At 69.9% G+C, this 110795-nt stretch carries 116 protein-coding genes, 4 tRNA genes and 6 pseudogenes (1 of these 126 only partly in view); 84 read left to right on the top strand and 42 right to left on the bottom strand.

From position 1 onward, the window contains the following. The 3 genes in view from AB0N14_RS04240 to AB0N14_RS04230 are tightly spaced (at most 41 nt apart) and all read left to right on the top strand, a layout consistent with a single transcriptional unit that may run on beyond the window. On the top strand, positions 1-309 hold the end of the coding sequence (locus AB0N14_RS04240) for a sigma-E factor regulatory protein RseB domain-containing protein (protein WP_366024147.1). 921 nt of this gene lie to the left of the window's left edge; only the last 309 of its 1230 coding nucleotides appear in the window; its start codon lies beyond the left edge, outside the window; the stop codon is at positions 307-309. A gap of 41 nt (positions 310-350) precedes the next feature. Next, positions 351-1349, top strand: a complete 999-nt coding sequence (locus tag AB0N14_RS04235) for an ABC transporter ATP-binding protein (RefSeq protein WP_366024146.1) — start codon at positions 351-353, stop codon at positions 1347-1349. Continuing rightward, the gene (locus AB0N14_RS04230) at positions 1336-2205 is read left to right on the top strand and encodes an ABC transporter permease (protein ID WP_366024145.1); all 870 of its coding nucleotides are present in this window, start codon (positions 1336-1338) and stop codon (positions 2203-2205) included. The genes AB0N14_RS04235 and AB0N14_RS04230 overlap by 14 nt, the downstream gene beginning before the upstream one ends. A 59-nt stretch (positions 2206-2264) precedes the next feature. On the opposite strand, the gene AB0N14_RS04225 is transcribed toward AB0N14_RS04230, so the two are convergent. Beyond that, positions 2265-2819, bottom strand: a complete 555-nt coding sequence (locus AB0N14_RS04225; protein ID WP_366024144.1) for an NUDIX hydrolase — start codon at positions 2817-2819, stop codon at positions 2265-2267. Between the two features lie 2 nt (positions 2820-2821). Continuing rightward, the gene (locus AB0N14_RS04220) at positions 2822-3361 is read right to left on the bottom strand and encodes a DUF6668 family protein (RefSeq protein ID WP_366024143.1); all 540 of its coding nucleotides are present in this window, start codon (positions 3359-3361) and stop codon (positions 2822-2824) included. A gap of 249 nt (positions 3362-3610) precedes the next feature. On the opposite strand from AB0N14_RS04220, the gene AB0N14_RS04215 reads away from it, so the two are divergent. Next, positions 3611-5254, top strand: a complete 1644-nt coding sequence (locus AB0N14_RS04215) for a tetratricopeptide repeat protein (RefSeq protein WP_366024142.1) — start codon at positions 3611-3613, stop codon at positions 5252-5254. Positions 5255-5266: 12 nt separating this feature from the next. Here AB0N14_RS04215 and rarD read toward each other — a convergent pair whose 3' ends face one another. Together rarD and AB0N14_RS04205 are read right to left on the bottom strand one after the other, a co-directional pair. After that, a complete protein-coding gene (rarD, locus tag AB0N14_RS04210) occupies positions 5267-6253 on the bottom strand; it encodes an EamA family transporter RarD (protein WP_366024141.1) in 987 nt (328 codons plus the stop codon). A gap of 135 nt (positions 6254-6388) precedes the next feature. Continuing rightward, on the bottom strand, positions 6389-7243 hold the full coding sequence (locus AB0N14_RS04205; RefSeq protein WP_366024140.1) for an SDR family oxidoreductase: 855 nt from the start codon (positions 7241-7243) through the stop codon (positions 6389-6391). Positions 7244-7335: 92 nt separating this feature from the next. Between AB0N14_RS04205 and AB0N14_RS04200 the strand changes: the two genes are divergently transcribed. Continuing rightward, the gene (locus AB0N14_RS04200; RefSeq protein ID WP_366024139.1) at positions 7336-7746 is read left to right on the top strand and encodes a helix-turn-helix domain-containing protein; all 411 of its coding nucleotides are present in this window, start codon (positions 7336-7338) and stop codon (positions 7744-7746) included. A gap of 13 nt (positions 7747-7759) precedes the next feature. On the opposite strand, the gene AB0N14_RS04195 is transcribed toward AB0N14_RS04200, so the two are convergent. From AB0N14_RS04195 to AB0N14_RS04180, 4 genes are all read right to left on the bottom strand, one after another. Continuing rightward, a complete protein-coding gene (locus AB0N14_RS04195; protein ID WP_366024138.1) occupies positions 7760-8875 on the bottom strand; it encodes a 2-oxoacid:ferredoxin oxidoreductase subunit beta in 1116 nt (371 codons plus the stop codon). Continuing rightward, entirely contained in the window at positions 8868-10796 is a 1929-nt protein-coding gene (locus tag AB0N14_RS04190) for a 2-oxoacid:acceptor oxidoreductase subunit alpha (RefSeq protein ID WP_366024137.1), read from the bottom strand. Before AB0N14_RS04190 ends, AB0N14_RS04195 begins: the two co-directional genes overlap by 8 nt. 287 nt (positions 10797-11083) lie before the next feature. Then, positions 11084-11743: a response regulator transcription factor gene (locus AB0N14_RS04185; protein WP_366024256.1), complete on the bottom strand. Its 660-nt coding sequence runs from the start codon at positions 11741-11743 to the stop codon at positions 11084-11086. Between the two features lie 564 nt (positions 11744-12307). Next, positions 12308-13648, bottom strand: coding sequence for a sensor domain-containing protein (locus AB0N14_RS04180; protein ID WP_366024136.1), 1341 nt, complete (start codon positions 13646-13648; stop codon positions 12308-12310). A 522-nt stretch (positions 13649-14170) separates the two neighbouring features. On the opposite strand from AB0N14_RS04180, the gene AB0N14_RS04175 reads away from it, so the two are divergent. From AB0N14_RS04175 to AB0N14_RS04120, 12 genes are all read left to right on the top strand, one after another. Beyond that, positions 14171-14572 carry an NADH-quinone oxidoreductase subunit A gene (locus tag AB0N14_RS04175; RefSeq protein ID WP_103841246.1) on the top strand — a complete coding sequence of 134 codons (402 nt, stop codon included), beginning with the start codon at positions 14171-14173 and terminating at the stop codon, positions 14570-14572. Next, complete coding sequence (locus AB0N14_RS04170; RefSeq protein ID WP_366024135.1) at positions 14563-15186, top strand: NADH-quinone oxidoreductase subunit B family protein; 624 nt, start codon at positions 14563-14565, stop codon at positions 15184-15186. The genes AB0N14_RS04175 and AB0N14_RS04170 overlap by 10 nt, the downstream gene beginning before the upstream one ends. Beyond that, a complete protein-coding gene (locus AB0N14_RS04165) occupies positions 15183-16592 on the top strand; it encodes an NADH-quinone oxidoreductase subunit C (RefSeq protein WP_366024134.1) in 1410 nt (469 codons plus the stop codon). Before AB0N14_RS04170 ends, AB0N14_RS04165 begins: the two co-directional genes overlap by 4 nt. Next, positions 16589-17557: a complex I subunit 1 family protein gene (locus AB0N14_RS04160; protein WP_366024133.1), complete on the top strand. Its 969-nt coding sequence runs from the start codon at positions 16589-16591 to the stop codon at positions 17555-17557. The genes AB0N14_RS04165 and AB0N14_RS04160 overlap by 4 nt, the downstream gene beginning before the upstream one ends. A gap of 113 nt (positions 17558-17670) precedes the next feature. Continuing rightward, positions 17671-18192, top strand: coding sequence for a 4Fe-4S binding protein (locus AB0N14_RS04155; protein WP_366024255.1), 522 nt, complete (start codon positions 17671-17673; stop codon positions 18190-18192). Next, positions 18189-18821: an NADH-quinone oxidoreductase subunit J gene (locus AB0N14_RS04150; RefSeq protein ID WP_366024132.1), complete on the top strand. Its 633-nt coding sequence runs from the start codon at positions 18189-18191 to the stop codon at positions 18819-18821. The genes AB0N14_RS04155 and AB0N14_RS04150 overlap by 4 nt, the downstream gene beginning before the upstream one ends. Continuing rightward, positions 18821-19186 (top strand): NADH-quinone oxidoreductase subunit NuoK, encoded by a 366-nt coding sequence (nuoK, locus tag AB0N14_RS04145; protein ID WP_103841236.1) that lies wholly within the window; start codon positions 18821-18823, stop codon positions 19184-19186. Before AB0N14_RS04150 ends, nuoK begins: the two co-directional genes overlap by 1 nt. Beyond that, a complete protein-coding gene (locus tag AB0N14_RS04140) occupies positions 19183-21174 on the top strand; it encodes an NADH-quinone oxidoreductase subunit L (RefSeq protein ID WP_366024131.1) in 1992 nt (663 codons plus the stop codon). The genes nuoK and AB0N14_RS04140 overlap by 4 nt, the downstream gene beginning before the upstream one ends. Before the next feature lie 6 nt (positions 21175-21180). After that, positions 21181-22809 (top strand): NADH-quinone oxidoreductase subunit M, encoded by a 1629-nt coding sequence (locus AB0N14_RS04135; RefSeq protein WP_366024130.1) that lies wholly within the window; start codon positions 21181-21183, stop codon positions 22807-22809. Beyond that, entirely contained in the window at positions 22806-24305 is a 1500-nt protein-coding gene (locus AB0N14_RS04130; protein WP_366024129.1) for an NADH-quinone oxidoreductase subunit N, read from the top strand. Before AB0N14_RS04135 ends, AB0N14_RS04130 begins: the two co-directional genes overlap by 4 nt. 214 nt (positions 24306-24519) lie before the next feature. Next, positions 24520-25383 (top strand): zinc metalloprotease HtpX, encoded by an 864-nt coding sequence (htpX, locus tag AB0N14_RS04125; protein ID WP_366024128.1) that lies wholly within the window; start codon positions 24520-24522, stop codon positions 25381-25383. Further along, the gene (locus AB0N14_RS04120) at positions 25380-25772 is read left to right on the top strand and encodes a YccF domain-containing protein (RefSeq protein WP_366024127.1); all 393 of its coding nucleotides are present in this window, start codon (positions 25380-25382) and stop codon (positions 25770-25772) included. The genes htpX and AB0N14_RS04120 overlap by 4 nt, the downstream gene beginning before the upstream one ends. A gap of 137 nt (positions 25773-25909) precedes the next feature. Here the strand turns inward: AB0N14_RS04120 and AB0N14_RS04115 are convergent, their stop codons facing one another. Continuing rightward, positions 25910-27172: an APC family permease gene (locus AB0N14_RS04115; RefSeq protein ID WP_366024126.1), complete on the bottom strand. Its 1263-nt coding sequence runs from the start codon at positions 27170-27172 to the stop codon at positions 25910-25912. 182 nt (positions 27173-27354) lie between these two features. Between AB0N14_RS04115 and AB0N14_RS04110 the strand changes: the two genes are divergently transcribed. Then, positions 27355-27621 carry a GlsB/YeaQ/YmgE family stress response membrane protein gene (locus AB0N14_RS04110; RefSeq protein WP_366024125.1) on the top strand — a complete coding sequence of 89 codons (267 nt, stop codon included), beginning with the start codon at positions 27355-27357 and terminating at the stop codon, positions 27619-27621. Between the two features lie 84 nt (positions 27622-27705). Here AB0N14_RS04110 and AB0N14_RS04105 read toward each other — a convergent pair whose 3' ends face one another. Continuing rightward, positions 27706-28194: a YajQ family cyclic di-GMP-binding protein gene (locus AB0N14_RS04105; RefSeq protein WP_366024124.1), complete on the bottom strand. Its 489-nt coding sequence runs from the start codon at positions 28192-28194 to the stop codon at positions 27706-27708. A gap of 223 nt (positions 28195-28417) precedes the next feature. Between AB0N14_RS04105 and AB0N14_RS04100 the strand changes: the two genes are divergently transcribed. Next, positions 28418-28499: transfer RNA gene (locus AB0N14_RS04100), tRNA-Tyr, on the top strand. A 486-nt stretch (positions 28500-28985) separates the two neighbouring features. On the opposite strand, the pseudogene AB0N14_RS04095 reads toward AB0N14_RS04100, so the two are convergent. Then, a pseudogene (locus tag AB0N14_RS04095) lies at positions 28986-29643 on the bottom strand (nitroreductase). 131 nt (positions 29644-29774) lie between these two features. On the opposite strand from AB0N14_RS04095, the gene AB0N14_RS04090 reads away from it, so the two are divergent. Then, on the top strand, positions 29775-29987 hold the full coding sequence (locus AB0N14_RS04090) for a hypothetical protein (RefSeq protein ID WP_366024123.1): 213 nt from the start codon (positions 29775-29777) through the stop codon (positions 29985-29987). Between the two features lie 50 nt (positions 29988-30037). Here the strand turns inward: AB0N14_RS04090 and AB0N14_RS04085 are convergent, their stop codons facing one another. From AB0N14_RS04085 to AB0N14_RS04075, 3 genes are all read right to left on the bottom strand, one after another. Beyond that, positions 30038-30211, bottom strand: a complete 174-nt coding sequence (locus AB0N14_RS04085; RefSeq protein ID WP_366024122.1) for a hypothetical protein — start codon at positions 30209-30211, stop codon at positions 30038-30040. Positions 30212-30422: 211 nt separating this feature from the next. Beyond that, positions 30423-31079: an SDR family oxidoreductase gene (locus AB0N14_RS04080; protein WP_366024121.1), complete on the bottom strand. Its 657-nt coding sequence runs from the start codon at positions 31077-31079 to the stop codon at positions 30423-30425. Between the two features lie 124 nt (positions 31080-31203). After that, complete coding sequence (locus AB0N14_RS04075; RefSeq protein ID WP_366024120.1) at positions 31204-32478, bottom strand: amidohydrolase family protein; 1275 nt, start codon at positions 32476-32478, stop codon at positions 31204-31206. Positions 32479-32679: 201 nt separating this feature from the next. On the opposite strand from AB0N14_RS04075, the gene AB0N14_RS04070 reads away from it, so the two are divergent. From AB0N14_RS04070 to AB0N14_RS04045, 6 genes are all read left to right on the top strand, one after another. Next, positions 32680-32752: transfer RNA gene (locus AB0N14_RS04070), tRNA-Thr, on the top strand. A gap of 46 nt (positions 32753-32798) precedes the next feature. Beyond that, a tRNA-Met gene (locus AB0N14_RS04065) sits at positions 32799-32871 on the top strand. Between the two features lie 85 nt (positions 32872-32956). Then, complete coding sequence (gene rpmG, locus AB0N14_RS04060) at positions 32957-33121, top strand: 50S ribosomal protein L33 (RefSeq protein WP_003948671.1); 165 nt, start codon at positions 32957-32959, stop codon at positions 33119-33121. Between the two features lie 183 nt (positions 33122-33304). Then, complete coding sequence (locus AB0N14_RS04055; RefSeq protein WP_263231404.1) at positions 33305-33760, top strand: MaoC family dehydratase N-terminal domain-containing protein; 456 nt, start codon at positions 33305-33307, stop codon at positions 33758-33760. 5 nt (positions 33761-33765) lie between these two features. Beyond that, positions 33766-34194 (top strand): MaoC family dehydratase, encoded by a 429-nt coding sequence (locus AB0N14_RS04050; protein ID WP_366024119.1) that lies wholly within the window; start codon positions 33766-33768, stop codon positions 34192-34194. A gap of 96 nt (positions 34195-34290) precedes the next feature. After that, a complete protein-coding gene (locus AB0N14_RS04045; protein WP_366024118.1) occupies positions 34291-35346 on the top strand; it encodes a UDP-N-acetylmuramate dehydrogenase in 1056 nt (351 codons plus the stop codon). Between the two features lie 289 nt (positions 35347-35635). On the opposite strand, the gene AB0N14_RS04040 is transcribed toward AB0N14_RS04045, so the two are convergent. Both AB0N14_RS04040 and AB0N14_RS04035 read right to left on the bottom strand, forming a co-directional pair. Next, positions 35636-36700, bottom strand: coding sequence for an adenosine deaminase (locus AB0N14_RS04040; RefSeq protein ID WP_366024117.1), 1065 nt, complete (start codon positions 36698-36700; stop codon positions 35636-35638). A 131-nt stretch (positions 36701-36831) separates the two neighbouring features. Next, positions 36832-38058 (bottom strand): pyridoxal phosphate-dependent aminotransferase, encoded by a 1227-nt coding sequence (locus tag AB0N14_RS04035; protein ID WP_366024116.1) that lies wholly within the window; start codon positions 38056-38058, stop codon positions 36832-36834. Between the two features lie 504 nt (positions 38059-38562). Between AB0N14_RS04035 and AB0N14_RS04030 the strand changes: the two genes are divergently transcribed. The 10 genes from AB0N14_RS04030 (at position 38563) to AB0N14_RS03985 (ending at position 52284) form a co-directional block, all read left to right on the top strand. Continuing rightward, positions 38563-38635: transfer RNA gene (locus tag AB0N14_RS04030), tRNA-Trp, on the top strand. A 110-nt stretch (positions 38636-38745) separates the two neighbouring features. Further along, on the top strand, positions 38746-39030 hold the full coding sequence (secE, locus tag AB0N14_RS04025) for a preprotein translocase subunit SecE (RefSeq protein WP_366024115.1): 285 nt from the start codon (positions 38746-38748) through the stop codon (positions 39028-39030). A gap of 80 nt (positions 39031-39110) precedes the next feature. Beyond that, entirely contained in the window at positions 39111-39950 is an 840-nt protein-coding gene (gene nusG / locus AB0N14_RS04020) for a transcription termination/antitermination protein NusG (RefSeq protein WP_366024114.1), read from the top strand. A 196-nt stretch (positions 39951-40146) separates the two neighbouring features. Further along, on the top strand, positions 40147-40581 hold the full coding sequence (rplK, locus tag AB0N14_RS04015) for a 50S ribosomal protein L11 (protein WP_023547415.1): 435 nt from the start codon (positions 40147-40149) through the stop codon (positions 40579-40581). 93 nt (positions 40582-40674) lie between these two features. Further along, the gene (gene rplA / locus AB0N14_RS04010; protein ID WP_366024113.1) at positions 40675-41400 is read left to right on the top strand and encodes a 50S ribosomal protein L1; all 726 of its coding nucleotides are present in this window, start codon (positions 40675-40677) and stop codon (positions 41398-41400) included. A gap of 162 nt (positions 41401-41562) precedes the next feature. After that, complete coding sequence (locus AB0N14_RS04005) at positions 41563-42432, top strand: hypothetical protein (protein WP_366024254.1); 870 nt, start codon at positions 41563-41565, stop codon at positions 42430-42432. Between the two features lie 358 nt (positions 42433-42790). Then, on the top strand, positions 42791-43321 hold the full coding sequence (rplJ, locus tag AB0N14_RS04000; RefSeq protein WP_366024112.1) for a 50S ribosomal protein L10: 531 nt from the start codon (positions 42791-42793) through the stop codon (positions 43319-43321). Between the two features lie 111 nt (positions 43322-43432). Beyond that, positions 43433-43816: a 50S ribosomal protein L7/L12 gene (gene rplL / locus AB0N14_RS03995; protein ID WP_263231417.1), complete on the top strand. Its 384-nt coding sequence runs from the start codon at positions 43433-43435 to the stop codon at positions 43814-43816. A gap of 982 nt (positions 43817-44798) precedes the next feature. Further along, positions 44799-48287, top strand: coding sequence for a DNA-directed RNA polymerase subunit beta (rpoB, locus tag AB0N14_RS03990; RefSeq protein ID WP_366024111.1), 3489 nt, complete (start codon positions 44799-44801; stop codon positions 48285-48287). Between the two features lie 97 nt (positions 48288-48384). Next, the gene (locus AB0N14_RS03985) at positions 48385-52284 is read left to right on the top strand and encodes a DNA-directed RNA polymerase subunit beta' (RefSeq protein WP_366024110.1); all 3900 of its coding nucleotides are present in this window, start codon (positions 48385-48387) and stop codon (positions 52282-52284) included. A gap of 67 nt (positions 52285-52351) precedes the next feature. On the opposite strand, the gene AB0N14_RS03980 is transcribed toward AB0N14_RS03985, so the two are convergent. The 6 genes from AB0N14_RS03980 to AB0N14_RS03955 all read right to left on the bottom strand — a co-directional run bounded on the left by AB0N14_RS03980 (position 52352) and on the right by AB0N14_RS03955 (position 59732). After that, complete coding sequence (locus AB0N14_RS03980; protein ID WP_366024109.1) at positions 52352-53320, bottom strand: M48 family metalloprotease; 969 nt, start codon at positions 53318-53320, stop codon at positions 52352-52354. A 613-nt stretch (positions 53321-53933) separates the two neighbouring features. After that, positions 53934-54458 carry a Pycsar system effector family protein gene (locus AB0N14_RS03975; RefSeq protein ID WP_366024108.1) on the bottom strand — a complete coding sequence of 175 codons (525 nt, stop codon included), beginning with the start codon at positions 54456-54458 and terminating at the stop codon, positions 53934-53936. Beyond that, entirely contained in the window at positions 54455-55618 is a 1164-nt protein-coding gene (locus tag AB0N14_RS03970) for a PE-PGRS family protein (protein WP_366024107.1), read from the bottom strand. The genes AB0N14_RS03975 and AB0N14_RS03970 overlap by 4 nt, the downstream gene beginning before the upstream one ends. Positions 55619-55641: 23 nt before the next feature. Continuing rightward, positions 55642-57762 carry a hypothetical protein gene (locus AB0N14_RS03965; RefSeq protein WP_366024106.1) on the bottom strand — a complete coding sequence of 707 codons (2121 nt, stop codon included), beginning with the start codon at positions 57760-57762 and terminating at the stop codon, positions 55642-55644. Next, positions 57759-58610, bottom strand: coding sequence for a hypothetical protein (locus AB0N14_RS03960; protein ID WP_366024105.1), 852 nt, complete (start codon positions 58608-58610; stop codon positions 57759-57761). The genes AB0N14_RS03965 and AB0N14_RS03960 overlap by 4 nt, the downstream gene beginning before the upstream one ends. 411 nt (positions 58611-59021) lie before the next feature. Then, complete coding sequence (locus AB0N14_RS03955; protein WP_366024104.1) at positions 59022-59732, bottom strand: Crp/Fnr family transcriptional regulator; 711 nt, start codon at positions 59730-59732, stop codon at positions 59022-59024. A gap of 441 nt (positions 59733-60173) precedes the next feature. Between AB0N14_RS03955 and rpsL the strand changes: the two genes are divergently transcribed. The 5 genes from rpsL (at position 60174) to AB0N14_RS03930 (ending at position 66168) form a co-directional block, all read left to right on the top strand. Next, positions 60174-60545: a 30S ribosomal protein S12 gene (gene rpsL / locus AB0N14_RS03950; protein ID WP_003948652.1), complete on the top strand. Its 372-nt coding sequence runs from the start codon at positions 60174-60176 to the stop codon at positions 60543-60545. 2 nt (positions 60546-60547) lie between these two features. Next, the gene (gene rpsG, locus AB0N14_RS03945) at positions 60548-61018 is read left to right on the top strand and encodes a 30S ribosomal protein S7 (RefSeq protein ID WP_009330725.1); all 471 of its coding nucleotides are present in this window, start codon (positions 60548-60550) and stop codon (positions 61016-61018) included. Positions 61019-61057: 39 nt separating this feature from the next. Then, on the top strand, positions 61058-63184 hold the full coding sequence (gene fusA / locus AB0N14_RS03940) for an elongation factor G (RefSeq protein ID WP_366024103.1): 2127 nt from the start codon (positions 61058-61060) through the stop codon (positions 63182-63184). A gap of 154 nt (positions 63185-63338) precedes the next feature. After that, a complete protein-coding gene (tuf, locus tag AB0N14_RS03935) occupies positions 63339-64532 on the top strand; it encodes an elongation factor Tu (RefSeq protein ID WP_103841183.1) in 1194 nt (397 codons plus the stop codon). Between the two features lie 229 nt (positions 64533-64761). Further along, positions 64762-66168, top strand: a complete 1407-nt coding sequence (locus AB0N14_RS03930) for an alpha/beta fold hydrolase (protein ID WP_366024102.1) — start codon at positions 64762-64764, stop codon at positions 66166-66168. 38 nt (positions 66169-66206) lie between these two features. Here the strand turns inward: AB0N14_RS03930 and AB0N14_RS03925 are convergent. From AB0N14_RS03925 to AB0N14_RS03905, 5 genes and pseudogenes are all read right to left on the bottom strand, one after another. Next, a pseudogene (locus AB0N14_RS03925) lies at positions 66207-66548 on the bottom strand (hypothetical protein); the annotation flags it as partial. A 29-nt stretch (positions 66549-66577) separates the two neighbouring features. Beyond that, on the bottom strand, positions 66578-66835 hold the full coding sequence (locus AB0N14_RS03920; protein WP_366024101.1) for a hypothetical protein: 258 nt from the start codon (positions 66833-66835) through the stop codon (positions 66578-66580). Continuing rightward, positions 66832-67179 carry a hypothetical protein gene (locus AB0N14_RS03915; RefSeq protein WP_366024100.1) on the bottom strand — a complete coding sequence of 116 codons (348 nt, stop codon included), beginning with the start codon at positions 67177-67179 and terminating at the stop codon, positions 66832-66834. The genes AB0N14_RS03920 and AB0N14_RS03915 overlap by 4 nt, the downstream gene beginning before the upstream one ends. 88 nt (positions 67180-67267) lie before the next feature. Then, positions 67268-68284: a helix-turn-helix domain-containing protein gene (locus AB0N14_RS03910; protein WP_366024099.1), complete on the bottom strand. Its 1017-nt coding sequence runs from the start codon at positions 68282-68284 to the stop codon at positions 67268-67270. Positions 68285-68476: 192 nt separating this feature from the next. Then, a complete protein-coding gene (locus AB0N14_RS03905) occupies positions 68477-68971 on the bottom strand; it encodes an ATP-binding protein (protein ID WP_366024098.1) in 495 nt (164 codons plus the stop codon). Between the two features lie 116 nt (positions 68972-69087). On the opposite strand from AB0N14_RS03905, the gene AB0N14_RS03900 reads away from it, so the two are divergent. Together AB0N14_RS03900 and AB0N14_RS03895 are read left to right on the top strand one after the other, a co-directional pair. Next, positions 69088-69963 (top strand): helix-turn-helix transcriptional regulator, encoded by an 876-nt coding sequence (locus AB0N14_RS03900; protein WP_366024097.1) that lies wholly within the window; start codon positions 69088-69090, stop codon positions 69961-69963. Next, a complete protein-coding gene (locus AB0N14_RS03895) occupies positions 69960-70169 on the top strand; it encodes a DUF397 domain-containing protein (protein WP_366024096.1) in 210 nt (69 codons plus the stop codon). Before AB0N14_RS03900 ends, AB0N14_RS03895 begins: the two co-directional genes overlap by 4 nt. 67 nt (positions 70170-70236) lie before the next feature. Here AB0N14_RS03895 and AB0N14_RS03890 read toward each other — a convergent pair. Next, positions 70237-70563 (bottom strand): annotated as a pseudogene (locus AB0N14_RS03890) (right-handed parallel beta-helix repeat-containing protein); the annotation flags it as partial. Positions 70564-70591: 28 nt separating this feature from the next. Further along, complete coding sequence (locus AB0N14_RS03885; RefSeq protein WP_366024253.1) at positions 70592-72577, bottom strand: ATP-binding protein; 1986 nt, start codon at positions 72575-72577, stop codon at positions 70592-70594. 633 nt (positions 72578-73210) lie between these two features. Between AB0N14_RS03885 and rpsJ the strand changes: the two genes are divergently transcribed. The 31 genes from rpsJ (at position 73211) to truA (ending at position 90904) form a co-directional block, all read left to right on the top strand. Then, the gene (rpsJ, locus tag AB0N14_RS03880; protein WP_003948644.1) at positions 73211-73519 is read left to right on the top strand and encodes a 30S ribosomal protein S10; all 309 of its coding nucleotides are present in this window, start codon (positions 73211-73213) and stop codon (positions 73517-73519) included. Positions 73520-73537: 18 nt separating this feature from the next. Then, entirely contained in the window at positions 73538-74182 is a 645-nt protein-coding gene (gene rplC / locus AB0N14_RS03875; RefSeq protein ID WP_366024095.1) for a 50S ribosomal protein L3, read from the top strand. An 8-nt stretch (positions 74183-74190) separates the two neighbouring features. Next, on the top strand, positions 74191-74844 hold the full coding sequence (gene rplD / locus AB0N14_RS03870) for a 50S ribosomal protein L4 (protein ID WP_366024094.1): 654 nt from the start codon (positions 74191-74193) through the stop codon (positions 74842-74844). After that, positions 74844-75263 carry a 50S ribosomal protein L23 gene (rplW, locus tag AB0N14_RS03865; RefSeq protein ID WP_366024093.1) on the top strand — a complete coding sequence of 140 codons (420 nt, stop codon included), beginning with the start codon at positions 74844-74846 and terminating at the stop codon, positions 75261-75263. Before rplD ends, rplW begins: the two co-directional genes overlap by 1 nt. Positions 75264-75303: 40 nt before the next feature. After that, the gene (gene rplB / locus AB0N14_RS03860) at positions 75304-76140 is read left to right on the top strand and encodes a 50S ribosomal protein L2 (RefSeq protein WP_200418827.1); all 837 of its coding nucleotides are present in this window, start codon (positions 75304-75306) and stop codon (positions 76138-76140) included. A gap of 12 nt (positions 76141-76152) precedes the next feature. After that, on the top strand, positions 76153-76434 hold the full coding sequence (gene rpsS, locus AB0N14_RS03855; RefSeq protein WP_039656232.1) for a 30S ribosomal protein S19: 282 nt from the start codon (positions 76153-76155) through the stop codon (positions 76432-76434). 43 nt (positions 76435-76477) lie between these two features. After that, positions 76478-76825: a 50S ribosomal protein L22 gene (rplV, locus tag AB0N14_RS03850; RefSeq protein WP_366024092.1), complete on the top strand. Its 348-nt coding sequence runs from the start codon at positions 76478-76480 to the stop codon at positions 76823-76825. Next, positions 76825-77646, top strand: coding sequence for a 30S ribosomal protein S3 (rpsC, locus tag AB0N14_RS03845; protein WP_066995710.1), 822 nt, complete (start codon positions 76825-76827; stop codon positions 77644-77646). Before rplV ends, rpsC begins: the two co-directional genes overlap by 1 nt. Positions 77647-77651: 5 nt before the next feature. Next, on the top strand, positions 77652-78071 hold the full coding sequence (gene rplP / locus AB0N14_RS03840; protein WP_103837549.1) for a 50S ribosomal protein L16: 420 nt from the start codon (positions 77652-77654) through the stop codon (positions 78069-78071). Then, positions 78071-78295, top strand: a complete 225-nt coding sequence (rpmC, locus tag AB0N14_RS03835) for a 50S ribosomal protein L29 (RefSeq protein ID WP_018564811.1) — start codon at positions 78071-78073, stop codon at positions 78293-78295. Before rplP ends, rpmC begins: the two co-directional genes overlap by 1 nt. Continuing rightward, positions 78295-78579 (top strand): 30S ribosomal protein S17, encoded by a 285-nt coding sequence (gene rpsQ, locus AB0N14_RS03830; RefSeq protein WP_317435898.1) that lies wholly within the window; start codon positions 78295-78297, stop codon positions 78577-78579. Before rpmC ends, rpsQ begins: the two co-directional genes overlap by 1 nt. A 339-nt stretch (positions 78580-78918) precedes the next feature. Next, on the top strand, positions 78919-79287 hold the full coding sequence (gene rplN, locus AB0N14_RS03825; RefSeq protein WP_003998823.1) for a 50S ribosomal protein L14: 369 nt from the start codon (positions 78919-78921) through the stop codon (positions 79285-79287). Positions 79288-79289: 2 nt separating this feature from the next. Next, entirely contained in the window at positions 79290-79613 is a 324-nt protein-coding gene (rplX, locus tag AB0N14_RS03820) for a 50S ribosomal protein L24 (RefSeq protein WP_030671805.1), read from the top strand. Continuing rightward, on the top strand, positions 79613-80170 hold the full coding sequence (gene rplE / locus AB0N14_RS03815; protein WP_023547375.1) for a 50S ribosomal protein L5: 558 nt from the start codon (positions 79613-79615) through the stop codon (positions 80168-80170). Before rplX ends, rplE begins: the two co-directional genes overlap by 1 nt. 5 nt (positions 80171-80175) lie before the next feature. After that, positions 80176-80361, top strand: a complete 186-nt coding sequence (locus AB0N14_RS03810) for a type Z 30S ribosomal protein S14 (protein ID WP_003948630.1) — start codon at positions 80176-80178, stop codon at positions 80359-80361. 209 nt (positions 80362-80570) lie between these two features. Then, positions 80571-80969, top strand: a complete 399-nt coding sequence (rpsH, locus tag AB0N14_RS03805) for a 30S ribosomal protein S8 (RefSeq protein ID WP_007494756.1) — start codon at positions 80571-80573, stop codon at positions 80967-80969. Positions 80970-80993: 24 nt separating this feature from the next. After that, the gene (rplF, locus tag AB0N14_RS03800) at positions 80994-81533 is read left to right on the top strand and encodes a 50S ribosomal protein L6 (RefSeq protein ID WP_366024091.1); all 540 of its coding nucleotides are present in this window, start codon (positions 80994-80996) and stop codon (positions 81531-81533) included. Positions 81534-81536: 3 nt separating this feature from the next. Further along, positions 81537-81920, top strand: coding sequence for a 50S ribosomal protein L18 (gene rplR, locus AB0N14_RS03795; RefSeq protein ID WP_318201882.1), 384 nt, complete (start codon positions 81537-81539; stop codon positions 81918-81920). A gap of 39 nt (positions 81921-81959) precedes the next feature. Then, a complete protein-coding gene (gene rpsE / locus AB0N14_RS03790; RefSeq protein WP_009190144.1) occupies positions 81960-82565 on the top strand; it encodes a 30S ribosomal protein S5 in 606 nt (201 codons plus the stop codon). A gap of 2 nt (positions 82566-82567) precedes the next feature. Next, the gene (gene rpmD, locus AB0N14_RS03785; RefSeq protein ID WP_009190145.1) at positions 82568-82750 is read left to right on the top strand and encodes a 50S ribosomal protein L30; all 183 of its coding nucleotides are present in this window, start codon (positions 82568-82570) and stop codon (positions 82748-82750) included. A 2-nt stretch (positions 82751-82752) separates the two neighbouring features. Continuing rightward, positions 82753-83208: a 50S ribosomal protein L15 gene (gene rplO / locus AB0N14_RS03780; protein ID WP_059127184.1), complete on the top strand. Its 456-nt coding sequence runs from the start codon at positions 82753-82755 to the stop codon at positions 83206-83208. Positions 83209-83460: 252 nt separating this feature from the next. Next, the gene (secY, locus tag AB0N14_RS03775) at positions 83461-84774 is read left to right on the top strand and encodes a preprotein translocase subunit SecY (protein WP_366024090.1); all 1314 of its coding nucleotides are present in this window, start codon (positions 83461-83463) and stop codon (positions 84772-84774) included. Further along, the gene (locus AB0N14_RS03770) at positions 84774-85436 is read left to right on the top strand and encodes an adenylate kinase (protein ID WP_366024089.1); all 663 of its coding nucleotides are present in this window, start codon (positions 84774-84776) and stop codon (positions 85434-85436) included. Before secY ends, AB0N14_RS03770 begins: the two co-directional genes overlap by 1 nt. Before the next feature lie 190 nt (positions 85437-85626). Continuing rightward, on the top strand, positions 85627-86463 hold the full coding sequence (gene map, locus AB0N14_RS03765; RefSeq protein ID WP_366024088.1) for a type I methionyl aminopeptidase: 837 nt from the start codon (positions 85627-85629) through the stop codon (positions 86461-86463). A 182-nt stretch (positions 86464-86645) separates the two neighbouring features. Then, a complete protein-coding gene (infA, locus tag AB0N14_RS03760) occupies positions 86646-86867 on the top strand; it encodes a translation initiation factor IF-1 (RefSeq protein ID WP_003948620.1) in 222 nt (73 codons plus the stop codon). Positions 86868-86929: 62 nt separating this feature from the next. Further along, entirely contained in the window at positions 86930-87043 is a 114-nt protein-coding gene (gene rpmJ, locus AB0N14_RS03755) for a 50S ribosomal protein L36 (protein WP_003998809.1), read from the top strand. A 199-nt stretch (positions 87044-87242) separates the two neighbouring features. Continuing rightward, positions 87243-87623 carry a 30S ribosomal protein S13 gene (gene rpsM / locus AB0N14_RS03750; RefSeq protein ID WP_067240336.1) on the top strand — a complete coding sequence of 127 codons (381 nt, stop codon included), beginning with the start codon at positions 87243-87245 and terminating at the stop codon, positions 87621-87623. Between the two features lie 65 nt (positions 87624-87688). Further along, entirely contained in the window at positions 87689-88093 is a 405-nt protein-coding gene (rpsK, locus tag AB0N14_RS03745; protein ID WP_003956432.1) for a 30S ribosomal protein S11, read from the top strand. 144 nt (positions 88094-88237) lie between these two features. Next, positions 88238-89260, top strand: a complete 1023-nt coding sequence (locus AB0N14_RS03740) for a DNA-directed RNA polymerase subunit alpha (protein WP_003966937.1) — start codon at positions 88238-88240, stop codon at positions 89258-89260. Positions 89261-89472: 212 nt separating this feature from the next. Beyond that, entirely contained in the window at positions 89473-89979 is a 507-nt protein-coding gene (gene rplQ / locus AB0N14_RS03735; RefSeq protein ID WP_366024087.1) for a 50S ribosomal protein L17, read from the top strand. A gap of 73 nt (positions 89980-90052) precedes the next feature. Continuing rightward, on the top strand, positions 90053-90904 hold the full coding sequence (gene truA, locus AB0N14_RS03730) for a tRNA pseudouridine(38-40) synthase TruA (RefSeq protein ID WP_366024086.1): 852 nt from the start codon (positions 90053-90055) through the stop codon (positions 90902-90904). Positions 90905-91185: 281 nt separating this feature from the next. On the opposite strand, the gene AB0N14_RS03725 is transcribed toward truA, so the two are convergent. Together AB0N14_RS03725 and AB0N14_RS03720 are read right to left on the bottom strand one after the other, a co-directional pair. Beyond that, a complete protein-coding gene (locus AB0N14_RS03725) occupies positions 91186-91314 on the bottom strand; it encodes a hypothetical protein (RefSeq protein WP_366024267.1) in 129 nt (42 codons plus the stop codon). A 169-nt stretch (positions 91315-91483) separates the two neighbouring features. After that, positions 91484-91904 (bottom strand): annotated as a pseudogene (locus AB0N14_RS03720) (leucine zipper domain-containing protein); the annotation flags it as partial. A 213-nt stretch (positions 91905-92117) separates the two neighbouring features. On the opposite strand from AB0N14_RS03720, the gene AB0N14_RS03715 reads away from it, so the two are divergent. Beyond that, complete coding sequence (locus tag AB0N14_RS03715) at positions 92118-92519, top strand: hypothetical protein (protein WP_366024085.1); 402 nt, start codon at positions 92118-92120, stop codon at positions 92517-92519. A gap of 242 nt (positions 92520-92761) precedes the next feature. Here the strand turns inward: AB0N14_RS03715 and AB0N14_RS03710 are convergent, their stop codons facing one another. After that, entirely contained in the window at positions 92762-93646 is an 885-nt protein-coding gene (locus AB0N14_RS03710) for a hypothetical protein (RefSeq protein ID WP_366024084.1), read from the bottom strand. A 307-nt stretch (positions 93647-93953) separates the two neighbouring features. Here AB0N14_RS03710 and rplM point away from each other — a divergent pair, with 307 nt between their 5' ends. From rplM to glmM, 3 genes are all read left to right on the top strand, one after another. Next, positions 93954-94397, top strand: coding sequence for a 50S ribosomal protein L13 (rplM, locus tag AB0N14_RS03705; protein WP_366024083.1), 444 nt, complete (start codon positions 93954-93956; stop codon positions 94395-94397). A 42-nt stretch (positions 94398-94439) separates the two neighbouring features. Continuing rightward, on the top strand, positions 94440-94952 hold the full coding sequence (gene rpsI / locus AB0N14_RS03700; RefSeq protein WP_366024082.1) for a 30S ribosomal protein S9: 513 nt from the start codon (positions 94440-94442) through the stop codon (positions 94950-94952). A 418-nt stretch (positions 94953-95370) separates the two neighbouring features. Next, a complete protein-coding gene (glmM, locus tag AB0N14_RS03695) occupies positions 95371-96729 on the top strand; it encodes a phosphoglucosamine mutase (RefSeq protein ID WP_366024081.1) in 1359 nt (452 codons plus the stop codon). Positions 96730-96830: 101 nt separating this feature from the next. Here the strand turns inward: glmM and AB0N14_RS03690 are convergent, their stop codons facing one another. Both AB0N14_RS03690 and coaA read right to left on the bottom strand, forming a co-directional pair. Further along, entirely contained in the window at positions 96831-97769 is a 939-nt protein-coding gene (locus tag AB0N14_RS03690; protein ID WP_366024080.1) for a DUF389 domain-containing protein, read from the bottom strand. A gap of 16 nt (positions 97770-97785) precedes the next feature. Further along, positions 97786-98775 (bottom strand): type I pantothenate kinase, encoded by a 990-nt coding sequence (gene coaA / locus AB0N14_RS03685; protein ID WP_366024079.1) that lies wholly within the window; start codon positions 98773-98775, stop codon positions 97786-97788. Positions 98776-99114: 339 nt separating this feature from the next. On the opposite strand from coaA, the gene glmS reads away from it, so the two are divergent. Continuing rightward, positions 99115-100962, top strand: coding sequence for a glutamine--fructose-6-phosphate transaminase (isomerizing) (gene glmS, locus AB0N14_RS03680; protein ID WP_366024078.1), 1848 nt, complete (start codon positions 99115-99117; stop codon positions 100960-100962). Positions 100963-101012: 50 nt separating this feature from the next. Here the strand turns inward: glmS and AB0N14_RS03675 are convergent, their stop codons facing one another. The 4 genes from AB0N14_RS03675 to AB0N14_RS03660 form a co-directional block, all read right to left on the bottom strand. Next, complete coding sequence (locus AB0N14_RS03675) at positions 101013-102794, bottom strand: insulinase family protein (RefSeq protein WP_366024077.1); 1782 nt, start codon at positions 102792-102794, stop codon at positions 101013-101015. Between the two features lie 14 nt (positions 102795-102808). Beyond that, positions 102809-103756, bottom strand: coding sequence for a hypothetical protein (locus AB0N14_RS03670; RefSeq protein ID WP_366024076.1), 948 nt, complete (start codon positions 103754-103756; stop codon positions 102809-102811). Positions 103757-103844: 88 nt separating this feature from the next. Further along, the gene (locus AB0N14_RS03665; protein WP_366024075.1) at positions 103845-104054 is read right to left on the bottom strand and encodes a DUF397 domain-containing protein; all 210 of its coding nucleotides are present in this window, start codon (positions 104052-104054) and stop codon (positions 103845-103847) included. Positions 104055-104058: 4 nt separating this feature from the next. Beyond that, positions 104059-104910, bottom strand: coding sequence for a DUF5753 domain-containing protein (locus AB0N14_RS03660; RefSeq protein WP_366024074.1), 852 nt, complete (start codon positions 104908-104910; stop codon positions 104059-104061). Positions 104911-105116: 206 nt separating this feature from the next. Between AB0N14_RS03660 and AB0N14_RS03655 the strand changes: the two genes are divergently transcribed. Then, positions 105117-105530, top strand: coding sequence for an ATP-binding protein (locus AB0N14_RS03655; RefSeq protein ID WP_366024073.1), 414 nt, complete (start codon positions 105117-105119; stop codon positions 105528-105530). 93 nt (positions 105531-105623) lie between these two features. On the opposite strand, the pseudogene AB0N14_RS03650 reads toward AB0N14_RS03655, so the two are convergent. The 3 genes and pseudogenes from AB0N14_RS03650 to AB0N14_RS03640 all read right to left on the bottom strand — a co-directional run bounded on the left by AB0N14_RS03650 (position 105624) and on the right by AB0N14_RS03640 (position 107042). Further along, positions 105624-106360, bottom strand: a pseudogene (locus AB0N14_RS03650) (hypothetical protein). Beyond that, positions 106357-106560, bottom strand: a pseudogene (locus AB0N14_RS03645) (AAA family ATPase); the annotation flags it as partial. The pseudogenes AB0N14_RS03645 and AB0N14_RS03650, both read right to left, overlap by 4 nt. Positions 106561-106565: 5 nt before the next feature. Next, complete coding sequence (locus AB0N14_RS03640; RefSeq protein ID WP_366024252.1) at positions 106566-107042, bottom strand: Rrf2 family transcriptional regulator; 477 nt, start codon at positions 107040-107042, stop codon at positions 106566-106568. Positions 107043-107194: 152 nt separating this feature from the next. Here AB0N14_RS03640 and AB0N14_RS03635 point away from each other — a divergent pair, with 152 nt between their 5' ends. After that, positions 107195-107923, top strand: a complete 729-nt coding sequence (locus AB0N14_RS03635) for an NAD(P)H-binding protein (protein ID WP_366024072.1) — start codon at positions 107195-107197, stop codon at positions 107921-107923. Positions 107924-108052: 129 nt separating this feature from the next. Here the strand turns inward: AB0N14_RS03635 and AB0N14_RS03630 are convergent, their stop codons facing one another. Continuing rightward, the gene (locus AB0N14_RS03630) at positions 108053-108226 is read right to left on the bottom strand and encodes a CsbD family protein (protein WP_103837522.1); all 174 of its coding nucleotides are present in this window, start codon (positions 108224-108226) and stop codon (positions 108053-108055) included. A 211-nt stretch (positions 108227-108437) separates the two neighbouring features. Here AB0N14_RS03630 and AB0N14_RS03625 point away from each other — a divergent pair, with 211 nt between their 5' ends. The 3 genes from AB0N14_RS03625 (at position 108438) to AB0N14_RS03615 (ending at position 110755) form a co-directional block, all read left to right on the top strand. Next, positions 108438-108605 (top strand): hydrophobic protein, encoded by a 168-nt coding sequence (locus AB0N14_RS03625; RefSeq protein WP_366024071.1) that lies wholly within the window; start codon positions 108438-108440, stop codon positions 108603-108605. 259 nt (positions 108606-108864) lie between these two features. Next, positions 108865-109236, top strand: coding sequence for a holo-ACP synthase (locus AB0N14_RS03620; RefSeq protein ID WP_366024070.1), 372 nt, complete (start codon positions 108865-108867; stop codon positions 109234-109236). Positions 109237-109321: 85 nt separating this feature from the next. Continuing rightward, positions 109322-110755: an NAD(P)H-hydrate dehydratase gene (locus AB0N14_RS03615; protein ID WP_366024069.1), complete on the top strand. Its 1434-nt coding sequence runs from the start codon at positions 109322-109324 to the stop codon at positions 110753-110755. The last annotated feature ends 40 nt before the right edge of the window (positions 110756-110795 follow it).

Below are 110795 nucleotides of genomic sequence, written 5' to 3'. Positions count from 1 at the left end.
GAGGCCCAGCGTGAGGACACGGGCAAAACACCCTGGGGCAGCGCGTCGAAGACCCTCGGCGAGGGCTGGAACGCCATCTACGTGTTCGACACCGGCAGCAAGGGCGGGGTGCCGTCCGGATCGCCGTCCGGCGACGGCGCGGCCTCCGGCTTCCTGAACTCGCTCGGCGACCACGTCACCGGCAAGTTCGGCTCGGGCACGGTCTTCTCCACCCGCCTGGTCAACGCCCTGATCACGGACGACGGCAAGGTGTACGCGGGCGCGGTCACCAAGGACGCGCTGCTGAAGGCGGCGAACGCGGGGAAGTGACCCCCCGTACGGCGTACGGACGAAGGGGAGCAGGAAAGCCCATGGAGGAACTGCCCGACGCGGAAGCGCAGTCGAGGGACTCGGCGGCGAGGGCGGCGAGTGACCCGCAGGACCCGGTCATCGCCACCCGCGCCCTCACCAAGCGCTACCGCGGCGGGCAGCTCGCCGTGGACGGGCTCGATCTGACCGTCCCGGCGGGCAGCGTCTTCGGCTTCCTCGGGCCGAACGGCTCCGGCAAGACCACCACCATCCGCATGCTGATGGGCCTGATCGAGCCCACCTCGGGCTCGGCACGCGTGCTGGGGCAGCCCATGCCCCGGGCCACGCGCGCCGTGCTCCCGTACGTCGGCGCCCTCATCGAGGGCCCGGCGCTCTACGGCTTCCTCTCCGGCCGGGACAACCTCCTGCGCTACGACGCCGCCGACCCCACCGCCGACCCGCGCACCCGGCGGACCCGTGTCGCGGCCGCCCTCGACCGGGTCGGCCTCACGGCGGCCGCGGGCAAGAAGGCGAAGGCGTACTCCCTGGGGATGAAGCAGCGCCTCGGTCTCGCGGCCGCCCTGCTCCAGCCCCGCAGGCTCCTGGTCCTGGACGAGCCGACCAACGGCCTCGACCCGCAGGGCATGCGGGAGATCCGCGCCCTGGTCAGGGAACTGGCCTCCGACGGCACGACCGTCTTCCTCTCCTCCCACCTGCTCGACGAGATCGAGCAGGTCTGCACGCACGCCGCCGTGATGGCGCAGGGCCGGCTGATCGCGCAGGGCCCGGTGGGAGACCTGGTGGCCGGGGCGCGCGGACGCCTCGTCGTGACCACCCCGGACGTCACCGACGCGGCACGCGTCCTGAAGGAACAGGGCGTGGCCGATGTGGTGGTGGAGGAGAACCGGGTGACGGCCGAGCCTCCGGACCGGGAACTTTCCGATGTGAACGCCGCGTTGGTCACGGCGGGAGTCCGCGTACGCGGCTTCGGGGTCGAACGTGCCTCCCTGGAGGACGCGTTCGTGGCGCTGACCGGGGAGGGGTTCGATGTCGCAGGCTGAGGCGGCCGTCGTGCCGCGCCGGACGAGCCCGCTGTGGACCTTCGGGCTGCTGCGCAGCGAACTGGTGACCACGTTCCGGCGCTGGCGCACGCTCGCCCTGCTGGCCGTGCTCGCCGCCGTGCCGATCCTGGTCGGGATCGCCGTGAAGATCGAGACGAGCGACGGGTCCGGCGGTCGGGGCGGCGGCCCGGCGTTCATCACGCAGATCACGAACAACGGCCTGTTCCTGGTGTTCACCGCGCTCGCCGCGACGCTCCCGTTCTTCCTGCCGATGGCGATCGGTGTCATCGCGGGCGACGCGATCGCGGGCGAGGCGAACTCCGGCACCCTGCGCTACCTGCTGGTCGCCCCCGCGGGCCGTACCCGCCTGCTGCTCACCAAGTACGCCACGACGATGGCCTTCTGCCTGATCGCCACCCTCGTCGTCGCCGTCTCGGCGCTCGCGGTGGGCGCCCTGCTCTTCCCGCTGGGCGACCTGACGACGATCTCCGGGACGCGCATCAGCTTCGCCGAGGGCCTCGGCAGGGCCCTGCTGATCGCGCTGGTCGTCACCGCGTCCCTGATCGGCGTTGCGGCCCTCGGACTGTTCATCTCCACGCTCACGAGCAGCGGCATCGCGGCGATGGCGACGACGGTGGGGCTGCTCATCACGGTCCAGATCCTGGACCAGATACCGCAGTTGCACGCGCTCCAGCCGTACTTCTTCTCCCACTACTGGCTGTCCTTCGCGGACCTGATGCGCGACCCGGTCTACTGGCACGACCTGATACGCAACCTGGGCCTGCAGGCTCTGTACGCGGCGGTCTTCGGCTCGGCGGCGTGGGCGCGGTTCACGGCGAAGGACATCACGGCGTAGGTGCGGGCCGGCAGGGGCCGGCCGCGCCATCACGGTCCACCGCCCCCGCCACCCCCTGGTCAGCAGCCGCCCGGGCCGCCCGGGCCGGGCCCGAGGTCGAGCAGCAGGGCCATCACGCCCACCAGCGTGGCGCTGCTGACGATCTCACGGCGTTCGATCATCGCCCGTACCTCCGGCAGCGGGATCCACTCCAGGCGGTCGGACTCGTTGCGCTCGGTCGGCTCGCCCACGCGTGTGGCGTCGTCCGTGCGGAACACGAAGTGCCGGGAGTCGGTGACACCGGCCGCGGGCTGGGCGCACATCAGCGGACGCAGCGAGCCCGCGCGCCATCCGGTCTCCTCCTCGAGTTCGCGCCCCGCCGCCGCGGCGGGCTCCTCGCCGTCCTCGACGAGGCCCATGGGCAGCTCCCAGGCCCATGTGTCGGTGACGAAGCGGTGCCGCCACATCATGAGCACGCGCTGTTCGCGGTCGACGGCCGCGGCGACGGCGACGTCCCGCAGCCGGACCACGTGGTACTCACAGCGTGTCCCGTCCGGCTGTTCGACGTCGAGCGCCCGCAGCCGCACCCAGGGTGTCTCGTACAGCGCCCGCTCGCCGTGCACGGTCCAGCGCATGCTCAGCGCACCCCCGATCCGCCGCCCGAGGGCGTGAACGGGCCGACCAGGCGGGCCAGTCGGTCGCACTCGCGGGGTGGCCTGCAGCCCAGGTCGCCGGTCCGCCAGGCCGGTACCCAGGGCACCCGGTGGACGCCGATCATCGACTCGATCGCCTTGACACGCTGGGCGAGCGGGCGCGGCAGCCGACCCGGCGCGTCCGCGACCAGCACGACGCCGTCCAGGGCGAGGCCGGGCGGGGCCGCGCCGCGCCGGAAGACGTCGAGGCACTGGAGGACGGACCCCAGGCCGGTCGCGTGGGTGCGGGCGACCAGCAGCACCGAGGAGGGTTCGCCGTGCTCGGGACGGGGCCAGCCGCGGCCCGCGTCGAAGCCGCCGAAGACCGTGGCGAGCGTCGAGGTGCCGGCGCCGCCGTGGGTGGCCACCCAGGCGAACCGGCGTGGGCTCGCGCTGCCGTAGGACGGCGGCCGTGCGCCGTCGACCACCGGCCCGCGGACCCAGATCTCCGGCCCGCCGGGCCCCTGCCGCGCGATCGCCTGCATCGCCTCTCCTCGGTCGCTCCTCGCCCTCGATCTTCACCTGCGGTGCCGCGGGTTCGGTACCGGGCTCCGGTTCCTGGGACGAGGCTGTGACGCGGCGGTGACGCGGGGACGAGCACGGGAGCGGGAGAATCGAAGGGGTGTGCCGTACGTCCCCGCACCCAGGGCCGGGGACGCATACGAGGGGAGCCGACGCCGAATGGAGGCGGAGGACATCGGCGCCTTTCCCCGACCGACCCGAGTGAGGGAACGATGTCTCGACTCAGCCGCGGACAGAAGCGGGGCCGCTCCTTCGCGGGGGCCGCATCCGACGGGGGTGCGGGGTCCGGGGTGACGCCGATCGAGGTCCGGGTGCCGGCGGGGGCACGCGACGGGGCGCCGGGCCCGGGGGCGACGGTGGGCGGGATGCCGGTGGCCGCGGGACCCGGGGAGCCGGTCCAGCAGGCCGTCCTGGACCACCTCCACCACCTGGCCCGTGTCACGGGCCACCCGGTCCTCGCCTCGGTGCACGACGAACGGATCGGCTACGTCGTACCGATCCGGGTGCACGTCGACGGTTCGAGCGAGTTCGCGGGGGAGCCGGTACGGAGGGAAGCGGCGTCCGGGGCCGCGGTGCACGGAGGTACGACTCAGGTGGCACCCGTGGAGGCCGGGCCCCGCGACAGGGCCACGCACGTCCTGGGCGCGGTGGACACCCGGCAGCCGACCCCGGGCACCACGGCACCGACCGCCCCCCGGGGGGCGGTGCACGACCCGTACGCACCGTCGCAGTCCCCGGTGCCCCCGCCGAGCACGACACCGGCCGGCATCGAGCCCGACACCCGCGTACTGCGCGCCCTGCCGGAGCCCGCCGAGCCCGCTCCCGCAGCCGCGCTCGCACCGCGCCCGGATTGCGCGGAGTCCGCTCCCTCTCCCACCCGGCGCACGCAGCCCGCCGCAGCCGCCCCCACGCCCCCCGGCCCTAGCGTCGCGCCGTTCGGTCTGCAGGCCGTGCCCGAGCAGGTCGCCTTCATCACCGCCACGTCCGGGCCGGCCCAGGCCCTGCCGGGTGCCCCGAACCACGGCGGCACCCCGCCGCCGCCCGCACCGCCGGCCCCCGGCACCGTCTCGCCGCCGACGGGAACGTTCGGCCCACCGCCGGTCATGCCGGCCGCACCGTCCGCCACTTCCGCCGCTGCCGCAGCCCCCGAGCCCACCACCCGGCCCACGCCCGCCTTGTCCTCCGCTCGGACCCCCGAAGTCACCGCGCCTCCCACCACGGAAGCGGACCCCGCCACCGGCCCCGACCGCAAGCCCACCGCCGATCCCACCCCCGCCCCCGTCGCCGTCGGCCAGGACGACGAGGTCAAGGAGCCGCCCGTGCGGGAGTTCGACTCGGTGGCGGAAGCCGTGCTCGGGGATGCGGCGGCTGGCGGCGCGGACGGGCCTGTCGCCGAGCCCATGGCCCGGATCAGCGCGGCCGTGAAGCAGGGCCGTCTCGAGGAGGCGTCCGGGCTGGCCGAGCAGGCCGTCGCCGAGTCGGCCGCGACCCTCGGCGACGAGCACCCCGACGTCCTGCACCTGCGCGAACTCACCGCCTACATCGCCTACCTGGCGACAGATCCCCTGCGCTCCTTCCATCTGTCGCTGGACCTGGCCCGCATCCGTCACCGCCTCGGCGACCCGCGCGGGGCCTACGGCAACGTGCAGAGCGCGGCCGCCGCCTGGCGTGCCGTACGCGAACCGGTCCAGGGGCTGCATCTCGGCCGCGACCTCATCGCCGTATGGAGCGAACTCGCGGCCCAGGACGGCCCCGCCGCCGACGACCTCGACCAGCTCGAAAAGGCCCGCAGCCGCATGGGCCGCTTGGCCGAGCGCGCCCGCAAGGCGTCCGGCGAGCGGACCGCCGTCCAGTAGGCGCTACGGCGGCTACGGCGTGGCGTCCACCGGGTCCGCGTCCGCGGCCCCGCTCACCGTCGCGGTGGCGGCGCGCGCACCCGGGATCGCCCCGCCGAGCGTCCGCGCGGCCCGCCGAGCGGTGCGCAACGCGTCCGCCGTCAGCAGCGACAGCGCCAGCCAGACCAGCGCGAAGCCCGCCCAGCGCTCGGGCGGCATCGCCTCGTGGAAGTAGAGGATGCCCAGCAGGAACTGGAAGACCGGCGCCAGGTACTGCAGCAGCCCCAGCGTCGACAGGGGGACCCGTATCGCCGCGGCGCCGAAGCAGACGAGCGGCAGGGCGGTGACCACCCCGGTGACCGCGAGCAGCGCCGCGTGCCCCGCCCCCCGGGACGTGAACGTGGACTCTCCGTGTCCCGACAGCCACACCAGATACGCCAGCGCGGGCACGAACTGCACGGCGGTCTCCGCGGCCAGCGACTCGATGCCGCCGAGGCTGACCTTCTTCTTCACCAGCCCGTAGGTGGCGAAGGAGAACGCCAGGCACAGGGAGATCCACGGCGGACGGCCGTAGCCGATCGTCAGGACGAGCACGGCGGCGAAGCCGACCCCGACCGCCGCCCACTGCACCGGCCGCAGCCGTTCCTTCAGGAGCAGCACGCCCATGGCGATGGTGACGAGCGGGTTGATGAAGTAGCCGAGCGAGGCCTCCACCACGTGGCCGCTGTTCACGGCCCAGATGTAGACGCCCCAGTTGACGGTGATGACGGCCGCGGCGACCGTGATCAGCGCGAGCCGGCGCGGCTGCCGGAGCAGTTCGCCCGCCCAGGCCCAGCGGCGCATCACCAGCAGTACGAGGGCGACCAGGACGAGCGACCACGCCATCCGGTGGGCGAGGATCTCCAACGCTCCGGCGGGCTTCAGCAGGGGCCAGAACAGGGGGACGAGCCCCCACATCCCGTACGCGGCGAAGCCGTTCAGCAGACCTGTCCGTCGCTCACCCTTCGGGTCCCCGGCCACGGGCCCTCCCTCACGCTCGCGGCTGCCCCGGTGCAGCCTCCATGAAGGTAGCGCGACGGCCCCCGCCTGTCATGCCCGTATCGGCATACGGTCATGACAGGCGGGGGCCGGGAGCTCAAGGGCCCGAAGGGGGAGTCAGCCCTTGAGCGCGGCGGTGATCGCCTCGGCGAGCGGGGTGGTCGGGCGGCCGGCCAGGCGGGAGAGGTCGCCGGTGGTGACCTCCAGCTCGCCCTTCTCGATGGACGCGTCCACGCCGGCGAAGACCGCGGCGAGCGGCCCGGGCAGCCCGGCGCCCTTCAGGAGCCCCTCGTACGCCTCGGCGGAGACGGCGTTGTACGTGATCTCCTTGCCGGTCTGCTTGCTCAGCTCGGCGGCGTACTCGGCGAAGCCCCACGCCTCGTCGCCACCCAGCTCGTACGCCTTGTTCTCGTGGCCCTCGCCGGTCAGCACGGCGACCGCGGCGGCCGCGTAGTCGGCGCGGGAGGCGGAGGACACGCGGCCGTCGCCGGCGGCCTGGACGACGGCGCCGTGCTCGAGGACAGGGGCGAGGTTATCGGTGTAGTTCTCGTGGTACCAGCCGTTGCGCAGCAGGACACACGGCACGCCCGAGGCCAGGATCGCCTGCTCGGTGGCCCGGTGGTCGTCGGCGAGGGCGGCCTTCAGGCTGCTGGGCGCGCTGGTGTAGGCGAAGAGGGCGACTCCGGCGGCCTTGGCGGCGTCGAGGACCACCTGGTGCTGCTGAAGGCGGCCCTTGTCGAACTCGTTGCCGGAGATCAGCAGCACCTTGTCGCCGGCCGAGAACAGGCCGTCGAAGGTCTCCGGAGCGTTGTAGTCGGCGGCGGCGATCCGCACGCCGCGCTCCGCGAGGTCGGCGGCCTTCTCCGGGGTGCGGACGACCGCGGTGATCTGTTCGGCCGGAACCTTCTCCAGCAGCTGCTCCACCACATGACGGCCGAGGTGTCCGGTGGCTCCGGTGACGACGATGCTCATGACTTGGATCTCCTTGTGGGGTGTTTCCCGACATTCACCCTAGGAGGTGCGCTAACCAATAGAAAGTACCCACTTTGAAGTAAGGTACTGGCATGACAGTAAGTGATGGGGCCGCCGGCAGACGCGAAGCCGCCGAGGCGATGTGCCCCTACCGCCTCGTCCTGGAGCACGTCACCAGCCGCTGGGGCGTGCTCGTCCTGATCCAGCTCCTCGACCGCCCCCACCGCTTCAGCGAGTTGCGCCGGGCGATCGGGCGGACCGCCCGCGTCAGCGAGAAGATGCTCACGCAGACCCTGCAGACCCTGGAACGCGACGGTCTGGTGCACCGGGACGCCAAGCCCGTGATCCCGCCGCGCGTCGACTACTCCCTCACCGACCTGGGCCGCGAGGCCGCCGAGCAGGTGCGGGCGCTGGCGCTGTGGACCCATGACCGCATGGCGGACGTGGAGAAGGCCCGCCAGGCATACGACGAGGCCCGGGCGCTGTCCGCCCGGGCCTCGTGAACGGCGGTACCACTCAGCCGACGACGGTCCAGGTGTCCCCGCCGGCGAGCAGGGCGGCCAGGTCGCCCTTGCCGTTCTGCTCGATGGCGGCATCGAGCTGGTCGGCCATCGCCGTGTCGTAGACGGGCCGCTCCACGGACCGGAACACGCCGATCGGGGTGTGGTGCAGGGTGTCCGGGTCGGCGAGGCGGGAGAGCGCGAAGGCCGTGGTGGAGGAGGCGGCGTGCGCGTCGTGGACCAGGATGTCCGCCTCGTTCTCCGGGGTGACGGTGACGACCTTCAGGTCGCCGGTCTGCCTGTCCCGTACGACACCGCGCGCGCCTCCCCCACTCTCGGCTTCGCTCGAGCGGGAGGTGCCCCCAGATCCGAAGCGGATCGGCTGCCCGTGTTCCAGCCGGATCAGGGCCTCCTCGGCGCTCTGCTTGTCCTTGAGCGCGTCGAAGGCGCCGTCGTTGAAGATGTTGCAGTTCTGGTAGATCTCGATCAGCGCCGTGCCCGGATGGGCGGCGGCCTGGCGCAGCACCTCGGTGAGGTGCTTGCGGTCAGAGTCGATCGTGCGGGCCACGAAGGACGCCTCCGCGCCGAGGGCCAGCGAGACCGGGTTGAACGGCGCGTCGAGGGAGCCCATCGGGGTCGACTTGGTGATCTTGCCGACCTCGGAGGTGGGGGAGTACTGGCCCTTGGTCAGGCCGTAGATCCGGTTGTTGAACAGCAGGATCTTCAGGTTCACGTTGCGGCGCAGTGCGTGGATGAGGTGGTTGCCGCCGATGGACAGCGCGTCACCGTCACCGGTGACCACCCACACGCTCAGATCACGCCGCGAGGCCGCGAGCCCGGTCGCGATCGCGGGCGCCCGGCCGTGGATGGAGTGCATGCCGTACGTGTTCATGTAGTACGGGAAGCGGGACGAGCAGCCGATCCCGGAGACGAAGACGATGTTCTCCCGCGCGAGGCCCAGCTCCGGCATGAAGCCCTGGACGGCGGCGAGGATCGCGTAGTCACCGCAGCCGGGGCACCAGCGCACTTCCTGATCGGACTTGAAGTCCTTCATGGACTGCCTGGCCACGGCCTTGGGGACGAGCGAAAGCGCCTCGATCGTGCCCGTGCCTTCCGTGGTCGTCTCAGCCATCGATGGCCTCCTTGAGCGCCGCGGCGAGCTGCTCCGCCTTGAACGGCATGCCGTTGACCTGGTTGTAGGAGTGGGCGTCGACCAGGTACTTCGCCCGGATCAGGGTGGCGAGCTGGCCGAGGTTCATCTCAGGGATCACCACCTTCTCGTAACGTCCCAGCACCGCGCCGAGATTCCGCGGGAACGGGTTGACGTGCCGCAGATGGGCCTGCGCGATGGACTCCCCGGCCGCACGCAGCCGGCGTACGGCCGCGGTGATCGGCCCGTACGTCGAGCCCCAGCCCAGCACCAGGGTGCTCGCGCCGTCCGGGTCGTCCACCTCCACGTCGGGTACCACGATCCCGTCGACCTTCGCCTGACGGGTGCGGACCATGAAGTCGTGGTTGGCGGGGTCGTAGGAGATGTTGCCGGTGCCCTCCTGCTTCTCGATGCCGCCGATGCGGTGCTCCAGGCCGGGCGTGCCCGGGACCGCCCACGGGCGGGCCAGGGTCTGCGGGTCGCGCTTGTAGGGCCAGAACACCTCGGTGCCGTCGTCCAGGGTGTGGTTCGGGCCTTGCGCGAACTGCACCGTGAGGTCGGGCAGCTCGTCCAGCTCGGGGATGCGCCAGGGCTCCGAGCCGTTGGCCAGGTAGCCGTCGGAGAGCAGGAAGACCGGAGTGCGGTAGGTCAGCGCGATCCGGGCCGCCTCCAGGGCCGCGTCGAAGCAGTCGGCCGGGGTGCGCGGGGCGACCACCGGGACCGGGGCCTCGCCGTTGCGGCCGTACATCGCCTGCAGCAGGTCCGCCTGCTCGGTCTTGGTGGGCAGACCGGTGGACGGGCCGCCGCGCTGGATGTCGACGATCAGCAGCGGCAGCTCCAGGGAGACCGCGAGGCCGATCGTCTCGCTCTTGAGCGCGATGCCCGGCCCGGAGGTCGTGGTCACGGCCAGCGACCCGCCGAAGGCGGCACCGAGGGCAGCGCCGATCCCGGCGATCTCGTCCTCGGCCTGGAAGGTGCGCACACCGAAGTTCTTGTGCTTAGACAGCTCGTGCAGGATGTCCGAGGCCGGAGTGATCGGGTACGAGCCCAGGAACAGCGGCAGGTCCGCCTGGCGGGAGGCGGCGATCAGGCCGTACGCCAGGGCCAGGTTCCCGGAGATGTTGCGGTAGGTGCCCACCGGGAACGCCTTGACGGCCGGGGCGACCTCGTAGGAGACCGCGAAGTCCTCCGTCGTCTCCCCGAAGTTCCACCCCGCCCGGAAGGCGGCGATGTTCGCGGCGGCGATGTCCGGCTTCTTCGCGAACTTCGTCCTCAGGAACGTCTCGGTGCCCTCGGTGGGCCGGTGGTACATCCAGCTCAGCAGGCCGAGCGCGAACATGTTCTTGCTGCGCTCGGCCTCCTTGCGGGTGAGGTCGAAGTCCTTCAGCGCCTCGACGGTGAGGGTCGTCAGCGGCACGGGGTGGACGTTGTAGCCGTCGAGGGACCCGTCCTCCAGGGGAGAGGCAGCGTAGCCGACCTTCTGCATCGCGCGCTTGGTGAACTCGTCGGTGTTGACGATGATCTCCGCGCCGCGCGGCAGGTCGCCCACGTTGGCCTTCAGGGCGGCCGGGTTCATCGCCACCAGCACGTTCGGGGCGTCGCCCGGGGTGAGGATGTCGTGGTCGGCGAAGTGCAGCTGGAACGACGACACACCCGGCAGCGTCCCGGCAGGGGCGCGGATCTCGGCGGGGAAGTTCGGCAGTGTGGACAGGTCGTTGCCGAAGGACGCCGTCTCCGAGGTGAAACGGTCGCCGGTGAGCTGCATACCGTCACCCGAGTCCCCCGCGAACCGGATGATCACCCGGTCGAGCCGGCGCACGTCCTTCGTGCCCGCCGGTTTGCGCTGTTCTCCTACGACGGTTCCGTCCGCCTGTCCCGCTGGACTGCTGACCTGGCTGGTCACTGAACTGGACCTCCCTCGAGGCGGCTGTCCGGGAGCGGCCGTCCCACCGGCCTTCCCAGGATCAACCCTACGTCGGTAAGGGTCGCCTTCCCTCGGCCGTTCGGATGATGGACACCATCGTGAGACGGTCCGGCGCCCCGACTTGTCATCATTTGTTCGCTCGCCCCCCGGGTGCTGCTCGTGAAAAGGCTCCCTGCTCATCCTTCGGCCGGCACTGGACGCGGCGCCGGGACCGGAGCCCCGTGGTGTCCGGATCCGGCAGCGACGTCTGACACAGTCTCAGCTGTTCAGGAGTTGAGATAGGTGAGCACGGCCAGAACACGCCGGTGATCCCCGTCACTCGGGGACAGGCCGAGCTTCAGGAAGATGTTGCTGACGTGCTTCTCGACGGCTCCGTCGCTCACGACGAGTTGCCGGGCGATCGCGGAGTTCGTCCGCCCCTCGGCCATCAGCCCGAGGACCTCCCGCTCCCGGGGGGTGAGCGCCGCCAGCACGTCCTGCTTGCGGCTGCGCCCGAGCAGCTGTGCGACCACCTCGGGGTCCAGCGCGGTGCCTCCCTCGGCGACCCGCACGACGGCGTCCACGAACTCGCGCACCTCGGCGACCCGGTCCTTGAGCAGATAGCCGACGCCGCGACTGGAACCGGCCAGCAGTTCGGTGGCGTACCGCTCCTCCACGTACTGCGACAGCACGAGCACACCGAGTCCGGGATACGCCCTGCGCAGCTGGACCGCGGCCCGGACGCCTTCGTCCGTGTGGGTCGGCGGCATCCGCACGTCGGCGACGACGACATCGGGCAACTCGCCCTGGTCCGCCAGCTCGGTGATGGTCTTGATCAGCGCCTCCGCGTCCCCGACACCGGCGACGACGTCATGCCCACGGTCGGTCAGCAGCCGGGTCAGTCCCTCCCTGAGCAGCACAGAATCCTCGGCGATGACGATCCGCACCCTGTCCTCCACGATCCCCCGGCCCCCACAACCTGTCTCCGGTCGCACGACAGGCTCCAGCATTCCAGGATCGGGGCTCGCGCGGGGTGGCTGCCGGGCGAAAGAGAGGTGTGTCAGGCGGATGGGCGGGGTGGGGCGGGACGGGGCTCAGCCCTCGAAGCAGTGCTTCGGGGGACGCGGCGCCGGGCCGATGGGCGGGGTCTGGGGGCAGCGGTGTGGGGGGTGTGGTGCCGGGTCTGGCAGGGGGGTCCGGGGGCGGGTGGCCGTGGGGCAGGCGTCTGGGAGCGCGGCGCCAGGCCAGCCAGCAGGGTCCGGGGGCGCAGCCCCAGGCAGGGGGCTGTGGACGCGGCGCCTGGCCGATGGGCGGGGTCCGGGGGCGCAGCCCCGGGCAGGGGTCCGGGGGACGCAGTCCCCGGCGGGGAGCCCGGGGGTGGAGACCCGGGCAGGGGGCTGTGGACGCGGCGCCTGGCCGATGGGCGGGGAGCCCGGGGGCGGAGCCCCCGGGGTAGGGGACGGGTAAGGGCGGCGGGGGCGGAACCGTCCGGTGCCCCACCGCCGGGGGCCCTACGCGCGCCAGGGCAACTCCGCGGTGATCCGCGTAGGCCCCCCGACCGGCGAATCCACCACCAGCACGCCATCCACCGCATCGAGCCGCCCCGCCAGCCCCGACCCGCCGGAGGCGTCGGCACCCCCGACCCCGTCGTCGGACACCTGCAGCAGCAGCCGGTCCTCCGCCCGCCACACGTCCACCGTCGCCCGCGACGCCCGCGCATGCTTGCTGACGTTCTGCAGCAGTTCCGACACCGTGAAGTAGGCGATCCCCTCGATCGCCGGGGCCGGCCGCGACGGCAGGTCCGCCTCCACCTCCACCGGCACGGCGCACCGCGAGGCCACCGCCGACAGTGCCGCGTCCAGCCCCCGGTCCGTCAACACCGCCGGATGGATCCCACGAGCCAGGTCCCGCAGCTCCTGCAGCGCCGTCTTCACCTCGCCATGCGCGTCCTCCACCATCCGCGCCGCCGCCTGCGGATCCTCCGACAGCTTCTCCTTCGCCAGCCCCAGATCCATGGCCAACGCCACCAGCCGGGCCTGCGCCCCGTCGTGCAGGTCCCGCTCGATGCGCCGCAGATCCGCCGCCGCCGTGTCCACCACCGCCCCGCGGTCCGACTCCAGCTCCACCACCCGGGTCGCCAACCGCGACGGCCCGAGCAGCCCGTGCACCAGCAGCCGGTCCACGGTCGTCAGCCCCCGGACGATCCAGGGCGTGGCCAGTGTGATCAGCAGCCCCACCAGCGCGGTCACCGTGATCTCGAACGGGTTGTCGAGGTACACGTGGTGCGTCTCGTCGCCGTACAGCTGGACCCCGCCCTGACCGGCGTACACCGGGAACACCCAGAACCACAGCGGATACGTCAGCAGCGCCCACCCGCACGTCCAGAAACTCACGCCCACCGAGAACGAGAACACCGCCCACGGGAAATGCAGCACCGTGTACAGCATGTGCCGCCACGACGCCCCGCTCTTGAGCATCGCCCCCATCCACGCCATCGCCCCGCGCCCGCTCATCCGCAGCGGCTCCGGAGCGGCCACCTCCAGCCCCAGCAGCCCCCGCGCCCGGGCCCGCTCCAGCGCCCCGAACCCACGGCACCCGGCCAGCGCCGCCGCGAGCACCGGGATACCCAGGAACGTCACCAGCAGCCCGGCCCCGATCGACAACATCGTGACGCCGTAGGTGAACATCGCGATCCCGATCGGCAGGCTCAGCAGCAGGTAGCAGAACTCGCCCCAGCTGCGCGCCTCGATCGGCGCCCGCAGCGCCACCGGAAGCCGGTGCGGCCGCCCCCCGGCGCCCTGGGATCCAGGGCCGCCCCACTCTCCGTACCCCTGCCCGTACTGCGTGGCCATCGCCTCGTCCGTTCTGCTGGTCGTCGTTCTGCTGGTCGTCCACCCCGGTTCGCTTCTCCACCCTGCTGTGCCCGCGCCCGCCCGGCCATGCAGCGCGTCGGCGTCTTCAACCGGGGGTTTTCCCCACCCCGGACACGCCCCGGGACGTCTCTCCGCTACCTCCGCCGCCGTCCCTCGTCCCCGCGGTCCCGCCATGGCAGCTCCCCGTTCGGTCACATTTCCGGCCTCGTGCGGTGATGTCCGCCGGCCTGCCGCGCCCCGCGCCGCCGCACCATGAGGCCGACCGTCATGGCTTCCTCGGGGTGTACCCACCCTCCGCCGATCCGGCCGGCGCGAGAGGTGATCCGAGCCCTGCCGGGGGTACGCGATGCGAGCCGTACGGCGAGTGAGGCGCGTACCAGGGCATCTCGAGGTGCGACGGGCTGCTTACCCTTTCTTTAGCAGGGCCTAGACTCCCGTGCGTACAGATCGTCGAATCACAGCATTCACCAGGGTCACGAGGTCAGGGAGCGAGGGGCTGACGTGCCGCATCCGACCGCCGTCGCTGTCGTGGCGGCGGACTACTTCCAGTCCTACTCCGTAGTCGGGCTGCTCGCCGTCGTCGGCGTGCTCTTCGTCGCCGTCGCCTTCGGCGCGGGCCGACTGCTGCGCCCCGTCGTGCCCACGCCGGAGAAGCTGCTGACGTACGAGTGCGGCGTCGACCCCGTCGGCGAGGGCTGGGCCCACACGCAGGTCCGCTACTACGTCTACGCGTTCCTGTACGTGATCTTCGCGGTCGACTCGATCTTCCTCTTCCCGTGGGCCACGGTCTTCGCCGATCCGCGGTACGGAGCCACCACCCTCGTGGAGATGTTCGTCTTCCTCGGCTTCCTGGCCGTGGGACTGCTCTACGCATACAAGAAGGGGGTCCTGACATGGACGTGAACCCCTCGACCACCGAGGCCACCGGCCCTGTGCTGCTTCCGGAGCCCAAGCGGCTGGGCGCACTGGCCCGCCTCGCCCCCGAGCCGATGAAGGTGATCCTGAACTGGGGACGCCGCTACTCGCTCTGGGTCTTCAACTTCGGCCTCGCCTGCTGCGCGATCGAGTTCATCGCCGCGTCCATGGCCCGCCACGACTTCATCCGCCTCGGGGTCATCCCGTTCGCGCCGGGCCCGCGCCAGGCCGACCTGATGGTGGTGTCCGGCACGGTCACCGACAAGATGGCGCCGGCCGTCAAACGCCTGTACGAGCAGATGCCCGAGCCGAAGTACGTCATCTCCTTCGGCGCGTGCTCCAACTGCGGCGGCCCGTACTGGGACTCCTACTCCGTCACCAAGGGCGTCGACCAGATCATCCCGGTGGACGTGTACGTCCCCGGCTGCCCGCCGCGTCCCGAGGCACTGCTCCAGGGCATCCTCAAGCTCCAGGAGAAGATCGCGCGCGAGTCGCTGGGGGAGCGGTACGGATCCTCGCGGCCGTCCACCGCGGCCCTGCAGAGCGGCCTGGTCCAGCCGCCGTCGTCGGCCACGGAACCGGATCAGGGGGAGGGGCGATGACCGCCGTCGGCTGGCTGCCCGCGTCCGCCGAGGAACTCTTCGGCCCCGAGGCCACGGCCGAGGAGTCGTACGAGGTCCTGACCGTCGACGTGACCCCGACGGGCTGGACCGAGGCGCTCCAGGTCGCGCGCGACGAGCTGGGCTGCACGTACTTCGACTGGCTGAGCGCGGTCGACGAACCGGGTACGGGTCTGCGCGTCTCGGCCCATGTGGTGGCCCTGTCCCCGGTCCGCCGCCTCCTCGTCCGTACGACCGTCCCGCACGAGGCCCCGGTCCTGCCCTCCGCCGTGGACGTCTACGCGGGCGCCGCCTGGCACGAACGCGAGACCCACGAGATGTTCGGCATCACCTTCGAGGGCCACCCCGCGCTGGAGCACCTGCTCCTGCCCGAGGGCTTCGAAGGTCACCCGCTGCGCAAGGACTTCGTGCTGGCGGCCCGGGTCGCCAAGGCATGGCCCGGTGCGAAGGAACCGGGCGAGTCCACCGCATCTCATGGCGGCTCCGCCGCGGGCGGTGGCCCCAAGCGCCGCCAGATGCTGCCCCCGGGCGTCCCCGACCCGAACGAGTGGGGCCCCCTCAAGGGCCAGCTCCCCCCGGCCCCCGCCCGCCCGGCCCGGGCCGCAGGCCGAGCCGCGGGCGAACGCCCCGTACGCCGCCCCCGCACGGCAGCGGAGGGCTCCGCGAGCCAGGCCCCCGCCGCAGGCGAGCCCACGGAGACGGCGGCACCGCCGCGGCGTGCGCGGAGCACGCCGGAGGGCTCGGCCTCGCAGCGTGCCGCTGAGGACACGGCGCCGACGGCTCCGGCCGCTCCGCGGCGTGCCCGCAGCGTGTCGGAGGGCTCGGCCTCGCAGCGTGCCGCTGAGGACACGGCGCCGACGGCTCCGGCCGCTCCGCGGAGTGCGCGGAGTGCTTCGGAGGTTTCGGCCTCGCAACGGGCCGAGGGCGGTGCCGAGCCGGCGGCTCCTTCCACTGGGCCGCGCCGTGCGCGGAGTGCGTCCGAGGGTTCGGCTTCCCAGCGTGCCGAGGGTCCGGCAGCCGAGGACACGCCTCGGAGGCCCGCCCCCGCCCCCCGCAGCGCGGACGCCCCCTGGCACCACGCCCGCCCGGCCTTCGACGAGCCCGAGCCCGCCGCCCCAGAGGGTCCGGAGAAACCCACGACCGAACCGGCGGAACCCGCAACCGAACCAGCGGATTCCACGAGCCCCGCGACCGAACCCGCGAGCCCCGCGCCCCACGCCGCGGAAGCCGACACCGCTCCCGCGGCGGAGCCCGACGCGACCGGCGGCGAAGCCCACCGTGGCGAAACCCGCCCCGGTGACACCAGGCCCGACGGCGCGCAGCAGCAGACCCCGAACTCCCCGAAGAAGTCCTCGAACCCCGACGACCCCCCAGGAGGCACGCAGTGAACGGCGCTCTCGACGTCGGCCTGCGACTCCTCGTCGTGTTCGTCGTCTTCCTCACCTTCCCCCTGATCATCGGTCAGACCGAACACAAGGTCATGGCCCATATGCAGGGCCGCCTCGGCCCCATGTACGCGGGCGGCTTCCACGGCTGGGCCCAGCTCGTCGCCGACGGCGTGAAGTTCGCGCAGAAGGAGGACGTCGTCCCGGCGGGCGCGGACCGCCGTATCTTCCAGCTGGCCCCCGCCGTGGCCCTGCTGCCGTACCTCCTCGTCCTCCTCGCCATCCCGATCGGCCCGAGCGAGGGCGCCGTCGGCCAGGTCGTCGACGCGGGCATCTTCTTCGTTCTCGCCGTCATGGGCGTCGGCGTCCTCGGCTCCCTCATGGCGGGGTGGGCCTCCGCCAACAAGTTCTCCCTCCTCGGCGGCCTCCGCACCGCCGCCCAGCTCCTCGCCTACGAACTCCCCATGCTGCTCGCGGCCGCCTCGGTGGCCATGGCGGCGGGCACCGTCTCGCTCCCCGGCATCCTCGACGCCTTCCACTGGTGGTGGCTGCCCTGGCAGGTCGTCGGCGCGATGGTCTTCTTCGTCGCCGGCCTCGCCGAACTGCAACGCCCGCCCTTCGACATGCCCGTCGCCGACTCGGAGATCATCTTCGGTGCGTACACCGAGTACACCGGCCTCCGCTTCGCCCTGTTCCTGCTCGCCGAGTACGCCGGGATCATCGTCCTGTGCGGACTGACCACCGTCCTCTTCCTGGGCGGCTGGCACGGCCCGTGGGGTGCCGACGGCCTCGGCTGGCTCTGGACACTGCTGAAGACCGCGATCCTCGCCTTCGTCGTCATCTGGCTGCGCGTCACCTACCCCCGGCTGCGCGAGGACCAGCTCCAGAAGCTCTCCTGGACCCTCCTCGTCCCCCTCTCCCTCGCCCAGATCGCCCTCACCGGCATCGTCAAGGTGGTGATCTCCTAACCATGTCCCGCCCGTCGCCCGACCACCACCCCTCAACGACGCCCTCCGGGCGGCCCCGCCTGTCGTTCCCCGGCTCCGGCCTCGCCAAGGGCCTGGCCGTCACCCTCCGCACGATGACGAAGAAGTCCGTCACCGAGCAGTACCCCGACGCCCAGCCCGCGCTCCCGCCCCGCAGCCGCGGTGTCATCGGCCTGTTCGAGGAGAACTGCACGGTCTGCATGCTGTGCGCCCGCGAGTGCCCGGACTGGTGCATCTACATCGACTCCCACAAGGAGACGGTCCCGCCGGCCGCCCCCGGCGGCCGTGAACGCAGCCGCAACGTCCTGGACCGCTTCGCCATCGACTTCTCCCTCTGCATGTACTGCGGTATCTGCATCGAGGTCTGCCCCTTCGACGCACTGTTCTGGTCCCCGGAGTTCGAGTACGCCGAGACCGACATCCGCGACCTCACCCACGAGCGCGACAAGCTCCGCGAGTGGATGTGGACCGTGCCGGCCCCGCCCGCCCTCGACCCGGGCGCCGAGGAGCCGAAGGAGATCGCAGCAGCCCGCAAGACCGCCGAGAAGCTGGCCGCCGCGCAGGCCGAGCCCGCAGATCACGCAGAGCCCGCCGAGCCACAGGGAGGAGAGTCGTGAACACCGCCCCCGCCGCGCTGACCACCGCCGCCGCGGCCTCGCACGGCTTCCTCTCCCCGACCGGCGTCGAGATCGCCTTCCTCCTCGTCGGTCTGGTCACCTTCGGCGCCGCCCTGGTCACCGTCACCACCCGGCAGCTGGTGCACGCCGCCCTGTGGCTCGTGGTCACCCTCGGTGGGCTCGCCGTCGAGTACCTCCTGCTCACCGCCGAGTTCATCGCCTGGGTGCAGGTCCTCATCTACGTCGGGTCCGTCGTCGTCCTCCTTCTGTTCGGTCTGATGCTCACCAAGGCCCCCATCGGCCGCTCCCCGGACGCCGACTCCGGCAACCGCTGGGCCGCCCTCACCGTGGCCGTCGCCGCCGCGGCCGCCCTGGTGTGGGTGGTCGTCGACGCCTTCCGTACGACCTGGATCGACCTCGGGGGCGCCGCCTCCGGCTCCACCAAGGTCACCGGCGCGAGCCTCTTCCAGAACTGGGTCCTCCCCTTCGAGGCCCTCTCCGTGCTCCTCCTCGCCGCACTGGTCGGCGCGATCGTCCTGTCCCGCAAGGCGAAGACGGACGCGGCGGCCACCACCGCGGACGCCCCGGCCACCCCGGACACCCGGAGCGAGAAGGAAGGCGTCCGCTGATGCACCTCGCCTATCCCGCCGTGCTCTCCGCCCTCCTGTTCTGCACGGGCCTGTACGGCGTCCTCGCCCGCCGCAACGCGATCCTCGTCCTGATGTCGGTCGAGCTGATGCTCAACGCCGTCAACCTCAACCTCGTCGCCTTCGACGTCTGGCTGAGCCGTGCCGCCCGCGAAACGCTGCACTCCGGACAGGCCCTGACCCTGTTCACCATCGCCATCGCCGCCGCGGAGATCGGCATCGGCCTCGCGATCGTCCTCGCCGTGTACCGCAACCGCGGCACCTCGGACATCGACCGGCTCCGCGACACCGCCGAGGGCCACGACGGCGAGACCCCTGCGGCTGAGAAGGCTGAGGCCACCGCGTGACCACGACCACCCTCGCCGTCCTCGTACCCCTCCTTCCGTTCCTCGGCGCGGCGGCAGGCCTGCTCCTCGGCCGCACGGTCCCGGGATTCGTCCGCCCGCTCGCCGTCCTGCCGACCCTCGCCTCGCTCGTCCTCGCCGTGCTGGTGGCCGCCCGCCAGGGCGGAGGCCGGGCCCTCGATGCCGCCACCGAGCTCACGCCCACCGGCTCGGTCCCGATCGAACTCGCCCTGCACATCGACGGCTTCGCCGCCCTCGTCGCCGTCCTGGTCGGCACCGTCGCCACCTGCGTGCAGCTCTACTCGACGGGCTACCTGCGCGACGACCCGCGCTACCCCTCCTACGCCGCTCTCGTCTCCCTGTTCACCTCCGCGATGTTCCTCGTCGTCTACTCGGGCGACCTCATCGTGCTGCTGGTCGGCTGGGAAGTCATGGGCATCTGCTCCTACTTCCTCGTCGGCCACTACTGGGAGACCCCGGAGGCCCGCGCCGCCTCCCTCAAAGCGTTCCTGGTCACCAAGCTCGGCGACGTCCCCTTCCTGATCGGCCTGTTCGCGCTCGGCACCGATGCCGGCTCCTTCCGCATCACCCACGTCCTCGGCACCGTCGCGAGCGGCGGACTGCACCACCCGACCGTGGTCGCCCTGCTGCTCCTGGCCGGCGTGGCGGGCAAGTCGGCGCAGTTCCCGCTGCACACCTGGCTCCCCGACGCGATGGCGGGCCCGACGCCCGTCTCCGCACTGATCCACGCCGCGACGATGGTCGCCGCCGGTGTCTACTTCATCGCCCGCCTCCTCCCGGTCTTCCAGGCCTCCTCGGCCGCCATGGTCGTCCTCGCCGTGATGGCCGCCGTCACCATGGCCGGCTCGGCGCTCGCCGCGCTCGCCCAGGACGACATCAAGCGCGTCCTCGCCTACTCGACGATCGGCCAGCTCGGCTACATGACCGGCGCCCTCGCCGTCGGCGACCGCGGTGCCGCCGTCTTCCACCTCCTGTCCCACGGTGCCTTCAAGGCGCTGCTGTTCCTGGCCGCCGGCGTGATCATCCACGCCGCCGGAACCAACTCGCTGGCCGCCATGTCCCGCATGGGGGACCTGCGCGACCGCATCCCCGACGCCTTCTGGACGATGACCGTGGCGCTCCTCGCGCTCGCCGCGATCCCCCCGTTCTCCGGCTTCTTCTCCAAGGAGTCCGTCCTGGGCGCCGCCGAACACGTCGCCACCGGCCACACCGACCACGCCCCCGGCGCCGCAGGCTGGATCGTCCTCGTCACCGGCCTGGTCACGGCCCTGCTCACCGGCGCGTACGCGACCCGGCTGTGGCTGCTCGCCTTCCGCGGCCACGGAGCCAAGGCCCCCGACCACGGCAGGCAGCCGCTGGTCATGAACGCCGTGCTGTGGGTGCTCGCCGCCCCGTCGATCGCGTTCGGCCTCACCTACCGTGTCCTGCCCGACTGGTTCGACGGACGCTCCCTGACGCCTACGCTCACCACCTCCGTCCTCGGCACGGGCCTCGCCCTGGTCGGCGCACTCGTGACCTACGGCGCCTGGCGGCACACCACCGCGCTCGCGGACCGCATCCCGCTGGGTGCCGTCGCGGCCCACCCCGAGGCGGACGCCGGCCTGGTCGAGGCCGAGGCGATCGCGAGCCATGTGCCCGCGTACGGCGACATCGCCTACGCGCCCGACCCGGCGGACCCGGGGCGCCTCCTGCTCGGCCCGCTGCACCGCCACGCGGCCGAGGGCTTCCACCTGGACGCCGTGTACGGCCGGCTCTTCGTCCGCCCGGTCAGGGCCGGAGCGAGCCTCGTGCAGTTCCTGGACCGGGAGGTCGTCGAGACCTACGTACGCGGCGCGGGCGCCGTGCCCCGCCTGCTCGGGGCCGCCGTGCGGCGCGCCCAGACCGGCAACGTGCAGACCTATGTGAGCGCGCTGCTCGCCGGCACCGTCGTCCTGGCGGTGGCCGCCCTCCTCGTCGCCACGGGAGCGTGAGCCGGCGTGATCGATATCAGCGAGTCCGTGATGCAGTTCCTTCTGGCATTCGTCGTCGTCGCGCCGCTCATCGGCGCGCTCGCCGCCCTCCTCCCGGCCCCGCCCGGGCTGAAGGGGAAGTCACCCGAGCAAGCCGTGCTGCGGCACGGCGTGACCGTCACCGGCGCCGTGCTCATCGCGGCGATCGTCCTCGCGCTCGGCTTCGACCACGACCACCCGTCGAAGATGCAGGCCACCACCGACATCAGCTGGATCCCCGCACTCGACGTGCGGATCCACCTCGGCATCGACGGCATCTCCCTCCCCCTTCTGGTGCTGACCGCGCTGCTGACCTTCCTCTGCGCGCTCTACTCGTACTTCAAGATGCCCCCGGGCCCGTCCCCGAAGGCCTTCGTCGCCCTGCTGCTCGTCCTCGAGTCCGGCACCCTCGCGACCTTCGCCGTCCTCGACCTGCTGCTGTTCTTCCTCGCGTTCGAGATGGTCCTCATCCCGATGTACTTCCTCATCGCCCGCTGGGGCGGCGAGGGCCGGACCCGGGCCGCGTGGCGGTTCATCCTTTTCACGCTGCTCGGCTCCGTCGTCATGCTGCTCGGCCTGCTCCTGATCGGACTCAAGGCGGGCACGTTCGACATGGTGGCACTCGCCACTGACAACGGCCGTTCGCTCACCACATCCGTGCAGGTCATCGCCGTTCTGGCGGTCGGGATCGGGCTCGCGGTCAAGGCACCGATGTGGCCGCTGCACAGCTGGCTGCCCGACGCCCACACCGCCGCGCCGACCGTCGGCTCGGTCCTGCTGGCCGGCGTCCTGCTGAAGATGGGCACGTACGGGTTCGTACGCATCCTCCTGCCGGTGGCGCCCCACGGCTTCCACGCCTTCGCGCCGTACCTCGCCGCCTTCGCCGTCGTCGGGATCATCTACGGATCCCTCGCCTGCCTCGCCCTGGCCAAGCGAGGCGCGAAGGGCGACCTCAAGCGGCTCATCGCCTACTCCTCCGTCGGCCACATGGGCTTCGTACTGCTCGGCATCGCGACGACCACCCCGACCGGCGTCAACGGCGCGCTGTTCGCCAACGTCGCCCACGGCCTCATCACCGGCCTGCTGTTCTTCCTGGTCGGCGCGCTGAAGGACCGCACCGGCACCACCGACCTCGACGCCCTCGCCCTCCCGTCGCCCGACCACCACCCCTCAGCGAGCGGCTCCGCCGCGCCGGATCATTTGCAGACCGGTGCCGCCCTCTACGGCAAGGCACCCCGCCTCGGCGGCCTGCTGGCCTTCGGCGCCGTCGCCTCGCTGGGCCTGCCGGGCCTCGCCGGGTTCTGGGGCGAGATGCTCGCGATGTTCGGCGCGTTCAGGCCCGCCGCCGACCTCAGCCGCCCCGCCTTCCTCACCTTCATGGCGATCGCCGCGTTCGGCACGCTGCTCACCGCCGCGTACATGCTCATCGTGGTGCGGCGCGTGTGCATGGGCGCCGTGCCCCAGGAGACCCCCGAACTCGCCGACGTCCACACGTACGAATTCGCGGCCTGGACGCCGCTCGTCGTCCTCACCGTCCTCGCCGGCCTGTGGCCGAGGGCACTCCTCGGCCTGACCGACCCGGCCGTGCAGCAGCTCCTGGCAGGAGGCACCCGATGAGCTCCCTCGTCCAGTCCGTCGACTGGCTGGCGATCGCACCGCCCACCATCGCGGCCGCCGTCGGACTCCTCGTCCTCGTCGCCGACCTCTTCGTCGACGAGCGGCACAAGGCCCTCCTCGGCTGGGCGTCCATCGCCGGACTGGCCGCCGCGATCCTCATGCTGCTGCCCCTCCTGGACGGCGACCGCGCCACCTTCTGCCTGACCGGCAGCCCGCAGGTGTGCAGCTACACGGCGGACCGTTTCACCCTCGTCATCCAGTTCCTCGTCCTCGGCGGCGCCCTCCTCGCCGCCCTGCTGTCGGTCACCGCGCTGAAGGACGCCAGGAAGGACGTCCCCGAAGGAGAGTTCTGGTTCCTGCTGCTGTCCTCCGCTGCCGGTGCCGCCCTGCTGCCCGCCTCCCGTGACCTGGCCACCCTCGTCGTCGCCCTGGAGGTCGCCTCCCTGCCCGCGTTCGCCCTCGTAGGCATCCGGCACGGCGACAAGAAATCCTCCGAAGCCGCCCTGAAGTTCTTCCTGTCGTCCGTCACCGCGACCGCGGTGAGCCTCATGGGCATCAGCTTCGTGTACGCCTCCACCGGCACCCTGTACCTCACCCAGGTCGCCGACCGGATCCAGCACGTGAACGGACAACTCCACACGCTCACCCAGGCAGGCGTCGTCCTCACCCTCGTCGGCTTCGCCTTCAAGACGGCCGCCGTCCCGTTCCACTTCTGGGTGCCCGACACCTATGTGGGCGCGCCCCTCCCGGTCGCCGCCTACCTGTCCGTCGTCGGCAAGGCGGTCGGCTTCTCCGGCCTGATCCTCGTCACCGTCGTCGCCCTCCCGTCCTACTCCGACGCCTGGGGCCCGGCACTGGCCGCACTGGCCGCCCTCACCATGACCGTCGGCAACGTCGGCGCCCTGCGGCAGCAGGCCACGCGCGCGTACAGCGCGGTGCGCCTGCTCGCCTGGTCCTCCGTCGGCCAGGCCGGCTACCTCCTGGTACCGATCGCGGCAGCCGCCTACTCCAAGGACGCCCAGAAAGCGGTCGGCTCCACCGTGGCGTACGCCCTCATGTACGCCGCGGTGAACCTCGGCGCCTTCGCCGTGGCCGCCCTCGTGGGCCGTACCAGGGCCCTGAACCGCATCACCGACTACCGCGGCCTCCACGCCTCGAACCCCCTCGCCGCGCTGCTCCTGGCGTTCTTCCTGCTGTGCCTGGCAGGCCTGCCGCCCGGCGTCATCGGCCTCTTCGCGAAGGTCACCGTCTTCTCCGCGGCCGTCGACGCCGGGCTCGGCTGGCTCGCCGTGGTCATGGCGGTCAACGTGGTGATCGCGCTCTTCTACTACCTCCAGTGGACGGCCCTGCTCTTCCGCGCCCCCGAGGGGGAGCCGGAGAAGCACCGCGTCCCGGCCCCGCTCACGGCCGCCCTCACCCTGACGGCCGTGCTGGGCGTCGCCCTGTCGGGAGCCCCCCAGTTGGTGCTCCGCTTCTCGGCCACCGCGCTCTTCTGACCGCGCACCCACGCGCGGGCACCCGGCATCCGGCGCACGCGCGTGCCGGATGCCGCCGCCTCACCCGGACGGCCCACGGACTCCGGAGCCGCACCCAGGGAACTCGCGCCGCCCGCCTGGCGTTGACCAGTGCGGGAAGGTCCACTGAGAAGTGGAGTCGACGAGCAGTTCGCAGACAAAGGGTTCCCCTGCCGCACCACTTGGAGGGCGTACCGTGCACCGCCGGCACAACGGGCTCAGGACCGCAGTACTCCTCGGGGGACTGTCCGCACTCATCATCGTCATCGGCAGCTTCTTCGGGCGTACGGGCCTGTTCGTCGCACTCCTCGTCGCCATCGGCACGAACGCGTACGCGTACTGGAACAGCGACAAACTGGCTCTACGCGCGATGCGCGCCCGCCCGGTGAGCGAGTTCGAGGCCCCCGCCCTGTACCGCATGGTCCGCGAGCTGTCCAACCAGGCCCGCCAGCCCATGCCCCGGCTCTACATCTCGCCGACGGAAGCGCCGAACGCCTTCGCGACCGGCCGCAACCCTCGCAACGCGGCCGTGTGCTGCACCGAGGGCATCCTCCGGCTCCTCGACGAGCGCGAGCTGCGGGGCGTCATCGGACACGAACTCAGCCACGTCTACAACCGCGACATCCTCATCTCGTCGGTCGCCGGCGCCCTCGCCTCGGTGATCATGTTCCTGGTGAACTTCGCCTGGCTGATCCCGGTCGGCCGCTCGGACGACGACGACGGCCCGGGCCTGCTCGGCTTCCTGCTGATCATGCTCCTGGGCCCCCTCGCCGCATCCCTCATCCAGCTCGCCATAAGCCGCTCCCGCGAGTACGAGGCGGACGCGTCCGGCGCCCAGCTCACCGGCGACCCCCTGGCCCTCGCGAGCGCCCTGCGCAAGCTGGAGATGGGCACACAGCAGCTGCCGCTCCCGTCCGAGCCGCGGATCGAGACGGCGAGCCACATGATGATCGCCAACCCCTTCCGTCCCGGCCAGGGGCTGTCCAAGATGTTCTCCACCCACCCGCCGATGGCGGAGCGCATCGCCCGGCTCGAGCGGATGGCAGGTCGCCACCGGTGAAGACGATCCTGAACGTCATCTGGCTCGTGCTGAGCGGCTTCTGGCTGTTCCTCGGCTATCTGTTCGCGGGCGCGCTGCTCTGCGTGACGATCATCGGCATCCCCTTCGGCATCGCCGCCTTCCGCATCGCCCTCTACGCGCTGTGGCCCTTCGGCTATACGACGGTCGAGCGCCGCGACGCGGGTGCCCCGTCCCTCATCGGCAACATCCTGTGGCTGGTACTGGCGGGCTGGTGGCTGGCCCTCGCCCATATCGTCACGGGCATCGCCCTGTGCGTCACGATCATCGGCATCCCGTTCGGCATCGCGAACTTCAAGCTGATCCCGGTCTCGCTGCTGCCGCTGGGCCGCGAGATCGTGCCGACGGACCAGCCTTTCGCGACGCGCTGACGGACGCGCGGGCAGCAGGGGCGGACTCCGGATCGCCCGTCTGCGGCGCGGGCCGGTGGCTACCGCCCGGTCACCGCCCGCAACCCGGGCCGGTTGCTATCGCCCGGCCACCGCCCGCAGCCAGCCAGGGCCGGTGGCTACCGCCCGGCCACCCACCGCCGCACGCCGTACGCCACCACGCCCAGGCCCAGCACACCTGCCCCCACACCCACGGACGCCCCTGGCAGCGCGAAGGCCAGCGTGACGCAGCCGATGAGTCCGACCGCCGGTACGACGCGCGAAGCCGGCGCCGAACTCAGGGTCCACGCGGACGCGTTGGCGATCCCGTAGTAGGCCAGCACCCCGAAGGAGGAGAATCCGATCGCGCCCCGCACGTCCACCGTCGCGGCGAGCGCGGCCACCACGGCACCCACGGCCAACTCGGCCCGGTGCGGCACCTGGAACCGCGGGTGCACGGCGGCCAGGACGCCCGGCAGATGCCGGTCGCGAGCCATGGCCAGCGTGGTACGGGAGACGCCCAGGATGAGCGCCAGCAGCGAGCCCAGCGCGGCCACCGCGGCACCCACCCGCACCAACGGCACGAGACCGGGCACGCCCGCCGCCCGCACCGCGTCGGTCAGCGGCGCCGCGGTACGCCCGAGCCCGTCGGCACCCAGCACGGAAAGCCCAGCGACAGCCACCGCCGCGTACACCACCAGCGTGATGCCCAGCGCCAGCGGGATCGCGCGCGGGATGGTGCGTGCCGGGTCCCGCACTTCCTCGCCGAGGGTGGCGATCCGCGCGTAGCCCGCGAACGCGAAGAACAGCAGCCCCGCCGCCTGCAGCACCCCGCCGGCCCCGCCGAAGCCGCCTGCGTCCAGCCGTGAGGCGTCGGCCGCACCGGACCCGAGACAGACGACGACCACGGATGCGAGGACGGCCAGGACCACCGCCACGATCAGCCGCGTCAGCAGGGCCGACTTCTGCATGCCGCCGTAGTTCACGGCGGTCAGTGCCACCACGGCCGCGACCGCCACCGCGTGCGCCTGCCCCGGCCAGACGTACGCGCCCACGGTCAGGGCCATCGCCGCGCAGGAAGCCGTCTTGCCGACGACGAACGACCAGCCCGCCAGATAGCCCCAGAACACCCCGAGCCGCTCGCGCCCGTACACGTACGTGCCGCCCGAGGCGGGATACAGGGCGGCCAGCCGCGCCGAGGAGTTCGCGTTGCAGTAGGCGACCACGGCGGCGACCGCCAGCCCCACCAGCAGCCCCGACCCGGCGGCACGCGCCGCGGGTGCCAGGGCCGCGAAGATCCCCGCCCCGACCATCGATCCGAGCCCGATGACGACGGCGTCCCCGACCCCGAGGGTCCGTCGCAGCCCCATGCCACCGGACGTCTGCGCCCCGGACTGTGTCATGGACCGAACCCTACTGAGCCGTGCAACCGGCGGCCGTCGCGGAGGCGTCCTCCCCGACAACAACGCGCCACGAACTCGAGACGAGCGCGTGACCAGCCGAATCACACACCGTCGACGCATGACACAGCCTGGCCGGAGCAGGAACACAGCACAGGCACAGCAGGGAGAGGCAGGTTCACGGCATGGGCATTGTCAGCTGGATCATCCTGGGGCTGTTGGCAGGCGCCATCGCCAAGTTCCTGCTGCCGGGCAAGGACCCCGGCGGCTTCATCGGTACGACCCTCATCGGCATCGCGGGTGCCTTCATCGGCGGCTGGATCTCCGCCCGCTGGCTGCACCACCCGATCACCAAGCAGTTCTACGACGGCGCCACCTGGGCGGCCGCGATCGGCGGCTCGCTCGTGCTGCTGATCATCTACCGCGTCCTGTTCGGCGACTCCCGTCGCTGACGCGCCACCGAAGCCGCAGTCAGCAGCACAGAAGGGTGGGCACCCCGCGCTCCGGGGTGCCCACCCTGCGTCGTGGAAGGGGTCCTACCTGTAGTTCACGAACTGCAGGGCGAAGTCGAAGTCCTTGCCCTTGAGCAGCGCGATCACGGCCTGGAGGTCGTCCCGGCTCTTGGAGCTGACGCGTAGTTCGTCGCCCTGCACCTGGGCCTTGACGCCCTTGGGACCCTCATCGCGGATGGTCTTCGCCACCTTCTTCGCGTTCTCCTGGGTGATGCCCTCCTGGATCGACGCGAAGATCTTGTACTCCTTGCCGGAGAGCTGCGGCTCACCGGCCTCCAGCGACTTCAGCGAGATGCCGCGCTTGACCAGCTTGGTCTCGAAGACGTCGAGGACGGCCTTCACCCGGTCCTCGGAGTTGGCCTGCATCAGGATCTTGTCGCCGGACCAGGCGATCGAGGCGCCGACGTTCTTGAAGTCGTAGCGCTGGGAGATCTCCTTGGCGGCCTGGTTGAGGGCGTTGTCGACCTCCTGCCGCTCGACCTTCGAGACGATGTCGAAACTGGAGTCGGCCATGTCCTGTGGCTCCTTGTATCGGGATGGGACGGGCTGCGTATCGGCGTGCGGGAGCGCGGCCGCCCGGCCCGGCGTCGACCGGGCCGCATCCGCATAAGCCTAGCCACCCCTCCCCTCGAGGTCGCCGATCTATCGGGTGGCGAAGCACCCCTACGCATCAGGTATCGTTTACGTCGTTGCCAGGGAGCACCGCCGAAAAGCGGCCTCCAGGGCGGCAATCCCCGGCGGTGTGCCCGAGCGGCCAAAGGGAGCAGACTGTAAATCTGTCGGCTATGCCTACCCAGGTTCGAATCCTGGCGCCGCCACGTTAGTGGGAATCGGCCTCTGACCAGCAAGTTTGGGCAGGGGCCGGTTTCGTTTCAACCGAGCCCCTGCGCCCGTGGTTCCCCGCTGTCTCCCCCTCGTTCCGGCACGGTCGTGGCACGATGCCGTGACCATGATCACGTGGTCTGCGGAGTCTGACCGGATCAGCGCCACTGTTCCCCGAGAGTGCCCGGAAGATTCCGCCGGACCGGGCACGCCGACCGCGACCTCTGCTGGGGCGGTACTTGGGGTGGCCCGGAGTTGATCACGGTGGCACCCCGGCGCGATGGAGCCTGTGGACGCACAGGAAAACCTGCGGTTAGTTTCTGCTCAACGAGTGGGATCCGATCGGTGTGGAGCCGACCGCCCCAGCCACGACCTGTTCTGACCTCATGCACTGTGTGCCCGCCCGGAGGAGCGAAGCGACGACGGGTGCCTGATGGTGTGGGAGAACTTCCACCGCGCCGGGGTATTGGACTGCCCAGCGGTCACGCCCCGACGAAGCTCACTGTTTCTGTCATGTCCGCCCGCCCGGTACGCAGCCGTGGCACGCCTTCCTTCTCGAATCCGGCCGCGACACCGCAGAACAGCACGAGCCCGTCATCGGCTCCTACTGTCTGGCTGACGGTCTTGCGATACATCGTCCACATCACCTGGGGACAGCTGTGCAACCCCTCTGCCCTCAGTAACAGCATGACCGTCTGCAGGTACATCCCCGCGTCCGCCCGCTGCCCGGGTCCCATCGTCCGGGCGAGGTAGCAGAACAGCACGACCGGCGCCCCGAACGCCTCCGAGTTCAAGGGCGGCGATCTTTGCAGGTCTGTCGGGGTCGTCGCGCTCGATCCCCAGCGCTTCGTATCGCTGGGCGGCAGCGGCGGAAAAACGGTCCCGATACGGCGAGGTCAGTTCTGCCGGGTACATCGGATACTCCCGCTCATCACCAGGGTCTCGCGCCAGTGCCCTGGCTGTCGCGCGCCTCTTCAGTTCGGCCAAGGGCTCGCCGGCCACGGCATATACATGCCACGGCTGGAGATTGCCGCTCGACGGAGCCCGCGTCGCTGCCGCCAGCACTCGTTCGAGTATCTCTTTGGGGACCGGCTCCTCGCTGTCGAAGTCATTCCGGTCCCCATCCAACCGCGCCGCGATTCCGCGCGCTCGGTCGATGTGCTCGACATACGGGAACGAGTGGGCTCGTGCGCCGCCGCCCAGCGGACCTGCTCCTTGCGCACACCGGCCGCTTCGTCTCGCCGCCGAGCCGGCTCTCGTACGCTGAATCCATGTCGTCACCCCGCAGGGCCTGCCCCGAGTGCCGTCGGGACATCGCCGTCGTCGCGGGGCGGTTCGCGCGCCACGATCCGCCGGGGGCGCGGAGCAGCGGCGCGCTCGTCTCGTGTCCCGGGTCCCGTCGGCTCGCGCAGGCCGACGCCGCGCAGCCCACCCTCGACGGGTACGCCGTGCCGGAGTTCCCCGGTCAGCTTCCGCTTTTCTGAGGCCGGTCTCCAGGCCCGCCTTCTGCACCCGTCCGCCAATCGACGACCCGTCAGGGCTGCCGGAGGTCCATCCGGTTCACCAGGCACCCCGCGTCGAAGCGGTACACATGCTCGACCGTGTCCGCCGCCCACTCGTCGCCGGTCTCCGTGCGTCTACCGGGCCGGACCGTGGCGACGACCGCCTCGCCGTCGTCGTCCGGGCGCAGGCCCTCCAGGCGTACCAACGGGTGGCCGGAGGCGAACTGGCGTGCCCAGTACGCGCGTACCTCCTATGACCGTGCAGTCGTGCGCCGTCCAGGACGTTCGGCCAGTCGACGTCCGGGGACAGACAGTGCGGGACGAACGCGTCCCGTTCGTGCGTCGCGAAAACCTCGTACATCCGCGTCAGCAACGCCGCCCGCGAGGGCGGAATCCTCTCCGGCATCCCCGCCCCGCTCAGTTTCCGGCCACCGACTTCACCGCCACGGACACCGGGGTCGAACCGCTGATCAGCTCCAGCGTCAGACCGGCCGTCGCCGAGGTGTCGACGAGTTCCGCCAGGACCGCCGCCACGTCGTCGCGCGGGATCGCGCCGCGCCCCGTGTGCGCCTCCAGGCGGACCAGGCCCTTGCCGGCGTCGTCCGTCAGGGAGCCGGGGCGCAGGATCGTCCAGTCCAGGGACTTGTGGGCGCGTACGTAGGCGTCGGCCTCGCCCTTGGCGCGCAGGTACACGTCGAAGACCTCGTCGCCCGGGTGTTCGGGGTCGGCGCCCATCGACGACACGACGACGAACCGGCGCACGCCCGCCCGTTCCGCCGCGTCCGCGAACAGGATCGCCGCGTCCCGGTCCACCGTGCGCTTGCGGTCCGCGCCGCTGCCCGGGCCCGCACCCGCCGCGAAGACGGCCGCGTCGGCTCCCCGCAGGTGTGCGGCGACCTCCTCCGCCGACGCCGACTCCAGGTCGCACACGATCGGCTCGGCGCCCGCCTCCCGCAGATCATCGGCCTGCTCCGCCCGGCGGATGACCCCCGCAACCTCGTCACCGCGCGCGGCGAGCAGCCGCTCCAGCCGCAGCGCGATCTGACCATGACCTCCAGCGATGACAATGCGCATGTTTCCGACCGTACGCCCCGACCGGGCCTTTTGCGTCACGACTCCCACGACTTCACGCACAGCGGAGCGCGCCTTCCCGCCACGTGCAACGACCGCAGCTCAGGGCCGAGTTGTCCCCCGGCCGTCATGACGGCTCCGCCCGGCCCTGCCGTGGCAGCTCCAGCGCCACCGAGGCCGAGTCGCAGTACTCCCGTACCGCGCTCGTACGAGCCACCAGGCGCCCCCGGTGGATCACCACCCGGCTGTAGGCCAGCGACAGCGCGCCGGCCAGCCCGTCGGCGCGCACCGCGAGCAGTTCCGCCGGGAAACCCGCCTCCACGCGCACCTCCGGCAGCCCGAGCGCCGCCCGCGCCGACCCGCTCACCATGTCGTACGCGGCCTCGGCGGACAGCCCGTACCGCGACGCCAACAGGTAGGCCGCCTCCAGCGGGTCTCCGCGCCCGACCGGGTTCGTCGGGTCCCTCAGGGCCCCGCTGCCCGCCGCGACCCGGACCCCGGCCGACCGCAGCAGGCGCACCGGAGCCGTGCCGCGCCGGCCGACGCCGCCGCAGCCGCCCTGCGGCAGGCAGACCACGGTGACCTGGGCCGCGGCGAGCCGGTCTGCGATGCGGGCGGCCGTCCCCGCCGGGAGGCGCCCGAGGCCGCCGCACGGTCCGAGCGTCACCTCGGGCCGCAGGCCGCCCGCCATCGCCGCGAGCCGGGACAGCCGCACCGGATCGCGGGCGTCCGTGTGCAGGTCGACCGGGCAGCCGAACTCCGAGGCGATCTGCAGGACCGCCTCCACGTACCCGGTGGGATCGGGGTCCGCGTCCGGGCAGCCGCCCACCACCGTCGCGCCCATCTTCGCCGCGTCCCGCAGCATCGCCAGCCCGTCCGCGCCGGCGACCCCGGTCAGCACCCCCGGCATCGCCACCGCCGTCAGCTCGGCGAGCCCGCACAGCGAGCGCCGCGCCCGCAGTACGGCGGCCAGCGCGTCCAGCCCCGGTACGTCACCGATGCGTACGTGGGAGCGCAGGGCCGTCGCGCCGTGCCCGAGTTCCAGCAGCGCGGCCTCGGTGGCGCGGCGCTGGACCTCTTCCGGGCGGGGCGACTCCGGTCCGGCGCCGCCCGAACCCCGCGAGTCGCCCGTGTCCTCGGCGGACAGGGCCGTGTCGCAGTGGGCGTGCGGCTCGGCGGGGGCCGGCAGGAGCAGATAGCCGCGCAGGTCGACGCGGGCGCCGACGGCACCGGTCGCCAGGCTGCCGGGTGTGCCGACGGCCTCGATACGACCGCCACCGAGCCGTACGTCCACCGTCCGGCCGTCGGTGAGCCGGGCCCCGCACAGCAGCAGGGTGGCCGAGTCGGCGGGTACCGAGGGCGAGGGCGGGAAGCGGGGCGGCTGCGGTCGGCTGTCGGGCATCGCGCTCCTGTGGTTCACGGCACCAAAGGCAAGATCACGCAGGGTGAGTCGAGCCTAGAGTTGCGACCCGGCCGGGGCGGGGAGGAGCGCAATAGTCGTACCGGGGGTGTGGTGCGTGGGGGCACCGGGAACAGGACGGACGGGGTGCCGCGAAACGGATTTGGGCGAACGGCAGGCGACCGTGTAATGTCTTCATCGCTCGCCCCAATAGCTCAGTCGGCAGAGCGTCTCCATGGTAAGGAGAAGGTCTACGGTTCGATTCCGTATTGGGGCTCTGATGGGAGAGGTTCCCGCCGCGAGGCGGGGCCCGATCGCATCGCAGCGGTGTAGCTCAGTCGGTAGAGCAAGCGGCTCATAATCGCTGTGTCACCGGTTCAAGTCCGGTCACCGCTACTCACAGTAGCCGATTGCGGGGTCGGTCCTTCGATCGGCTACTCTTGCGTTAATTTCGTCTACCCGTTCGTCAAGGAGCACTCACGTGGCTGCCACCGACGTCCGCCCGAAGATCACGCTGGCCTGCGTGGAGTGCAAGGAGCGGAACTACATCACCAAGAAGAACCGGCGCAACAACCCGGATCGTCTTGAAATGAAGAAGCACTGCCCGCGTTGCAACGCGCACACCGCGCACCGCGAGACGCGCTGATCCAGACTCATCAGCGAGGCCGTCCCCTACAGCAGGGGGCGGCCTCGTGTCGTTTCGGCCCGTGCGGCGCACGTTCCTTGTCAGATGCGACGATGTGGGCGATCCGTCGGCCCGGACCGTCTGAGGACCGGGCGGCTCGTCCAGCGCGGTCAACCACAGCACACACCAGGAGGTGCCGAGCCCATGGCGCTCGACCAGTCCTTCGTGGGGCGGTCCTACCCGCCCACCGACCCCTATGAGGTCGGCCGGGAGAAGATCCGTGAGTTCGCGGAGGCGATCGGGGACGCCAACCCGGCCTACACGGACCCGGAGGCCGCCAAAGCGCTCGGTCACCCCGATGTGATCGCCCCGCCGACGTTCGTGTTCGCGATCACGTACAAGGCCGCGGGCCAGGTCGTCGAGGACCCGCAACTCGGCTTGGACTACAGCCGGGTCGTGCACGGCGACCAGAGGTTCGTCTACACCCGCCCGGTCCGCGCCGGCGACCTGCTCAGCGTCACCTCGACCATCGAGTCGATCAAGAGCCTGGCCGGCAACGACGTCCTGGACATCCGCGGCGAGGTCCACGACGAGGTCGGCGAGCACGTGGTGACCGCCTGGACCAAGCTCGTCGCCAGGGCGCCGGAAGAGGGGGAGTGACCCGGATGACCGCGAAGATCGCGTACGACACCGTCGAGGTCGGCACCGAACTGCCGGCCCAGACCTTCCCCGTGACCCGCGCCACGCTCGTGCGGTACGCGGGCGCCTCCGGGGACTTCAACCCGATCCACTGGAACGAGAAGTTCGCCAAGGAGGTCGGCCTGCCGGACGTCATCGCGCACGGCATGTTCACCATGGCCGAGGCGATCCGTGTGGTGACCGACTGGCTGGGCGACCCGGGCGCGGTCGTCGAGTACGGCGTCCGCTTCACCAGGCCCGTCGTCGTCCCCAACGACGACCAGGGTGCCCTCGTCGAGGTCAGCGGCAAGGTCGCCGCCAAGCTCGACGACAACACGGTCCGCGTCGACCTCACGGCGACCAGCGGCGGCCAGAAGGTGCTGGGCATGTCACGAGCGGTCGTACGGCTGGCCTGACCCGCGGTCGGAGGGTTCGGTAAGGGGTGCTCGCCAATTGCGGGCGCCCCTTACGTCGTGCCGGGGCTGTCGGTGCCGTCTCGTAGTCTTGGGCGCGTGCAGGAACTCCACGACGCCCCGCTCGCCCCGCTGACCACCTTCCGGCTGGGCGGTCCCGCGCACCGCCTGATCACCGCCACCACCGACGCCGAGGTGATCGAAGCCGTCCGCGAGGCCGACGACTCCGGTACGCCGTTGCTGCTGATCGGCGGCGGATCCAACCTGGTCATCGGCGACAAGGGCTTCGACGGCACCGCCCTGCGCATCGCGACGAAGGGCTTCTCCCTCGACGGCACGAAGCTGGAGCTGGCCGCGGGCGAGGTGTGGAGCGACGCCGTCGCCCGCACGGTCGAGGCGGGGCTGGCCGGTATCGAGTGCCTCGCCGGAATTCCGGGCTCCGTGGGCGCGACCCCGATCCAGAACGTCGGGGCGTACGGCCAGGAGGTCTCCTCCACGATCACCGAGGTCATCGCCTACGACCGCAGGACCCGCGAGACGGTCACGATCCCGAACGCCGAGTGCGCGTTCTCGTACCGCCACAGCCGCTTCAAGGCCGAGCCCGACCGGCATGCCGTCCTGCGCGTCCGCTTCGAGCTTCAGGACGCGGACGGACTGTCCGCGCCCATCCGGTACGCCGAGACCGCCCGCGCCCTCGGCGTGGAGCCCGGCGACCGTGTGCCGCTGGCCGACGCCCGTGAGACCGTGCTGAAGCTGCGTTCGGGGAAGGGCATGGTCCTGGACCCGGAGGACCACGACACCTGGTCGGCGGGCTCCTTCTTCACCAACCCGATCCTCACGGACGACGACTTCGCCGCGTTCCGCACCCGCGTGAAGGAGCGGCTGGGCGAGGAGGCGGAGCCGCCCGCGTACCCGGCGGGGGAGGGGCGCACCAAGACGTCGGCGGCCTGGCTGATCGACAAGGCGGGCTTCACCAAGGGGTACGGCACCGGGCCCGCCCGTATCTCCACCAAGCACACCCTGGCCCTCACCAACCGGGGCGGCGCCACCACCGAGGACCTGCTCGCGCTGGCCCGCGAGGTCGTGGCGGGGGTACGCGAGGCCTTCGGGATCACGCTGGTGAACGAGCCGGTGACGGTCGGCGTGCGTCTCTGAGCCGACCGGTCGGCCTGGGCCGTAGGGGGACGACGGGGTAGCCCGATGACGGCGTTCGCCCCCGCCGCCCCTTCCCGTCCCGGGGGCTGGCGCCCCCGTGTCCCCTGGCGGGTGCTGCCGCCCCCGAACCCCCCGGTGCTGCCGCCCCTGAACCCCCTGGCGGGTGCTGCCGCCCCCGAACCCCCCGGTGCTGGCGCCCCTGAACCCCCTGGCGGGGGCTGGCGCCCCCAAATCCCCCCGGGGCTGCCGCCCCCCGAACCCCCCGGGGCTGCCGCCCCCACTCGCCCTCTCAGGCCCCGGACGAGCCGGGTTCGCTCAGCCAGTCGTCGATGCCGGCCAGCAGTTTCGCCTTCACGGCCTCCGGGGCCGCCGAACCCCGTACCGACTGGCGGGCCAGTTCCGCCAGTTCCTCGTCCGTGAAGGCGTGGTGGCGGCGGGCCAGTTCGTACTGGGCCGCCAGGCGGGAGCCGAAGAGCAGGGGGTCGTCGGCGCCCAGGGCCATCGGGACGCCCGCCTCGTACAGCGTTCGCAGCGGGACCTCCTCCGGCTTCTCGTAGACCCCGAGGGCCACGTTCGACGCCGGGCACACCTCGCAGGTCACGCCCCTGTCGGCGAGGCGCCGGAGCAGGCGCGGGTCCTCCGCGGCCCGTACGCCGTGCCCCACACGGTTCGCGTGCAGATCGTCCAGGCAGTCGCGCACCGAGGCCGGGCCCGTCAGCTCGCCCCCGTGCGGGGCCGACAGCAGGCCGCCGTCGCGGGCGATGGCGAAGGCGCGGTCGAAGTCCCGTGCCAGGCCCCGCCGTTCGTCGTTCGACAGGCCGAAGCCGACCACGCCCCGGTCGCTGTAGCGGACCGCCAGGCGGGCCAGCGTGCGGGCGTCCAGAGGGTGCTTCATGCGGTTCGCGGCGACCAGGACCCGCATGCCGAGGCCCGTCTCCCGCACGGCCGTCTCCACCGCGTCCAGGATGATCTCCAGCGCCGGGATCAGACCGCCCAGGCGCGGCGCGTACGACGTCGGATCGACCTGGATCTCCAGCCAGCCCGAGCCGTCCTTGATGTCCTCCTCCGCGGCCTCGCGCACCAGCCGCTGGATGTCCTCGGGCTCCCTCAGGCACGAGCGCGCCGCGTCGTACAGCCGCTGGAAGCGGAACCAGCCCCGCTCGTCCGTCGCCCGCAGTTTCGGCGGTTCCCCGCTGGTCAGGGCTTCGGCGAGCGCCTCGGGCAGGCGCACGCCGTACTTGTCGGCCAGTTCCAGCAGGGTGGCGGGCCGCATCGACCCGGTGAAGTGCAGGTGCAGATGGGCCTTCGGCAGCCGAGAGAGATCACGCTCAGCAGCATCACGTACGTGCTCCATTCCAGGATCCTGCCGTACGCCCCCGCCGCCCCGGTAGCGCTTTCCCCGAACGTGGTCTTGCTCGCACACGCGAACGGGCCGCCTCCCCGGAGGGAAACGGCCCGCACACGCGCGTGAAGGACGCCGGGACGTCAGTCCCGCGCCTCCGCCAGCAGCTTCTGGATCCGACTCACGCCCTCGACCAGGTCCTCGTCCCCGAGCGCGTACGACAGCCGCAGGTAGCCCGGCGTGCCGAACGCCTCGCCCGGGACCACCGCCACCTCGGCCTCCTCCAGGATCAGCGCGGCCAGCTCCACGGTGTCCTTCGGGCGCTTGCCGCGGATCTCCTTGCCGATCAGAGCCTTCACCGACGGGTAGGCGTAGAAGGCGCCCTCCGGCTCCGGGCAGACCACGCCGTCGATCTCGTTCAGCATCCGCACGATGGTCTTGCGGCGCCGGTCGAAGGCCTCGCGCATCTTCGCGACCGCGTCCAGGTCGCCCGACACGGCGGCCAGCGCGGCCACCTGGGAGACGTTCGCCACGTTCGACGTGGCGTGCGACTGCAGGTTCGTCGCCGCCTTCACGACGTCCTTCGGGCCGATGATCCAGCCGACCCGCCAGCCCGTCATGGCGTACGTCTTCGCCACGCCGTTGACCACGATGCACTTGTCACGCAGCTCCGGCAGGAGCGCGGGCAGCGACACGCGGGCCGCGTCGCCGTAGACCAGGTGCTCGTAGATCTCGTCCGTCAGTACCCACAGGCCGTGCTCGACGGCCCAGCGGCCGATCGCCTCGGTCTCGGCCTCGGTGTAGACCGCGCCGGTCGGGTTGGAGGGGGAGACGAACAGGACGACCTTCGTCTTCTCGGTGCGGGCCGCCTCCAGCTGCTCGACGGAGACGCGGTAGCCGGTCGTCTCGTCCGCGACGACCTCCACCGGGACACCGCCGGCCAGCCGGATCGACTCCGGGTACGTCGTCCAGTACGGCGCCGGGACGATCACCTCGTCGCCCGGGTCGAGGATCGCGGCGAAGGCCTCGTAGATGGCCTGCTTGCCGCCGTTGGTGACGAGGATCTGCGAGGGGTCCACCTCGTAGCCGGAGTCGCGCAGCGTCTTCGCGGCGATCGCGGCCTTCAGCTCGGGCAGGCCGCCGGCCGGCGTATAGCGGTGGTACTTCGGGTTCTTGCAGGCCTCGACGGCCGCTTCGACGATGTAGTCCGGCGTCGGGAAGTCGGGCTCACCGGCGCCGAAGCCGATCACCGGGCGCCCGGCGGCCTTGAGGGCCTTCGCCTTGGCGTCCACGGCGAGGGTGGCGGACTCGGAGATCGCCCCGATCCGGGCGGAGACCCGGCGCTCGGTGGGAGGGGTTGCAGCGCTCATGAGGCCCATGGTTTCAGACAGGAAACGCGCCCGGCACCCCGGTTTCACCTCCAGGCCGACACTGCCAGTCCGTGAGCCCTTTGAAGGCACGAACCGGTTTGCCGGGGACACGGTCGTGGTTGGCGCCGACCAGGCTGGTGTCACCGGGTCTTCCGGTGTGGGGCCCTGCCGTCGGTCCCGCGCCCACCTGGGCGGATGCGACCTCGATGCCGCAGCCGGCGCTGGCCGAGGAGCGCGACGAGGCGTGGACTGTGATCGCACATGGTCGGACCGTCCACGGCCGAGAAGGCGGCTGACTGAACAGGAACGGATGCGGGTCCGGACAAACGTCCGGACCCACGCCCCCGCCTGGCCGATCTTTCACAGGCAAGACACCTACGGGCGCTTTCTGTTCGACGCCCGGCCGCGGAACACGTACACTCTCACCTCGTTGGCCTTCAGCGGTCGCGACCGGCGGTGCACACCGAGCACCCGGCCGGATGCGGTACGTTGGGGTACACACAAAGGGTCGTAGCTCAATTGGTAGAGCACCGGTCTCCAAAACCGGCGGTTGGGGGTTCAAGTCCCTCCGGCCCTGCTACACACTCCTTCACCAGGAAGTGTGCGGACAGTACGTACGTATTGCACTCGCCGTGCGGCTCCACCGGGCGCGGCACGGTCACGACCCGGGAAATCAGGTGAGGACGAGTGACGGACGCCGTGGGCTCCATCGACATGCCTGACGCCCAGGACGAGGTGCAGGAGTCGAAGAAGGCCCGTAAGGGTGGCAAGCGAGCCAAGAAGGGCCCGCTGAAGCGCCTTGCCCTCTTCTACCGCCAGATCGTCGCGGAACTCCGCAAGGTCGTCTGGCCGACCCGTAACCAGCTGACGTCGTACACCACCGTGGTGATCTTCTTCGTCGCGATCATGATCGCCCTGGTGACCCTGATTGACTATGGGCTCAACCACGCCGCCAAGTACGTCTTCGGCTGAGCCGAGAGCGAAGGACGCCGTCGTGCCCGGCGTCCCTTTCGCATGTTCCACCCCTATGTATCCAGGAAGAAGCAGCCACCGTGTCTGACCCGAACCTGAACGACGCCATGGAGCCTCGCGGGGAGGCCGTCGAGTCCGTGGATGACGAGCTCGACATCGTCGAGGGCGCGGACGAGGTCGACGAGGCCGAGGCTGCCGAAGCCGCCGCGGGCGAGCCGGCCGAGGAGGCCGCCCTGCACGTGGAGGGCGAGGACGAGGCCCCGTCCGAGGACGCCGAGGCCGAGGGCGAGCCGGAGTCCGAGCTCGACCCGGTCGAGAAGCTGCGCGAGGAACTGCGCTCGCTGCCCGGCGAGTGGTACGTGATCCACACCTACGCCGGCTACGAGAAGCGGGTGAAGGCGAACCTGGAGCAGCGTGCCGTCACGCTGAACGTCGAGGAGTACATCTACCAGGCCGAGGTCCCCGAGGAAGAGATCGTCCAGATCAAGAACGGCGAGCGGAAGACCGTAAAGCAGAACAAGCTGCCCGGTTATGTGCTCGTCCGTATGGACCTGACGAACGAGTCCTGGGGCGTCGTCCGCAACACGCCCGGTGTCACGGGCTTCGTCGGCAACGCCTACGACCCCTACCCGCTGTCCCTCGACGAGGTCGTCAAGATGCTCGCCCCGGAGGCCGAGGCCAAGGCCGCCCGCGAGGCCGCCGAGGCCGAGGGCAAGCCGGCCCCGCAGCGCAAGGTCGAGGTCCAGGTGCTGGACTTCGAGGTCGGCGACTCGGTCACCGTCACCGACGGCCCGTTCGCCACGCTGCAGGCGACCATCAACGAGATCAACCCCGACTCGAAGAAGGTCAAGGGCCTGGTGGAGATCTTCGGCCGCGAGACGCCGGTCGAGCTCTCCTTCGACCAGATCCAGAAGAACTAGTTCCGTCTGGTTCCTCTGGCGCACCAGCCACCGGCCAGGTCAGATCGGCTCCCGCCGTGGGGCCGTCTGACCTGTCGGTTTTTGGCCGCGCACCGGTACCCGTTATCGTTGTGCGGTATGCCTCCATCCGGATGATCCGGGCGATCATGGACAAGGATGGCGGCGAAAAACTCTCACTAAGGACCCGGAGAGAGCTATGCCTCCCAAGAAGAAGAAGGTCACGGGGCTCATCAAGCTCCAGATCCAGGCCGGTGCCGCCAACCCGGCCCCGCCGGTCGGTCCGGCGCTGGGCCAGCACGGCGTCAACATCATGGAGTTCTGCAAGGCCTACAACGCCGCGACCGAGTCGCAGCGCGGTTGGGTCATCCCGGTGGAGATCACGGTCTACGAGGACCGTTCCTTCACCTTCGTGACCAAGACTCCGCCGGCCGCCAAGATGATCCTCAAGGCCGCGGGCATCGAGAAGGGCTCCGGCGAGCCGCACAAGACCAAGGTCGCCAAGATCACCGAGGCGCAGGTCCGCGAGATCGCCCAGACCAAGATGCCCGACCTCAACGCGAACGACCTGGACGCGGCCGCGAAGATCATCGCCGGCACCGCGCGCTCCATGGGCGTCACGGTCGAGGGCTGAGCACTTCCTTTGTAGAACCATGCGGCTACGGCCGCACGTGGCAGGGCCTGCTCGGCCCGTACCACGACTCCTTCAGAACCCACAGGAGCAGTTGTGAGCAAGCGCAGCAAGGCTCTCCGCGCTGCGGACGCCAAGATCGACCGGGAGAAGCTGTACGCCCCGCTCGAGGCCGTCCGTCTCGCCAAGGAGACCTCCACGACCAAGTTCGACGGCACCGTCGAGGTCGCCCTGCGTCTGGGCGTCGACCCGCGCAAGGCCGACCAGATGGTCCGTGGCACCGTGAACCTCCCGCACGGCACCGGTAAGACCGCCCGGGTCCTGGTCTTCGCGACCGGTGACCGTGCCGAGGCCGCTCGTGCCGCGGGCGCCGACATCGTCGGCGCCGACGAGCTGATCGACGAGGTGTCGAAGGGCCGTCTGGACTTCGACGCCGTCGTCGCCACCCCGGACCTCATGGGCAAGGTCGGCCGCCTCGGCCGCGTGCTCGGTCCCCGTGGTCTGATGCCGAACCCCAAGACCGGCACCGTGACCCCGGACGTGGCGAAGGCCGTCACCGAGATCAAGGGCGGCAAGATCGAGTTCCGCGTCGACAAGCACTCGAACCTGCACTTCATCATCGGCAAGACGTCCTTCGACGACACCAAGCTGGTGGAGAACTACGGGGCGGCGCTCGACGAGATCCTCCGTCTGAAGCCGTCCGCCGCCAAGGGTCGCTACATCAAGAAGGCCGCCATCACCACCACGATGGGCCCCGGCATCCCGCTCGACCCGAACCGCACCCGCAACCTCCTCGTCGAGGAGGACCCGGCCGCGGTCTGAGCCTTCGAGCTCACCCCAGTCGGTCACGGGCCCCGCACCTTCGAGGTGCGGGGCCCGTCGGCGTCTGAGACATGGGGCACATGCCGTTTCGCCGTAAGTGCGTGCCTGACCCCCTGAGCCGGAGTTAGCGTGAAGATCACGGAGCGCACCAGGGGGGAACGTATGAAGGACGGCATCTTCAGGCGCGGGATCCTCCCGGTCGCGGTGGCCCTCGCCCTGTCTCCCCTGACGGCGTGCGGCCACTTCGGCGACGGTGACTCCTCCCGGCGCTCCGCGGCGCCGTCCGGCGGCCGGGCCGCCCGCGCCGACCCACGGTCACTGGCGGCCCTGCGAGCCGTCGAGAAGGCCACCGCGAAGGCCGGCTCCGCGCGGGTCGAGTCCACGACGTCCATGGGCGGGATGCTCGCCCTGGAGACGGGCGGCCTGCTCGGCTGGGCCGGCGACTCGGTGGGCACGCTCCGGATCACCTACACGGGCGGGCAGCTCGCCGAGACGATGCGCGCGCTGGGCAGCGCGTCGATGGAGGCCCGGCTGCTGCCCGACGCCTACTACGCGAAGGTGGGCGACGCGTTCGCGCGGCGCCTGCACGGCCGGCACTGGATCAGGTACGCCTACGACGACCTGGCGTCCCTTCCGGGCGGCTCTGGGGCGAATCTGACGGACCAGCTGCGCAACACCGCGCCGCTGCAGCCGGTCAGGCTGCTGCTCGCCTCAGGGGACGTGCGCAGGGTCGGCGAGGAGACGGTGCGTGGCCGCCGCACCACGCACTACTCGGGCACGGTCACCCCGGCGTCCCTCACGGGAGGCCTCAAGGAGCAACTGGAGCAGGCCGGCGTCACCGAGGAGACGGTCGACATCTGGGTCGACGGCCACGACCTGCTGGTCAAGAAGACCGAGCGGGGCGAGCTGTCGAGCGGCCGGATGTCCTCGACGGCGTACTACCGGGACTACGGCACGAAGATCTCGACGACGAAGCCGCCGGAGGCGGACACGGCCGACTTCAAGGACCTGATCAAGACGCAGGGCTCATGACGGACGACCGTGGACAACTGCCGACCGTGGACCTCGCCGACGGTGCGAGGAGGTCCCGGGGGAGCTGAGCCGCGGGAGCCGATTTGCTTGACGGCGATCCGTTCCCGTACTCTCCTACAGAAGCCAAAGACCGCTGGTCGTTGCCGTGCGCTCGAACGAGGGCGCGGTGGCCGAAGGATCCGCTGAACTGCGGACGACCCGCGCAGGTGACAGTGGAAGAGCTCCCGGAGTACGTGCGTCGTGATGTGCGTGCGGCCGGTCGAGTCCGCCCCGTGCGCCTGCGCCGGGGCGTTTCGTTTTCCCCAGTCCTCCTTCGGGTCCGCGCGGTCCGAATCACCCGGAAGGAGGCCGAGGCTCTATGGCGAGGCCCGACAAGGCTGCCGCGGTTGCGGAGCTGACGGACAAGTTCCGCAGCTCCAACGCCGCCGTGCTGACCGAGTACCGCGGTCTCACCGTGGCGCAGCTCAAGACGCTGCGCCGGTCGCTCGGTGAGAACGCCCAGTACGCCGTGGTGAAGAACACGCTGACCAAGATTGCGGCCAACGAGGCCGGGATCACGCTGGACGACCAGCTCTTCGCTGGTCCGACGGCCGTCGCCTTCGTCACCGGTGACCCGGTGGAGTCGGCGAAGGGTCTCCGTGACTTCGCCAAGGACAACCCGAATCTCGTCATCAAGGGCGGTGTCCTTGACGGCAAGGCGCTGAGCGCCGACGAGATCAAGAAGCTTGCGGACCTCGAGTCCCGCGAGGTTCTGCTCAGCAAGCTGGCCGGTGCCTTCAAGGGCAAGCAGTCCCAGGCTGCTCAGCTCTTCCAGGCGCTGCCGTCGAAGCTCGTCCGCACCGTGGACGCGCTGCGCGCCAAGCAGGCCGAGCAGGGCGGTGCCGAGTAATTCGGCTCGCTTTCTGACCCGCACCACCGGCGCGGGTCGCAGCGGGCCGACGTACGCCCGCCTTACCCAGTACATCCGGCACCTGCCGATTTGAGTGGAAGGACCGCCATCATGGCGAAGCTCAGCCAGGAAGACCTGCTCGCCCAGTTCGAGGAGATGACCCTCATCGAGCTCTCCGAGTTCGTGAAGGCCTTCGAGGAGAAGTTCGACGTCACCGCTGCCGCCGCCGTCGCCGTCGCCGGCCCGGCCGGCCCGGCCGCCCCGGCCGAGGCCGAGGAGGAGAAGGACGAGTTCGACGTCATCCTCACCGGTGCCGGCGACAAGAAGATCCAGGTCATCAAGGTCGTGCGCGAGCTGACCTCCCTGGGCCTGAAGGAGGCCAAGGACTTGGTCGACGGTGCGCCGAAGCCGGTTCTCGAGAAGGTCAACAAGGAGGCCGCGGACAAGGCCAAGGAGTCCCTCGAGGGCGCCGGCGCCTCGGTCGAGGTCAAGTAAGACCTCCCGCGGGTCCACCAGGACTCGGGGTCCGCACAGGACCCGAGGGGGCCGTACGGAGCGACGCTCCGTACGGCCCCCTTTCGCATGTGCCAACACCCTCGTGGCCGATGAAGCCCGCCGACGGGGACGGATGCCGCTGGCCGGGCGGGACGGCGGTCCGGAAGCGGGGGCGGCCACCGCCCGGCCCCCGGGGGCGCCGCCCGGTCACGGCCACTGGCCGGGCCACGGGCCCGGCTCCGGCCACACGGGCCCGGCTCCGGCCACGGCCCCGGAGGCGGGCGCCTGAGCCTCTGCCGGGCGGTGCCGGGGCCGGACGTAGCCGGGGGTCGCCCGGATGCACAGCGCCCCTCGCCGAGCCCTCCGGACAGCATTCACCCGGACGCCGTAACCCCCCGCCACCGATCCCCGGCACGCCTCACCCTCAAGGCTGTAACGCGAACGCGCCGAGGTGCGATCATCCATCCGGGTGGTCGCTCTTCGGCGTTCCGGGGGGTCCGGTGGCGGCTGCCTTGCGTGCGTCGCCGTGGGGGGTATGGTGATCTTCGGTCGTGCCTCCCGAGGGCCCCGGTGACAGGTCGAACGTGACGATGGCAGCACCCGGTTTGGGCAAGGGGGGCCTTGACGAACCGCACGCAGCGCGCAATTCTCAGGACGCGTCGTCACTACGATCCGGATCCGAGGCATGGATCGACGACCAAGAGGGCAGTATCGATGTGCATCGAAGGCGTGGCGTGCCGCAGGTGTTGAGGGACAACGAGGGTCTCCAGCGGAGGCCTGAAAACCCGCACTGGACATCAGTGTGCCTTGTGGCTACACTGACCCTTTGCGCTGCCTGTTAGCTGTCTCCTGCCCGTCACCAGGAGCACGCCCCACGCTTGAGCACCGAGCATAAAGAGTCTCTGACCTGAGGCTTCCATCTCTGTGTCCGGCGGGGACCGGGACGCGCGTAGTGAGTCCGAGCCCTCGGAAGGACCCCCTCTTGGCCGCCTCGCGCAACGCCTCGACCGCGAATACGAACAACGGCGCAAGCACCGCCCCGCTGCGCATCTCCTTTGCAAAGATCAAGGAGCCCCTCGAGGTTCCGAACCTTCTCGCGCTGCAAACCGAGAGCTTCGACTGGCTGCTCGGCAACGACGCATGGAAGGCTCGCGTCGAGGAGGCTCTGGAGAACGGTCAGGACGTCCCCACCAAGTCCGGCCTCGAGGAGATCTTCGAGGAGATCTCCCCGATCGAGGACTTCTCCGGGTCGATGTCGCTGACGTTCCGGGACCACCGCTTCGAGCCGCCGAAGAACTCGATCGACGAGTGCAAGGAGCGCGACTTCACCTACGCCGCGCCCCTCTTCGTCACGGCCGAGTTCACCAACAACGAGACCGGTGAGATCAAGTCCCAGACGGTCTTCATGGGCGACTTCCCGCTCATGACGAACAAGGGCACTTTCGTCATCAACGGCACCGAGCGTGTCGTGGTGTCGCAGCTGGTCCGTTCCCCCGGTGTCTACTTCGACTCCACCATCGACAAGACGTCCGACAAGGACATCTTCTCCGCCAAGATCATCCCGTCCCGGGGTGCCTGGCTGGAGATGGAGATCGACAAGCGCGACATGGTCGGTGTCCGTATCGACCGCAAGCGCAAGCAGTCCGTCACCGTCCTCCTGAAGGCGCTCGGCTGGACCACCGAGCAGATCCTCGAGGAGTTCGGCGAGTACGAGTCCATGCGCGCCACCCTGGAGAAGGACCACACCCAGGGCCAGGACGACGCGCTGCTCGACATCTACCGCAAGCTGCGCCCGGGCGAGCCGCCGACGCGTGAGGCCGCGCAGACGCTGCTCGAGAACCTGTACTTCAACCCCAAGCGCTACGACCTCGCGAAGGTCGGCCGCTACAAGGTCAACAAGAAGCTGGGTACGGACACCCCGCTGGACGCGGGCATCCTGACCGTCGAGGACATCATCGCGACGATCAAGTACCTGGTGAAGCTGCACGCCGGTGAGACCGAGACGGTCGGTGACAACGGCCAGAAGGTCGTCGTCGAGACCGACGACATCGACCACTTCGGCAACCGCCGCCTGCGCAGCGTCGGCGAGCTCATCCAGAACCAGGTCCGCACGGGTCTGGCCCGTATGGAGCGCGTCGTGCGCGAGCGCATGACCACTCAGGACGTCGAGGCGATCACGCCGCAGACCCTGATCAACATCCGGCCGGTCGTCGCCTCCATCAAGGAGTTCTTCGGCACCAGCCAGCTGTCCCAGTTCATGGACCAGAACAACCCGCTCTCCGGGCTGACGCACAAGCGGCGTCTGTCCGCGCTGGGCCCGGGTGGTCTGTCCCGTGAGCGGGCCGGCTTCGAGGTCCGTGACGTGCACCCGTCGCACTACGGCCGCATGTGCCCGATCGAGACGCCCGAAGGCCCGAACATCGGTCTGATCGGCTCGCTCGCCACCTACGGCCGCGTGAACGCGTTCGGCTTCGTCGAGACCCCGTACCGCAAGGTCGACGAGAACGGTGTCGTCACCGAAGAGGTCCACTACCTCACGGCCGACGAAGAGGACCGGTTCGTCATCGCCCAGGCCAACGCGCCGCTGACCGAGGACCTCCGGTTCGCCGAGGCCCGCGTCCTGGTGCGCCGCCGTGGCGGTGAGGTCGACTACGTCGCCCCCGAGGACGTGGACTACATGGACGTCTCGCCGCGCCAGATGGTGTCGGTCGCGACCGCCATGATCCCCTTCCTCGAGCACGACGACGCCAACCGTGCCCTCATGGGCGCGAACATGATGCGTCAGGCCGTGCCGCTGATTAAGTCCGAGTCCCCGCTCGTCGGCACCGGCATGGAGTACCGCTCCGCCGTCGACGCCGGCGACGTCGTCAAGGCCGAGAAGGCGGGTGTGGTCCAGGAGGTCTCCGCGGACTACATCACCACGGCCAACGACGACGGCACGTACATCACGTACCGCCTGGCCAAGTTCGCCCGCTCCAACCAGGGCACCTCGGTCAACCAGAAGGTCATCGTCAACGAGGGCGACCGGATCATCGAGGGCCAGGTCCTCGCCGACGGTCCGGCCACCCAGAACGGCGAGATGGCGCTCGGCAAGAACCTGCTGGTCGCCTTCATGCCCTGGGAAGGCCACAACTACGAGGACGCGATCATCCTCAGCCAGCGCCTGGTCCAGGACGACGTCCTCTCCTCGATCCACATCGAGGAGCACGAGGTCGACGCCCGTGACACCAAGCTCGGCCCCGAGGAGATCACCCGGGACATCCCGAACGTCTCCGAAGAGGTCCTCGCCGACCTCGACGAGCGCGGCATCATCCGCATCGGTGCCGAGGTCATCGCGGGCGATATCCTCGTCGGCAAGGTGACCCCAAAGGGTGAGACCGAGCTGACCCCCGAGGAGCGCCTGCTGCGCGCGATCTTCGGTGAGAAGGCCCGTGAGGTCCGTGACACCTCGCTGAAGGTGCCGCACGGCGAGACCGGCAAGGTCATCGGTGTGCGCGTCTTCGACCGCGAGGAGGGTGACGAGCTGCCGCCGGGCGTGAACCAGCTGGTCCGCGTCTACGTCGCGCAGAAGCGCAAGATCACCGACGGTGACAAGCTCGCCGGCCGCCACGGCAACAAGGGCGTCATCTCCAAGATCCTGCCGATCGAGGACATGCCGTTCCTGGAGGACGGCACCCCGGTCGACATCATCCTCAACCCGCTGGGTGTGCCGTCCCGAATGAACCCGGGACAGGTCCTGGAGATCCACCTCGGCTGGCTCGCCAGCCAGGGCTGGGACGTCTCCGGCCTGGCGGACGAGTGGGCGCAGCGCCTGCAGGCGATCGGCGCCGACCAGGTCGAACCGCGCACCAACGTCGCCACCCCGGTGTTCGACGGTGCCCGCGAGGACGAGCTGGCCGGTCTGCTGCAGCACACGCTGCCGAACCGCGACGGCGACCGCATGGTCCTCCCGTCCGGCAAGGCCAGGCTGTTCGACGGCCGCTCCGGTGAGCCGTTCCCGGACCCGATCTCGGTCGGGTACATGTACATCCTGAAGCTGCACCACCTGGTCGACGACAAGCTGCACGCCCGCTCGACCGGTCCGTACTCGATGATCACCCAGCAGCCGCTGGGTGGTAAGGCCCAGTTCGGTGGCCAGCGCTTCGGCGAGATGGAGGTGTGGGCCCTCGAGGCCTACGGCGCCGCGTACGCCCTCCAGGAGCTGCTGACCATCAAGTCCGACGACGTCACCGGCCGCGTGAAGGTCTACGAGGCCATCGTCAAGGGCGAGAACATCCCTGAGCCCGGCATTCCCGAGTCCTTCAAGGTGCTCATCAAGGAAATGCAGTCCCTGTGCCTCAACGTGGAGGTGCTGTCCTCGGACGGCATGTCCATCGAGATGCGCGACACCGACGAGGACGTCTTCCGCGCTGCGGAGGAGCTCGGCATCGACCTGTCCCGGCGCGAGCCGAGCAGCGTCGAAGAGGTCTGACGGGAGTCCGGCGGGCCTCCTGACCAGGAGGCCCGCCGACCCCCAGGCCCCCGTTTCAGACCAAAGACTTAACGACCCTGAGAGGGATTGACGCATAGTGCTCGACGTCAACTTCTTCGACGAGCTCCGGATCGGCCTGGCCACCGCTGACGACATCCGTCAGTGGAGCCACGGCGAGGTCAAGAAGCCCGAGACCATCAACTACCGCACCCTCAAGCCCGAGAAGGACGGCCTCTTCTGCGAGAAGATCTTCGGCCCCACCCGGGACTGGGAGTGCTACTGCGGCAAGTACAAGCGCGTCCGCTTCAAGGGCATCATCTGTGAGCGCTGTGGCGTCGAGGTCACCCGCGCCAAGGTGCGCCGTGAGCGGATGGGCCACATCGAGCTGGCCGCCCCCGTCACGCACATCTGGTACTTCAAGGGCGTCCCGTCGCGCCTGGGGTACCTGCTGGACCTCGCTCCGAAGGACCTGGAGAAGGTCATCTACTTCGCGGCGTACATGATCACGTACGTCGACGAGGAGCGCCGTCAGCGCGACCTGCCCTCGCTGGAGGCCCACGTCTCCGTCGAGCGCCAGCAGATCGAGCAGCGCCGCGACGCCGACCTGGAGGCCCGCGCCAAGAAGCTCGAGGCCGACCTGGCCGAGCTGGAGGCCGAGGGCGCCAAGGCCGACGTGCGCCGCAAGGTGCGTGAGGGTGCAGAGCGCGAGATGAAGCAGCTGCGCGACCGTGCGCAGCGCGAGATCGACCGCCTGGACGAGGTGTGGGCCCGGTTCAAGAACCTCAAGGTCCAGGACCTCGAGGGCGACGAACTGCTCTACCGCGAGCTGCGTGACCGCTTCGGCACGTACTTCGACGGCTCGATGGGTGCCGCGGCGCTGCAGAAGCGCCTGGAGTCCTTCGACCTCGAGGAGGAGGCCGAGAAGCTCCGCGAGATCATCCGTACCGGCAAGGGCCAGAAGAAGACCCGTGCCCTCAAGCGCCTGAAGGTCGTCTCCGCGTTCCTGCAGACGTCCAACAGCCCCAAGGGCATGGTCCTCGACTGCGTGCCGGTCATCCCGCCGGACCTGCGTCCGATGGTGCAGCTGGACGGTGGCCGCTTCGCGACCTCCGACCTGAACGACCTGTACCGCCGTGTCATCAACCGCAACAACCGTCTGAAGAGGCTCCTGGACCTCGGTGCCCCGGAGATCATCGTCAACAACGAGAAGCGCATGCTTCAGGAGGCTGTTGACGCCCTCTTCGACAACGGTCGTCGCGGCCGCCCGGTGACCGGTCCGGGTAACCGCCCGCTGAAGTCCCTCAGCGACATGCTGAAGGGCAAGCAGGGCCGCTTCCGTCAGAACCTGCTCGGTAAGCGTGTCGACTACTCGGCGCGTTCAGTGATCGTCGTCGGTCCGCAGCTGAAGCTGCACCAGTGCGGTCTGCCGAAGGCGATGGCGCTGGAGCTGTTCAAGCCGTTCGTGATGAAGCGCCTGGTCGACCTGAACCACGCGCAGAACATCAAGAGCGCCAAGCGCATGGTGGAGCGCGGCCGTACGGTCGTGTACGACGTCCTCGAAGAGGTCATCGCCGAGCACCCGGTTCTGCTGAACCGTGCTCCCACCCTGCACCGCCTCGGCATCCAGGCCTTCGAGCCGCAGCTGGTCGAGGGCAAGGCCATCCAGATCCACCCGCTCGTCTGCACCGCGTTCAACGCGGACTTCGACGGTGACCAGATGGCCGTGCACCTGCCGCTGTCCGCGGAGGCGCAGGCCGAGGCCCGCATCCTGATGCTGTCCTCGAACAACATCCTCAAGCCGGCCGACGGGCGTCCGGTGACGATGCCGACCCAGGACATGGTCCTCGGTCTGTTCTTCCTCACCACCGACGGCGAGATGCGCGACGTGAAGGGCGAGGGCCGCTCGTTCGCGTCCGTGGCCGAGGCGATCATGGCGTTCGACGCCGGCGAGCTCTCGCTGCAGGCGCGCGTGGACATCCGCTTCCCGGTGGGCACCATCCCGCCGCGCGGCTGGACCCCGCCGGTCCGCGAGGAGGGCGAGCCGGAGTGGCAGCAGGGTGACAGCTTCACGCTGAAGACCACGCTGGGCCGTGCGCTCTTCAACGAGCTGCTGCCCGAGGACTACCCGTTCGTCGACTACGAGGTCGGCAAGAAGCAGCTCTCCGAGATCGTCAACGACCTCGCCGAGCGCTACCCGAAGGTCGTCGTGGCGGCCACGCTCGACAACCTGAAGACGGCCGGCTTCTACTGGGCCACCCGTTCCGGTGTCACCGTCGCCATCTCCGACGTCGTCGTTCCCGAGGCGAAGAAGGAGATCGTCAAGGGCTACGAGGCGCAGGACGAGAAGGTCCAGAAGCAGTACGAGCGCGGTCTGATCACCAAGGACGAGCGCACCCAGGAACTGATCGCGATCTGGACCAAGGCGACCAACGAGGTCGCCGAGGCCATGAACGAGAACTTCCCGAAGACCAACCCGATCTTCATGATGGTGAACTCGGGTGCACGAGGCAACATGATGCAGATGCGTCAGATTGCCGGTATGCGTGGTCTGGTGTCGAACGCGAAGAACGAGACCATCCCGCGGCCCATCAAGGCGTCGTTCCGTGAGGGTCTGTCCGTGCTGGAGTACTTCATCTCCACGCACGGTGCCCGTAAGGGTCTCGCGGACACCGCTCTGCGTACCGCCGACTCGGGTTACCTGACCCGTCGTCTGGTGGACGTGTCGCAGGACGTCATCATCCGCGAGGAGGACTGCGGCACCGAGCGCGGCCTCAAGCTCCACATCGCGGAGCGCGGCGCCGACGGCGTGCTGCGCAAGGCGGACAACGTGGAGACGTCCGTGTACGCGCGCTGCCTCGCCGAGGACATCGTCGTCGACGGTCAGGTCCTGGCCCCGGCCGGCACCGACCTCGGTGACGTCCTCATCGAGGAGCTCGTGGCCCGCGGCGTCGAGGAGGTCAAGACCCGCTCGGTCCTGACCTGCGAGTCCGCCGTCGGCACCTGCGCCATGTGCTACGGCCGTTCGCTGGCCACCGGCAAGCTGGTCGACATCGGTGAGGCGGTCGGCATCATCGCCGCCCAGTCCATCGGTGAGCCCGGTACCCAGCTGACGATGCGTACCTTCCACACCGGTGGTGTGGCCGGTGACGACATCACCCAGGGTCTGCCGCGTGTCGTCGAGCTCTTCGAGGCCCGTACCCCGAAGGGTGTCGCCCCGATCTCCGAGGCGAGCGGCCGCGTTCGCATCGAGGAGACGGAGAAGACCAAGAAGATCGTCATCACCCCGGACGACGGCAGCGACGAGACGGCCTACCCGATCTCGAAGCGCGCCCGACTCCTGGTCAGCGAGGGCGAGCACGTCGAGGTGGGCCAGAAGCTCACCGTGGGTGCCACCAACCCGCACGACGTGTTGCGCATCCTGGGCCAGCGTGCCGTCCAGGTCCACCTGGTCGGCGAGGTCCAGAAGGTGTACAACTCGCAGGGTGTGTCGATCCACGACAAGCACATCGAGATCATCATCCGGCAGATGCTCCGCCGTGTGACGATCATCGAGTCCGGCGACGCCGAGCTGCTGCCCGGCGAGCTGGTCGAGCGCTCGAAGTTCGAGCAGGAGAACCGTCGTGTGGTCCAGGAGGGCGGTCACCCGGCCTCCGGTCGTCCGCAGCTCATGGGTATCACCAAGGCCTCGCTGGCGACCGAGTCCTGGCTGTCGGCGGCGTCCTTCCAGGAGACGACCAGGGTCCTCACGGACGCGGCGATCAACGCCAAGTCCGACTCCCTGATCGGCCTCAAGGAGAACGTCATCATCGGTAAGCTCATCCCGGCCGGTACGGGCCTCGCCCGCTACCGCAACATCCGGGTCGAGCCGACCGAGGAGGCCAAGGCCGCGATGTACTCGGCCGTGGGCTACGACGACATCGACTACTCGCCGTTCGGCACGGGCTCCGGCCAGGCCGTGCCGCTGGAGGACTACGACTACGGTCCGTACAACCAGTAAGCGAGCAGCATGAACCGAAGGGCGGTCACCCCGTGCGGGTGGCCGCCCTTCGGCGTCCCTGAGGTCGTCAGCGGCCGGCTGCCCCGACATACGGCTCGAGAGCACGCAGCCGCCTGTCCGTACCGGGGTGGGTGGAGAGCAGACGGGCCAGCGAGCCCGGCTCTTCGGGCCGCTCACCGGCTTCGGTTGCACGGGCTCTCGCGGCTTTTTCCTGTGCCCGGCGGTGCTGCAGGACGGCCACCATTCCGTCCGCCAGGCCGAGTGCCACCGCGTGCTCGTCGGCGCGGAGTTCGCCCTTGCGGTTGGTGTAGGCCAGGAAGTACGGGGCCACGATCAGCGAGAGGGTGATCGGCCAGTAGGCGAATGACACGATGATCACCAAGATGGCGAGCACGAGGCCGAGGACCACGGCCACCGCCGTGGAGATGCGGCTGGCGACGTAGACCGCGACGAAGCCCAGGACGGCGGCCACCTGCCAGGCGATCCGGCCGGGCAGCGAGTACCAGTAGCCGAGGAGTCCGGCCCAGGAGTGGCCGCCCGTGTGGTGGCCGAGTTCATGGGCGAGTACGGCGGCGAGGTGACTGCTGGGGATCTCGTTGAGGGCGTATGTGGTGACGCCGACGACGTGGCCGGCGACAGCCGTGGCGTTGAGTTCGTCGCTGGTCTCCACCATCAGTTCGTAGGTGTGGGCCTCTATGCCGGCGCGCGCGGTGACCTCGCGCCAGACGGGTTCCAGCCGGGCCCGCTCCTGCGGCTCGGGGGGCCGGAGCTTCAGGACCCGGCGGGCGAAGAACAGCTCGGTGGGCCGGTGGAAGACGAGGGCGCCCGACGCCAGCCAGACCGCCAGCACGAGCCAGCCGAGGGTACCGAGGACACTCACGGCAATCGTCCCCACGACGGCACAGCTCGCAAGGCAGCTCGGCACGTACATGATCAGCCGCCCGACAGCGGTGGCGTCGGCACCTCGCTGGTGGGCCGCCACGTGGACACGGGACCCGCGGTGCCGGTAGTCGAGGTCGTCGGACGCGTTCACCACGGGGGCAGTGGCAGGCTCCGCCGGGGGCGGGGCCGGCGGGAGGAGGGGAACGGGCGGGTGGGTCGACGTCTGCGGGTACGGCGGAGCCGCCGGCGGGTCCGGGTGGTACGGGGGTGGTGTCGCCGGGTGGGACGGGGGCAGGGGCGCCGGGTGGGACACGGAAGACGTGTCCGGGTACGACGGGGCTGTGACGGCTGGGTACCCCGGGGGCGTGGCCTGGGGAGGGGCCGGTGGGGCGAGTTCTGACGACCGAAGGTCCGTGACCTGTGGGTACGCCGGAGGAGAGGGAGCCTGATCCCCGGGCCCGGACATGTCCGACCCGGGGTAGGGGGGTGTGGGAGAGGGCGGCGGCGACACGGATGTCTCGGGGTACGCAGGTGGAGCCGCGGATGCGTCGGGGTGGCGCGCAGGTGTGGCTGATGCTTCGGGATGGCCCAGGACTGTGGCGGGGGTGCCGGGGTACTGGGGTGCTGCGGCTGGGGCTTCGAGGTACTGGGGTGCGGCTGCCGGGGTGTCGGGCGGGGCCGGGTTCGGGGGTGTGGGTTCCGGGTGGGGAGGTGGCGTGGCGGCGGGCTGGGTCATGGGAAGATCCCTCGCGTTCTGTTCGGGGACGTCAGCCGATGAGCAGGGCGGCGGGAAGCAGCACGGAACCGCCGCAGAAGGCGATCAGACCGGTGCGGATCCACTGGTGCTTGCGGGCGGCGATCCGGCTGGTCTCGGCGAGGGCCACCGCGAGGCCGGCGGCCGGGTCGAGTTCGGTTTCGGCGAGCGCCGTGGTCAACTGCCCCGCCCGAACGGCCTGCTGGATGTCGCCGAAGTAGCACAGAGGCCGACCGGGAGCCCAGGTTCCACGGCTGTACCTGGGGAGTACGGCCAGCAGCAGGGCGAACAGCGACAGCGCGAGCGCCGCTGCCCCGGCCCACCACAGGACGGTCCCGGCCGTCGACAGGGTGCCGGGCGACCAGTTCCGGCCGGCCAGCAGTCCGCTGAACACGCCTGCGGTCATGCCCAGGGCGGCCACCAGCACCGACGCCTTGCTGTCGGCGCGTGTGATCTCGGAGCGCAGTTCGGTCAGCAGCCGCTCGGCGGTCCGGACGCCCGGCGCGAGCGGCGCGTGCGTGGTGTCCGGGGCGGTCATGGCTGCTCCGCCGGAGAGGAGTCCCGCGGCGGCACTTCGGTGGGCGGGTGCGCGGGAGGCGGCGGCACGACCGGCACGACCGGCGCGGCCGGAACGGGCGGTTGCGGTGGAACGTGCGGTTGTCCGGGCATCGCCCCGGCGGGCTCCTGCCCGGTGTGCGACGGCGGCGCTGCCCCCGGACCCGCGGGCAGCGCCTCGCGCCCGTCCAGTACGGCCGACGTCTGCATCCGGAGATTCCTGACCGCCTGCAACGTGGACCGGAACGACTCGGCCTTCTGGTAGTCCTCCAGCGTGTTTCCGGCGAGCAGTTCCAACTGGCTCTCCACGGCCGCGAGCTGGTCCTTCTGGATGCTGCTGACGACGAGCCGGGTGTCCTCGGGGTGCTCGGCGAGATGGATGGCCCAGGCGGCGACGCCACCGTGCTGGAGCCAGTACTGGTAGAACTCGATCTTCTTGGCGATCAGCTCCTGCTGCTGCCGCTGACGCAGGGCCTCCAGCTCGTGCTCCTGCCGGGCCTGGCGCAGCCGGAACTCGTGCTCGGGGTCCAGCAGCTCGGACGCGTAGCGCAGGCTGCGCTGCCGGCGCCGATGGGCGAGCGCCTCGTCGTCGAGGCGGAGCCGCACCACACAGGTCACGGCCAGTCCGATGCCCGCCGCGAAGGCGCCCGCCTCGACGGCCTGCTGCACCGCCTCCTCCGCGGACGCGCTGTCCTCGATGGAGAAGCGGCGGCTCACCGGGCGGGCCAGCTGCTGGAGCTCCCGGGTGAGGCGCGCGGGCACGTCGCGCTCGCCACTGCGCACGTACGCCTCCGCGTCCACCACGCGCCAGGTCAGGTCGGCGGACACGCCGAAGGAGAAGGCGTCGTCGTTGCTGGGCAGCTCCAGCTCCAGCTGAACGGGATGGCTGCCGGTGTCCACCTCGTACACCGACGTGTAGCGCCGGGCCGTCGCGTCGGCCCGACTCGGCCGGTGCGGCGGGACGAACACGTCATACGTGCCCTTGGCGGTGACGAAGACCAGTGCGTGGTCGATCGCCGTGACCGGCCGACGGGCGGTGTAGTCGAACCGTGAGATGGGCCGCACGGTGAGTACGGGGTCGATCAGCGTGGTGTGCCGGTCGGCCTCTTGCTGCCACTCCGGCTGACGGCGGAAGTCCGCCATGGGTCAACTCCTCGTTCGGTGGTTCAGTGCGTGGGGGACGGGTGCAGCACGGTCAGCAGGCGTTCGGCGACCGGCGGACGCGGGCCGCCGTCCGCGGCGCAGAGCGTCTGCAGCTCATGGACCAGACGCTTGCGGTCGTCCGCCGTCACCACCAGCGCGGGCAGCAGCAGCTCCAGGGCCCGGGCGGCGTCCGGCCGCCGCTGGGCGACGTACACCCAGCACCGCAGCGCGTTCAGAGCGGGGCGCGTGTGGGTGCGGTCGCCGAGCGCGGTGCGCCAGAGCGTGGCCATGTCACGGGCGCTGTCCGCCTCGTACATGCCGGTCTCGGCGTACCACTCGACGAGCGCGTACTCCTCGTCGTTTTCGCAGGCGCGGACGAACGCGGCCAGCGCCAGGTCGCGGACCGCCGGGGTGTCCAGATAGAGCAGACGGACCAGCTCGCTGAGCATTTCGCCGCGGCGGGTCCCGGCGGACAGAAGCAGGGCGGTGGAGTCGACCAGGTTGTTGCGCTCCGCCGGGCTGCTGGCGTCGTCCCGGGCCCGTGCGGACAGCGAGGCGAGGGCGGTGCCGGCCAGGTCGGGCCGGAGGGGGGCGAGCAGCGCGAAGGCCCGGATCGCCGTCCAGCGGCGGCCCCCGTGACCGTCGGTGCACCACTGCCTGAGCAGCCGCAGGACCACCGGCGCCCCGAGGACCTGGGCGAGCGTGAGGGCATTGGCGGCGGTCACCCGCTGCCCGAAGGCGCGGGAGGTGGCCCAGCCGTCGATCAGCAGCGCCATCGCCGAGGGCAGGTCTGCGCGCGCGAGCAGCGCGGCCGCAGCGGCGGCCCGGGTCCGTACCACGGGGCGGCCGTCACGGGCGAGTTCCTTGAGCCAGGCGACGAGTGCGGGCCGGGCCGAGGGGTGGCCGTTCCACACCTCGGTGAGCAGCACGCGTGCGGTGCTCTCCTCCTTGAAGTACGCCGTGAACTGGGGGACCTGTCCCCAGTCGGTCGGCTCGTTGCGCATCTCGCCCTCGGCGCGGGCCAGTTGGAGGCGCTGCTCCGCGGCCGGACCGAACACCGGGATCTCCGGTGGCCGTTCCGGGAACTGCAGCCGCTGGAAGTGCATGAACAGCCTGTCCGCCAGTTCGGCGGCCAGAACATAAGGCGCCTGGTCGAAAACGGCCAGCGAGATCAGGAAGGCCTTGTCCCGCAGATCGGTGCCGCCGTCGCTCAGCCAGTCCCGGCACTGCTCCTCCACCGCGGCCGGCCCGAACCTCGCCAGCCGTGCTCGGGCCGGCTCGCTGCCGTCGTAGGCCGCCAGTTCCACGGCGAACCGGGCGGCCTCCGCCGGGCGGTGGTGCCCGCGGGCCAGGAAGGCGCGTACCGGGTCGAGGGCGAGCAGCGGTTCCGCACCGTCCGCGTCGTCTCGCGTGCCCGTGAGAGCGCGCAGGTGGGAGCGCAGGATCGCCGCCGTGTCCGGCGGCTGCCAGAGGCACGGGGTGACGCCGGGCAGGTGGGGAGTGCTCTCGGCCGTGACGACCAGATAGGCGTCGAGCTTCGCCAACTGGTCGCGGGTGGCGTAGAGATGGGTGTCGCGCAGGGGGCGGTTGCGGCTGACGGCGAGGTCTCGCAGGACGTGCCCGCCGGGGTGGGTGAGCCGGGTACTCAGGGCCGCGGGGCTGGTGTCGGAGTCCAGCGCGCGGACGGCCGGCACGCCCAGCCGGTGCAGCAGCATCAGCGCGGCCGCGTACCGGCCGGTGGCGTGGGCACCGGTCAGCACCAGCACCCGTTCCGTGCGCAGCCGCTCCAGGGCGGCCGCGAAGGCGGGACCCTCCACGAAGACCGCGGCGATGGCTTCGAGGTGCTCGCGCGGGATCTCCCCCGAGGCGTGCGGGGAATCTGCCGTACCGTGGTGGTGGATCTCCGTCCTGCCGCCCAGGTACACGTCCCCGGTGACCTGCCCGCCGGACACGCCGTGCTGGGCGCCGCCGACCAAACTGCCGCCGAAGGCCGCGGTCTGGCCGAGGATGAAACCCGGGGTGTGCGCGACGAGTTCGCGTTGGGCGGCCCGTGCCTCCTGACTCCGCTCCTCTGCCTCGTCGGTGTCCGGTGCGGCCACATGCTGCTCGTGCGACGAGGGCGTCTCGGGCGCGGTCACCGTCACGCCGGCTCACCCCCGTTGCCCAGGTGCACGTCCCCGGTGACCTGGCCGCCGGACACGCCGTGCTGGTCGCCGAAGACCTGGCTGCCGCCGAACGAGACGGAGCCGCCGTTTAAGTTGAAGACGACGCCTCCCTGCGCGGGCCGCTGCGGGGTGTCGCCGCCCCCGGGCACGCTTGCCTCGCCCGTGCGAGGCGCCTGCCCCGGCGCCGGGCGGTCCCCCGAGCCGCCACCCGGCACCGGGGCTTCCCCCACCCCCGTATCACTGTGGTCCTCGCCGCCCGGTACCGGCCCATACAGCCAGGCCCGCAGCGGTCCGTTCTTGCTGTCCACGATCACCGCGTGGAAGTCGGTGGCCGGAATCCCGGGGTGGTCGTGCCGCACGATCCCCGCGTGCACGCCCTCGGAGACGCACAGCGCGAAGTCGTCCGGACGCTCGCGCAGGGCCGCCCGCAGCAGCTGGGCGTCGAGGAGCCGGCAGGCGTGGTTGAGGTCGGAACCGACCCAGCCGCCGTGTCCGTCGACGGCGACGTAGCCCGTGGCGACGACGCCCCGCAGCCGGATCTGCGCCGAGTTCGACGCCATGCGGTTGACCGCCCGCAGCTGCGCCGGGACCTCGGTGAGCAGGGCCCGCAGCAGCGCCGTCACCGACGCGTTGGCGTCGATCAGCTCCATCACCGAGTCACCCCGGTCGGCACGCAGTCGCAGCGTCTCGTCGATGCCCGCGCTCTCCAGCGCACGGTCGGTGATGTCGTAGAGCATGCGCCGCAGATAGGCCTGTTCGACGTCGTCCCGGTCGCTGTACTTCTCGATGTCGAGCAGGAGGATCGTCCGGCTCACAGGGTCGGTCATGGTCGCCTTTCGCCAGGAGCTGCCGTACGGGGCAGCAGCTTGGCGGGGGCCGGGGCACCGCCGTGAGGGCGGATGACCCACTCGAAGTGTGACCGTGTGCACAGAGACGACGGATGACGGTGGGGGAGGAGACGGCTTTGGGGGCCGACGATCTGTTCATCCGGGGGTACCAGCGAAGCCGTGGTTCGGCTGGTGGTGACGATGGGGTGAGCGGAGTCGGCGTTCCGCAGTCGGTCGTCGTGGCCGAAGCCGGTGATGTGGCTGTCCGACTCGATGGCTGGGGGAGCCCGGTGGCTCGGCCGTAGGTCCTGGGTGGCCGAGTGGAGCCCGGTGGTTCAGCTGCCCACCGTGGCGGGTGAGCGAGAACCGGCCGCCGGTCGCTGTCGCCGCGGTCGAGCGGAAGCCGGCCACTCAGCCGCCTGTCGCCCGCGCGATCCGGCGTAAGACGTCCGGACGCATGATGACGAGCTCCCTCCGCCCGGTCGCCACAGCCCCCCGCTCCCGCAGTTCCTTCAGCAGGCGCTGCACCATCTCCCTGGAGGCGCCTACGGACCCGGCCAGTTCTTGCTTGCTCAGGGGGACGGACAGCTCGATGCCGTCGTCCGTGCGCCGTCCGTGGGTCCGCGCGAGATCGAGCAGCAGCGCCGCGAGTCGCTCCCGTACGCTCATCGACGCGAACTCCAGGCGGCGGCGGTCCGCGGCGCGGGTGCGGTCCGAGGTGAGGCCGAGCAGGGCGAAGGAGGCGGCGGGGGAGCGGGTGAGGAATTCGGTGAAGTGCTCCCGTTCGACTGCCACCGCCCGCACCGGCTCCAGGGCGGTCACCGTCGCGGACCGCGGACGGCCGGTAAGGGCGGCGGACTCGCCGATGATGTCGCCAGGCCCCCTGAGTGCGAGCAGGGCCTCGTACCCGTTGACGGCCGCTGCCGTCACCTTCGTCCAGCCGTGCGTGACCAACAGGACGTACGAGGACGGCTCGCTCTGGTGCAGCAGGACGACCCGGGGCGCGAAGGACAGCTCGTGGCCGAGAGCGAGCAGCGCCGAACGGTCCTCGCTTTCCAGACGGGCCAGAAAGGGCACCCGGTCGTCGAGCCCCCCGTCGCCCGGCAGGAGTGCAGCCGTCATGAATTCCCCCGTCCCCTCGATCGGCGCCGGCCGGACCCGCGCCTGCCGCTCGGCTCCCCTCGCGGCCGTGTCCGTACGGCAACCGATCAAGGTACCGAACAGCCCGTTGTCATGCCCATTGATCGCGAGAGATTCACGAGCGGGGGGAGGGACACGCCGACGATCGTGGTATCGGGAAAGGGGACAAGTCCGGCGTGTCGGAGCCCACTCCATTTGTTTTGACCGAAGTCCGTGCGGTAGGTACGCTCAGACCTTGTGCCTGGGGTGTGCCCTGGCTCTCGTGCGTGCCTTCACACCGCACCGGGAGCCGTGACCGGCCACCGTGATCTGCGCCCTTTTCGCCTCGCGGCGGGAATCTGCGGGATTCGACACACCCGACCGCGTGGGTCGGCGACGTTCCAGGTTAGCTGTACCCATCGGCACACAGAAACCGGAGAAGTAGTGCCTACGATCCAGCAGCTGGTCCGCAAGGGCCGGCAGGACAAGGTCGAGAAGAACAAGACGCCCGCACTCGAGGGTTCTCCTCAGCGCCGCGGCGTCTGCACGCGTGTGTTCACGACCACCCCGAAGAAGCCGAACTCGGCCCTCCGCAAGGTCGCGCGTGTGCGTCTGACCAGCGGCATCGAGGTCACCGCTTACATTCCGGGTGAGGGACACAACCTGCAGGAGCACTCCATCGTGCTCGTGCGCGGCGGCCGTGTGAAGGACCTGCCGGGTGTTCGCTACAAGATCATCCGTGGCTCCCTCGACACCCAGGGTGTCAAGAACCGCAAGCAGGCCCGCAGCCGTTACGGCGCCAAGAAGGAGAAGTAAGAATGCCTCGTAAGGGCCCCGCCCCGAAGCGTCCGGTCATCATCGACCCGGTCTACGGCTCCCCTCTGGTGACCTCCCTGATCAACAAGGTGCTGCTGAACGGCAAGCGCTCCACCGCCGAGCGCATCGTCTACGGCGCCATGGAGGGCCTGCGCGACAAGACCGGCAACGACCCGGTCATCACGCTCAAGCGCGCTCTCGAGAACATCAAGCCGACCCTCGAGGTCAAGTCCCGCCGTGTCGGTGGCGCCACCTACCAGGTCCCGGTCGAGGTCAAGCCCGGCCGTGCCAACACCCTGGCGCTGCGCTGGCTCGTGGGCTACTCCCGCGCCCGTCGCGAGAAGACCATGACCGAGCGTCTGCTGAACGAGCTCCTCGACGCGTCCAACGGCCTCGGCGCCGCTGTGAAGAAGCGCGAGGACACGCACAAGATGGCCGAGTCCAACAAGGCCTTCGCGCACTACCGCTGGTAGTCGCTACCCCATCGAGAACCGAGAGAAGACTGAAGCCTTATGGCTACCACTTCGCTTGACCTGGCCAGGGTGCGCAACATCGGCATCATGGCCCACATCGACGCGGGCAAGACGACCACCACCGAGCGGATCCTGTTCTACACCGGCGTTTCGTACAAGATCGGTGAGGTCCACGACGGCGCTGCCACCATGGACTGGATGGAGCAGGAGCAGGAGCGTGGCATCACGATCACCTCTGCTGCCACCACCTGTCACTGGCCGCTGGAGAACGTCGACCACACCATCAACATCATCGACACCCCGGGCCACGTCGACTTCACGGTCGAGGTGGAGCGCTCCCTGCGCGTGCTCGACGGTGCCGTGACGGTGTTCGACGGCGTTGCCGGCGTTGAGCCGCAGTCCGAGACGGTGTGGCGTCAGGCGGACCGCTACGGCGTCCCGCGTATCTGCTTCGTCAACAAGCTCGACCGCACCGGTGCCGAGTTCCACCGCTGCGTCGACATGATCAGCGACCGCCTGGGCGCGCAGCCGATCGTCATGCAGCTCCCGATCGGTGCCGAGGCCGACTTCAAGGGCGTCGTGGACCTGGTCCGCATGAAGGCGCTCGTGTGGTCCGCCGAGGCCACCAAGGGCGAGATGTACGACGTCGTCGACATCCCGGCCACGCACGCCGAGGCTGCCGAGGAGTACCGCGGCAAGCTGATCGAGGCCGTCGCCGAGAACGACGAAGAGATCATGGAGCTGTACCTGGAGGGCGAGGAGCCTTCCGAGGAGCAGCTGTACGCCGCGATCCGTCGTATCACCATCGCCTCCGGCAAGGGCACCGGCACCACCGTCACCCCGGTGTTCTGCGGTACCGCGTTCAAGAACAAGGGTGTCCAGCCCCTGCTCGACGCGGTCGTGCGCTACCTGCCGTCGCCGGTCGACATCGAGGCCATCGAGGGCCACGACGTCAAGGATCCGGAGACGGTCATCAAGCGCAAGCCCTCCGACGAGGAGCCGCTGTCCGCGCTGGCGTTCAAGATCATGAGCGACCCGCACCTGGGCAAGCTGACCTTCGTCCGCGTGTACTCCGGCCGCCTGGAGTCCGGCACCGCCGTGCTGAACTCCGTCAAGGGCCGCAAGGAGCGCATCGGCAAGATCTACCGCATGCACGCCAACAAGCGTGAGGAGATCGAGTCGGTGGGCGCCGGCGACATCGTCGCCGTCATGGGCCTGAAGCAGACCACCACCGGTGAGACGCTGTGCGACGAGAAGAACCCGGTGATCCTGGAGTCCATGGACTTCCCGGCGCCGGTCATCGAGGTCGCCATCGAGCCCAAGTCGAAGGGTGACCAGGAGAAGCTGGGTGTCGCCATCCAGCGTCTCGCGGAGGAGGACCCCTCCTTCCAGGTGCACACCAACGAGGAGACCGGCCAGACCGTCATCGGCGGTATGGGCGAGCTGCACCTCGAGGTGCTGGTCGACCGTATGCGCCGTGAGTTCAAGGTCGAGGCCAACGTCGGCAAGCCGCAGGTCGCGTACCGCGAGACCATTCGCCAGAAGGTCGACAAGGTCGAGTACACCCACAAGAAGCAGACGGGTGGCACCGGTCAGTTCGGTCGCGTCATCATCTCGGTCGAGCCGATCGAGAGCGGCGACATGTCGTACGAGTTCGTGAACCAGGTGACCGGTGGTCGTATCCCGAAGGAGTACATTCCTTCGGTCGACGCCGGCTGCCAGGAGGCGATGCAGTTCGGCATCCTCGCGGGCTACGAGATGACCGGCGTCCGCGTCACCCTGCTCGACGGTGCCTACCACGAGGTCGACTCCTCCGAGCTCGCTTTCAAGATCGCCGGTTCGCAGGCCTTCAAGGAGGCCGCGCGCAAGGCCAAGCCCGTGCTGCTCGAGCCGATGATGGCCGTCGAGGTCACCACGCCCGAGGACTACATGGGCGAGGTCATCGGTGACATCAACTCCCGCCGTGGCCAGATCCAGGCCATGGAGGAGCGTGCCGGCGCCCGTGTCGTGAAGGGCCTGGTTCCGCTGTCGGAGATGTTCGGCTACGTCGGCGACCTCCGCAGCAAGACGTCGGGTCGCGCGAGCTACTCGATGCAGTTCGACTCCTACGCCGAGGTTCCGCGGAACGTCGCCGAGGAGATCATCGCGAAGGCCAAGGGCGAGTAACGCACCCCGTTCACACGCTTTAGGCTTGACACCGACCGCCGGGGTTTCAAACCCCCGTTTCACCCGGGTGGGGACCCCGGCGGCCGGCACCCCAGCAAAGATCACCTGGCGCCGATGAGTAAGGCGTACAGAACCACTCCACAGGAGGACCCCAGTGGCGAAGGCGAAGTTCGAGCGGACTAAGCCGCACGTCAACATCGGCACCATCGGTCACATCGACCACGGTAAGACGACCCTCACGGCCGCCATTACCAAGGTGCTGCACGACGCGTACCCGGACCTGAACGAGGCCACCCCGTTCGACAACATCGACAAGGCGCCCGAGGAGCGCCAGCGCGGTATCACCATCTCCATCGCGCACGTCGAGTACCAGACCGAGTCGCGTCACTACGCCCACGTCGACTGCCCGGGTCACGCGGACTACATCAAGAACATGATCACCGGTGCGGCGCAGATGGACGGCGCCATCCTGGTGGTCGCCGCCACCGACGGCCCGATGCCGCAGACCAAGGAGCACGTGCTCCTGGCCCGCCAGGTCGGCGTGCCGTACATCGTTGTCGCCCTGAACAAGGCCGACATGGTGGACGACGAGGAGATCCTGGAGCTCGTCGAGCTCGAGGTCCGTGAGCTCCTCACCGAGTACGAGTTCCCGGGCGACGACGTTCCGGTCGTCCAGGTCTCCGCTCTGAAGGCGCTCGAGGGCGACCCGAAGTGGACCCAGTCGGTCCTGGACCTCATGAACGCCGTCGACACCTCCATCCCGGAGCCCGAGCGTGACGTCGACAAGCCGTTCCTGATGCCGATCGAGGACGTCTTCACGATCACCGGTCGTGGTACGGTCGTCACCGGCCGTATCGAGCGCGGTGTCCTGAAGGTCAACGAGACCGTCGACATCATCGGCATCAAGCCGGAGAAGACCTCCACCACGGTCACCGGCATCGAGATGTTCCGCAAGCTGCTCGACGAGGGCCAGGCCGGTGAGAACGTCGGTCTGCTGCTTCGCGGCATCAAGCGCGAGGACGTCGAGCGCGGCCAGGTCATCATCAAGCCGGGCTCGGTCACCCCGCACACCGAGTTCGAGGCGCAGGCCTACATCCTGTCCAAGGACGAGGGTGGCCGCCACACGCCGTTCTTCAACAACTACCGCCCGCAGTTCTACTTCCGTACGACGGACGTGACCGGCGTCGTGACCCTCCCCGAGGGCACCGAGATGGTCATGCCGGGTGACAACACCGAGATGAAGGTGGAGCTCATCCAGCCCGTCGCCATGGAGGAGGGCCTCAAGTTCGCCATCCGTGAGGGTGGTCGGACCGTGGGCGCCGGCCAGGTCACCAAGATCGTCAAGTAAGTTCCGCTTGCTTGAGGGTCTGACCCCCTGGGTCAGCTGACCTGAAGAGGCCCGCACGACTTCGGTCGTGTGGGCCTCTTCGCGTTGTTCCACACCCGGCACCCTTGTGTTCTCGCTCCTCGTCTTCGCGTCGATGGTGCCCTGGCCGAGCTGATCCCCGAGGCTGTTCGGGGGAACGGCAGGTGTCGTGCGGAGAGGCGCGACGGGCACGGTTCTACGTTCGGGCGGCATGGAGAACGCAACGGTCGCCCCCATGCCCGGACCCAGCCGGCGCAGCGCCCTGTCCGGGCTCGCCGGTGCGGCCGGGGCCCTGCTGGCCGCCGGATGCACGGCCGCGGACACCTCGTCGGGACACAGGCCGGTGGCCGGAGCGTCCGCCTCCGCGACGGCCGGTGCCCCGGCCCCCGGTGCGATGGCGCTCTTCGACAACCCGGAGTTCAATTTCAGCGGGCTCCTGGCGCTCGGCGCGGCCGGTCAGCGCAGCAGCGAGGTGGGCGAGGTGCTCACCGCCGTGAACGCGATCAACAAGGCCGGCCTCTCCGCACAGACGTACGTCCAGATCTTCAGAAACCTCGGCGACCAGCTGATGAAGGCGCCGGAGGGCAGCGGACCCGACCGGGAGACCCGGCGCTTCCGTGCCCTGCGGGCCTCGCAGTACTACGCCCAGGCGCTGTTCTTCGTCCTCGGTTCCAACGACCCCGACGGCGAGGTGGCGCTGTACAGGGCCGGGCGCGGCGCCTGGGGCACCTTCTGCGGGCTGTGCGACCCGGCGCCGGTGACGGCGAAGGTCCCGTACGGGAGCACCCCGCTGCCCGTGTGGCTCTTCCGCCCGGACGCATCGGGACGAGCTCGCCCCACCGTGATCCTCACCAACGGCAGCGACGGACAGAACGTCGACATGTGGACGTACGGCGTGTCCGCCGCCCTGGACCGGGGGTGGAACGCCCTCGTGTACGAGGGACCTGGCCAGGGCCGGCTGCTCTTCATCGACCAGGTGGTGTTCACCCCGCGCTGGGAGAACGTGGTCAGGCCGCTCGTCGACTGGCTTGTCGCCCGCTCCGACGTCGACGCCGGCAGGATCGCCCTCACGGGGCTGAGCATGGGGGGCTGCCTGGCTCCCCGCGCGGCGGCCTTCGAGCGGCGGATCGCGGCCCTGGTGGCGATGCCCGGCTGCCTGGAGCCGTGGCTGGGCTTTCCTCCGGAGCTCCGGAAGATCCTCACCCCGGACAAGGCGGAGACCAACGCCGTCTGGAACAAGGAGGTGGTGCCGGAGCTGTCCCCCGCCGACGCGGCCACGCTGAAGAAACGCTTCGAGCCGTTCTCGGCCCCGGCGATGCTGGCGGCCCGCAAGGGCAGGATGTTCACGGACTTCCACACCCCGGCCGACCTCGTCCGGTCGCTGAGGATCACGGACGTCGTGGGCCGCGTCAAGGCCCCCACCCTGGTCCTCGACTACCAGGACGAGCAGTTCTACCCGGGCCAGGCACCCCAGATGTACGACAAGCTGAGGGCCCCCAAGGACTACGTGAAGCTCACGGCGGCGACGGGCGCCCAACTGCACTGCTCTCCGATGGCTCCGCAGCAGCACTGCGAGGTGGTGTTCGACTGGCTGGGGGAGAGGTTCGCGGGGGGCTAGGGCGTCCGAGGTCTGCTCGGGGCGGGGAACCAGTTCGGTCACCCGCCTTCGAAGATCTCTTCGGCCTTCGCAGCAGTGACGGCGTGGATGAGCCAGCGGCGGAGGACCTCCGGGTCGGTGCAACCCGTGATGCGCATGCGGACATTCTCGGAGACGTTGAGGCCGCGCTGTTCCCGGACGACCAGGATGTCTTCGGCGCGGCTCTCGGTACGGACTTCTTCAACGAGGTAGGACTTGTAGAAGGAGAGGTCCACGGCCACCAGGTTCCTCCAGAGGTGTTTGGCCGGGGGGCGGTTGCCCAGACCCTGTGCGGTGAATTCGACGATGGGGTTCGCGACGTCTTCCGGTGCGTTTCGCAGTGCTGTGGACAGGGCCTTGAGGTGGGGGGGCGCTCAGGTGGATCAGCTGCTCACCAGCCGAGGTAAGTGAGCTGCACGACGTAGACGCGTTCGCTCCGCACGACGATCTGGTACGTGAACATGCCACCGGGAACGGCGATGTCACCGCCCCTCGGATCGTCGCCGTCGTGGCTTCGGCCGTGTACGTACAGTGCCTCCGCCGCTCTGACCATCTCGGCGGCCTTACGCTCCACCTCGGCGAGGAATGCGGGCGGGGCGGTGCGGGCGGCTTCCTCCGCACCGAAGGCGTACTCCCAGGTCCAGCTCAAGCGCGTACTGCCTTCATGGCCTCGTCCAGGATGGCGCTCAGCTCCCGCAAAGCCTCCCTGGCGACGGCCGCGTCCTCATGCTCCAGATTGCTCTTGGCACGGGCGTGGCGGGCGGCGAGGCCGGGGCGGCGGGCGATCTCGATGTCCCTGGCCCAGGCCAGGACCCAGCTCCGCACCGGGGTGAGGGACTGCCACTCCACGGCCTTGGCGAACGCCTCGTCCTTTGTCCGCTGCATCTCCGGCAGGCGTCCGGGATCGACGACGGCGAGGGCGGCCCGCAGGGCGTCCGGGGTCTGCTCGGGGCGCGGGACCAGCTCGTGTCCGTGATCGGCCTGCGTGCTCATGGAGTCCTCCCGGGAGTGCACTGGCCAGGTTAGTCGTCCGGGGCGGCTGGGGTACTGGGGCGAGAACATTGATGTGCGTTCCTCCTGGTCAACGGGTGTACGAAGGGCCGGGGCCGGACGGAGCGCCGGTCCGGTCGGTTGCTGCCGGGCGGCAGTCGCGGCAGAGGGCTCCGGGCTCGGGCGCGCGGATGCCGCGGTCGCAGCCGTCGCAGTTGCGGAGGGGGTGACGGACGGGTGGGGGCTCGGCCGGTGCGCGGAACGGGAGCGGGAGTGGCAGCTGGGCGGTGAGGCGGTGGGCCAGGAGGGCGGCCGGGCGGCGCAGGGCCTCGGGTGGGAGGTCGGTGGTCAGGGCGTGGCGTACGGCGGTCGGGGGTACGCCGCGTTGCAGCCAGGCGGCGACTCCCGGGGCCAGGTGGGCCGTGTCGCAGGCGCTGAGGAGCAGGCGGGGGTCCTGCTGGTGCAGGGTGGCGAGGAGGTCGGCGGCCGTCCGGAGGAGGGTGGGGGAGGGGTACGCCGGTTGGGGGACGGGCGGGAGCGGGTGCTTCTTGCGGGATTCGCGGGGCTTTCTGTGAGAGGTGTGCTCCTCGGGGGCCGAGTCCGCGGGTGCGACACATTTCCCGGGAGTGTTGCAGTTCCGCGGGTCCACCACCCCCGTGGAGACGACCGGAACGGGTGTGTGGGCAGACTCCTGGTGGCGCGGTGCCTTCGGCTGGTTGCAGCTGATCGTGCGGGTGACGATCCGGCCGGCGGGGGTGCGTTCGCGTACGCGGCGCAGGTAGCCGTGGGCCTCCAGCTCGCGCAAACCGGCGGCGATCCGGTCGCGCCCCTCCGGGAAGCGCTCGGCGAGCGTCTTGATGTCCACGGGGGCGTTGCTCGGCAGGGACTGGATGTGCACGGCCAGCGCGATGGCGACCAGTGACAGCTCCGGGTGCTGGGCGAGGTGGTTGCCGATCACCGTGAAGCGGGTGGTGTGGCGGGTGTTCTCGTGGATGACGCCGTAGGCGCTGCGGCGGGCGCGCGTGCGTGCGTTCGCCCGGGAGTGGGGTTCGTCCGCGGCAACGGCTGACTGGGCGTGCGCGGGCACGCTAGGGTCGTGGGTACCCATCGGGAAGCTTCCTCTTCCTCGGTGGTCAGGCCCTCGATCGGGATCGCTACTCCCGGCCGGGGGCCGATGCATGTGTGCGGCTGTTTGCGCTGAGAGTAGGGGAGTCGGGGCCCGCGAAATCCAGCCGACCCTGGGATGTTCACCCGCCCGAGTGAGCGTGGGCCCCGGGCGGAGGGGTGGGGCTTGGTGGGGTCATTTCTCCCCCGGGTTCTTCGAGTGGAGATCGCCTCCGCGGCCGAAGCCCGTGGGGGCTGGTTCCGGTGGTGAGCAGCGCAGTTCCGCCCATACGGTCTTGCGCGGGAAACGGTCCTCCCGCACGCCCCAGCGGTCCGCGAGCGCGTCCACGAGGACCAGACCCCGGCCGGACTCGGAGCCGGAGGCCGGCTGTCGGAGCTGGGGGCGCCGCTCACAGCGGGTGTCGGTGACCTCGATCCGCAGGGTGTCGCCGACCACGTAGAACGTGAGCCGGAAGTCCCGCCCCGGGACGCGCCCGTGGGTGACCGCGTTGGCCGCCAGCTCGGCGACGATCTGACCCGGTGCCTCCAACGGAAGTCCCCAGGCCCGCATTTGTTCGGTGGCGAGGAGCCGGGCGAGACGGGCTCCTCGCGGGGTGGAGGAGAGCAGCACGCTGAAGTTCCGGACGGCGCAGCCGAGTTGGTCGGTGGATTCGGCGATTTCCTGATTCACATCACTCAGAGTGGCCGCGCCCGCCTACCGTGAACAGTGACGACGCCGTTGCGTACGGTGACTGTCCGGACGTTGTCCGGGGGTGTCCGGGCTGTCGGGAGAGGGAGGGGCGCGGGATGCTCGTGGACGGTGACGCGGGTCGGCTCAAAGGGGAGGCCGACGAGCCCGGGTGGGAGGTGGATCCGGACGACGAGTGGGGCCTGGCGGTGATCGCCACCGTGGGGAGGCAGCTGAAGCTGCGGCGCGAGGCGGTGGGGATGCGGGCCGCGGAGTTCGGGAAGGCGGTCGGGTACGGCGAGGACCTCGTCTACAAGATCGAGGGCGGGAAGCGGATCCCGCGGCCCGAGTATCTGGACAGGGCGGACGAGGTGCTCGGGGCGGGTGGGCTGCTCTCGGCGATGAAGGAGGACGTGGCCAAGGTCCGGTACCCGAAGAAGGTGCGGGAGCTGGCGAAGCTGGAGGCGCAGGCCGTCGAGATCGGGGCGTACGTCGGGCTCAGTGTCCACGGCCTGTTGCAGACCGATGAGCACGCCAGGGCACTGTTCGAGGCGCGCCAGCCTCCCTACTCGGAAGAGGAGGTGGAGCGCATGGTGGCCGCTCGCATGGCACGGAAGGCGATCTTCGAACGTTCTCCTGGTCCGTCACTCAGCTTCGTGCTGGAAGAGGCGCTGCTACGACGCCGCGTCGGAGGCACAATGGTGCGGCGTCGCCAACTCGAACATCTGCTGGAGGTGGCGCAGTTGCGCAATGTGACCTTCCAGGTGATGCCGACGGACACCGACGCCCACCCCGGCGTGGACGGCAAGATCGAGGTGTTGAAGTTCGCTGACGGGACGGCTGTGGGGCGTTCCGATGGCGCGTTCAACGGGCGCCCGATCTTCGACCCGAAACAGCTCCGGATCCTCGAACTGCGCTATGGCATCATCCGGGCCCAGGCTCTCACGCCAGGCGAGTCGCTCGCGTTCATCGAGCAAGTAATAGGAGAAGTATGATCCCCGAAGCCTCCGCCGGAGACACCTCTGAGCTGGCGTGGTTCAAGAGCACCTACAGCGACGGGACCGAAGGCGACTCCTGCGTCGAGATCGCCATAGCCCCGCACACCATCCACGTCCGCGACTCCAAGAACGTCGGCGGCCCCCAGCTCGCGCTCAAGCCGGACGCCTGGGCCGGCTTCGTGCAGTACGCCTCGGGAAGCTGATCCTCAACTGCACGCGCCCCACCCCGGTCGACACCGGGAGCGGGGCGCGTAGACGTGGCACCGACTGCTACGGCGTCACCACCTTCCCCCCGAAGGTGACGACGAGCGAGCCGTTCGAGGCGAAGGACCAGCCGAGGGCGCCCGAGTACGAGGAGCACCGGGAGCCGTTGGAGCCGGTCCAGAACTGGTTGGAGCTGTCGGCCTCGCCGGAGATCTTGTCGTTCGACCCGCTGACGCCGAACCAGCACGGGGCGTTGTTCGAGATGGCCATCGTGCCGGGGTTGCTGTTGTGCGTGAACCCGTGATGGCCGTTGCGGTAGGCGATGTCGTGCCGGACCACGTGGTTGACCGCGATGCCGTCGCCCCCGAGCTTGTAGCCGTTGCGGTCGCCGTTCTTGAAGACGATGGCCCGGAGCCGGACCTCACTGTGCGATGTCAGCGGTGCCCACGCTTCGCGGACTGGGAATCGTCCCGTCGGCGACCAGCTCACTCACCGCGTCGGCATGTTCGCGGACCAGGTAGTCCATGGCATGCTCCGTCGACGACTGGTACTCCAGCTGCTCGCCGTAGAAGCGCAGCCGCTCCTGGCAGTCCTCGATGATCTCTCCCCAGGTCCTGACCCAGATCCGGAACCGGGGCTGGGAAAGGGCACATCCGGGCATCCGGTCGTGCTGGTGCGCGAGTTGGCGAAGCCCTTCGTCCATATTGTTGCCGACCAGCCAGAAGTCCCAGGTCACGGCAGCATCCCGGTATCTGTCGGCGTTCACGACGGCTTGGGCGTAACTGTTGATCTGGCCGAACTCGGTCATGGTCAGGACAGTAGTCGGCCTCTTCAGTTCGACGACCAGGTGGTGCCGCTCACCCTTTCCGCGCCGGGCCGCCTGGGACAGCATGAGATCGACGCGGCCTCTGCGGCCGTCCTCCATCACCACGGTCTCGGCCGGCACGAGATCTTCGCGCCCAAGGAGCCGGCAGTGCTGCCGCAGGACCTCGTTCAGACTGCGGTCACTGGCGTGCAGGCCGTACTCCTCGCCGAAGACCCAGCATTCCTTCTCCAGGATGCGGTGCAGCTCACCGTGCTCCTTGACACGCTGTCTGGCGCCGCCGTCGAAGACCAGGTGCTCCAAGGCTGCCAGAAAGTCCAGCCGGTCGGTGGCTGCGGCCGATGCCTTGATCAGGGCGGACAACGGTGTACGGTCCAGCAGGCGGGCCAGTTCCTCTTGCTCCTGCTTGGAGAGGGTGAACAATTCCTCGGCGATCCGCAGGACGTCTCCCGGTTCGTGAGCCAGGACGGACCTCAGGAGCGCGAAGGTGGTCTTGCGGGCCCGCGTGTACCTGGGCAGGTGCCGGACGACGGTCGTGGCGACGGCATCGAACGTCTCCCGCTCGGCCCGCTCCCGCTCGTCGGCGGGCTCTCCGGCGTACGGATAGATGCCCTCCTCCTGCCACTGGCCGACCTGTTCCCGCCGACGCTCGTCCACTCGTGAGCGGAAGTGACTCCTCAGGTGTTCACGGGCCATCGCGACCACCTCGGCCGGCACGCCGCTGGGAGCCCACTCCGCGAAGGCGAGCTCATCGGCGTCCAGCTCGTCGAAACCAGGCCACTGGAGGTGGGCCGTGAACTCGAATCCCGGGGCCTGGATGCCGGGCTTCAACTGGATCCGTGACATGCCCTCCCCGTCACAGAGGAAAAGCGCGCGGGTCACCGGCTTGCGCCACTCGATGACCTTGAGCTGTGCCGGCTCACCAGCCCGCTCACCGTCCAAGTTCAGGGCGTAGTTGCGGACGTGCAGCTGCTCCGAGGACGGGTCCAGCTCGTGGCCGTCGTACTCGATGCGGACGTCCGGATACTTCTCCAGGTACGTTGCGAACGCCGCAGTCAGCGATGACCTGGTGCGCTCCTCCGCCAGCACGTCCAGTTGCGCGCTGCCGAACGCCTCGAAGAGGGTGCCCGGTGGGGCTGTGGTGGGCTCCGGTTCACTGATGTCGAACTCGTCCATGCAGTGCCGGTCGGACTCGATCACCAGTCGCTGCCGCCCGGCGATTCCGTCGCTGACGCTGGTCCAGCGGACCTGGACACCGAGCGCGAAGGCGCGTACTCGGCCCCTGCCGTTCTTGCCGTGCAGCGCCCGCTTCTTCACAGGAGTGCCCTGGGCGCTCTTCTTCCAGGAGGCCCCGATCGGACGGAAGTACTCCTCGCACTGCTCGGCCGACATTCCGCTGCCGTCGTCCTCGACCCGGACCCGTTCCACGCCTCCGAGGTCGTTCCGCTCCAGTACGACGACGACACGGCCGGCGTCGGCGTCGAGGGCGTTCCAGACCAGCTCCTCGACAGCGCCGATGGGATCCCGCAGCCGAGCCAGCTCGGCGATGTGTTCGCGGCTGGTCTCGAGCCGTACCTTTACCATCACGGGACCTCCTGGCGTGCCTGCCCTGATCAGAGCGCAAGCTAGCCTGTCCTGAGGCGAGTGACCTGCGAAACGGCAGGGAATCGCCCGGCCGGGGCGCCGTGACAGGCACGGTCGCGGGAGCCTCGCGCGGGGCCCACGTGAGGTCGGGCGCCTTGACTCGCCGAGGTCCGCCGGATCGGCTGCGGCCTCTCCTCTCGGCGCGCCGGGCGGACGCCAGGGTTTGACCTACGTCACCCTCGGGGTAATCTCTCCGGCCCGATTGGCCAGCCCCCCGCCCCCTATGGCAAACTGTCGGAGTTGCTCGGTCGAGTGTTGATGCTGCGCGCCTCCCGCCGGGAGGACCGGAAGCGAGTCCCACAGTACTCGTCGTCCTAACTGCCTGACGGCAGCGCTGGGGCGGACGTACGGGAATCTTTCGGGAAGCGTGGGCGCGGCGCCGACCAGGCACCCGGTGGGCCTTTTGGTCCCGGTCGGCGCGGTTCGCAGGGCCGTGCGCAATCCCGCAGGGATGTTCGAACAAGGGACATCTGTGTCAGCGGGGGTGCGACACGCCCGACCGCGTGGGTCGGAGGACGAGGGCAGAGAACGCCGGGTTCCAGAGCGTAAGAGAGACAGGACTACGAAGCAGCCATGGCGGGACAGAAGATCCGCATCCGGCTCAAGGCCTACGACCACGAGGTCATCGACTCCTCGGCGAAGAAGATCGTCGAGACGGTGACCCGCACTGGTGCGTCGGTCGCGGGCCCGGTGCCGCTGCCCACTGAGAAGAACGTGTACTGCGTCATCAAGTCGCCGCACAAGTACAAGGACTCGCGCGAGCACTTCGAGATGCGCACGCACAAGCGCCTGATCGACATCCTCGACCCGACCCCCAAGACCGTTGACTCTCTGATGCGACTCGACCTCCCGGCCGGCGTCGACATCGAGATCAAGCTCTGAGGCCGGTGATCTGAAGAGATGGCTAAGCAGATCAAGGGCATCCTGGGCGAGAAGCTCGGTATGACGCAAGTGTGGGACGACAACAACCGCGTTGTCCCGGTCACCGTCGTCAAGGCCGGGCCGAACGTCGTCACCCAGGTCCGTACGAACGACGTCGACGGCTACGAGTCCGTCCAGATCGCCTTCGGCGAGATCGACCCGCGCAAGGTGAACAAGCCCCTCAAGGGTCACTTCGCCAAGGCCGACGTCACCCCGCGTCGTCACCTCGTCGAGATCCGCACGTCGGATGCCTCCGAGTACACCCTCGGCCAGGAGATCACCGCTGAGGTGTTCGAGGCCGGTGTGAAGGTCGACGTCACCGGCAAGAGCAAGGGCAAGGGCTTCGCCGGTGTCATGAAGCGTCACAACTTCAAGGGCCTCGGCGCCGGACACGGCACCCAGCGCAAGCACCGCTCCCCCGGTTCGATCGGTGGCTGCGCCACCCCGGGCCGTGTGTTCAAGGGCGTCCGCATGGCCGGTCGCATGGGCAACGAGCGCGTCACCACCCAGAACCTGACCGTCCACGCCGTTGACGCGGAGAAGGGTCTGCTGCTCATCAAGGGCGCGGTTCCCGGTCCGAACGGCGGCCTCGTCCTGGTCCGCACCGCGGCCAAGGGGGCCTGAGGTAACCGATGAGCACTGTTGACATCCTTTCGCCGGCGGGCGAGAAGGCCGGTTCCGTCGAGCTCCCCGCGGAGATCTTCGGCGTTGAGAAGGTCAGCGTCCCGCTGATCCACCAGGTCGTCGTCGCACAGCTGGCCGCTGCCCGCCAGGGCACGCACAAGACGAAGACGCGTGGCGAGGTCCGTGGTGGCGGCAAGAAGCCGTACCGCCAGAAGGGCACCGGTCGCGCCCGCCAGGGTTCGACCCGCGCGCCGCAGTTCGCCGGTGGTGGCGTCGTGCACGGTCCCGTGCCGCGCGACTACTCGCAGCGGACCCCGAAGAAGATGAAGGCCGCGGCCCTGCGCCACGCCCTCACCGACCGGGCCCGCAACAACCGCATCCACGTCGTGACCGACGTGGTCGAGTCGGACATCTCCACCAAGGCCGCCAAGGCTCTCCTCGCCAAGATCAGCGAGCGCAAGAACGTGCTGCTGGTCGTCGACCGCGAGAACGAGAAGGCCGTGCTGTCCGCTCGCAACCTGCCCCAGGTCCACATCCTGGAGCCGGGCCAGCTGAACACGTACGACGTGATCGTCTCCGACGACGTGGTCTTCACCCAGGCCGCTTTCGAGTCCTTCGTGTCCGGCCCGAAGGCCACTGACACCGAAGGGAGCGAGGTCTGATGGCTATCCGTCACCCCGCCATTGCCTCGAAGGCCGCCAAGGCCGCCAAGGCCGCGCGCGTCGCCAAGGCGCGTCGTCACGCCGCGGAGGGCAAGAACACCGTCGAGACCCCGCTGAGCAAGGCGTACACGGACCCCCGTGACGTCCTGATCAAGCCGGTCGTCTCCGAGAAGAGCTACGCGCTCCTCGACGAGAACAAGTACACGTTCGTCGTCGACCCGAGTGCCAACAAGACCCAGATCAAGCAGGCCGTCCAGGCGGTCTTCTCGGTCAAGGTCACCGGGGTCAACACGATCAACCGCCAGGGCAAGCGCAAGCGGACCCGCACCGGCTTCGGCCAGCGTGCGGCCACCAAGCGCGCGATCGTGACCCTCGCCGAGGGCGACCGTATCGACATCTTCGGCGGTCCGACCGCCTAAGGGCGGTCCGGATCGTCCGATATCGGACGAGGACTGAGAAATGGGTATCCGCAAGTACAAGCCGACTACGCCGGGCCGTCGTGGCGCCAGCGTCGCCGACTTCGTCGAGGTCACGCGGTCCACGCCGGAGAAGTCGCTGGTCCGTCCCCTGCACAGCAAGGGCGGCCGTAACAATTCCGGTCGTGTGACCGTCCGCCACCAGGGCGGTGGCCACAAGCGCGCCTACCGCGTGATCGACTTCCGTCGTCACGACAAGGACGGCGTGCCGGCGAAGGTCGCGCACATCGAGTACGACCCCAACCGCACCGCGCGCATCGCGCTGCTGCACTACGCCGACGGCGAGAAGCGCTACATCCTCGCCCCGCGCAACCTGCAGCAGGGCGACACCGTGGAGAACGGTCCCGGGGCCGACATCAAGCCGGGCAACAACCTGGCCCTCCGCAACATCCCGGTCGGTACCACGATCCACGCGATCGAGCTCCGTCCCGGTGGCGGCGCCAAGTTCGCCCGCTCCGCCGGTGCCTCCGTGCAGCTGCTCGCGAAGGAGGGCGCCTACGCCCACCTGCGCATGCCGTCCGGTGAGATCCGCCTGGTCGACGTCCGCTGCCGCGCCACCGTCGGCGAGGTCGGCAACGCCGAGCAGAGCAACATCAACTGGGGCAAGGCCGGCCGCAAGCGGTGGCTGGGCGTTCGCCCGACCGTCCGTGGTGTGGTCATGAACCCGGTCGACCACCCGCACGGTGGTGGTGAGGGCCGTACCTCCGGTGGCCGTCACCCCGTGTCCCCGTGGGGCCAGAAGGAAGGTCGTACGCGTTCTCCCAAGAAGGCGAGCAACAAGTACATCGTCCGCCGCCGCAAGACGAACAAGAAGCGCTAAGGACGGGTTGAGATGCCTCGTAGCTTGAAGAAGGGGCCCTTCGTCGACGACCACCTGATGAAGAAGGTGGACTCGCAGAACGAAGCCGGCACCAAGAACGTCATCAAGACCTGGTCCCGCCGCTCCATGATCGTCCCGGCCATGCTGGGCCACACGATCGCGGTGCACAACGGCAAGACCCACATCCCGGTGTTCGTCACCGAGTCGATGGTCGGCCACAAGCTCGGCGAGTTCTCGCCGACCCGCACCTTCCGGGGCCACGTCAAGGAAGACCGGAAGTCGAAGCGCCGCTAGTAGCGGATCGCATTCAGACACGTAAGTAACTGAAGGGACAACCATGGAAGCCAGGGCCCAGGCGCGGTACATCCGCGTCACGCCCATGAAGGCCCGCCGCGTGGTGGACCTCATCCGTGGCATGAACGCCACGGAGGCCCAGGCCGTCCTGCGATTCGCTCCGCAGGCCGCCTCGGTGCCGGTGGGCAAGGTGCTGGACAGCGCCATCGCCAACGCCGCGCACAACTACGACCACACCGATGTCGACAGCCTCTTCGTTTCCGAGGCCTTCGTCGACGAGGGCCCGACCCTGAAGCGGTTCCGTCCGCGTGCCCAGGGCCGTGCCTACCGGATCCGCAAGCGGACCAGCCACATCACCGTGGTCGTCAGCAGCAAGGAAGGAACCCGGTAATGGGCCAGAAGGTAAACCCGCATGGGTTCCGGCTCGGTATCACGACCGACTTCAAGTCGCGTTGGTACGCCGACAAGCTCTACAAGGACTACGTCAAGGAAGACGTCGCCATCCGTCGGATGATGACGTCCGGCATGGAGCGCGCCGGCATCTCCAAGGTGGAGATCGAGCGCACCCGTGACCGCGTTCGCGTGGACATCCACACCGCGCGTCCGGGCATCGTCATCGGCCGCCGTGGCGCCGAGGCCGACCGCATCCGCGGCGACCTCGAGAAGCTCACGGGCAAGCAGGTCCAGCTGAACATCCTCGAGGTCAAGAACCCCGAGACCGACGCTCAGCTCGTGGCCCAGGCCGTTGCCGAGCAGCTCTCCTCCCGCGTCTCCTTCCGCCGCGCCATGCGCAAGAGCATGCAGTCGGCGATGAAGGCGGGCGCCAAGGGCATCAAGATCCAGTGCGGTGGCCGCCTCGGCGGCGCCGAGATGTCCCGCTCGGAGTTCTACCGCGAGGGCCGCGTGCCCCTGCACACGCTCCGCGCGAACGTGGACTACGGCTTCTTCGAGGCCAAGACGACCTTCGGCCGCATCGGCGTGAAGGTCTGGATCTACAAGGGCGACGTCAAGAACATCGCCGAGGTCCGCGCCGAGAACGCCGCCGCCCGTGCGGGCAACCGCCCGGCCCGTGGTGGCGCCGACCGCCCGGCCCGTGGTGGCCGCGGTGGCGAGCGGCGCGGTCGCAAGCCGCAGCAGGCTGCCGGCGCCGAGGCCCCCAAGGCCGAGGCTCCCGCGTCCGCTCCGGCTGAGAGCACCGGAACGGAGGCCTGACCGAAATGCTGATCCCCCGTAGGGTCAAGCACCGCAAGCAGCACCACCCCAAGCGCGACGGCGCGGCCAAGGGTGGCACGACGGTTGCGTTCGGCGAGTACGGCATCCAGGCGCTCACCCCGGCGTACGTGACGAACCGCCAGATCGAGGCCGCTCGTATCGCCATGACGCGTCACATCAAGCGTGGTGGCAAGGTCTGGATCAACATCTACCCGGACCGTCCGCTCACCAAGAAGCCCGCCGAGACCCGCATGGGTTCCGGTAAGGGTTCTCCGGAGTGGTGGATCGCCAACGTCAAGCCCGGACGCGTGATGTTCGAGCTGTCGTACCCCAACGAGAAGATCGCCCGTGAGGCGCTGACCCGTGCGGCCCACAAGCTGCCGATGAAGTGCCGGATCGTCAAGCGCGAGGCAGGTGAAGCGTGATGTCGGCCGGTACCAAGGCGTCCGAGCTGCGCGAGCTGGGCAACGAGGAGCTTCTGGGCAAGCTCCGCGAGGCCAAGGAAGAGCTGTTCAACCTCCGCTTCCAGGCGGCGACGGGCCAGCTCGAGAACCACGGCCGTCTGAAGGCGGTCCGCAAGGACATCGCGCGGATCTACACCCTGATGCGCGAGCGTGAGCTGGGCATCGAAACGGTGGAGAACGCCTGATGAGCGAGAACAACGTGACTGAGAACACTGAGGCGCGCGGCTTCCGCAAGACCCGTGAGGGTTACGTCGTCAGCGACAAGATGGACAAGACCGTCGTCGTCGCCGTCGAGGACCGCGTGAAGCACGCCCTGTACGGCAAGGTCATCCGCCGTACGAACAAGCTCAAGGCGCACGACGAGCAGAACGCCGCGGGTGTCGGCGACCGCGTCCTCCTGATGGAGACCCGGCCGCTGTCCGCGACCAAGCGCTGGCGCGTCGTCGAGATCCTCGAGAAGGCGAAGTAATAAGCGAGGGCTTCAGCCCCCGCTGACCCCGCCAGGGGCTGCCGCCCCTGGTACCCCGTCGGGGGCTGACGCCCCCGCCCCCGGGCACCCGCCCTCGGCCTCCGGCCGGCGGGCGAGGCCCGGGGAGGCCGAGGCCAGGCGGTCCGGCCGGCCCGCGAGTCCTTCGCGGGGCCCGGCCCGACGGCCTGCGGCCGCCGTCAGCGCGGTCCCGCCCCCGGCGGAGAGGGTTTCCGCCTGTAGAGGCGCAAGTAATTCCTGCGTGGCAGACCTCGCAGGACAGTTCCGCCAGGCTCTCCGGGCAGGCCCCGGAGGGAACCGGCAGACGATCAGGAGATAGACGTGATCCAGCAGGAGTCGCGACTGCGCGTCGCCGACAACACTGGTGCGAAGGAGATCCTTTGCATCCGTGTGCTCGGTGGCTCCGGTCGCCGCTACGCGGGCATCGGTGACGTCATCGTCGCCACCGTCAAGGACGCGATCCCCGGTGGCAACGTGAAGAAGGGTGACGTCGTCAAGGCGGTCATCGTTCGCACCGTCAAGGAGCGCCGCCGTCCGGACGGCTCGTACATCCGCTTCGACGAGAACGCCGCCGTCATTCTGAAGAACGACGGCGACCCTCGCGGCACCCGCATCTTCGGCCCGGTCGGGCGTGAGCTGCGCGAGAAGAAGTTCATGAAGATCATCTCGCTGGCTCCGGAGGTGCTGTAAGCATGAAGATCAAGAAGGGCGACCTGGTCCAGGTCATCACTGGCAAGGACAAGGGCAAGCAGGGCAAGGTCATCGCGGCCTACCCCCGCGAGGACCGTGTCCTGGTCGAGGGTGTCAACCGGGTCAAGAAGCACACCAAGGCCGGTCCGACCGCTCGCGGTTCGCAGGCCGGTGGCATCGTCACGACCGAGGCCCCGATTCACGTGAGCAACGTTCAGCTCGTCGTGGAGAAGGACGGCAACAAGGTCGTCACGCGTGTCGGTTACCGCTTCGACGACGAGGGCAACAAGATCCGCGTTGCCAAGCGGACGGGTGAGGACATCTGATGGCTACCACCACGACTCCGCGTCTGAAGCAGAAGTACCGCGAGGAGATCGCGGGCAAGCTGCGTGACGAGTTCAAGTACGAGAACGTCATGCAGATCCCCGGCCTCGTCAAGATCGTGGTCAACATGGGTGTGGGCGACGCCGCCCGCGACTCCAAGCTGATCGAGGGCGCGATCCGCGACCTCACCACGATCACCGGTCAGAAGCCGGCCGTCACCAAGGCCCGCAAGTCCATCGCGCAGTTCAAGCTGCGTGAGGGCCAGCCGATCGGTGCCCACGTCACGCTCCGTGGCGACCGCATGTGGGAGTTCCTGGACCGCACCCTGTCGCTCGCGCTGCCGCGCATCCGCGACTTCCGCGGTCTGTCCCCCAAGCAGTTCGACGGCCGTGGCAACTACACCTTCGGTCTCACGGAGCAGGTCATGTTCCACGAGATCGACCAGGACAAGATCGACCGCACCCGGGGTATGGACATCACCGTGGTGACCACGGCGACCAACGACGCTGAGGGCCGTGCGCTCCTTCGTCACCTCGGCTTCCCGTTCAAGGAGGCGTGAGCGAGATGGCGAAGAAGGCTCTGATCGCTAAGGCTGCTCGCAAGCCGAAGTTCGGTGTGCGTGGCTACACCCGCTGCCAGCGCTGTGGCCGCCCGCACTCCGTGTACCGCAAGTTCGGCCTGTGCCGCGTGTGCCTTCGTGAGATGGCTCACCGTGGCGAGCTGCCGGGCGTGACCAAGAGCTCCTGGTAATCCCCCTTTTAGGGATTCCGGAAGCTCTCGGTAAGCATCTGGGTCGGCAGGGGTCCTTCTCCGCATGCCTTAGGCTTGTGGGGTTGGGCGTCTGCCGCCCGTACGACTTACTACGCCGTAGGTCCACCGCGCCGCACCCGTCCCGTCTCGGATCGGGGAGAGGGATGGCGCACCAGGAAACCCCGGCGAGAGAGGCCGAAGGCCAATTCATGACCATGACTGATCCGATCGCAGACATGCTTACGCGTCTGCGTAACGCGAACTCGGCATACCACGACTCCGTGACGATGCCGGCATCGAAGATCAAGTCGCACATCGCTGAGATCCTCCAGCAGGAGGGCTTCATCACGGGCTGGAAGATCGAGGACGCCGAGGTCGGTAAGAACCTCGTCCTCGAGCTGAAGTTCGGCCCGAACCGTGAGCGCTCCATCGCGGGCATCAAGCGGATCTCCAAGCCCGGTCTCCGGGTGTACGCGAAGTCCACCAACCTGCCGAAGGTGCTCGGCGGCCTCGGCGTGGCGATCATCTCCACGTCTCACGGGCTCCTCACCGACAAGCAGGCCGGCAAGAAGGGCGTGGGTGGGGAAGTCCTCGCCTACGTCTGGTAGCAGAAGGGAACGGAGGAAACAGCTATGTCGCGCATCGGCAAGCTCCCCATCGCGGTTCCCGCCGGCGTGGACGTCACCATCGACGGCCGTACGGTCTCGGTCAAGGGCCCCAAGGGCGAACTGACCCACACCGTTGCCGCGCCGATCGACATCGCCAAGGGCGAGGACGGCACCCTGCAGGTGACCCGCCCCAACGACGAGCGTCAGAACAAGGCCCTGCACGGCCTGTCCCGCACGCTGGTGGCGAACATGATCACCGGCGTGACCCAGGGTTACGTGAAGAAGCTCGAGATCAGCGGTGTCGGTTACCGCGTGACGGCCAAGGGTTCGAACCTCGAGTTCGCGCTCGGCTACAGCCACCCGATCACCGTCGAGGCGCCCGAGGGCATCACCTTCAAGGTGGAGACCCCGACCCGCTTCCAGGTCGAGGGCATCGACAAGCAGAAGGTCGGCGAGGTTGCGGCCAACATCCGCAAGCTGCGCAAGCCCGACCCGTACAAGGCCAAGGGCGTCAAGTACGAGGGCGAAGTCATCCGCCGCAAGGTCGGAAAGGCGGGTAAGTAAGCCATGGCATACGGGCAGAAGATCCTCAAGGGCGACGCCTACAAGCGCGCCGCGATCAAGCGCCGTCACATCCGGATCCGCAAGAAGGTGTCCGGTACGGCGGAGCGTCCCCGTCTGGTCGTGACCCGCTCCAACCGCCACATCGTGGCGCAGGTGATCGACGACCTCAAGGGCCACACCCTGGCTTCCGCGTCCACTCTGGACGCGTCGGTCCGCGGTGGCGAGGGCGACAAGTCGGCGCAGGCCAAGCAGGTCGGCGCCCTGGTCGCCGAGCGTGCCAAGGCCGCCGGTGTCGAGGCTGTCGTGTTCGACCGTGGTGGCAACCAGTACGCCGGGCGCATCGCCGCCCTGGCGGACGCCGCCCGCGAAGCCGGGCTCAAGTTCTGAGCCTGCCGTAGCTAGCGGAAACAGAGAGAGGTAATTCCAATGGCTGGACCCCAGCGCCGCGGTGGCGGTGCCGGTGGCGGCGAGCGGCGGGACCGGAAGGGCCGTGACGGCGGCGCTGCTGCCGCCGAGAAGACCGCGTACGTTGAGCGCGTCGTCGCGATCAACCGCGTCGCCAAGGTTGTGAAGGGTGGTCGTCGCTTCAGCTTCACCGCGCTGGTCGTGGTGGGCGACGGTGACGGCACCGTGGGTGTCGGTTACGGCAAGGCCAAGGAGGTGCCGGCCGCCATCGCCAAGGGCGTTGAGGAGGCCAAGAAGCACTTCTTCAAGGTCCCCCGGATCCAGGGCACCATCCCGCATCCGATCCAGGGTGAGAAGGCTGCCGGCGTCGTGCTGCTCAAGCCCGCGTCGCCCGGTACCGGTGTTATCGCCGGTGGTCCGGTGCGTGCCGTGCTCGAGTGCGCCGGTATCCACGACGTGCTGTCGAAGTCGCTCGGCTCCGACAACGCGATCAACATCGTGCACGCGACCGTGGAGGCCCTGAAGGGCCTGCAGCGTCCCGAGGAGATCGCGGCCCGCCGTGGTCTGCCGCTCGAGGACGTCGCCCCCGCGGCCCTGCTGCGTGCGCGTGCCGGGGCGGGTGCGTAATCATGGCGCAGCTCAAGATCACGCAGACGAAGTCCTACATCGGCAGCAAGCAGAACCACCGCGACACCCTGCGTTCCCTGGGCCTCAAGCGCCTGGGTGACGTGGTCGTCAAGGAGGACCGTCCCGAGTTCCGCGGCATGGTGCACACCGTCCGCCACCTCGTGACGGTCGAGGAGGTCGACTGATCATGGCGGAGCAGAACCCGCTCAAGATCCACAACCTCCGTCCCGCCCCGGGCGCCAAGACCGCCAAGACCCGTGTCGGTCGTGGTGAGGCGTCGAAGGGTAAGACGGCCGGTCGTGGTACCAAGGGCACGAAGGCCCGCTACCAGGTTCCGGAGCGCTTCGAGGGCGGCCAGATGCCGCTGCACATGCGCCTCCCGAAGCTGAAGGGCTTCAAGAACCCGTTCAAGACCGAGTACCAGGTCGTGAACCTCGACAAGCTGGCCGCGCTCTACCCCGAGGGCGGCGAGGTCACCGTCGAGGGTCTGGTGGCCAAGGGTGCCGTTCGCAAGAACGCGCTCGTCAAGGTGCTCGGCCAGGGCGAGATCTCCGTGGCGCTGCAGGTGACGGTCGACGCCGTCTCCGGCTCCGCCAAGGAGAAGATCACCGCCGCCGGCGGTACCGTCACCGAGCTCGTCTGAAACTTTCGGGCGTCTCGATGACCTGAACGATCCCGACCGGGGATACCTCTCACATAGGGGTATCCCCGGTCGGTCGTTCCAAGGGGGCAGTCTCGCCGGTATGGTGGCCTGCACTGCCCAGTTTCACCGGGTGTCGCGGTTCGGGCACCCGGGGCGGCAGTTGGCCGTTACGTATGTCGTTGTTGTCCTTGTTCAGTCGGAAACTCAGACCGTCACCCTTGACGCAGTTGCGCGGGGGTCGCAGGAGGCACCGTGCTCACCGCGTTCGCCCGGGCGTTCAGGACGCCCGACCTGCGCAAGAAGCTGCTCTTCACGCTCGGGATCATCGTGATGTACCGGGTCGGTACGCACATCCCGATCCCCGGCGTCGACTACAAGAACGTTCAGACCTGTATCGACGTGGCCAAGGGACAGCAGGGCCTGTTCGGTCTGGTCAACATGTTCAGCGGCGGCGCGCTGCTGCAGATCACGATTTTCGCGCTGGGCATCATGCCGTACATCACGGCGAGCATCATTCTCCAGCTGCTGACCGTGGTCATCCCGCGCCTTGAGGCCCTGAAGAAGGAGGGCCAGGCGGGTACGACGAAGATCACGCAGTACACCCGTTACCTGACGGTGGCGCTGGCGATCCTCCAGGGCACCGGTCTGGTGGCCACCGCCCGCAGCGGCGCCCTGTTCTCGGGCTGCCCGGTGGCGTCCTCGATCGTGCCCGACCAGTCGATCTTCAGCACCATCACGATGGTCATCTGCATGACCGCCGGTACCGCCGTCGTCATGTGGCTCGGCGAGCTGATCACCGACCGCGGCATCGGCAACGGCATGTCCATCCTGATGTTCATCTCGATCGCCGCGACCTTCCCGTCCGCCCTGTGGGCGATCAAGAAGCAGGGCACCCTGGCCGGCGGCTGGATCGAGTTCGGCACGGTCATCCTGGTCGGCCTGGTCATGGTCGGCCTGGTGGTCTTCGTCGAGCAGGCGCAGCGGCGCATTCCCGTGCAGTACGCCAAGCGGATGATCGGCCGCCGCTCCTACGGCGGCACGTCCACGTACATCCCGCTCAAGGTCAACCAGGCGGGTGTGATCCCCGTCATCTTCGCGTCGTCGCTGCTCTACATCCCGGCGCTGATCGCGCAGTTCGCCGGGGGCAACTCCGGGTGGAAGTCCTGGATCCAGCAGAACCTCACCAAGGGTGACCACCCGATCTACATCACCCTTTACTTCCTGCTGATCGTGTTCTTCGCGTTCTTCTACGTGGCGATCTCGTTCAACCCCGAGGAAGTCGCGGACAACATGAAGAAGTATGGTGGCTTCATCCCGGGCATCCGGGCCGGTCGGCCCACCGCTGAGTACCTGTCGTACGTACTCAACCGGATCACCTGGCCGGGTTCGCTGTACCTGGGTCTGATCGCTCTCGTACCGACAGTGGCGTTGGTCGGCTTCGGGGCGAGCCAGAACTTCCCGTTCGGTGGCACCAGCATCCTGATCATCGTGGGTGTCGGCCTCGAGACGGTGAAGCAGATCGAGAGCCAGCTCCAGCAGCGCAATTACGAAGGGTTCCTCCGCTGATGCGAATCGTGCTCGTCGGGCCGCCCGGTGCCGGCAAGGGGACGCAGGCCGCGTTCCTCGCCAAGAACCTGTCGATCCCGCACATCTCCACGGGCGACCTGTTCCGCGCCAACATCAGCCGGCAGACAGAGCTCGGGAAACTCGCGAAGTCCTACATGGACGCGGGCAACCTGGTGCCCGACGAGGTCACCATCGCGATGGCCAAGGACCGCATGGAGCAGCCGGACGCGCAGGGCGGCTTCCTGCTGGACGGCTTCCCGCGCAACGTCTCGCAGGCCGAGGCGCTCGACGACATGCTCGAGGCCGAAGGCATGAAGCTGGACGCGGTGCTCGACCTGGAGGTCCCCGAGGACGAGGTCGTCAAGCGCATCGCGGGCCGCCGGGTGTGCCGCAACGACTCGTCGCACGTGTTCCACGTGTCGTACAAGACGCCGAAGCAGGAGGGCGTCTGCGACATCTGCGGCGGCGAGCTGTACCAGCGGGACGACGACTCCGAGGAGACGGTGCGCAAGCGACTGGAGGTCTACCACACGCAGACCGAGCCGATCATCGACTACTACAAGGCCCAGGGCCTGGTGGTCACGATCTCGGCCCTCGGCAAGGTGGAAGAGGTCACGGCACGCGCGATGGAGGCGCTCCGGCAGAAGGTGGGCGACAGGTAGTCGCTCCCGGCACTCCACGGCCGCGGTTCCCCGACGGGGGCCGCGGCCGACGTGTGCGGTGCCACCGCTTTGCGCCCCCGGACGCGGGTGCCGGCCCGACGGCCTCCTCAAGCGCCGGACGGGCTGGACGCGCCGCACCGTATCTTTGTTGGTGTCCGTCTCTCCCCGGTCCAGAAAGGCCGCAGCCCCCATGGTGCAGATCAAGACCCGCGAGCAGATCGCCAAGATGCGTGAGGCGGGGCTGGTCGTCGCCGCCGTGCACGCGGCCACGCGCGAGGCGGCTGTGCCGGGCGCCACGACGAAGGACCTGGACGAGGTCGCCCGCAAGGTGCTGGCGGAGCACGGGGCGAAGTCGAACTTCCTTGGGTACGGCGGCTTCCCGGCGACCATCTGCACCTCGGTGAACGAGGTCGTCGTCCACGGCATCCCCTCCGACGAGGTGGTCCTCAAGGACGGCGACATCATCTCCGTCGACGCCGGCGCGATCGTGGACGGCTGGCACGGCGACGCCGCGTTCACCGCGTTCGTCGGCTCCGGCCACGCCCCGGAGCTCATCGAGCTGTCCCGGGTGACCGAGGAGTCGATGTGGGCCGGCATCGCGGCGGTGAAGCAGGGCCACCGCCTCGTCGACGTCTCCCGGGCCATCGAGACGTACATCCGGCGGCAGCCGAAGCCGGGCGGCGGCCGGTACGGGATCATCGAGGACTACGGCGGCCACGGCATCGGAACCGAGATGCACATGGACCCGCACCTGCTGAACTACGTCGACCGGCGCCGCGGCAAGGGCCCGAAGCTGGTGCCCGGTTTCTGCCTGGCGATCGAGCCGATGGTGTCGCTCGGCACCCCGAAGACCGAGGTCCTGTCGGACGACTGGACGGTCATCACGACGGACGGCACGTGGTCGTCCCACTGGGAGCACTCCGTCGCCCTCACGGAGGAGGGCCCCCTGGTGCTGACGGCTCCCGACGGGGGCAAGGCGAAGCTCGCCGAGCACGGGGTCACGGCGGCGCCGGATCCGCTGGGCTGACGTCGGTCAAGGAACCGTCCCCCCGTGCATAGCGATCACCCCGATGGGGCAGACTTTCGCGATTCGTTTTTCCGGGTGCGCTGACGTAGACTGACTCGTCGGCTCTTGTGCATCCGCATGTCCGCATGCACGCGTATGGCGCACCATGAGTCGATCAAGGTAGTCGATTCGAAGGGCGAAGCGTGGCCAAGAAGCAAGGTGCCATCGAGATCGAGGGCACTGTCGTCGAGTCTCTTCCGAACGCCATGTTCAAGGTCGAGCTCCAGAACGGCCACCAGGTCCTGGCACACATCAGCGGCAAGATGCGTATGCACTACATCCGCATCCTCCCTGACGACCGGGTCGTGGTGGAGCTGTCTCCGTACGACCTGACGCGTGGCCGGATCGTCTACCGCTACAAGTAGATCTTGCCCACGTCCCGCGTGAGCGGGGCCGCCGGCAACTGACCCGGAGAACCTCACATCCCATGAAGGTCAAGCCGAGCGTCAAGAAGATCTGCGACAAGTGCAGGGTGATCCGCCGTCACGGCCGGGTCATGGTCATCTGCGAGAACCCGCGCCACAAGCAGCGCCAGGGCTGACGCACGAGCGACCGCACCCTCTGCACCGCTATCGCAGAGTTTCGCGCGACGCGAGCTGAATTTGTTCATACGCAGGGCCCAAGCCGCTTGAGGCGACTTGACACCCCCGGTTCGGAGGCCGGGGACCCAGTTCGTACCTGATACGGCGGCTGGGAACCGGTCCTGTGGAAGACCTCCGAAGATCACCAGGAGCCATTGAATGGCACGCGTTTCCGGTGTCGACATCCCGCGCGAAAAGCGCGTGGAGATCGCCCTCACCTACGTGTTCGGCATCGGCCGGACCCTCTCGAAGGAGACGCTGGCTGCGACCGGCGTCGACCCGAACACCCGTGTTCGTGACCTGACCGAGGAGCAGCTGGTCGCGATCCGCGAGTACGTCGACAACAACATCAAGACCGAGGGTGACCTCCGTCGCGAGATCCAGGCCGACATCCGCCGCAAGGTCGAGATCGGTACCTACCAGGGTCTGCGTCACCGTCGCGGTCTGCCCGTCCGCGGTCAGCGCACCAGCACCAACGCCCGTACCCGCAAGGGCCCGCGTCGCGCCATCGCCGGCAAGAAGAAGCCGGGCAAGAAGTAGTCCGCAGCGGACACCTGTCCACGGTCTTCGCTGTAGGACCGACCACCTCCCGTAGGAGTTAAAGGATGCCCCCCAAGGGACGTCAGGGCGCTGCCAAGAAGGTGCGCCGCAAGGAAAAGAAGAACGTCGCTCACGGTCACGCGCACATCAAGAGCACGTTCAACAACACCATCGTTTCGATCACCGACCCGTCCGGCAACGTGATCTCCTGGGCCTCCGCCGGCCACGTCGGCTTCAAGGGCTCCCGGAAGTCCACGCCGTTCGCCGCGCAGATGGCCGCGGAGTCGGCCGCCCGCCGCGCCCAGGAGCACGGCATGCGCAAGGTCGACGTGTTCGTCAAGGGCCCGGGCTCCGGTCGTGAGACCGCGATCCGCTCCCTGCAGGCCACGGGCCTCGAGGTCGGCTCCATCCAGGACGTCACCCCGACCCCGCACAACGGCTGCCGGCCGCCGAAGCGCCGCCGCGTCTGAGGCAGGGCCTGGCTGAGGATTCGGGCGGTACGCTCCCGTTTCGGGTCGTGCCGCCCGTACCCTTGCAATACCCGCACCCCTCCGGGTGCGGTGTGGTCGGGCGTCATATAGCGGGCGCCCCCGACTGAAGGATCTGATCCACACATGCTGATCGCTCAGCGTCCCTCGCTGACCGAAGAGGTCGTCGACGAGTTCCGCTCCCGGTTCGTGATCGAGCCGCTGGAGCCGGGCTTCGGCTACACCCTCGGCAACTCCCTCCGCCGTACGCTCCTGTCGTCGATCCCCGGCGCTGCTGTCACCAGCATCCGCATCGACGGCGTCCTGCACGAGTTCACCACCGTGCCGGGCGTCAAGGAGGACGTCACCGACCTGATCCTCAACATCAAGCAGCTGGTCGTCTCCTCGGAGCACGACGAGCCTGTCGTGATGTACCTGCGCAAGCAGGGCCCGGGTCTGGTCACCGCCGCCGACATCGCGCCCCCGGCCGGTGTCGAGGTGCACAACCCCGATCTGGTCCTCGCCACGCTCAACGGCAAGGGCAAGCTGGAGATGGAGCTGACCGTCGAGCGCGGTCGCGGCTACGTCTCCGCCGTGCAGAACAAGCAGGTGGGCCAGGAGATCGGCCGTATCCCGGTCGACTCGATCTACAGCCCCGTGCTCAAGGTCACGTACAAGGTCGAGGCCACCCGTGTCGAGCAGCGCACCGACTTCGACAAGCTGATCGTCGACGTCGAGACCAAGCAGGCGATGCGTCCGCGTGACGCCATGGCCTCCGCCGGTAAGACGCTGGTCGAGCTGTTCGGTCTGGCCCGCGAGCTCAACATCGACGCCGAGGGCATCGACATGGGCCCGTCCCCGACGGACGCTGCGCTTGCCGCCGACCTGGCGCTGCCGATCGAGGAGCTGGAGCTCACCGTTCGGTCGTACAACTGCCTCAAGCGTGAGGGCATCCACTCCGTGGGTGAGCTTGTCGCGCGCTCCGAGGCGGACCTCCTCGACATTCGTAACTTCGGTGCGAAGTCGATCGACGAGGTCAAGGCGAAGCTGGCCGGCATGGGCCTGGCGCTCAAGGACAGCCCGCCTGGATTCGACCCGACCGCGGCTGCGGACGCCTTCGGTGCGGACGACGACGCGGACGCCGGGTTCGTCGAGACCGAGCAGTACTAGGCGCTCCGCGAGGACGCCGGATTTCGGCTGCGGGCCCGCTGTGGCTGGTCGCGCCCACGCGGCGGAGCCGCATATGAGTAGAGCCCCGCGCCCCTGACGGGGCGCGGCCCCTCCGGGCCCCTGCGGGGCCCGGATCTCCGACGGGCAACCGCCCGCTCGGATACTGACCCCGGTACCTGACACGGCCGGGGCAGACACCTAGGAGAAACACGATGCCGAAGCCCACCAAGGGTGCCCGCATGGGCGGCAGTGCCGCGCACGAGAAGCACCTCCTCGCGAACCTCGCGAAGTCGCTGTTCGAGCACGGTCGTATCACCACCACCGAGGCGAAGGCCCGCCGCCTGCGCCCGTACGCCGAGCGTCTGATCACCAAGGCGAAGAAGGGCGACCTTCACAACCGTCGTCAGGTGCTCCAGGTCATCACGGACAAGAGCATCGTCCACACGCTCTTCACCGAGATCGGCCCGCGCTACGAGAACCGTCCGGGTGGTTACACCCGCATCACCAAGATCGGTAACCGCCGTGGCGACAACGCGCCCATGGCCGTCATCGAGCTGGTCGAGGCGCTGACGGTCCGGCAGAAGGCGGTCGGCGAGGCCGAGGCGGCGACCAAGCGTGCCGTCAAGGAGTCCGAGGCCAAGGCCGACGAGACCAAGGCCGACGAGACCACCGAGGCGCCGGCCGAGGAGGCCGCTGCCGAGGAGTCGAAGGACGCCTGAGGTTCCACCTCGCGCTGAGCGGGTCCGCCCTAGCCGGGCGGGCCCGCTTTCGCGTACCTGAGAGGATTCCCACGTGAGTGACGAAGTACAGCCCGGTTACGTCCGCATCCGCCTCGACCTGTCCTACGACGGCACCGAGTTCCACGGATGGGCCAAGCAGGCCGGCGGCAGGCGGACCGTGCAGGGGGAGATCGAGGACGCCCTGCGCACCGTCACCCGCTCCCAGGAGACGTACGAGCTGACCGTCGCCGGACGGACCGACGCCGGGGTGCACGCCCGGGGGCAGGTCGCCCATGTCGATCTGCCGCTTCAGGTGTGGGGCGAACACCGCGGGAAGCTGCTCAAGAGGCTCGCCGGACGGCTGCCCAAGGACGTCAGGGTGTGGGCCCTGCGCGAGGCCCCAACCGGCTTCAACGCCCGCTTCTCCGCGATCTGGCGGCGCTACGCCTACCGGGTCACCGACAACCCCGGCGGGGTCGATCCGCTGCTGCGCCACCACGTCCTGTGGCACGACTGGCCCTTGGACGTCGACGCCATGAACGAGGCGGCCCGCGGGCTGCTCGGGGAGCACGACTTCGCCGCGTACTGCAAGCGGCGGGAGGGCGCGACGACCATCCGTACGCTGCAGGAGCTGAGCCTGGAGCGGGGCGCGGACGGCATCGTCACCGCCACCGTCCGGGCCGACGCGTTCTGCCACAACATGGTGCGCTCGCTCATCGGCGCCCTGCTCTTCGTCGGCGACGGCCACCGCCCGCCCGACTGGCCCGCCAAGGTGCTGGCCGCCGGCGTACGGGACTCAGCGGTGCATGTCGTACGCCCGCACGGGCTCACGCTGGAGGAGGTCGGCTACCCGGCCGACGAGTTGCTGGCGGCGCGGAACAGGGAGGCGCGAAACAAGCGGACGATGCCGGGGGCCGGGTGCTGAACCGACTGCTGGCGGAGGATCGGACGGTGGTCAGTTCACGGCCGTGTGGCCTGGCGGGATGCGCCCAAGCTTCGAGCCGGTGGGGGCGCCGTGGCCACCTGCTTCGTCAGGATGCGGGACAGGAACCGCCGTCAAGGGCGCCCTACGGGCGTCGCCATGCGATGGGGCTTCGCCCCCACCCTTGACCGCGGCCCCTGTCCCGGAGGCGGCTGGCTATCGGGTGGCCCCGGCGCTCTGGAGTACGGCGCATTGTGCACGTTCGCGTGTACCGGGTGGTGCACTCACAACTGAACGTCGACACCCGCTGCCCGGCCCAGGACCTTGTGGCCGCCGCCATCGGGGATGTTGCCGAGCTTCTTGATGTCCACGTGAACCAGGGTCGTGTCCCCCGTCGTGGTGTAGCCGATCACGGTCCGTCGCTTCCGCTTCGGAGCCGTCCGGTACGTACCGCTGCGGGCCGTCGTGCGATCACCGCTGGTCCCGGCCCGACGAGCCTCAACAGGGCCTCCGGCGAAGGCGATTCGGGCCGCGACCTGGGGATTCCGTCAGCTTGATCGGCTACACCACTCGGCGGGACGCCATCTGAACCAGTTCGCCGGGGCGGTCGCGTTCGTAGCGGCGTATGACACATCCCGTTGCCCGGTCCAGATGGGACAGGACGGGCCAGGCCGTAGCGGGTCAGGACACGGTGCACGGTCGAAGGCACCAGGTGCAGCAGGTGCGCGATGCGGGCCGGTCCCCAGCGGCGCAGGATGCGGACCTTGATGATCCGCCGTTCGGTGCGAGTCGGGGTGCGACGCGGGCTCGTGTGCGGTCGGCAGGACAGATCACTCATCCCGGCCTCCCCGTGCGCGCGGTAGCGGTCGGCCCACCGCTGGGCCGTGGTCGGCGAAACCTGGAAGCGCTCGGCGGCCCGGCGCAGACTCCAGCCGTCCTCGACGACGCAGCGGGCCAAGCGAAGGCGTCCGGTCTCGGTCAGGGGTGCATTACGGTGGGGCACGAGGGCCTTTCTGTTGGTGTAGACGCCGCAATCCACGCCGAACCGGAAGGCCCTCACCTGTTCAAGATCCCTCAGCCGAGACCTGGCTCACCCCGTCCACAACCTCCCCGGACAGAACATCTAGGGCGAGGGTGGCGAGGTAGGGTCGTGTCCCCCGTCGTGGTGTAGCCGATCACGGTCCGTCGCTTCCGCTTCGGAACGCCGTCGGCCTTCGTGACCGGGTCCGCCGACCTGGTGCGCGGCCATGTGTCCTCGCCCGCGCTCCCCGGCCCGACCGGGGACGCCCTGATCCTGCCGGGGGCGCGGGTCGACCCGCTGGCGGTGCTGACGGGAGGCACGGCGGTGTGCGACGGCGCCGTGGTGGAGGCGGGGGCCGTCGTGGAGGGCAGCGTCGTCCTGCCCGGGGCGCGCATCGGCCGGGGGGCGCTGGTCCAGCGGTCCGTGGTGGGGCGCGACGCGGTCGTCGGCGAGTGCACCAGCGTCGTCGAGGCGGTGGTCGGGGACCACGCGCAGCTGGGATCGCACAACGAGGTCCCGGCGGGCGTGCGCGTCGACTGCGGCGTTCACCTGCCCGAGCGGGCGGTCCGCGTCTCGGTGCCCACACACCTCGGCTGACACCCGGCCCGGCATAGCGCCCGCCGAGCCCACACCCGCACGGCCACGCCGACCTGGGCGGCCGTGCGGGTGTCCGGCATCATCCGGGCCCTCCCGGCCGGGCACCGCAGGTCACGGGGGCCGGGGTGCCGGGGTGCCGTGGTGCGGAGCAGCCGGTCAGCTCGGCGTGGGCCGCCGCCGGCCGGGCCGGACCGGTTCCCTGACCGGCCCGACGGCCTCGCCCCCGGCGGCGGTGCGGCAGGTCACTGGTTGGCCGCCGCCGACGCCTGGGCCTCGCCGCGGCGGCGGATCTGGCGGAACGCGAACTCGGCCAGGTCGTCGCCGGCCTGGAAGACCTTGGCGTCCTTGGTCGTCACGTCCTTGCCGCCCGTGAACCCGGCGAGCGTGAAGTACGCGTAGCGGCCGTAGGTGTTGGTCGTGGAGCGGCAGACGGCCGTACGGCAGAACGCGGGCACGCCCTGGCCGCTCAGCGACGCGATGATGCTCTTGTTGTCGGCCTCCTGCCTGGCCTTCGTCGCCTTGGCCGCGGTGTCGAACAGGGCCACGCCGACCGTGACCGCGACGCCGTCCTTCGTGTAGGTGGCGCGGATCAGGCGGGTGCAGCCGTTCCTGGTGAGCACCGCGGGCAAGGTGCGGAGGGCGGCCGACGCGCAGTTCGTGGTGGAGGCGGTGGCGCCCTTCTTGTAGACGTTCGTGCCCACGGTCAGCTGGGTGCCGGGGAACAGCGTGTCCGCGCTGATCGGGGCCGTGTCCTTCTTCGCGCTGGATATGAAGTCCATCGGATTCAGCGGCGGAGGGGCCGAGGTCGGCGCGAAGGACGGGGCGGCGTCGGCGCTCCCACTCGGGATGTGCGCGGTACTCGGCAGGGCGCCGGCCGGCCTGTTCGAGGCCTCGCTGCCGCCGTTCGCGGACACCACCGCCACGGCGACGGCAGCGCCGATCCCGACCGTGGCCAGGGCGCCGCCGACGATCATCAGCAGCCGGCGGCGCTTGTTGCGGGCCTCCGAGGCCTCGGCGAGCGCGGCCCAGTCCGGCGAACCGCTCTGACTGCCCCACTGGGGTTGCTGGGAACTCGGTTTCCAGGGATCCCACTGGGGCTCCCCCTGCCCATAACTCATGCGGCGCATCTTAGACGGGCCACGGGCACGCTTGTTCCCCTTCGGTAACCCGCACAGCAACCGCACAGCCACCGGCCCCGAGGCGCAACAGCGGCGAAGCCCTCGTTTTGACCCTTCTCATGGGCGCCGTTATCCTGGCTGTTCGTTGTGTGTATTGGCTTGCTCATTCTCACGTGAGGGGCCCTTACACCGGTCCACCGGGCCGATGACCAGCGACCAGCACGCGGCTTGCGTCACCGCTGTGCGGTCAGGGCTGTCGTGATCGTCTTCGGTGACCTTGTCAGGAACCTCACTGAAGAAGCGAAGGCTACGAACCGTGCGTACGTACAGCCCCAAGCCCGGCGATGTGACGCGTCAGTGGCACGTCATTGACGCGCAGGACGTCGTCCTGGGCCGTCTCGCCACCACCGCTGCCACTCTCCTGCGTGGCAAGCACAAGCCCATCTACGCGCCCCACGTGGACGCTGGTGACTTCGTCATCATCATCAACGCGGACAAGGTCCACCTGTCCGGCAACAAGCGGACCCAGAAGATGGCGTACCGCCACTCCGGCTACCCGGGTGGTCTGCGCTCGATCCGCTACGACGACCTGCTGGCGAACAACCCCGAGAAGGCCATCGAGAAGGCCGTCAAGGGCATGCTCCCCAAGAACTCCCTGGGCCGTCAGATGCTCACGAAGCTGAAGGTCTACAAGGGTGACCAGCACCCGCACGCCGCCCAGCAGCCGGTGCCGTTCGAGATCACCCAGGTCGCGCAGTAAGTCCGGCCACCCCCTAAGACTGAAGAGAATCTGAGGAGAATCGTGGCCGAGACCACTGCCGAGCAGCCGCTCGAAGAGCTTGACATCGACAGCTACACCACCGAGACCGAGGTCCCGCTGGAGGGTGAGTACACCTCCGAGTCCCTCGCCTCCCGCTTCGGTGAGCCCCAGCCGGCCGCCGGCCTGGGCCGCCGCAAGAACGCCATCGCCCGCGTCCGGATCGTCCCGGGTACCGGCAAGTGGAAGATCAACGGGCGCACGCTCGAGGACTACTTCCCGAACAAGGTGCACCAGCAGGAGGTCAACGAGCCCTTCAAGGTGCTCGAGCTCGAGGGCCGTTACGACGTCATCGCCCGTATCGCGGGTGGCGGTGTCTCCGGTCAGGCCGGTGCCCTGCGCCTCGGTGTCGCCCGTGCCCTGAACGAGGCCGACGTCGACAACAACCGCGGCCCGCTGAAGAAGGCCGGCTTCCTCAAGCGCGACGACCGTGCGGTCGAGCGCAAGAAGGCCGGTCTGAAGAAGGCCCGCAAGGCTCCGCAGTACAGCAAGCGCTAATCGCGTCCGCTGGTCACAGCGGGCGACCCCCTGCCTGCTGTGCGCATGCACGCGTCGCCCCGGCAGCACGTTCCGTGCCGCCGGGGCGGTTCGTTTACGGGGGACGGTGCTTATCCCCGGCTTTTTGGGGCTTATGGAGCAATCCCGACAGTCCCGGCGGGGGCTTCGGGGAAGCCATCACAGGACAGGGCCGCGGTACGTGGGCCAGTGGGGCGTAGCGGCCGCGGGACGTACGTCGGCGGGACATGCGTCGGCGAGACATGCGTCCTGTGGCACATACGTCCACAGGATGTACGTTCGCGGGACTACGGCATCCGGGTGACGTCGGCGGACGACGTCGGCGGGACGTACGTATTCCGCCCCTGTTCGGACACTCGGCAAGAGCCGCACATTCGCAGCAAGTTCGGAGGACACCACAGTGGGACGACTCTTCGGCACGGACGGCGTGCGCGGTGTCGCCAACGCGGATCTCACGGCCGAGATGGCGCTCGGCCTGTCCGCCGCGGCGGCGCACGTACTGGCCGAGGCGGGCACGTTCGAGGGCCACAAGCCGAAGGCGGTGGTCGGACGGGACCCGCGCGCGTCCGGGGAGTTCCTGGAGGCCGCCGTGGTCGCCGGTCTCGCCAGCGCCGGCGTGGACGTGCTGCGGGTCGGCGTGCTGCCCACCCCGGCCGTGGCGTATCTGACGGGCGCGCTCGGCGCGGACCTCGGCGTGATGCTCTCCGCCAGCCACAACGCCATGCCCGACAACGGCATCAAGTTCTTCGCCCGCGGCGGCCACAAGCTCGCCGACGAGCTCGAGGACAGGATCGAGGCCGTGTACGAGGAGCACCGCACCGGCGCCCCCTGGGACCGGCCCACCGGGGCCGGGGTCGGCCGGGCGACGCCGTACGACGACGGCTTCGACCAGTACGTCGCCCATCTCCTGGGCGTCCTGCCGAACCGTCTCGACGGGCTCAAGATCGTCCTCGACGAGGCGCACGGCGCCGCCTCCCGGGTCTCGCCCGAGGCGTTCACGCGCGCGGGCGCCGAGATCGTCACCATCGGCGCGGAGCCGAACGGCCTCAACATCAACGACGGCTGCGGCTCCACCCACCTGGACAAGCTGAAGGCCGCCGTCGTCGAGCACGGCGCCGACCTCGGCATCGCGCACGACGGTGACGCCGACCGCTGCCTCGCCGTGGACCACACCGGCGAGGAGGTGGACGGCGACCAGATCCTCGCCGTGCTCGCGCTGGCGATGCGGGAACGTTCCGCGCTGCGCTCCGACACCGTCGTCGCCACGGTCATGTCCAACCTGGGCTTCAAGCTGGCCATGGAGCGCGAGGGCATCCAGCTCGTGCAGACAGCGGTCGGCGACCGGTACGTGCTGGAGGAGATGAAGGAGAAGGACTACGCGCTCGGCGGCGAGCAGTCCGGCCACGTCATCATCCTCGACCACGCCACTACGGGCGACGGCACACTGACCGGCCTGCTGCTGGCCGCGCGGGTCGCCCAGACCGGCCGTACGCTGCGGGAGCTTGCCTCCGTGATGGAGCGGCTGCCGCAGGTGCTGGTCAACGTGCCGGACGTCGACAGGTCCCGGGTCGGCTCGTCCCCGGACCTGGCCGCCGCCGTGACCGAGGCGGAGCGGGAGCTGGGCGCGACCGGGCGGGTGCTGCTGCGGCCGTCGGGCACGGAGCCCCTCGTACGGGTCATGGTCGAGGCCGCGGACATCGACCAGGCGCGGTCGGTGGCGGGACGGCTGGCGGATGCGGTGAAGTCGGCGCTGGGGTAGTTGTCGTTTCCGGGCAGGGGCTGCCGGGTTCCGCCGTCAGCGGGCTGCGGGTTGTTCGTGGCTTGTCGCGCAGTTCCCCGCGCCCCTTTCGGGCGCGCCCCTTACCCGGCGCTGCGACGTTCCCTCTGCCTGCCCCACAACCACTTCTGGGCCAGCAGCGTGAGCGTCCCCGCCACCACGATGCCCAGCAGGTTGAGCAGGAGCTGTTTCGTGGAACCCCAGGTCTGCCCGGTGTCGCCGTAGCTCAGCGCGACGGCCGCGTTGGCGGCGGCCGGGACCGTCGTCACGGAGATGGCGACCCCGACGAGGGCGCCGGATTTGGCGGAGGTCAGGGAGAGCGTGCCGGCGGCTCCGGCGAGGACCGCCACGACGAAGGAGAACCAGTCGGGGGCGTAGACGAAGCCGGTGTTGGGCCGGGCGCTCTCCAGCTGCTCCTCGCTGAACAGGCCGACCGCGTCCATGAACAGGCTGAACCCCACCGTCACGGCCATCGCCACCGCGAACCCCACCAGCAGCGCGGTCAGCGAGCGCAGCGCGAGCCGGGGCGCCCGCTGCACCAACGCCGTACCGATCCCCGCCAGTGGGCCGAACTCCGGACCCACCGCCATCGCGCCCACGATCAGGATCGCGTTGTCGAGCACCACACCACACGCCGCGATCACGGTGGCCAGCGTGATGAACGCGAGGTAGGTGATCGACAGCGTCGACTCCTCGTGCGTGGCCTCCGTCAGGTGCTCCCACAGCACCGCGTCCGCGCCCTCGCCCGGGGCCTCCGCCTCGGCCTTGCCGGCCCGCTTGGACAGCGACAGGTCGATGGTCTCGACGGCGATCGAACCGGTGCTTTCCAGGCCCAGCTCCTGGAGCGCGCTGAGGAGTTCGTCCGCGGCCTCGCGCGCGACGTCGCACATCACGACGTCCCCGGCGGGGTTGCGGGCGGCACCCGGTATGACGACGAGGTGCGTGGTGCCGACCGTCCCCTCGATCAGACGTACCACCTCCGCCGTCCGCTCGGTGGGGGTGATCAGACGCAGATGCAGCATCCCCGCAGGGTAGCCGTCAGAGTTTCCGCAGGCTCAGCCGCTGCACCTTGTGGTCCGGGCCCTTGCGCAGCACCAGGGTGGCGCGGCCGCGGGTGGGAGCGATGTTCTCCACCACGTTGGGCTTGTTGACGGTGCGCCACATGGTGCGGGCGTAGTCGAGGGCCTCCTCCTCGGAGACCTGGGTGTACTTGCGGAAGTACGACGAGGGGTCCTGGAAGGCGGTCTCGCGCAGCTTGCGGAACCGGTTGAGGTACCACTGCTCGATGTCCTCGGTGCGCGCGTCGACGTACACGCTGAAGTCGAAGTAGTCCGCGAGACCGACCCGGGTGCGGCCGTCCTTGCCGGGCAGGGCGGGCTGGAGGACGTTGAGCCCCTCGACGATCAGGATGTGCGGGCGGCGCACGGTGAGCTTCCGGCCGGGGACGATGTCGTAGATCAGGTGGGAGTAGACGGGCGCGGTCACCTCGTCCTTGCCGGCCTTGATGTCGGCGACGAAACGGGTGAGCGCGCGGCGGTCGTACGACTCGGGGAACCCCTTGCGCGCCATCAGGCCCCGCGCCTGCAGTTCCCGCGTGGGCAGCAGGAACCCGTCCGTCGTCACCCGCTCGACCCGCGGGTGCTCCGGCCAGCGGGACAGCAGGGCCTGGAGAAGACGGGCCACGGTGGACTTCCCGACGGCGACGGAGCCGGCGACGCCTATCACGAACGGCGTCCCGGACTGGGATCCCTGCTCGCCGAGGAAGGTGTTGAGGGCGCCCCTGAGGCCGTCCGTGGCCTTCACGTACAGGTTGAGCAGCCGGGACAGCGGCAGATAGATGTCCCGCACCTCGTCGAGGTCGATGACGTCACCCAGACCGCGCAGCTTCTCGACCTCCTCGGCGGTCAGCGGCAGCGGCGTCTTGTCGCGCAGCGCACTCCACTCGGCACGGGTGAGGTCGACGTAGGGAGTCGCCTCCGGCCTGGGCCGGTGGGCGCTCCGGGGCATCGAGGAGACCGGAGAGATCACAGTCCATTGTTAACGGAGTTCGAACGGGGTGGGGGGTGGGCTGCGTCACGTGCCGCGCGGCCCACCGTCCGGGCCCGACCTGCCACAGGGGCGGGCGGATCTGGACTGCGCCCGCCCCTGTGCCTCGTGGTCAGTCCGTTCGCTCGTCGTTCTCGTCCGGCACGGCCACCCTTCCAGACAGGCGGTGCAGTGACCCACTCGGCGAAAATGGCCGATTGTCGACCCCGGCTGCGACCTGTGCACTTTGAGGCTGTCCGGCGTTCGTACCCCGGTGGGAATTTCCGATTTCGGGCACGCGAGGGCGGGTATCGGCGGGCGTCGGACCGTAGGCTGCGGATCATGTGCGGAATCGTGGGTTACGTGGGATCGCAGTCGGCGCTCGACGTCGTGATGGCCGGGCTGAAGCGCCTGGAGTACCGGGGCTACGACTCGGCGGGCGTCGCCGTGCTCGCGGACGGCGGGCTTGCCGCCGCGAAGAGGGCCGGGAAGCTGGTCAACCTGGAGAAGGAGCTGGTCGACCGGCCGCTGCCTACCGGCACCACCGGCATCGGGCACACCCGGTGGGCCACCCACGGCGCGCCGAACGACCCCAACGCGCACCCGCACCTCGACAACGCGGGCCGCGTCGCCGTCGTCCACAACGGGATCATCGAGAACTTCGCGCTGCTGCGCGCCGAGTTGGAGGAACGGGGCCACACCCTCGAATCCGAGACGGACACCGAGGTCGTCGTGCATCTGCTCGCCGAGGAGTTCTCCGCGACCGCGGACCTCGCGGAGTCGATGCGGCTGGTGTGCCGGCGCCTCGAGGGCGCGTTCACCCTGGTCGCCGTGCACGCCGACGAGCCCGACGTGGTCGTGGGCGCGCGGCGCAACTCGCCGCTGGTCGTCGGCGTCGGCGAGGGCGAGGCCTTCCTCGCCTCGGACGTCGCCGCGTTCATCGCCCACACCCGGTCCGCGATCGAGCTGGGCCAGGACCAGGTGGTGGAACTGCGCCGCGACGGCGTCACGGTCACCGGCTTCGACGGCCGGCCCGCCGACGTGCACTCCTACCACGTCGACTGGGACGCCTCGGCCGCCGAGAAGGGCGGCTACGACTACTTCATGCTCAAGGAGATCGCCGAGCAGCCCAAGGCGGTCGCCGACACGCTCCTCGGCCGTATCGACGCGGCTGGTTCGCTGTGCCTGGACGAGCTGCGGATCTCGCCCGCCGAACTGCGCGAGGTCGACAAGGTGGTGATCGTCGCCTGCGGGACCGCCTTCCACGCCGGGCTGATCGCCAAGTACGCCATCGAGCACTGGACGCGGATCCCCTGCGAGGTCGAACTGGCCAGCGAGTTCCGCTACCGGGACCCCATCCTCGACCCGCGCACCCTGGTCATCGCCATCTCCCAGTCCGGCGAGACCATGGACACCCTGATGGCCCTGCGACACGCCCGTGAGCAGGGCTCCAAGGTGCTGGCGATCTGCAACACCAACGGCTCGACGATCCCCAGGGAGTCGGACGCGGTCCTGTACACGCATGCGGGGCCGGAAGTCGCGGTGGCCTCCACGAAGGCGTTCCTGACGCAGCTCGTCGCCTGCTACCTGGTGGCCCTGTATCTCGGCCAGGTGCGCGGCACCAAGTGGGGCGACGAGATCCACGTCGTCATCCGCGATCTGTCGAGGATCTCCGACGAGGTCGAGCGGGTCCTGGAGACCATGGAGCCGGTGCGCCGGCTGGCGCGCTCCCTCGCCGACAAGAACACGGTGCTGTTCCTGGGACGGCACGTCGGCTACCCGGTCGCCCTGGAAGGCGCCCTCAAGCTCAAGGAACTGGCGTACATGCACGCCGAGGGCTTCGCCGCGGGCGAGCTGAAGCACGGGCCGATCGCGCTGATCGAGCAGGACCTGCCGGTGGTCGTGGTGGTGCCCTCGCCGCGCGGACGCTCGGTCCTGCACGACAAGATCGTCTCCAACATCCAGGAGATCCGGGCGCGGGGCGCGCGCACGATCGTGATCGCGGAGGAGGGCGACGAGGCGGTCGTCCCGTACGCCGACCACCTGATCAGCATCCCGGCGACCCCGACCCTGCTCCAGCCGCTGGTCGCGACGGTGCCGTTGCAGGTCTTCGCCTGCGAGCTGGCCACGGCTCGGGGCAACGAGGTGGATCAGCCGCGGAACCTGGCGAAGTCCGTCACGGTGGAGTAGGGGGCGTCCGGCACCTGGGCCCGGACGGTGCGGGCCCGGGCGGCACGGGGTCAGCCGCGGGCGGGCTTGGCGCGGCGGTACGCCCGGTGGGTATAGCGGATCAGGACCGCGGCCGGCAGGACCGCCCGGGCCAGGATGCTCCACGCCGGGTGGGTCTCGTCGGACAGGCGGACGACGGCGAACAGGAGCCCCAGCCCGAACACCACGTCCAGCGCCACCATGAGGACCAGGCCGACGGGCCATCTCCGCGGCGCCGCCTTCCCGCTGTCGCCGCCCTGGGCCGTCGGCACGGTGCTCTCCCGCTTGCGCGGCTGCGGGATCTGCTCCGGTTCACGGGTCGGCAGCGGGACGACCGCGGCGGCGGGGACGGCCGCGTCCAGCGCCGCGATCCGCTCGGCCGTGACGCCCTCGAACAAGGTCGGCTCGACGGCCACGCGGAAGCCGTCGAGGCCGGTCAGGACGCGGCCCCCGTCGGGGCGGGTGGTCATCGCGGCGCACGCGTCGTACCGCACGGTGACCGGGCCGCCCGGCAGCAGCAGGCTCACACCCTCGGCGCCGATGACCAGCGTGACGCCGTCGTCCTCCAGCGACGGGTGCCGGGTACCGGTGAGCGCGGACGACGAGTACTGCGGGGCGGGCTCGAAGCCCGCCCAGTCGGCGCCCCGGGTGGGCACCTGGAGCAGCCCGCCGTCCCACGCCTCACGGGCGACCTCGCGCAGGTCCGCGACCGTGACCGCCCGCAACTCGGCCATGTGCTGCTCGGGGGAGAGGATCCGGTGGCCGAGCAGCAGACTGATCGCGTACGACGGCAGCAGAGCGGCGCCGAGGTCGGGGGTGTCGTACCGCTTGAGCGTCTTGCCGCGCGCGGAGTCCAGTTCGGCCTGCTCGATACGGCCGGCGCGCAGGCGGGCGAGCGTGTCGACGAACCCGCCGACCACCGCGGCCTGCTTCTTGGGCAACGCGTCGGCGTACGCGGTGAGGGTGGCGAAGTCCGCGTCGCGCGGGCTGTAGTCGGCCTCCGCCGTGTACGAGTACCCGCCCTCGTGGCGCAGATCCTGGAAGAGGGCGCGGCCCAGGACGTCCGCGAAGACGGCGGCCGCGGTGGAGCGGCGCAGTACGGCGTTGAAGACGACGTGGCCGTCGTCGCCGCGGATGTAGGCGGGCGTGACGGGCAGCGCGCTGGAAGCGGCCGGTGCCGGGATGCGGCTGCCGGTGGGCAGGGTGAGGTCGAGGCCGTCCGGTATCCGGTCGCTGGTGATCCAGAGCACGGCGTTGTCCCGGGTGAAGCGGGTCTTTGCCCAGTCCCGTACCTGGTCGGCCGTCAGTCCCCAGGTGCCCAGTTCGTCGTAGCTGGACAGACCGTAGCCCTGCGCGCCGTAACGCCACAGGGGCATCTGGGAGTTGACGCCGTTCGCCCGGCTCGCGGCCTCCGTGCGGAGGATCTCCTTCTCCGTTTCCAGACGCTCCAGCGGCAGGTCGCGCAGGGCCGCGCAGACGTCGTTGAGGTAGGCGACGACCTCGTCCTCGCCGCCGGTGACGTGGAAGAGGGTGTACGTGTTCGCCGTGGCGCCGTTGTAGTGCCCGTCGGACATGCCCAGGCGGTGCAGCGCGAGGTGTTCGACGAGGTGGGTGACGCCGGACGTGGCCAGGGTCTCGTCGGCGCGACCCACGCGGAAGAAGAGGCCGGCGGTGATGTCGCCGGGACGCGGGGCGTGCAGGACGGGGATGCCCTGGACGGTGGTGTGGGCGACCAGGCCGTCGAGAGCGGTGAGGTCGGTGAGCTCGGCGAGGTCCGCGGCCTCAGGTCTCATGGTCGCGTCGTGCGTGGTCATCTTCCGTCTCCCCCTCAGAGCGTCGCCAGCGCGGCCGTGCGGTACTTCGTGAACCGGCTCTTCCAGTCGGCCAGGTACTGCCACGAGGACTTGGAGGCCGCGTTGCCCAGGGCGGCGAAGTGCGGGGCGGCGTCCTCCAGGTGGCCGCCGAGCGAGAAGGCCAGGGCGAAGGCGCTGTGCCCGGTGATCCAGTGCCAGCCGGGCCGGTAGTCCGGGTGCAGCACGGACACCTGGGCGGCGTGGCGCAGGTCGTCGCGGACCGGCAGGCCGCGCATGTAGGCCGTCGCCTCGCTCCCGTCCAGCTCCAGCCAGTGTTCGATATGGGCCTCGGCCACCAGGATCCCGGCGTGCGAGCCGTCCGGCGCCGCGCTCGCGCACCCCTGGGCGAAGCCGTGCGCGTCCTCCCAGGAACCGCCCCACTTCGGGCAGAGCTGTTGCAGCAACTGCGACTGGGCGCGGAAGTGGTGGGGGTGGTGGGCCGAGAGCCGGTCGTAGCGGCGCCGGGCCTCGGACTGCCCCAGCTCCAGACCGCGGGCGGTCAGCAGCCGGGCGGTCCAGGCGGGGGCGTACGCGGGCTGCTCCGCGCACACCTCGATGAGCATCTGCTCGGCCTTGCGCAACCAGGCGTGGAACCGGTCGAACTGGTCCCGCGAGACGTGCTTGGCCCGGGCACCGCTGCGGATGCCCCAGCCGATGCGGATGTACCGCTCGGCGAGCAGTGTGGCCGGCAGCGGGTTGCCGGGCAGGGCCGCCGCGGCCTTCTCCAGGTACTCCTCGGTCCCGTCGATGTCGGCGAGGGCACCGAGGGCGAAGGAGACCTTGTCGACGGAGTCGAGCCCGGCGAAGAAGGCCTGGGTGGCCGCCCAGTCACCGGCCCGCGCGGCGGAGCGCAGCGGGGCGAGTTCGGGCAGTGCGTCGAACGGGTCGGTCACCGGCTCGAAGGCCGTACTGGTACTGCTCATGCGTCCGCCCCCCTGGCGTTTTCGGATGCGCTTCGACTGCGCGGCGCGCCGGCTGTTCCCCCAGGGCGCGCGATCGAGCCTGCGCAGGCTAGCAGGGAGCTGTGACGTGAGGGGACTGGGTTTTGAGGGCCTCGAGGAAGGTGGTGAAGGTGTCGGTGGGGAAGGAGAGGGGGGCTCGGCCAGGGGTCTTGGAGTCGCGCACGGCTATGTGGGTTCGGCGAAGCGCGACCTCCACGCAGGCGTCGCCCTGACCACCGCCGGAGTAGGACGACTTCTGCCAGGTATCGGGGGTCATCATGGACTCAGAGCTCCTTCGCCATCCGGTGGATGAAGTCACGCGAGCGCTCGGGTTCGAGTGACGCCGCTTCTACCCTACGGAAGAGCGTTCTGTAGCGGCTGAGTTGGGCTTCGGCGTCGATGAACACAGGGCCGTTCGGCCCGTCGCGCACGACGGTGTCCAGCTTCGGAACTGAGCCGCCCGCGTACACCATGGCGCTTCCCGCTCCCGCGAAGCCATCCAGGTCGAAAGGGATGACGCGTACGGTGACGTGGTCGCCTTCAGAAAGTTCCAGGATGCGGGCGAGCTGAGCCCGTGCTGCGGCTCGGTCGCCAACCCTGATGCGTAGCGCTGCCTCGTGGATCACCGTTTCGTAGGGGATCGGATCGGGGCGTTGGATGATGACCCTGCGCTTCATCCGGTGTTCCACCCAGCGCTCCACATCGCTCTTCGGGATCTCCGGGTTCACGTACGAGAAAAGGGCTCGGGCGTAATCCTCGGTCTGCAAGAGACCCGGCACGTGCAGGAAGTCCACGTCCCACCGGTAGCTGGCGTGGTGCTCCAACTCGGCCAGGTCCAGGAACGGTGTGGGGAGCAGATTCCGGTACTCCTCCCACCAGCCGCGTGTCCGGTCGGTCGCCATGGCCAGCAGGGCATCGATCAACTCGTTGTCCGTACAGGTGTAGATGCCCGTAAGACGCCGTAGCCGCTCCTCGCTCACGCCGGTGAGCCCGGATTCGATATGGCTCATCTGGACGTGACTCACTCCGAGCAGCGCTGCGGCCTCACGGGCGGCCAGTCCGGCCGCGTCGCGGAGTCTGCGCAGTTCAGCCGCCAGGCGCATCTGACGTGCCGTGGGTTGGCGCCTCAGGACCATTGGCTGCTCCTAGGTTCAACGCGCCTGACGACGCGACTCGTTCGGGGCCTGGTTACGCGATCGGCTTGCTAGGGATGACATGTTAGCCCTACCGTCGGTGACACAACGCACACGCTGCGGAAGCGCACCGCTCCGTCCTGCCGTGACGGCTGCGGCAATGCCACCGCATGCCCCGCAAACGCCCCCCGTCCGAACGGAGCTGACGCATGCCCGAAAACCTGGCCGAACCCTGGGAGTACTGCCTCTATATCCCCAACGACCTGCGCGCCGTCACCGTCAGCCGCCGTACCCTCCGACTCATCCTCACCATGCACGGCCTGATCCGCCTGGTCGACACCGCCGAACTCCTCGCGACCGAGCTGGTCTCCAACGCCGTACGCCACACGAAGGGGCCCGCAGCCCTGAGGGTGCGCTGGTCTGCGGGCGTGTTGCGGATCGGGGCGTGGGACGCCGACCCCGAGCCGCCGGAGCCGCCCGTACCGCTCGAGCAGGTGGTCGACGTGGAGGAAGGGAGGGGGCTGGCGCTCGTCCGGGCGTGCGCCGATCTGTGGGGCTGGCAGCCGCTGGCGAGGGGCGGCAACCGAGGCAAGGTCGTGTGGTGCGAGCTCGCCGCCGCGTAGAGCGTCACCGCCCAGTGGACCACCAGCTGAACTCCGACACATCCGGGAAATGTGTCGCACCTGCGGATCAACTGCCTGCCCGCAGGCGCTTTCTCAGCCGATGGTGACGACACGCGCCCAGGGCGGCGGAGCATCCGGGGCGTAGTCGGGGTTCTCCTCGTCCACGGCGCGGGCGGGATGTCGGAAGAGGCCGACGACGGTGCGGCAGGGCGGCTGCGCGGAGGGCCACGGCGTCTGGCCGTCCGTCAGGGCGACGATCACGTCGGGGCGTGGCGGCGACGGCAGCACCGCCCCGGCAGGCAGGGGCAGACCGTCACCGTAGATGTCGTCGTTGATCTCGAAGTCGGCGGCGATGTTCCGCCGCAGCCTCCCCCCAGTCCTCGGCCGGGGGACCCCCGTCTCGCTTCGCTCGCCCGGCCCGTGCTGCTCGTGCTCCCGCGCATACCGCTCGCCACGCCCGTGGTGGTCGCGGAGCAGATGGAGACCTCGTGCACCCAGACGCCCGCCAGCTCCTCCACCGGGGTGCGCGCCACGAAGCCGGGGGAGACGTGGCAGCGCCGGTGCGCGTCCACCGCCATCGTCGGCACCGACCGGTCCTCCACCACGTGCAGCGCGAAGAGCGCGTCGGCCAGGTAGGGACGGACCTTCACCGCATGTAGCCGGGCGGCCGGCAACTTCTCCCTGCCGAGTGGGAGTCGGGGCGGGCTGGTCGGCTCGCCGGAGCCGGTCGCCGGCCCCGGTACGGTGGCCCGCACCGGGCGCGGCGGCGCGGGCCGGGGCATCGGGCGCGGCAGCGGGCGCCCCTCCGGGTGCTTCGCGGCCCCCCTCATCGGCGCGCCCCCGTCGCCCGCCCGCCGTCGGCCGGTGCCGTGGCCCGCTCCACCGACCGGTCCGCCCGTCGGGCGAGACCGACCACCCCGGCCAGCCGCTCCACCGCCTCCGGCACCTCCCAGTCGTCGCGCCGCGGCGCGGCCGGCGCCGTCGCCGGGGCGACCAGCAGGTCCGGGGCGCCGGTCTCCAGCGCCCGGACCGCTTTCAGGCCTCCGGTGTGGTCAGCCACGCGCTGACGCGGGCCAGCGCGGAGGGGCCTGAGTCCGAGGCGACGTCCTGGACCAGATCGGCGATCGAGACCGCGCGCAGGGCTTCCCGCCAGGCCGTGTCCGCCGCGGTCATCGCGCGGGCGATCGGGCAGGGCGCGGTGCACGACTCGGCCGGAGTGGCGAGCGGGCCGCGCTGGCGGATCTCCGTGCAGGTGAACGCCTGGGCGGGGCCGTCGACCGCCTCGACCACATCGAGCACCGTGATCGAGGCGGGTTCCCGGGTGAGTGCATAGCCGCCCGCCTTGCCCTGGACCGAGCGCACGAGCCCGGCCCGGGAGAGCGCCTGCAGCTGTTTGGCCAGATAGCTCGCCGAGACGTCGTGCAGTTCCGCCAGCCTGGTCGCGGGCACGGGCTCCTCGACCGACGTGAGCACGACGCAGCAGTGCAGGGCCCACTCGACTCCGCCGGACATCTTCACCAGCCCACTCTAATCAGACCGCTTGACTCGGACAATTTGTGTCCGTGTATAGTCTCGGACAGATCGTGTCCGAGTTTGGCGCATGGCACACCCGCGCAAGGGTTCATATGCCATATTGCGGACATATTCCCGACGAAAGGCGTGTCATGAAGTTCGCAGTCATCGGGGGCACCGGGCTGATCGGGTCACAGGTCGTCAACGACTTGAACGCCGCCGGGCACGAGGCGGTACCGCACTCGCAGTCCACCGGAGTCGACGTCATCAGCGGCCAGGGACTGGACGCGGCGGTGGCGGGAGCCGACGTCGTCGTCAACCTGACGAACTCCCCGACCTTCGACGAAGCCTCCCCGGCCTTCTTCCAGACCTCGATGGACAACCTTCTGGCCGCGGCCCGCAAGGGCGGCGTCGGCCACTTCGTCATCCTCTCGATCGTCGGTGTGGACCAGGTGCCGGAGCTGGACTACTACCGGGCCAAGACGCTCCAGGAGAACATCCTCGCGGCCGGGTCGATCCCCTACTCGATCGTCCGGGCGACGCAGTTCATGGAGTTCATGGACGCCGTCATGTCCTGGACCGCGGAGGGCGACACCGTCCGGCTGCCCGCCACGCCGATCCAGCCGATCGCCTCGAAGGACGTGGCCGCAGCGGTGGCGGAGGTGGCCGCGGGCGCCCCGCTGAACGGCATTCGCAACATCGTCGGCCCCGAGATCTTCAGCCTGGACGAGCTGGGCCGGATCACCCTGTCCCACAAGGGCGACAACCGCACCGTCGTCACCGACCCCACCGCCGGCATGTTCGCCGTCGTCAAGGGCGACGTCCTCACCGACAGGGACGCCCACCCCGCCCCCACCCGCTACACCGACTGGCTCTCCTGACCCCCGCGCGGCAATCGGGGCGCCATTTGACGGCCATTCAGTGAGAGTCCGTAAGAGTGAAAATGCAAAAGAAAGGCAGGTCCGGGCACCCCATTCCGGGTGAGTGCCCGAACCTGCCCCGAGCGAGGCTCAGTGCCGGAAGACGTCCTTGGTCTTCTCCTTGGCCTCGCGGGCGTCACCGCGCGCCTGCTCCATGCGGCCCTCGGCCTCCATGCGCTCGTTGCCGACGGTGCGGCCGACGGTCTCCTTGACCTTGCCCTTGGCCTGCTCTGTCTTGGCCTGCGCCTTCTGGTTCTCAGCCATGGGTGTCACATCCCTACGTCGTCACGGCGTTCGGTGACGTTCGGATTGCCCCCGTCGTAACGCCCAAACGTCACAGTAATGCGCTGTGCCGTGCACGAGGATTCGCGGCGAACCAATCAGAATTCCACTGAAAGCTCCGAAGAAAACCCGAGTTCTTCGATGCGTGCCGAGCCGTCGACGGGGAACCCGTTCGACCGGAGGTTGATGAAACATGGTTCCCTTGCTTCTGGTTCTTCTTCTGGCCCTGATCCTTTTCGGTGCGGGCTTCGCCTTGAAGGCGCTGTGGTGGATTGCGGTCATCGTGCTGGTGGTGTGGCTGCTGGGCTTCGTCGTCCGCCCGGCGAGTGGCGGTCGACGGGGTCGCTGGTACCGCTGGTAGCGGCGCGCGTCGACATGCGTCACGTAGGGCCCCGGCCGTGTCCGGGGCCCTACGCGTGTCCGCCGACGGACCCTGTCGTCCGCTCGGTCGCCACATACGAGTGGAGAGGGTGAAAAGGTGCGTACCTCCCTGCTGTCAGGGCATCCGTGGCCCGTCGGGCGCCGGTTCGCCAACCGGAACCAGCGGCCTCCAACCCGGCGCCCGGCCATCGGGCCGCCGCGCGGCGAAGGGGCGGCCAGGGCCGCATAGGGTGCCCCGCATGAGCATCATCGGAGTCGGCATCGACGTGGCCGAGATCGATCGCTTCCGGGCCGCGTTGGAGCGTACCCCCGGGCTGGCCCAACGGCTGTTCCTCGAGCGCGAGTTGCTGCTGCCGGGCGGTGAGCGGCGCGGGATCGCCTCGCTGGCCGCGCGGTTCGCGGCGAAGGAGGCGGTGGCCAAGGCGCTGGGCGCGCCCGGCGGGCTGCACTGGACCGACGCCGAGGTGTACGTCGAGGACAGCGGTCAGCCCCGGCTGCGCGTGACGGGCACGGTCGCGGCCCGCGCCGCCGAACTCGGCGTGCAGTTCTGGCATGTGTCGCTCAGCCATGACGCGGGTGTCGCCTCGGCGGTGGTCGTCGCCGAGGGATAGCGCGCCATCCCGGCGCTCGGAGCGGGGCCGGGCAAGTCCCGCGCCCTTCGTCATGGTGTGAGCGCGGTGGGGGAGACTCGGCGGTATGCGTACTGCGTACAGCGTGGAGACGGTGAGGACGGCCGAGCGTGCGCTCATGGCCCGGCTTCCGGAGGGGGCGCTCATGCAGCGCGCCGCCGCCGGACTGGCCGCGGCCTGCGCCCAGTTGCTGGGGCGGGTGTACGGCAGCCGGGTGGTGCTGCTGGTCGGCAGCGGGGACAACGGCGGCGACGCCCTGTACGCCGGGGCACGGCTCGCCCGGCGCGGGGCCGGGGTGACGGCGGTACTGCTGTCGCCCGAGAGGACCCACCAGGGCGGGCTCGCGGCCCTTCGCAGGGCGGGCGGCACGGTCGCGGACCCCTCCGACGCCGCCGAGGAGGTGATCCGGGCCGCCGACCTCGTCGTCGACGGGATCGTGGGCATCGGCGGCAAGGGCGGGCTCCGGCCCGACGCGGCACGGCTCGCCGCGCTCGCCGGCGCCTCGCCCGCGGTCGTCGTCGCCGTCGACCTGCCGAGCGGTGTCGAGGCCGACAGCGGAGAGGTGCGGGGGGACGCCGTACGGGCGGACCTCACCGTGACCTTCGGTACGCACAAGCCGGCGCTGCTCATCGATCCGGCGCGGGAGTACGCCGGTTCCGTACGGCTCGTCGACATCGGGCTCGAACTGCACGAGGAGGCCGACCTGGAGGCGTTGCAGCACACGGACGTGGCCGCGCTGCTCCCGGTGCCGCGCGCCGAGAGCGACAAGTACCGGCGGGGCGTCGTCGGCATCGCCGCCGGGTCCGCGCGCTATCCCGGAGCGGCCGTGCTCGCCGTCTCGGGGGCGCTGCGTGGCGGGGCGGGGGCCGTGCGGTACGTGGGACCCGCCGGGAGCGCGGTGATCGCCCGCTTCCCGGAGACGCTGATCTCCGACCGGGGGCCGGCCAAGGCCGGACGGGTGCAGGCCTGGGTGGTCGGTCCCGGCGCGGGCGACGACGCGGCGACCGTGGCCGAGGTGCTGGAGGCGGACGTACCCGTCCTCGTCGACGCGGACGGGCTCAGGCTGGCCGACCGGGACACCGTACGCGCCCGTACGGCACCGACGCTGATGACCCCGCACGCGGGCGAGGCCGCCGCGCTGCTCGGCGTGGCACGCGAGGAGGTCGAGGGCGCGCGGCTCGCGGCGGTACGGGAGCTGGCGTCCCGCTACCGTGCGACCGTCCTCCTCAAGGGCTCGACCACGCTGGTGGCGGGCCCCGACGGAGGCCCGGTACGCGTGAACGCCACCGGCACGCCGTGGCTGGCGACCGCCGGCAGCGGAGACGTGCTGTCCGGCCTGTCGGGGTCCCTCCTCGCGGCCGGCCTCTCGGCCCGGGACGCGGCGAGCGTGGCGGCGTACCTGCACGGCCTGGCGGGCCGCTACGCGGCGGACGGCGCTCCGGCGGGGGCGCACGATGTGGCCAACGCGATCCCAGAGGCCTGGCGGGACGTGCGGGGATGAGCGGGTCGGCCTGGATGAGGCACGGGCGGGGCCCGGATGG

The organism is Streptomyces sp. NPDC051104 (genome assembly GCF_040682835.1).
In the GTDB taxonomy this organism is placed as follows: Bacteria; Actinomycetota; Actinomycetes; order Streptomycetales; family Streptomycetaceae; genus Streptomyces; species Streptomyces cynarae.
This window is presented reverse-complemented; position numbering and strand designations above follow the sequence as displayed.

Excerpts from the sequence above, each read along its gene's own strand:
- AB0N14_RS04235 (WP_366024146.1), top strand. The coding sequence starts at position 351 with ATGGAGGAACTGCCCGACGCGGAAGCGCAGTCGAGGGACTCGGCGGCG.
- AB0N14_RS04230 (WP_366024145.1), top strand. The coding sequence starts at position 1,336 with ATGTCGCAGGCTGAGGCGGCCGTCGTGCCGCGCCGGACGAGCCCGCTG.
- AB0N14_RS04225 (WP_366024144.1), bottom strand. The coding sequence starts at position 2,819 with ATGCGCTGGACCGTGCACGGCGAGCGGGCGCTGTACGAGACACCCTGG.
- AB0N14_RS04220 (WP_366024143.1), bottom strand. The coding sequence starts at position 3,361 with ATGCAGGCGATCGCGCGGCAGGGGCCCGGCGGGCCGGAGATCTGGGTC.
- AB0N14_RS04215 (WP_366024142.1), top strand. The coding sequence starts at position 3,611 with ATGTCTCGACTCAGCCGCGGACAGAAGCGGGGCCGCTCCTTCGCGGGG.
- AB0N14_RS04205 (WP_366024140.1), bottom strand. The coding sequence starts at position 7,243 with ATGAGCATCGTCGTCACCGGAGCCACCGGACACCTCGGCCGTCATGTG.
- AB0N14_RS04200 (WP_366024139.1), top strand. The coding sequence starts at position 7,336 with ATGACAGTAAGTGATGGGGCCGCCGGCAGACGCGAAGCCGCCGAGGCG.
- AB0N14_RS04195 (WP_366024138.1), bottom strand. The coding sequence starts at position 8,875 with ATGGCTGAGACGACCACGGAAGGCACGGGCACGATCGAGGCGCTTTCG.
- AB0N14_RS04180 (WP_366024136.1), bottom strand. The coding sequence starts at position 13,648 with ATGGCCACGCAGTACGGGCAGGGGTACGGAGAGTGGGGCGGCCCTGGA.
- AB0N14_RS04170 (WP_366024135.1), top strand. The coding sequence starts at position 14,563 with ATGGACGTGAACCCCTCGACCACCGAGGCCACCGGCCCTGTGCTGCTT.
- AB0N14_RS04165 (WP_366024134.1), top strand. The coding sequence starts at position 15,183 with ATGACCGCCGTCGGCTGGCTGCCCGCGTCCGCCGAGGAACTCTTCGGC.
- AB0N14_RS04155 (WP_366024255.1), top strand. The coding sequence starts at position 17,671 with ATGACGAAGAAGTCCGTCACCGAGCAGTACCCCGACGCCCAGCCCGCG.
- nuoK (WP_103841236.1), top strand. The coding sequence starts at position 18,821 with ATGCACCTCGCCTATCCCGCCGTGCTCTCCGCCCTCCTGTTCTGCACG.
- AB0N14_RS04130 (WP_366024129.1), top strand. The coding sequence starts at position 22,806 with ATGAGCTCCCTCGTCCAGTCCGTCGACTGGCTGGCGATCGCACCGCCC.
- AB0N14_RS04115 (WP_366024126.1), bottom strand. The coding sequence starts at position 27,172 with ATGACACAGTCCGGGGCGCAGACGTCCGGTGGCATGGGGCTGCGACGG.
- AB0N14_RS04110 (WP_366024125.1), top strand. The coding sequence starts at position 27,355 with ATGGGCATTGTCAGCTGGATCATCCTGGGGCTGTTGGCAGGCGCCATC.
- AB0N14_RS04105 (WP_366024124.1), bottom strand. The coding sequence starts at position 28,194 with ATGGCCGACTCCAGTTTCGACATCGTCTCGAAGGTCGAGCGGCAGGAG.
- AB0N14_RS04090 (WP_366024123.1), top strand. The coding sequence starts at position 29,775 with ATGTCGTCACCCCGCAGGGCCTGCCCCGAGTGCCGTCGGGACATCGCC.
- AB0N14_RS04080 (WP_366024121.1), bottom strand. The coding sequence starts at position 31,079 with ATGCGCATTGTCATCGCTGGAGGTCATGGTCAGATCGCGCTGCGGCTG.
- AB0N14_RS04075 (WP_366024120.1), bottom strand. The coding sequence starts at position 32,478 with ATGCCCGACAGCCGACCGCAGCCGCCCCGCTTCCCGCCCTCGCCCTCG.
- AB0N14_RS04055 (WP_263231404.1), top strand. The coding sequence starts at position 33,305 with ATGGCGCTCGACCAGTCCTTCGTGGGGCGGTCCTACCCGCCCACCGAC.
- AB0N14_RS04050 (WP_366024119.1), top strand. The coding sequence starts at position 33,766 with ATGACCGCGAAGATCGCGTACGACACCGTCGAGGTCGGCACCGAACTG.
- AB0N14_RS04040 (WP_366024117.1), bottom strand. The coding sequence starts at position 36,700 with ATGGAGCACGTACGTGATGCTGCTGAGCGTGATCTCTCTCGGCTGCCG.
- AB0N14_RS04035 (WP_366024116.1), bottom strand. The coding sequence starts at position 38,058 with ATGAGCGCTGCAACCCCTCCCACCGAGCGCCGGGTCTCCGCCCGGATC.
- rplK (WP_023547415.1), top strand. The coding sequence starts at position 40,147 with ATGCCTCCCAAGAAGAAGAAGGTCACGGGGCTCATCAAGCTCCAGATC.
- AB0N14_RS04005 (WP_366024254.1), top strand. The coding sequence starts at position 41,563 with ATGAAGGACGGCATCTTCAGGCGCGGGATCCTCCCGGTCGCGGTGGCC.
- rplJ (WP_366024112.1), top strand. The coding sequence starts at position 42,791 with ATGGCGAGGCCCGACAAGGCTGCCGCGGTTGCGGAGCTGACGGACAAG.
- rplL (WP_263231417.1), top strand. The coding sequence starts at position 43,433 with ATGGCGAAGCTCAGCCAGGAAGACCTGCTCGCCCAGTTCGAGGAGATG.
- AB0N14_RS03975 (WP_366024108.1), bottom strand. The coding sequence starts at position 54,458 with ATGACCGCCCCGGACACCACGCACGCGCCGCTCGCGCCGGGCGTCCGG.
- AB0N14_RS03970 (WP_366024107.1), bottom strand. The coding sequence starts at position 55,618 with ATGGCGGACTTCCGCCGTCAGCCGGAGTGGCAGCAAGAGGCCGACCGG.
- AB0N14_RS03960 (WP_366024105.1), bottom strand. The coding sequence starts at position 58,610 with ATGACCGACCCTGTGAGCCGGACGATCCTCCTGCTCGACATCGAGAAG.
- AB0N14_RS03955 (WP_366024104.1), bottom strand. The coding sequence starts at position 59,732 with ATGACGGCTGCACTCCTGCCGGGCGACGGGGGGCTCGACGACCGGGTG.
- rpsG (WP_009330725.1), top strand. The coding sequence starts at position 60,548 with ATGCCTCGTAAGGGCCCCGCCCCGAAGCGTCCGGTCATCATCGACCCG.
- fusA (WP_366024103.1), top strand. The coding sequence starts at position 61,058 with ATGGCTACCACTTCGCTTGACCTGGCCAGGGTGCGCAACATCGGCATC.
- AB0N14_RS03930 (WP_366024102.1), top strand. The coding sequence starts at position 64,762 with ATGGAGAACGCAACGGTCGCCCCCATGCCCGGACCCAGCCGGCGCAGC.
- AB0N14_RS03915 (WP_366024100.1), bottom strand. The coding sequence starts at position 67,179 with ATGAGCACGCAGGCCGATCACGGACACGAGCTGGTCCCGCGCCCCGAG.
- AB0N14_RS03910 (WP_366024099.1), bottom strand. The coding sequence starts at position 68,284 with ATGGGTACCCACGACCCTAGCGTGCCCGCGCACGCCCAGTCAGCCGTT.
- AB0N14_RS03900 (WP_366024097.1), top strand. The coding sequence starts at position 69,088 with ATGCTCGTGGACGGTGACGCGGGTCGGCTCAAAGGGGAGGCCGACGAG.
- AB0N14_RS03895 (WP_366024096.1), top strand. The coding sequence starts at position 69,960 with ATGATCCCCGAAGCCTCCGCCGGAGACACCTCTGAGCTGGCGTGGTTC.
- AB0N14_RS03885 (WP_366024253.1), bottom strand. The coding sequence starts at position 72,577 with ATGGTAAAGGTACGGCTCGAGACCAGCCGCGAACACATCGCCGAGCTG.
- rpsJ (WP_003948644.1), top strand. The coding sequence starts at position 73,211 with ATGGCGGGACAGAAGATCCGCATCCGGCTCAAGGCCTACGACCACGAG.
- rplC (WP_366024095.1), top strand. The coding sequence starts at position 73,538 with ATGGCTAAGCAGATCAAGGGCATCCTGGGCGAGAAGCTCGGTATGACG.
- rplD (WP_366024094.1), top strand. The coding sequence starts at position 74,191 with ATGAGCACTGTTGACATCCTTTCGCCGGCGGGCGAGAAGGCCGGTTCC.
- rplW (WP_366024093.1), top strand. The coding sequence starts at position 74,844 with ATGGCTATCCGTCACCCCGCCATTGCCTCGAAGGCCGCCAAGGCCGCC.
- rplB (WP_200418827.1), top strand. The coding sequence starts at position 75,304 with ATGGGTATCCGCAAGTACAAGCCGACTACGCCGGGCCGTCGTGGCGCC.
- rpsS (WP_039656232.1), top strand. The coding sequence starts at position 76,153 with ATGCCTCGTAGCTTGAAGAAGGGGCCCTTCGTCGACGACCACCTGATG.
- rplV (WP_366024092.1), top strand. The coding sequence starts at position 76,478 with ATGGAAGCCAGGGCCCAGGCGCGGTACATCCGCGTCACGCCCATGAAG.
- rpsC (WP_066995710.1), top strand. The coding sequence starts at position 76,825 with ATGGGCCAGAAGGTAAACCCGCATGGGTTCCGGCTCGGTATCACGACC.
- rplP (WP_103837549.1), top strand. The coding sequence starts at position 77,652 with ATGCTGATCCCCCGTAGGGTCAAGCACCGCAAGCAGCACCACCCCAAG.
- rpmC (WP_018564811.1), top strand. The coding sequence starts at position 78,071 with ATGTCGGCCGGTACCAAGGCGTCCGAGCTGCGCGAGCTGGGCAACGAG.
- rpsQ (WP_317435898.1), top strand. The coding sequence starts at position 78,295 with ATGAGCGAGAACAACGTGACTGAGAACACTGAGGCGCGCGGCTTCCGC.
- rplX (WP_030671805.1), top strand. The coding sequence starts at position 79,290 with ATGAAGATCAAGAAGGGCGACCTGGTCCAGGTCATCACTGGCAAGGAC.
- rplE (WP_023547375.1), top strand. The coding sequence starts at position 79,613 with ATGGCTACCACCACGACTCCGCGTCTGAAGCAGAAGTACCGCGAGGAG.
- AB0N14_RS03810 (WP_003948630.1), top strand. The coding sequence starts at position 80,176 with ATGGCGAAGAAGGCTCTGATCGCTAAGGCTGCTCGCAAGCCGAAGTTC.
- rpsH (WP_007494756.1), top strand. The coding sequence starts at position 80,571 with ATGACCATGACTGATCCGATCGCAGACATGCTTACGCGTCTGCGTAAC.
- rplF (WP_366024091.1), top strand. The coding sequence starts at position 80,994 with ATGTCGCGCATCGGCAAGCTCCCCATCGCGGTTCCCGCCGGCGTGGAC.
- rplR (WP_318201882.1), top strand. The coding sequence starts at position 81,537 with ATGGCATACGGGCAGAAGATCCTCAAGGGCGACGCCTACAAGCGCGCC.
- rpsE (WP_009190144.1), top strand. The coding sequence starts at position 81,960 with ATGGCTGGACCCCAGCGCCGCGGTGGCGGTGCCGGTGGCGGCGAGCGG.
- rpmD (WP_009190145.1), top strand. The coding sequence starts at position 82,568 with ATGGCGCAGCTCAAGATCACGCAGACGAAGTCCTACATCGGCAGCAAG.
- rplO (WP_059127184.1), top strand. The coding sequence starts at position 82,753 with ATGGCGGAGCAGAACCCGCTCAAGATCCACAACCTCCGTCCCGCCCCG.
- AB0N14_RS03770 (WP_366024089.1), top strand. The coding sequence starts at position 84,774 with ATGCGAATCGTGCTCGTCGGGCCGCCCGGTGCCGGCAAGGGGACGCAG.
- map (WP_366024088.1), top strand. The coding sequence starts at position 85,627 with ATGGTGCAGATCAAGACCCGCGAGCAGATCGCCAAGATGCGTGAGGCG.
- rpmJ (WP_003998809.1), top strand. The coding sequence starts at position 86,930 with ATGAAGGTCAAGCCGAGCGTCAAGAAGATCTGCGACAAGTGCAGGGTG.
- rpsM (WP_067240336.1), top strand. The coding sequence starts at position 87,243 with ATGGCACGCGTTTCCGGTGTCGACATCCCGCGCGAAAAGCGCGTGGAG.
- rpsK (WP_003956432.1), top strand. The coding sequence starts at position 87,689 with ATGCCCCCCAAGGGACGTCAGGGCGCTGCCAAGAAGGTGCGCCGCAAG.
- AB0N14_RS03740 (WP_003966937.1), top strand. The coding sequence starts at position 88,238 with ATGCTGATCGCTCAGCGTCCCTCGCTGACCGAAGAGGTCGTCGACGAG.
- rplQ (WP_366024087.1), top strand. The coding sequence starts at position 89,473 with ATGCCGAAGCCCACCAAGGGTGCCCGCATGGGCGGCAGTGCCGCGCAC.
- AB0N14_RS03710 (WP_366024084.1), bottom strand. The coding sequence starts at position 93,646 with ATGCGCCGCATGAGTTATGGGCAGGGGGAGCCCCAGTGGGATCCCTGG.
- AB0N14_RS03690 (WP_366024080.1), bottom strand. The coding sequence starts at position 97,769 with ATGCTGCATCTGCGTCTGATCACCCCCACCGAGCGGACGGCGGAGGTG.
- glmS (WP_366024078.1), top strand. The coding sequence starts at position 99,115 with ATGTGCGGAATCGTGGGTTACGTGGGATCGCAGTCGGCGCTCGACGTC.
- AB0N14_RS03675 (WP_366024077.1), bottom strand. The coding sequence starts at position 102,794 with ATGACCACGCACGACGCGACCATGAGACCTGAGGCCGCGGACCTCGCC.
- AB0N14_RS03670 (WP_366024076.1), bottom strand. The coding sequence starts at position 103,756 with ATGAGCAGTACCAGTACGGCCTTCGAGCCGGTGACCGACCCGTTCGAC.
- AB0N14_RS03665 (WP_366024075.1), bottom strand. The coding sequence starts at position 104,054 with ATGATGACCCCCGATACCTGGCAGAAGTCGTCCTACTCCGGCGGTGGT.
- AB0N14_RS03660 (WP_366024074.1), bottom strand. The coding sequence starts at position 104,910 with ATGGTCCTGAGGCGCCAACCCACGGCACGTCAGATGCGCCTGGCGGCT.
- AB0N14_RS03655 (WP_366024073.1), top strand. The coding sequence starts at position 105,117 with ATGCCCGAAAACCTGGCCGAACCCTGGGAGTACTGCCTCTATATCCCC.
- AB0N14_RS03640 (WP_366024252.1), bottom strand. The coding sequence starts at position 107,042 with ATGTCCGGCGGAGTCGAGTGGGCCCTGCACTGCTGCGTCGTGCTCACG.
- AB0N14_RS03635 (WP_366024072.1), top strand. The coding sequence starts at position 107,195 with ATGAAGTTCGCAGTCATCGGGGGCACCGGGCTGATCGGGTCACAGGTC.
- AB0N14_RS03630 (WP_103837522.1), bottom strand. The coding sequence starts at position 108,226 with ATGGCTGAGAACCAGAAGGCGCAGGCCAAGACAGAGCAGGCCAAGGGC.
- AB0N14_RS03625 (WP_366024071.1), top strand. The coding sequence starts at position 108,438 with ATGGTTCCCTTGCTTCTGGTTCTTCTTCTGGCCCTGATCCTTTTCGGT.
- AB0N14_RS03620 (WP_366024070.1), top strand. The coding sequence starts at position 108,865 with ATGAGCATCATCGGAGTCGGCATCGACGTGGCCGAGATCGATCGCTTC.
- AB0N14_RS03615 (WP_366024069.1), top strand. The coding sequence starts at position 109,322 with ATGCGTACTGCGTACAGCGTGGAGACGGTGAGGACGGCCGAGCGTGCG.